Origin of the sequence: Micromonospora sp. NPDC048909 (assembly GCF_040649635.1) — a bacterium.
GTDB lineage: Bacteria > Actinomycetota > Actinomycetes > Mycobacteriales > Micromonosporaceae > Micromonospora.
This window is the reverse complement of sequence record NZ_JBEZFU010000011.1, coordinates 110,993-223,204: the sequence shown is the minus strand read 5'-3', so window position 1 is coordinate 223,204 and position 112,212 is coordinate 110,993. Positions and strand designations below refer to the sequence as shown.

The window sequence follows — 112,212 nt, the reverse complement described above, 5'->3', positions numbered from 1 at the left end:
CTCGGGCTGATCGCCGCGCTGGCCGTCGCCGGCATCGCCTGGTGGCAGCGGCGGCGGATCGGTCCGGCGTACGCCGTGGGGCTGGCCCTGGCGGCGGTGGCGCTGCTCGGCCCGGCGACCCGGCCCTGGTACGCGCTCTGGGGTCTGGTCCTCATCGCCGCGGCCGCGCCCGACGGGTGGGCCCGGGCGGTCGCGGCGTCGGGCGCCGTGGTGCTGGCGTTCGTGGCGCTGCCCAGCGGATTCGGACCGGACCCGACGCAGGCGGCGCTCGCCGCGGCCGGGGTGCTGCTCGGGCTGCTCGCGGTCGGCTGGCTGCGGCTGCTCACCGCCACCGGGCAGCCGGCGCCGGCGGTGGCCCGGTGAGTGCCGAACGACCCGCGCCAGGCGGCGTGCTGACCCGGCCGGCTCGGGTGTCGCCGCGTACCGGACGGCGGGTGCTGCTGGTGGCCGGGATCGCGACCCTGCTCGGGGTGCTCATCGCGGTGCTGCCCGGGCACCGGGGCTGGTTCGACGTCGGCGTCTACCACGGCGCGGTCGGGCACTGGACGCGCGGCGGTGACCTCTACGACTGGACGACCTGGAACGGGTACGGCTTCACCTACCCGCCGTTCGCGGCGGTCAGCATGCTGCCGATGGCGGCGCTGGCCTGGTATCCGACGATCGTGGTGAACCTGCTGCTCACCGCGGTGGCGACCGGTTTCCTGCTGGTGCTGCTGGTCGACCCGCTGGCCCGCCGGGCGGGCTGGAGCCGGTGGTACGCCCTGGCGCTGGCCGGCTGCCTGCTGGCCGGGCTCAACCCGGTCCGCGACACGGTCAGCTTCGGGCAGGTCAACCTGCTGCTGGTGGCGCTGGTCTACGTGGACCTGTGGCTGTTGGAGCGGGGCCACCGGGCCGCCGGCGTCGGCATCGGGCTGGCCGCGGCGATCAAGCTCACCCCAGCGATCTTCATCGGCTACCTGCTGGTCACCCGGCGCTGGCCGGCGGCCGCCACGGCCACCGGCGCCACGATGGCCGCCACCGCGCTCGCCGCCGCGCTGGCCCCGGGCGCGTCGCGCACCTTCTTCACCGAGGCGCTCTGGGACACCGGCCGGATCGGCGAGCTGGCGTACGTGTCGAACCAGTCGCTGCTCGGGCTGGTGGCCCGGCTCGACCCGGAGCACCCGGACCGGCGGCTGTGGCTGATCCTGGTCGCCGCCGTGCTGGCGGTCTGGCTGGTCCGCACCGGGCGCGCCCGTCGGGCCGGCGACGAACGGGCCGGGTTCGCGCTGACCGGGATCACCGCCTGCCTGATCAGCCCGATCACCTGGGTCCACCACCTGGTGTGGTTGGTGCCGGGGCTGGCGCTGCTCGCCGCGGCCACGCTGCCCTGGCCGCCGCGCGAGCGGGCCGCGCGCCGTCGGCTGCGGGCCGGCGTGGTCGGGTATCTGCTGCTCTCCAGCGGTCTGGTCTGGGTCTTCGCCAACAACTCCACCGGGCCGCTCGGCTTCCTCGGTGGCAACGCCTACCTGTGGGTCGCCCTCGGGATGCTGCTGGCGCTGCCGATCGGCGGGGGACGGCTCGCCGATCATCCGCGGTTAACCGGCCATTGTGGATCAGTTCGGGCGCGGGGACTGTTCCGGACGGTCGCCGGCGGTGAGACTGGGACCGGTCCGCCAACGACGCGGATCGATGTATCCGACGGTCTGGAGGCAGCATGTCCACCCTCGCATCCCCGCGCCCGACGCTCGGCGTGACCCGCCGGCTCACCGCCACCCTCGTCCTGCTCGTCGCGATGGTCGCCGCCGCGCTGGTCGGCCCGTCCGTGGTCGCCCCGCGCCTGACCGACTCGGCGTCCGCCGCGGTCTACAGCTCCTGCACGATGAGCCGCTGCGCCGACGCCCGGACGGCCCGCTCCGGCTGGGCGGCCAAGGGCTTCCCGACCAGCCGTGGCTGGTACAGCTGGAGCGGGGGCCTGGCCAACTTCGCCGGCGGGCGGTTCTACAACTACGAGGGGCAGCTGCCGACCAACGCCACCTACTACGAGTACGACGTGTACCCGCGCCAGCAGGGCGCCGCCCGCGACGCCTACCGCATCGTGGTGAACAAGAGCACCGGGGTGACCTGGTTCTCGCCGAACCACTACACCGACTTCTACCGGCTCTGACCGGTAACCTCCCGGGGTCGGCCGTGCCTGACGACGGCCGGCCCCGGCCCGGCGAGGAGGTCTCGATGCCCGACCAGGACGGTGACCGGACAGCCGGCTGGCTGACCGTCGCCCGCGACGACGCGCCGGACGACCCGAACGCGGTGCCGCTGCCCGGCGCGGCCGCACGCACCCGCGAAGGCCTCTTCGCCTCGCTCGCCACCGCCTTGGCCCTGCCGACGCACTTCGGCCACAACTGGGACGCGCTCGCCGACGTGCTGCGGGACCGGCTGGCCGCCGCGCCGCTCACCCTGCGCGTCGACGACGCCGGCCAACTGCTCGCCGACGAGCCCGCCGGCCAGTACGCCCAGCTGCTGACCGTGCTCGGCGAGGTCGCCGCCGACGCCCCGCACCCGCTGCGGGTCGTGCTGCGCGAACCCCCACCAAACTGAGCCGGTCCGACGCTCCCGGTGCGGCCGCTGCCGAACCTCGGGGCATGGCTCACGCCTCACTGTCGAACTGCCTCAGATTTGGGCCGCCCGCCCCGCGTGGCGGCGGCGCCGACGGAGCGATCAACCGATCAGTGGGGGTGGGCGGGCTGGTCCAGGATGGCGCTGAAGCGCTCCTCGGCCAGGTCGAGTTGGGCCAGGATGTGCCGCTTCACCGGCGGGGAGAGCGGAGTGTCCGGCCGGTTGACCAACTCCCGGTAGACCGGCACCAGTGGGCGGTACTTCCGGGCCGAGGACTCCACCTTCGGTCCGACGGTGTGGATGACGCCCACCCCGTTGTCGGTGAAGTCGGACACCTTGATCACCCGAGCCCAGGGCTCCCGATCGAGGCTGGCGGCCACGTGTTCCCGGTACTGCTCGTTGCGGTCGCGCGTCGGGTCGTACCGCGGATTGGTGACCGCGGCGACCAGGCCGGCGACCCGTGGGCCGAACCGCGCGGCGAGCGTGGCCAGGGCCGCGCGGGTCGGGTCGTCGCCGGGGTCCGCGCCGGCCAGCTCGCTCGGGTGGTCCTCGACCGCGTCGTGCAGCAACCCGGCCACGATCACGTCCACGTCGCGTACCTCGTAGTGGTGCATCATCCGGATCGCCACCCGCAGCAGGTGGTTGAGGTACGGCTCGCGCACCCGGCGGTCGTCGCGGTGCAGGTCGGCGGCGAGGTCGAGCGCGGCGGTCAACCGCTTCCGGGCAGCCTCGTCGAAGGACTGGATCTCCAGCCGGAAGCGCTCCAGCAGGCCCGGCTCGCCGTGGATCTCGGTGATCGCGTGCATCGGCATCGTGCCCAGGTACGGCGGGAAGTCCATGCGTCACTTATAGCCGATCTTCACCATGGTGGCGGTCCCGCCCGTCGCCGATGCGACTCGACCCGGCGCCGCGCGCCTCCTATCCCGACAGACCGGTGCGGTGGGGCCGCGCCGCCCAGGGCACACCCAGCTCCGAGGGGAGGGCGTGCCGTTCGGCGGCCCGGCGCAGCACCTCGTTGACGCCGTGGATGCGCAGCACCCGCGACGGTCCGGCGCCGACCGACGCCACCAGATCGCCGCCCAGCAGCCGGGGCAGCGGCGCGTCGCGCAGCGCGTCCAGCACCGCCGTGAACGGCGCGGTACGGGCCAGCGGGGCGATCAACGCGACCCCGTCCGGGTCGGCCCGGTGCGCGAGCAGGTTCTCCAGCAGCCCCCGCCGTCCCGGCACGACGCGCGGCGCGGCGTCGCCGGGCAGCCGCAGCCGGTCGGTCGGATACTCCAGGATTGCCCGCCCGGCGGTTCCGGTGACCACCACCTCGCCCGGCACGAGCTCCTCGCCGGCCAGGGTGACCGCGGCCAGGATCGGTGGACCGTGCCGGGGCCGGATCCGCAGCACCGCCGTGTCGTCCACCTCGATCGGGCGGACCCGGTAGCGCTCGACCTCGACGCCGGTCGGCTGGACCGGCGCCCCGACCACCGCCTCGGCGACGGCCAGACACTGCATCACCGCGTGCGCGAGGGGGTTGGCCAGCGCGCCGTCCAGCACCGGCCGGCCGTCCAGCGTCCGTCGTCCGGCCCAGGGCGAGCGGGCGTAGTAGGCGTCCGGGCGGTGCCAGGCGGCGACCGTGGCGATGCCGGTGATCCGGCCGAGCCGGCCGGCGGTGACCGCGGCGGTCAGCTCGCCCAGCGCCGCCGAGCCGAGCGCCTGGAAGCCCACCTGGCAGACGCGCCCGGTGGCGGCCAGGGCGCCGGTCAACTCGTCGTGCTCGGCGGCGCAGAGCACCGGCGGCTTCTCCAGCAGCAGGTCGGCGCCGGCGGCGAGGGCGTCCAGCGCCACCGGCAGGTGGGTGTGCGGCGGGGAGCAGACGATCACCACGTCCGGCCGTACGGCGGCGAGCATCTCCCGGTGGTCGGTGAGCACGACGGTCTCCGGCGGCACCGGCGCCTGCGGGTCCTGCTCGACCGGCCGTGGGTCGACCAGCGCGGCCAACCGCAGCCGTCCGGCCGCGTGCAGCGGGGCCAGCACCCGCCGGTGCCAGCGCCCGTGCCCGTTCGCCCCGACCAGCGCCACCCGGGGCGCCCCCGGCGGGCTCACGCCGCACCGGCCAGGGTGGCCGCTACGCCGTGCCGCTCCAGGGCGGTGAGCCAGGCGGTCACGTCCGTCCGGACCTCGTCGTCCTCCGCCACGTCGGCCGGCACGATCTCGCGGAGCGCGAAGACCGCGTCCACCGCCCTGGCCGGGGTCTGCCGGCCGGCCGCCAGCGCGGCGCGGATCCGGTCACCGAGGGGATCCTCCAGCGGCAGCGGCCGGCCGTCGTCGGTGTAGCCGAGCAGGAACCGCAGCCAACCGGCGACCACCAGCGCGGCCCAACGCGCCGGGCGGCCGGCGGCGCGCAGGTCGGCGATGGTGTGCAGGACGCGTTGCGGCAACTTCTGCGAGCCGTCCGACGCCACCTGGAGGGTGCGGTACCGGATCGCCGGGTTGCCGAACCGGGCCAGCACCTCCTCGCCGTAGTCGACCACCCGCACCCCGTCCGGCGGAGTGAAGCTGGCCGCGACGTCCTCGGCGATCAGCCGGCGCAGCACCCCGGCCAGGTGCGGGATCTCCAACGCCTCGGCGATGGTCTCCCGACCGGCCAGCGCGCCGAGGTAGGCGGCGGCCGAGTGCACGCCGTTGAGGGTGCGCAGCTTGAGCCGCTCCCACGCGCCGGCGTCGGCGGTCAGCACCGCCCCGGCGCGGTCCCAGGCCGGCCGGCCACCGGGAAAGTCGTCCTCGATCACCCAGTGGGCGTACGGCTCGGCGGCCACCGCCGCGAGGTCGCTCACCCCGAGCGCCCGGCGGGCCTGCGCCAGCGTCTCGGCCGTGCTGGCCGGCACGATCCGGTCGACCATGGTGCCGGGGAAGGTGACGTTGCCGGCGATCCACTCCGGCAGGGCGCCCGGCACCCCGGTGGCCTGGCGCACCGCCTGCTCGACCAGGCCGCGCAGCCGTACGCCGTTGGCCGGCAGGTTGTCGCAGCTGACCAGCGCCACCGGCCCGGCGTCGGCGGCGGCCCGGGCGGCCAGCCCGCGCAGCAGCAGCCCCGGCACGGTCGTCGGCGGGCGGTCGCCGGCCAGGTCCGCGGCGAGCGCCCGATCCGGGCGCAGCCGCCCGGTGGCCGGGTCGAGCTGGTACGCCTTCTCCGTCACGGTCAGCGTGACCACCCGGATCGCCGGGTCGGCCAGCAGCGCCAGCACCGCGTCCGGGGCGCTGGGCGCGTGCCGCACCCCGGCGAGCGCGCCGACCACCCGGGTGCCGGTGCCGCCGCCGGAGAGGGTGGTGACGCTGAAGAGGTGGTCCTGCGCGGCGAGCGCCTCGACCATCGCCGGGTTGCGGGGCGCGACGGCCACGATCGCCCAGTCGCCACCCGCCGCGCCGATCGCGGCCTCGGTGTAGACCGCCTGGTGGGCCCGGTGGAACGCGCCGAGTCCGAGGTGGACGACGCCGGCCTGCACGGCGCCGGGGCGTACCAGCGGCCGGGCCTCGGCCGGCAGCCGGCGCAGCGCAGCCAGCCCGAGTCGGGCGGCGCCGACGCTCACCGCCATGCCGGACCGTCCGGAAAGCGGAATCGGGCGATCGACTCCGGCCGCATGGTGGCGCTGTAGCCGGGGCGGTCGGGGAGCAGGTAGCGGCCGTGTCGCGTTCGCACCGGGTCGACGAAGTGCTCGTGCAGGTGGTCCACGTACTCGATCATCCGGCCGTCCAGGCTGGCGCCGACCCGGAGGAAGTCGAAGATCGCCAGGTGCTGGACGTACTCGCAGAGGCCGACGCCGCCGGCGTGCGGGCAGACCGGCACCCCGAACTTCGCCGCCAGCAGCAGCTCCGCGAGCACCTCGTTGACCCCGCCGACCCGGCACGCGTCGACCTGCATCACGCCGATCGCCTCGGCCTGCAGCAACTGCTTGAAGATGACCCGGTTCGCGGCGACCTCGCCGGTGGCCACCCGGCACCGGCCATCGGTCAGCTCGGCGACGGCCCGGGCGATCCGGGCATGGCCCAGGATGTCGTCGGCGTGCGTCGGCTCCTCGATCCAGTACGGGTCGACCTCGGCCAGCGCGGTCATCGCGGTGATCGCCTCGTCGACGTCCCACACCTGGTTGGCGTCCATCATCAGCAGCGCGTCCGGGCCGATCTCGGCCCGGATGATCCGGGCCCGACGCAGGTCGTCGGCGAGCGGCCCGCCGACCTTCATCTTCATCGCCCGCCAACCCGCCGCGTACGCCGCCCGGGTCAGCGAGCGGACCTTGTCGTCCGGATAGCCGAGCCAGCCGACCGACGTGGTGTAGGAGGGGAAGCCGTCCTGCTCCAGCTCGGCGAGCCGGTCGTCCCGGCCGAGCAGTCCCTTGTCGAGGATGGCCGCCGCGTCGTCGGGGGTGAGCGCGTCGCTGATGTGCGTGAAGTCGACGCTGGCCACCAACTCGTCGGTGGGCAGTTCGGCGAGGAAGCGCCACATCGGCTTGCCGGCGAGCCGGGCACGCAGGTCCCACACCGCGTTGACCAGCGCGCCGGTCGCCATGTGGATGACGCCCTTCTCCGGCCCGAGCCAGCGCAGCTGCGGATCAGCGACGAGCGAGCGCCAGAACGCCACCGGCGCGGCGGAGATTTCCTCGACCGTGCGCCCCACCACGTGGTGCGCGAGCGCCCGGACGGCGGCGCAGGTCAGCTCGTTGCCGCGACCGTTGGTGAAGGTGAAGCCGGCCCCGGCCGCGCCGGCATCGGTGCCCAGCTCGACGTAGCTGGCCGAGTAGTCGCCGCGGTTGATCGCGTCCGAGCCGTCGCCGCTGGCGGCGGTGGGGAACCGCACGTCGTGCACGTCGACCGCGGTGATGGTGACGCTCATGCTGTTGTCCTTTCCCTTGGCCAGCAGCGGCATGAGCAGCGGGCGTTCGCGACTGCCGGGCTCCGCTTCGCTGCACTCCTCGCGCTCACCGTGCCTCACCAAATTTGAAGACCCGCTTCGGCAGCCGGTAGGCCAGGTCGACGATGGTCTCGGCCGCTTCGTCCTCGGGCAGCCGGTGCTCGGCGACCAGCCGGGCCAGGAAGCCGGCGTCCACCCGGCGGGCCACGTCGTGCCGGACGGGGATCGAGCAGAACGCCCGGGTGTCGTCGACGAACCCGGCGGTGTTGTAGAAGCCGGCGGACTCGGTGACCGCCTCCCGGAACCGGCGCAGCACCTCGGGGGAGTCGAGGAACCACCAGGGCGCGCCGAGGTAGAGCGCCGCGTAGCCGCCGGCGAGCGGGGCCAGCTCGCGGGTGAAGGTGTACTCGTCCAGCGTGTAGAGCACCACCCGCAGCCGCGGGTCGTTGCCGTGCCGCTGCAGCAGCGGGGCCAGCGCGTGCACGTACTCGGTGGCCTGCGGCACGTCACCGCCGACGTCGCGTCCGTGCCGGGTGTGCAGCCACCGGTTGTGGTTGCGCACCGCGCCGGGGTGCAGCTGCAGGATCAGCCCGTCGTCGATCGACATCGCGGCGAACTCCAGCAGCATGTGCGCCCGGAACGCCTCCGCGTCGCCCGCGTCGGCGAGGCCGCGCCGGCCCCGGTCGTAGAGCGCCGCCGCCTCGGCGGGTTCCAGGGCCAGGGTGCGGGCGGTGGGATGCCCGTGGTCGGAGCAGGTCGCGCCGGCCGCGACGAACGCCGCCCGGCGGGCCCGCAGCGCGGCCAGGTAGCCGGCGTACGTGCCGGTGTCCTCGCCGGTCAGCTCGCCGAGCCGGTCCACGTTGCCCGACCAGCCGTCGAACTCCATGTCCACCACGTCGTCCGGGCGGAAGGTGGTGACCACCCGCCCGCCCGGTCCGCCCCAGCCGTCCGCGGCGAGCTTGGCGTGCTGGCCGAGGTCGTCCAGCGGCGACTCGGTGGTGGCCAGCACCTCGATGCCGAACCGCTCGAACAGCGCCCGGGGTCGGAACGCCGGCTCGGCCAGCCGTGCGGCCAGCTCGTCGTAGACGTCGTCGGCGGTGGCCGGCGAGAGTGGAGTCGGCACCCCGAACACGGTGCGGAAGGTCTGTTCCAGCCAGAGCCGGGACGGGGTGCCACGGAACAGGTGCCAGTGCGCGGCGAAGCGGCGCCAGATCCTCCGCCCGTCGGTCTCCACCGGGCTGCCGTCGCGGCTCGGCACGCCCAGGTCGCCCGGCGGGACGCCCTGGCTGAGCAGCATCCGGGTCAGGTAGTGGTCGGGCACGATGAGCAGCTGCGCGGGATCGGGGAAGGGCCGGTCCTCGGCCAGCAGCGCGGGGTCGACGTGCCCGTGCGGCGAGATGATCGGTTGTTCCGCGGCCAGCGCGTAGAGCTCCCGGGCCAGCGCGCGCTGGCCCGGCTCCGCGGGCAGGAGCAGGTCGGAACGGGGCGGGGTCGGCACGGGTGGCTCCTGTCGCGGTCAGGGGAGGGTGAGCAGGTCGGCGACCCGGACCGGTTGGCCGGTCTCCAGGGACCGGTTGGCCGCCAGGCCGGTGAGCAGGGCCAGGGCGCCGTCCTCGGCGTCGGCGGCCCGGTCCAGCGGGTCGGGCCCGCCGCCGAAGAGCACCCGGGTCATCCGCGCGTCGGCGCCGCCGTGTCCCTCCCGGGTCTGCCCGTCGACCGGGATCCGCCGCGGCGGCGCCCAGAACGGCCGCAGGGTCAGGGTGGTGCCGCCGGCCTCGGCGATGGCCTCGGCGCCGTGCAGCGCGGCGCCCTTGAGCGCGCCGGCAGCCGACGGGCTGACGTACGTGCTCTCGGCGACCTCCAGCTCCAACCGGCCCCGACTGCCGTTGACCATCACCCGGTAACCCTCCCAGGGGGCGTACGCGGTGAGGTGGTAGGTCATCGTGGCGCCACTGGAGTAGCGGGCCAGCACCGCCAGGTCGTCCTCGATGGTCACTCCGGGAGCGAAGACGTTGCGGTCGCGCTGGTAGCCGTCCTCGGCCTCGGCGTCGAGGTAGAGCTCCCGCAGCCGGGGATGCGCCGCGAGGTGCAGCGCGAACGGGTCGTCGGCGGCGGCGGGGGAGCCGTGCGCCCGGTCGTAGTCGCGGGCGTAGCCGTGCCGCCGCCCGCCCTCGCCGTAGAAGAAGAGCCGCCCGGCGGCGTACACCTGCACCGGCCGGGCCGCCAGCCACCAGTTGACCAGGTCGAAGTGGTGCCCGGCCTTGTGCACCAGCAGCCCGCCGGAGGTGGCCTTGTCCCGGTGCCAGCGGCGGAAGTAGTCGGCGCCGTGCCGTACGTCGAGCAGCCACTCGAAGTGCACCGAGCCGATCTCACCGACGGCCCCCTCGGCCAGCAGGCGGCGGACCTGTTCGTGCAGCGGGCTGTACCGGTAGTTGAAGGCGACCGTGACGCGCCGCCCGGTCTGCGCCACCGCGTCGAGGATCCGCCGGCAGCGGGGCGCGTCGACGGTCATCGGCTTCTCGGTGATCACGTCCCGCCCGGCCCGCAACGCCGCCACCACGTACGCGTCGTGGGTGACGTCCACACTGGTCACCAGGACCGTGTCGACGCGCTCCTTGGTGAGCATGGCGGTGAAGTCCTCGGCCCGGTAGGTCGGCACCGGCGGGTGACCGAGCCCCGCCAGCCAGCGGTTGTGCGCGTCCATCCGGGCCTGGGTGACGTCGGCGAAGGCCACCAGCGCGGCGCGGTCGGCGTGCTCGACGACCAGGGCCCGGACGAACATCTCGGCCCGCGCCCCGGTGCCGACGATCGCGTACCGGGTCCGTCCGTCGGGGTCCGTCGCCATCGGTCACCCTCCCGCGTCGACTGCAAACCTTTGCAGTGAAATAACCACGGTCGATGCGAGATCGTCAACGGCTCCCAGGTAATCGGTCGACTGTGACCCGATTGATGCGGATTGAGGATCACGGTGGGCGCACGGTTGCAACAGCACCGCAACAACGGGCCGTTGACAGTGGAGCAACCGTTTGCATTAATTGGCGGCACCCATGTGACCAGAGCCACAACGGACAGAGGGGTTCGCCGCCGTGCCAGTCACCATCCGGGACGTCGCCCGGGCCTCCGGGGTGCACATCTCCACGGTGTCCCGCACGTTCTCGGCGCCGCACCTGGTCAACCCGGAGACCCGGGTCCGGGTGCTGGCCTGCGCCGAGGACCTCGGCTACCGGCCGAACCGGGCGGCCCGGGCGCTGATCACCGGGCGTACGCACAACATCGGCCTGATCATCGCGGACATCGCCAACCCGTTCTTCCCGCCGCTGATCAAGGCGGCGGAGAGCCAGGCGCGCCATCGCGACTACCACGTGTTCGTGGCCGACACCAACGAGGACCCGAGCGTCGAGGAGGAACTGGTCCACGCCCTGGCCAAGCAGGTCGACGGGGTGCTGCTGTGCAGCCCGCGGATGAGCAACAGCCTGATCGAACAGCTCAGCCGCGAGGTGCCGCTGGTCGTGGTGAACCGTCAGGTGGCCGGCCTGCCCTGCGTGCTGATGGACGTGGGGCAGGGCGCCCGGGCGGCGATCGAGCACCTGATCGGGCTCGGCCACACCCGGATCGCGCTGCTCGGCGGGCCCCGCGGCTCGTGGACCAACCGGGAGATGCGCCGGGCCGCCGGGGTGGCCGCCCGCGCCGGCGGCGCGGAGCTGACCGTGCTCGGCCCCAACCCGCCCACCGAGACCGGTGGCCTCGCCCTCGCCGAGCAGGTCCGGCGCAGCGGCGTGTCGGCGGTGCTCGCCTACAACGACCTGATGGCGATCGGCCTCATCGAGGGGCTGGACATGCTCGGGGTCGGGGTGCCGCAGGAGGTGAGCGTCGTCGGGGTCGACGACATCGCGCTGAGTCGGCTGACCCGACCGAAGTTGACGACGGTGGCCACGCCCACCGCGGCTGCCGGCCGGACGGCCGTCGACATGCTGTTGCAACAGGACGCCGACCCGCCGCGCGGCGCGCGGCGCGTCGGCGTGGCCACGGCAGCCGGCGTCCGTCGTACCACCGCACAGGTAATGCTCCAGACCGACCTGGTCATCCGCGACTCGACCGGACCGGGACCCCGCTCCGGTCGACACCGTGCCGGCGCCGCGGCGCAAGGCCCGGGCCCGCAACGCCTTGCGGGCCCGGGCGACCCGACCACGGCCGCCGGTGACGTCGTCGCCTCCTACGCCAAGGAGTGAGCGCACATGCACCCCGCCACGCCCACCACCGCCGACGCGCCCGTCGGGCGCACTCACCGTACCCCGCTGTCCCGCCGCCGGCTCGTGCGCGGCGTGCTCGCCGTGGCCCTGGCCGCACCCCTGATGTTCGGGGCCGCGGCCTGCGGCGACGACGAAGCGGCCGACCCCAACGCCCCGGTCAAGCTCGCCATCTTCTGGTGGGGCGGCGACGCCCGCGCCAAGCTGACCGAGGACGTGCTTGCCCTCTACACCCGTAAGCACCCGAACGTGACGTTCGAGAAGACCTGGCAGGCCAACCAGGGCTACTTCGACAAGCTGGCCACGCTGACCGCCGGCGGGAACCCGCCGGACCTGTTCCAGATCGACGACAACTTCCTCGCCGAGTACGCGGCCCGCAACACCACCCTGGACCTGACCTCCCACCAGAGCTCCGGCAAGCTCGACACCGCCAAGTTCCCCAAGAGCCTCTGGCAGTACGGCGTGGTCGACGGCAAGCTGGCCGGTCTCGCCGCCGGCGAGAACACCCAGGGCCTGGTCTACAACAAGACGCTGCTGACCAGGCACGGGCTGCCGGAGCCGACCACCGGCATGAGCTGGGAGGAGCACATCGCCTGGGCCGAGCAGGTGGCCAGGACGACGAAGGTCCCCGGCACCCAGGACCCGAGCGCCGACTACAAGGCGTTCTGGGTCTGGCTGCGCCAGCAGGGCAAGGACCTCTACAACGGCAAGGAGCTGGGCTTCACCGCCGACGACCTGACCCGCTGGTTCGAGCTGTGGAAGGGCGCCCGCGACCGCAAGGCCACCCCGACCGCCGACGTCATCCACGAGGGCAACTCCACCGACATCACCAAGCAGCTCGTGGCGACCGGCAAGGCGGCGACCTCCTGGGTCTGGGCCAACCAGATGCCGGAGATCAAGAAGAACACCAAGGACGAACTGGGCGTGGTGGCCTACCCCGGTGACCCGAGCGCGCAGTGGGCGCGGGCCTCGATGTACTGGTCGGTGTTCCGGGGCAGCAAGCACAAGGACGTCGCGGTCGACGTCATCAACTTCATGGTCAACGACCCGGAGGCGGTGAAGCTGCTGGGCACCGACCGCGGCCTGCCGTCCAACCTCGACCTGCGCACCGTCGTCAGCGAGGGCGCCACCGACCCGGCCATGAAGCAGTCGATTGCGGTCGAGACCGAGCTGGCGCAGAAGTTCGGCGAGTCCCCGCAGGTGCCGATCAAGGGGCACAGCAAGGTCCGCGCCGAGCTGATCAAGGCCGCGGAGAACGCCCAGTACGGCCGGGCCACCCCGGCGCAGGCCGCCAGCCAGTTCGTGGACGCCTGCAAGTCCGCCATCGCCTGACCGCCGCCCGCGGAGAGGAGGCCGCCTCGTGGCCCTGACCACGGCGCCCGACCCGACCCGAGGCGGCACCGGATCCGTCCGGCCCCGCGCCACCCGGCGTAGGACCGGACGGATCCGGTACGGCGACGGTCTGGCCGGCTACGTCTTCCTGTCGCCCTGGCTGGCCGGCCTGCTGGCCGTCACGGCGATCCCGATGCTGGTGTCGCTCTATCTGAGCTTCACCAACTACGACATCCTCACCCCCTTCTCCGAGGTGCGGTGGGTGGGGCTGGCCAACTACGAGCGGATGTTCACCGCCGACCCGTCCTACTGGCACGCGGTCCGGGTGACGCTGACCTTCGCGCTCATCGCCGTACCGCTGAAGCTGGCCGCGGCGCTCGGGGTGGCGCTGCTGCTCAACCGCGCCTGGCGCGGCGTCGGTCTCTTCCGCGGTCTGTTCTACCTGCCGTCGCTGCTCGGCGGCAGCGTCGCGCTGGCCATCGTCTGGGTGAACATGTTCAACCGCGACGGCGCGGTCAACAGCCTGCTCGGCCTCTTCGGCATCGAGGGACGGCCGTGGGTCAACGACCCGGACTGGGCCCTGGAGACCCTCATGGTGCTGGCCATCTGGCAGTTCGGCGCGCCCATGGTGATCTTCCTGGCCGGGCTCAAGCAGGTCCCCACCGAGCTCTACGAGGCCGCCGCGGTCGACGGCGCGGGCCGGTGGCGCAAGTTCCGCAACGTCACCCTGCCGATGCTCTCCCCGGTGATCTTCTTCAACCTGGTGCTGGAGACCATCAACGGCTTTCAGGGCTTCACCGCCGCCTTCGTGCTCAGCAACGGCACCGGCGGCCCGGTCGACTCCACCCTGATGTACACGCTCAACCTCTACATCACCGGTTTCACCGACCTGGAGATGGGCTACGCGTCGGCGATGGCCTGGGTGTTCCTGATCGGCATCGCGCTGATCACGGTGATCTTCTTCAGCACCGGGCGGTTCTGGGTGCACTACGCCGACGGGGAGGGCCGGTGATGGTGGCGGTGACCACGACCGCGCGCGCGGCGGGCCCCGGCCGCCGCCGTCCGCGCAGCCGCTCGACGCTGCGCCTGCTGGTGCTGCTCGCCATCCTGGCGGTGGTGCTCTACCCGCTGATCTGGATGCTCGGCACCGCGCTGAAGTCGCAGGAGGAGATCGTCAACAACGTAGGGCTGCTGCCCGAGCGGTTCACCCCGGGCAACTTCACCGCCGGATGGTCCCACTTCGACGTCAGCTTCGGCCGGTTCTTCCTCAACAGCGCCCTGGTCAGCCTGCTCACCGTCGTCGGCAACGCGGTCTCCTGCCTGCTCGCCGCGTACGCCTTCGCCCGGCTGCGGTTCCCGCTGCGCGGCGCCTGGTTCGCCGTGATGATCGGCACGCTGCTGCTACCGGGGCACGTGCTGATCGTGCCGCAGTACATCCTGTTCCGCAGCGTCGGACTGGTCGGCGCGGAGTGGCCCTACCTGCCGCTGCTGGTGCCGCAGTTCCTGGCCACCGAGGCGTTCTTCGTCTTCCTGATGGTGCAGTTCATGCGGGGCATCCCCCGCGAGCTGGACGAGGCGGCCAAGATCGACGGCGCCAGCGCGTACGGCATCTTCCGGTACGTCATCCTGCCGCTGAGCCGTCCCGCGCTGGTCACCACCGCGATCTTCTCGTTCATCTGGACCTGGAACGACTTCTTCCGGCAACTGGTCTTCCTCTCCGACCTGGAGGACTACACGGTGCCGGTGGCGCTGACCCTGTTCATCGACTCGACCAGCCAGAGCGCGGTCGGGCCGATGTTCGCCATGTCGGTGCTCTCGCTGCTGCCGGTCTTCGGGTTCTTCGTCGCCTTCCAACGGATGCTCGTCGAGGGGATCAACACCAGTGGACTCAAGGGCTGAACCGCCGCCGGACGAGGCGGTCACCCGCCGGGACTGGCGCGACGTGCTGCGCGACGCCGCCGACCTGGCGCTGCTCGGCATCCTGCTGACCCTGGCCGCGGCGCCGGTGCTCACCGCCGCCGCGGCGGTCGGCACGGCCAGCGCCGCCGTGCACGACTGGGTCGGCACCGGCAGCTGGCCGCCGGCCCGCCGGACGCTCTCCCGGTTCGGCCGGGCGCTGCTGCCCGGAGTGCCGGTCACCCTGCTGGTGCTCGCCGTGGTCGGGCTGCTCGCCGTCGACCTGGCCGCGCTGACCGCCGGCCGGGTGCCCGGCGGGGCGCCGGCGCTGGCGCTCACCGCGCTGGTCGCCGTCGCGCTGGCCGGGTACGCCGGCGCGGTCGTGGTCGAGGTGGGCCGGTCCGGGGGCGGGCGGTGGCGGGCCGCTGCCCGGCACGCCGTCCGGGCCTGCCTCGACCACCCGGCGCGGTGGGCCGCCGTGGCCGGGACGAGCGCGGTCGCCGCGCTGCTCGCCGTGCTGGTGATCCCGGTGGCGGTGCCGATCCTGATCGGTTACACCGTGGCCGCCCTGCACGCCGTCGCCCGCCGCCGACCGGCGGCGGCCCGAGCGGCGCTGACCCGGCCGGAGCTGCCGTGACCGCGGAACGCCTGCTGGTCGGCGGCACCGAGGTGGCCCGCTACGAGGTGGACCCACAGCTGGCCCCCCGGCACGGTCCCCGCCCCTACCTGCACCCGGTGCGCACCCGGACCGGCACGGTGGTCACCGACGCGCTCCCCGCCGACCACGTCTGGCACCTCGGCGCGTCGCTGGCCGTGCCGGACGTCGACGGCACCAACCTGTGGGGCGGACGCAGCTATCTGCGGGACGTCGGCTACACCTGGCGCGACGACCACGGCCGGATCGCGCACACCGACTGGGAGACCCGCGCGCCCGACCGGCTGGCGCACCGCCTCCAGTGGCGCGACCCGGCCGGACGGGTGCTGCTGAACGAGCACCGCCGGCTCGGCGCCGTCGGGCTGCCCGGCGGGGCCTGGCGGCTCGAGCTCGACTACACCCTCACCGCGCCGCCCGACCGGGACGTGGCGTTGGGCAGTCCGGCCACCAACGGCCGGCCCGGCGGGGCGGGCTACGGCGGGTTCTTCTGGCGGGCGGTCTCCGCCGACCCGGCCCGGACGTGGACCGCCGGCGCGGTGGGGGAGGAGGCGGTCAACGGCTCCGCCGAGCCGTGGCTGGCGCTCACCGGCACCGGGCCGGGCGGTGGGGCGTACACCCTGGTCTTCACCGGCCTCGGCGACGGCGACCGGTGGTTCGTGCGGACCGCGATGTATCCCGGGGTGTGTGTGGCCTTCGCCTTCGACCGGCCCTGCCGGATCCCGGCCGGATCCCGGCGGCGGGCGCGGCACCGGGTGATCGTCGCCGACGGCCACCTCAGCGCCGACGCCGCCGCGACGCTCGCCGAGTCACCGGACTGACCCGCCGCCTTCGTTGCTCGCCGGGCCGTCGGGCTGGCCCGTCGTCTTCGTTGCTCGCCGGGCCGTGGGGCTGGGCCGCCGTCGGGTCAGCGCTGCGATCCGCCGGTGCGGGCCGGCAACGCGGCGGTCACCCGGACCGCCTTGACGATCGCCGGGATCGAGCCGATCAGCAGCACGAGGCACCAGACGACGGCCACCACCGCGAAGAGCAGCGCGCCCAGGTCGTCGAGGATGCTGACCAGGATCACCGGCACCAGGCCGTGCAGGAACTGCAGCAGCACCGTGCACAGCAGGCTGGTGAGGATCAGCAGGACGAGGCCCTTGTTCTGCAGGAAGCGGGGCTGGGCCAGCACCAGCAGCGCCGCCCAGGCGAGCTTCAGCATCAGCGCCAGACCGAGCAGCAGCGCGGCGTCGCCGACCGGGAAGAACCCCCACACCGCCAGGTACGCCAGTGTGCCGAACGGCGCGGCCAGGAAGAGCGAGACCATGACGGACAGCTCGACGAAGGCCACGATCAGCGCGACCACCGAGGCGATCAGCAGCAGGATCGAGAAGATCAGGGTCGCCACTCCCTGCACCCGGCCCTGGATCCGCTCGGGCAGCACCAGGCTCAGGCAGAACAGCCCGGTGCTCCAGACCGCGACCGCGTCGATGAGCGCCAGGTAGCCGGTGCCACGGCCGGACGGTTCGCTGACCCCGGCCACGTCACCCAGCTCGACGTCGAGCGCGTCGGCGCTGTCCCGCAACGCCCCGGCGGCGTCCCCACCGCCGGTGAGCAGCCCGGCGCCGAGCTCCACGCCGATCGCCAGGGCGATGGCGAGCATCGCCAGCAGCAGGAACGGTTTGCGCAACTCACCCATGGCGGCCTCCTCGCCGGCTCAGGACGGGGCGACGGTGACCGCGCAGCCGCCGACACCGGGACAGCTCAGCACCACGTCGACGGCCCGGTCGACGGCGATCGTGGCGACCGCGCCGGTGCCGTCCGCGGCCGGCTCGACCTCGTCGCGGACGGTGAACTCGGCCTCCCCGGGCGCCGGTGCGGCCACCGTGAACGCCGCGTTGCTGCGCAACACCAGCGTCCGCAGTCCGCCCGGGTCGGCGACGTGCAGCACACAGCCGCCGGTGAGGACCAGCCGGCCGGCCCCGCTCGCACACGCCGCGGACACCGCGGCCGGGTCCACCGCGGACCGCTCGCCGCCCACCCCGGCCAGCCGGTCGACCAGGCCGGACGGCGCGGCGGGATTCCCCCGGTCGTCGCGGCCGGTGCCGACCGCGACCACGAAGAGCGCCACCAGCAGGACGCCGAACACCGCCAGCAGCGCCTTCTGCCGGCCGCTCATCGCCGCTGGGCCAGCGGGACGACCTCGGTGAACCGGATGGCGTCCACCCCGGCGAAGTACCGGTCGGTGCCCTGCGTCTTGCCGACCACCACCAGGCTGACCCGGTGCGGGCCCTGGGTGAGCCGGACCGTGCCCACGTCGATCCAGTCGGTACGCACGACCGTCGGGGTGAAGCCGAGGAACGCCCCACCGACCTGGGTGCCGTCGATGGCGAAGACCGTGTTGGCGTAGTCGAACGAGGTGGTGCGCACGGTGGCGAAGCGCCACATGCCCTCCGCCGGGATCTGCACCGTCACGCTCACCTGGTCGCCGATCGCGCGCCCCTGGAAGAAGAGCTGCTTGTCGCCGGACCAGGTCACCCCGCAGCAGTTGCCCTGCTCCACCACGGCGGCCGCGCTGCCCCGTGGTGACTCCACCACCGCCGCCGACACCAGGCTCTCCGCCTCGACGGTGACCACCCGGGCCTCCGCCGGCGGCGCCGCACCGCCCCGGATCAGCAGCACCGTGACCACCGTGCCGACCAGCAGCACCAGCGCGGCAGCGGCGGCGATCCACGGCCAGGGCGTCCGCTTCGGCGTGGCGAGCGCCCGTACCTCGTAGGTGACCCGGCCGCTGGAGCGCGAACTCTCCTCCGGCGCGGTGTTCGCCGAGTACGCGAACCCGGTCATGTCGTAACGGCGCGGCGGGGTGCCGGGCGGCACGGTGAGCCGGACCAGGAACGAGACCGAGCCCTGCCCCGGCACCACCCGCTGCGGCTCGGTCACGGTGAACCAGGAGCGCTGCGAACCCTCGCCGGGCGCCACGTCGAACACGACCGTGTCCGGCGCCGCACCCGGGTTGGAGACGGTGAAGGTCAGCTCGCCGGTGTTGCGGGGGTCCAGGGTGAACTGCTCGGCGGCGGCGACGACCGCCCACTCGGTGGTCATGGTGACTCCTCTGCGACGACGATCTCGACGGTGGTCGACGCGGGCTTCTCCGCCTCGACGATGCGGGTGATCACGGCGAGCTGCCCGGCCGCGAGCGCCGGCACCCTGACCACGACGTGGAACGGCCGGTTGGCCGGTTCGTCCAAGGCGAAACCACTCAACCCGGTAGCCACCTCGAGAGCTCTTCGCATGCCGTACGGGGTGCCCCGCCAGCGGGCCAGCAGCGCGCCGTGCGCCACCAGGTCGCGCAGCCGGCCCACCGGCAGCGGCAGCGGGGCGTCCGGCCGGGGCGAGGCCACCACGTGGTCCATCGCCACCCAGCGGGTGAGGTGGGCGACCAGGCCCTCCGGCGCCCGGTACGGGTCGAAGAGCGCGTCCACCTCGGTGAGGATCGCCTCGTCCGGGGCGTGCAGCGCCTCCATGACCTCCAGCAGCGCCCAGAGCACACTGCCGGGTACGCAGGCCCGCTGGTACGCCGCGGGCAGCAGCCGCTCAATCGCCGCTCGACGCATCCTGCCGCACCACCTCGATGTCGTGCTCGCCGGAGCAGAGCAGCCAGGTGTCCGGAACGGTGACCACGTCAGCGGTGGCCTGGTTGGCGCTGGCCGTCCAGTTGACGGCGTCCGCGCTGCGGTGCACGCCACGCTCGCCGCCAGCGAGGATCAGGCGCTCGGCTCCGCCGGCCGTGCCCGGGCCACCGGCCGGCCCGCCGGCGGCGCTCGCGCCGGTGGCCGCCGCGACCGCGTCGACCGGCACGAACCGGGTGCGGTCCCGCAGCGGCAGGCCGCAGTTCACCGACACGGAGATCCACTGCGGCTGGGCGGCCAGGGTGTCCAGCCGCAGCACCCCGCCGCTCTGCGTGGCGGCCAACGCCAGCGGGCCGGCGAAGGCCAGGTCGCGGCAGGTGCCGCCGATCCAGCCGGCCTGCACGGACTGCCACTGCACGTCCGACTCGAAGAGCCGGGTGCGGTGACAGCCCTGCCCAGGCTTCTTCGGGTCCGGCTCGCCCGCCCCGCTCCACAGCAGGGTGGCCGGTCCGTCGTACTGCACGGCCAGCACCCGGTTGTCCACGTTGGCCAGGCCGACGTGGGCGAAGCTGCCCGGCCGGCCGCCGGCGGTCGAGAGGTAGACCCCGAAGCCGGCCTGCGCCGCCACCGCCACCCCGGGCACACCGCGCTCGGAGACGAAGGCGCGCACCGCGTAGAAGCCCCGGTCGGCGTCGGCCGGGTCGACCAGGATCTGCAACGGCACCGAGCCGGGCAGCAGGGAGACCTCGTAGAGCCCGGCGTCGGTGGCGACCAGCAGCGCGCCCGCGCCGTCCCGGTCGATCCAGGCCAGGTCGGAGATCCGGGCGTCCAGGTCGGTCAGCAGCGACCAGGTCTCGCCGAGATCGGTGCTCAGGTGCACCCGTGAACCGCCGGACGCCCGCAGCGTCACCACGGCCACCGAGCCGGGACGGGGCACCACACCGGGCCGTACCGGGGCCGGGGCCGGCGCCACCCGCAGCACCGTCTCACCCTCGAAGCGGCCGGCCGGCTCCCAGCCGGCACCGGCGTTGGTGGAGCGGAACAGCACCGCACCCCGCCCGGCGTACCAGGTTCGGGGCTGGTACTGGTCCACGGCCAGGGCGCGCACCTCGGCGTCGGGTGCCTCGTCCACCACGAACCGGACCGACTCGACGTAGCGCACCCCCGGCTCGGCGTGCTCCAGCAGCCGGTACACGTTGGACGCCCGCAGCGGCTCGCCGAACGCCCACCCCGTCGGGTTGAGCCCGGTGGGCAGCGGGCTCAGCGTCTGGTGCAGCCGGTCGTGGATGCGCCGGCGGACCGCGTCGACGTCCTCCTCCCGGCGTACCACCACTCGGGCCTGGATGGAGACCGGCTTGTAGCGGGCCCAGCTCGCCCGGCAACTGGTGCCCAGCGCCCGGCGCCGCTCCAGGTCCGCCGCCACCCGGTCGCGCGCCTCGGTGACCTCGTGCTCGCGCAGCACCGCCACCGGCAGCCGCCCGCCCGGCCGGGCCGCGGCCGGCACGTACGGCACCAGCACCACCTCCACCTCGCCCGGGCGGGCGAAGCTGTAGACCGCGGACCGGGTGAAGGCGCGCGCGCGGGCCACCGCGCCGGAGCCGGTGGCGAGCACCTCGAAGTCCCGGGCGGTGACCGCCCGCTGCTGGGCGAAGAACTCGTACGGCCCGCGCAGCAGCGCCGACTCCAACGTCTCCATCTCCCGCCCGCCGGCGGCCGGGGCGGCGTTCGTCACCCGTACCCCCGGCAGTGGGTCGCGCAGGCTGGTCAGCGTCCCGGCCGCCACGTTGCCGGCCGGCCCGCCACCGGCCCGGTACCAGAGCCGGATCTGCCGCCCGGCCGGCGGCACCGCCGCCACCGTGACCGGCCCGTCCGGCGCCGGCCGCCCGGATCCCGGTCCCGCGCCGGCCGGCGCCGGCTCACCGGCGGCCGGGTCGGGTTCGGCGGCGGTCAGGACGGCCGGGTCGTCGGCCGGGGCGCGCAGGTCCAGCGCGGGGGCGAAGGTGACCGTGCCGGAGCAGCGGTCCACCCGGTACACCTTGGCCTGCGGGCCGACGCCGGCGAAGCTGTCCACCGGACGCCAGATCTCGAAGGTCCGCCCGTCGTGCTCCCGTGCCGCCGCGCCCAGCTCCACCGAGCCGGCCGGCACCTCCACCCCGAGCAGCAGGTCCAGCGGCTCGGCGGTACGCGCCAGCGGCGCGCGGGCGGCGCGCAACACCTGGCCGGGCTGGCCGGTGCCGGTGCCGAGCAACTCCGCCTCGACCGGCTCGCAGTGATGCATCCGGACCGTGACCGCGGACTCCCCGGCCGGCAGCAGCGCCGGTTCGGTGAGGATGAAGACGACCGGCCGGGGGTCGGCGCCCCGGGCCGCGGCGACCCGGGTGCCGGCCGGGATCCGCACCGGGCCCTGTTCCGAGCCGGTCCGGGTGAACTCCACGTCGGCCCAGGCCACCGAGGGCGCGTGCCGGGCCACCCCGAGCAGGTTCAGGAACGAGACGTACGCCTTCTCCGGCAACTGGTTCAGCCGATAGATCATCACCTCGGTGAGGTGCGCGAACGCCTCGACCAGCGCCATACCCGGGTCGTGCGCGGAGAGGTCGGTCCAGCCCGGGCAGGACTGCTGGATCCGCTCCCGGGCCTCGGTGACCAGGTCGAGGAAGCCGCGGTCGTCCAGGTGTGGCACGGGCAGCGTCATCACTGGCCTCCCTGCGCGGGGTCGGGGTCCGGCTCGTCGGCCGGCAGCAGGTCGACGGAGAAGACCAGTTGTCCGGGCGCCAGACTGGCCCGGACCCGGTAGTCGAGGCGGATCACCAGCCGCCACGGGTCGTCGAGGTCCGGGCCCGCGTCCACGTCGATCACCTCGACCCGCGGCTCCCACCGGGCGATGGCCTGGCGTACGTAGTGGATGGCCAGCCCCGCGGTGGTGTCGTCGTTCGGGGCGAAGACCAACCGGTGCAGCCGGGAGCCGTACCCGGGTCGCATCAACCGCTCGCCGGGGGTGGTCGACAGCAGCAGGAAGAGCGCTTGGCGGACCGTCTCGTCGCCCTCGGTCATGGCGAGCCCGCCGGCCGCGGTCAGCGCCAGCCCGCCGGTGCGACCCGCGTCGAACCCGGCGCCGACGAACCGGAAGGCCCTCACCGGTCCGCCGCCAGGAAACCCTGGCGCGGATCGCGCACCGTGTGGTGGACCAGGCCGGGTGGCGTGCCGTCGGTCAGCCCGTCCAGGTTCGACAGCACCACCCGCCGGCCGCCGACGCGCAGCCAATCGCTGTAGCCGACCCGCACGCGTAGCGTCTTCGCGCACGGCTTCACCGTCGGTCCGTAGTTCGGGCAGGCGGTGATCTCCCGCCCCTCCGGGTCGTCGTCGACCAGCACGGGCAGGCCGGTGACCGTGACCCAGTGCTGGGAGGGCCGGTTGCCGACCCGGCCGTCGTGATCGCAGGTGATCACCGAGTCGCGATGGATCCAGCGCATCAACGGCCTCCGTCCTGGTGGGCGCGGGCGAGGGCGCGGGCCTGCCGGGCGGCGGTCGCCGCGTCCTCGGCCGCCTCGGCGTGCAGGAAGTCCACGCTGCGGGCGCGGATCACCATGGCCCGGCCCGGCGCGGAGAGCACCAGGTCGGCCGCGGCGTGCAGGGTGACCAGGTCGGGGGTGAGCTCCAGCCAGCTGCCGCCGTCGGTGGCCAGGCGCAGGCTCCGGCCGGCGTCGTCGACCACGATCGACTGCCCCGAACCGGTCCGCAGCGACCAGCGGCGGGACCGCCCGTCGTCGATTCCCGCGTCGTACGGCGCGACGGCGCCGAAGAGGGAGCCGAGCACGATGCCGGCCGCCGGCTCCCCGCCGGGCAGCGCGACCAGCACGGTGTCCTGCGGGTCGGGCAGCGCCACGATGCCCTTGCCCCGCCCGGCGCCCGGGCAGAGCACGGCGAGCCAGCCGACGTCCAGCTCCCCGTACGCCGGCAGGGCCACCCGGACCCGGCCGAGCCCGTCGGGGTCGGCCACGTCGGTGACCGTGCCGAGGGTGACGGAGGCGGTGCCGCCCGCGCCGCCCGGCCGGGCCGGCGGCGGGGCGGTGCCGAACCGGGTCAGGTGACCGTCGCCGTCGACCGTGTGCACCACCTCGGTGAGCACGTACGCCCCGGCGACCGGCTCGGCCACACCGCCCAGGATGATCCGCCGGCCGGGGCGCAGCGCCGGATCACCTTCGGCCACCCCCTCGGCGGTGACCAGGGCGGCGGTCCGGGCGTCCAGCCGGGCCTGGGCGATACCGGCCAGCTCGTCGTCGCTGCGGCCGGGCTGGTCGACCGCGGTCCGTATCCCGTCCGCGCCCACGTCCGCCGGATCCGGCCGCCGGTCGGCCGGGCGCCCGCAGCGCGCCTCGTCCGCCCGCTGGCTGATCGGCTCGGCGCGTTGCGGGTGCCAGCCCAGCGCCGTGCTTCCGCCGGCGGCGGCGTCCAGGTTGACGGCGATCCGCAGCCCGTGCACCTCCCGGCCGAGCTGCAAGGCGACCGGCTCGCCGTAGCCGGCGAGGGTGACCAGGCGGACCTGGTCGCCGTCGGCGGCCAGGTGCAGCCCGGCCCGGCCGGCCACCTCGGTGAGCAGCTCCAGGTCGCTGTGCCGGTGCTGCAACAGCCGCTCCAGCACCGGACCGTCGGCGTCCGCGTCGACGCTCAGCCCGACCGCACCGCACAGCTCGCGGGCCAGGTCGGCGGTGCTGACCGACTCGAACACCCGCAGCTGCTGCCGCTTGCGCAGCCGGTGCAGCGCGTCGTAGGCCCGGATCCGCAGCAGCGCCGAGCCGTCCGCGGCGTACTCCACCTCGACGCAGGTCACCTCGCCGGTGAAGAGCGCCTCCGGCCGGTCGACCAGCCGCACGTCCAGTCCCGCCCCGGTTCGCGCCCATCCGGCGAGCGCACCGGTGCCCGGGTCGGTGGCCACCGCCACCTCGCACTGGGTGGGCTGGTCCAGCCGGGCGGAGACCCGTACCGACCGGAGCCGGCTCAGGACCGGCTCGGGCAGCGGTACGCCGTCGAGGCGTACCGCCAGCGCCCGTGGCGCGACGGCGTTCACGGGGCGCCGCCCGGTGCGACCGGCGCGCTCCCGGTCGCCGCGCCGGTCGCCGGGTCGATCGGCGGCCGGCCGGCAAGTTCGATCAGGCCGGCCAGCGGCGGTACGGCCAGCGCGGTGCCGGCCGGCACGCTCATCGGATCGGTGATCCGGTTGTGTTCGGCGAGCAGCCGCCAGCGCAGCGGCGAGCCGAGCGCGTCGTTGGCCAGAAGGTCGAACCGGACCCCCGAGTAGTCCGGGGCCGCGCCGCCGTCTCCGGCGGCCACCACCGCGCCGCCCGGCGTGGCGGTCGGTGTGCTCGCCGCGGCCAGCTCCTCCGCGAAGCCCGCCTGCGCCTGGTCGGCGCCCTCGGCCACCCGGATCAGCTTCAGCCGCAGCCAGGACCGGCGCGGCGAACCGGTGCCGGTGAACGCGTCGAACCGCTCCGCCACCGCGACGATCACGCCGGGCACGTTCCAGGTCTTGCCCCAGACCAGCCGGACCAGCGGCGGTCGCAGCCAGCCGTGCTCGGCGGCCGAGTTCTCCGCGAGCATCCACAGTGGCCGGGTGAGCGTCCGGACGTCCTCGGGACGGACCTGCGCCTCGACGAAGTCGACGTCGAAGAGCAGGTCCAGCACCAGCTCGGTACGGCCGCCGCCGGTGAAGACCAGTGGGTCGTCGGCCAGCCCCGCCCCGGTGAGCTGGCCGCCGGCGGCGGCCCGGTGCCGTACCCCGGCGAGCCGGGTGACCTGCACCGTCTCCGGGTTGAGCAGGCAGTCCACCCGGGCGCCGGTGGCGTCGATGAGGAACGCGACCCGCTCCATCAGCCACCCGCCTGTTCCCGCTCCAGCCGACGCAGGTGCGCCGCGTCCGGGGCGTCGCCGGGGGTGGTCCAGAGCGGCCGGTCGTCCGGCAACGCCGGCCACGGGCCGCCCGGCGGGGCGCCACGTCGGCCGACGCCCGCAGCCGTCCGGCCCACCTCGCCGGCGCCGGCCGGGTCAGGCAGCGCGGGCCAGCGCCGGTCCTCGGCCACGTCCGGTGCCGGCCCGCCGTGCTCCGGGGCGCCGCCACCGTGCCGTCGCGGTGGCACGGCACCCGGCCACGAGGGCACGCCGGCGCCGGGCCACGACGGCGGTACGGCGCCGGGCCAGGACGACGGTCCGGCGGGAGTGCGCGTCGGCGGCCGATCGGTGCGCGCCGGCCAGCCGGCGGTCCGCCCTCCCGCACCGAACGGCAGCGCGCCGACGGTGGGAGATGGCGTGGCGACGGCGGAAGGCGGAGCTGCGACGGCGGGAGGGGGTGCCGCGACGGCGGGAGGGGGAGCTGCGACGGTGGGCGGGGGCCCGGCGACGGCGGGAGCGGGTTCGGCGACAGCGGACGGGGGCGCCGCGACGGCGAGCGGCCGGGCGGCCGGGGCGCTGGCCCGGGTACCCCGCCGGCTCCTTTGCTCTGCTTCACTCCCGGCAACACCGGACGTCCGGTTATCGGACGCCGGGTGTTGCCGCCGCTGAAGCAGAGCAAAGGACGCGGAACGGGGGTGGTCGCCGGCCGGTGCCGGGTCGGCGGTGGTGGGGGAGACGCCAGTCGTCGCCGGGGTGGCCCCCGGTCGGAGCAGCGGCCGCGCTCCGCTGTCGACACCGTCCGCGTCGCGGGAGCCAGCGCGTCCGGCGACGGTGCTCGCGGCCTCGCCGCGCCAACCGTGCGAGTCGGCAGCGCGCGTTTGCACCGTGGCCCGCACGGTGTCCGGCCCGGACGGTGGGCGGGCCTGCGCGCCGGTCGGGTGCGGCGTTGGCCCGGCGGCGTCGTGATCCGGATCGGCGGACCACGCGGCGTCGGCGTCGGGTCCGAGCCAACCCGCGCCAGGACCGCCTGGGCCTGAGCGAAGAGCGCCGGCCGAGCCGTCGCCACGGCTGCCGTCACCAGCGCCACCGCCAGCACCGCTGCCGTCACGAGCGCCAGCGTCGACACCGGTGCCGCCGGTGTCTTGAGTGGCGGCACGGGCGGTCGATGTCGAGATCGGAGCGCCATCGGATGGCACCGCCGGGCGGATGGGGAGTTCACCGCGCCATCGATCAGCCGGCAACCCCGTCGCGGTGTTCGTGCCGCCGGCCGTCAACCCGCCTTCGTGGCGGTGACCCGGGCCGGTGCCGGGATCGATCGGCAGACCGTCGAGCAGCCCGGGGGCGTGCGCGGCGACCAGCCGCAGCCAGTGCTCGGGAGGCTGGCCCGGCCGGCGCAGGGGTTCCGCCGCCGGCTCGGGCGTTCCCGCCGCCGGGTTCACCGCCGACGGAGCGGGCCGGGCCACTCCACCGGGCTCGACCAGCCCGGCCAGGCGCTGGGCCGTTCCCGCGACGGACCGTAGCCGGCTGGCCAGCCAGCTACGCGGGCGTCGGCGCGGCGGCACCGCCGGTCTCCAGGTCCAGTCCCTCGTACCGCAGGGTCAGCGTCGCGATGGCGATCTCCTGGCCCAGCGTGTTCAGCGCGGCACCGCGCCACCCGGTCGGCCAGGCGTTGATCAGGTTCCAGCGCAGCACCTCGGCGGTGCCCGCCGCGTCGAGCAGGACGATCGAGACGTTGCGCCGGCTCACCACGCCCTTCGCCACCGCGTGCACCCAGTCCCAGAGCTCCCGGGACGGGGTCAGCCCGAAGTGCAGGGTCACCGGCTCGTACTCCACCTGGCCCGGCACCATCCGAATCCGGTCCGTGCCGTGTTCCCGGTACGGCACGCCCGGGATGTTCATCTCCAGGCCGCTGATCTCCGTGAAGTGTCCGTTGGTCACACCGTTGACCAGCAGCCGGAAGTTGTACGCCCGGTACGGGTCGACCGGGGCGCCCGGTTGCGGGGTGGCCGTGGTCGGCATGTCAGCCTCCGATCGTCTCGGTCTCGGTGCCGCCGGCCCACTGGCTCAGCTTGAACACCACGAACTCCGCGGGCTTCACCACCGCGACGCCGATGTGCGCGACCACCATCCCGGCGTCCCGCACCTCCGGCGGGTTGGTTTCCTCGTCGCACTTGACGAAGAACGCCTCCTCGGCGGTACGGCCCAGCAGCGCGCCGTCGCGCCACACCCGGGTCAGGAAGGCGCCGATGTCGCGGCGGATGGAGCGCCAGAGCGAGAAGTCGTTCGGTTCGAACACCATCCACCGGGTGCCGTTGGCGATGGCCTGCTCGATCGCGATGGATAGCCGGCGCACGTTCAGGTAGCGCCACTCGCTGGCCTCCGCGGCGAGGGTACGGGCGCCCCAGACCCGGATCCCCTCGCCGGCGAAGTAGCGGATCACGTTGACGCCCTTGGGGTTCAGCACGTCGTGCTCCGGACGGGTGACCAGGTACGCCAGGTCGACCGCGCCGCGTACCGGCTCGTTGGCCGGAGCCTTGTGCACACCGCGCAGCGCGTCGGTGCGGGCCCAGATGCCGGCCATGTGCCCGCTCGGCGGGGTGAGCACCAGCTCGCCGTCGAGCGGGTCGCGGACCCGCAGCCACGGGTAGTAGAAGGCGCCGAACTCGGACTGACGCGGTCGGTACGCCGCCGGGCCCGCCTCGGCGGAGCCGCCGCCCGATCCCTCCGCCGGCTTCGGTGGCTTGCCCGGCGGCGGGGTGGCGACCCGGGTCAGCGCCGAGACGTCCTCGACGTCCGGGGCCGGGTCGCAGATGGCGACCATCGTGCGCAGCCGCTCGGCCATGCTGAGCAGCGCGTCGTGCGAGACCGGGTCGTGGAAACCGGGGGCGGCGACGATGGAGATCTCGTCGACCGCCTCCAACAGTTGCAGGCCGCCGCGGCGCTGCCCGGTGCCGGTGACCGCGCCACCGTCGCCGACATTGACCACCCAGCACCGGGTGCCGCCGTTGTCCAGGAAGCCGAAGACCGCCCGGGCCAGCGGGGTGCTCTCCAACTGCTCCCCGTCGGCGTAGAGCCGCAGGAAGTCCGACCAGTTGTTGACCGGCAACGCCTTGCCCAGGTGCGCGCCCCGGTCGGGGGCGACGCCGACGAAGGCGGCGGTGCTGGTGCCGGCCGGTCCGATCGGGCGGGCGCCGCTGGGCACCTCCTCGACGTAGATGCCGGGGGAGAAGTAGCTGGGCATCGGTCCTCCTGGTGCGGGTCGGGTCAGCGGGGCGGTGGCGCGCAGACGATGACGATGTCGGGCTCGGCGGGGTCGACCTCGGCGGTGAGCACCTGGCCCCGACCGGTCAGTCGCAGCAGCACCGGGCCGGGGCGCTGCGGGTCGTGCGGAACGCCGACGACCCGGAACCGGCCGCCGGCGTCGGTGGACGTGACGTACGCCGTGCCCGGCACCTCGACCCGCATCGCGGCCAACGGTTGGTCCTCCGGACCGACCACCCGGCCGGTGAAGCTGAGCTGCCCCAGCTGCCGCAGCCGCAGCGCACGCAGCACCGGCGGCGCCGCCGGCGTCGGATGGGCCACCTGCGTCGGCACGTCGATCAGCAGCGCCGGGCGGGGGCCCGCGCCGAACGCCGCCCAGAGCCGGGGGTCGCCGGCCTCCAGCAGCACCGGATACTCGCCGCCGCCGGTCGCCGCGGTGAGCACCCGGTCCAGCGCCGGCAGACCGGCCGGGCCGCCGGCCCAGAGCAGATGGCGGACCGTGAACCGGTACGGCTCGCGGACCGCGCCGCTGCTGCGGGTCTGCCGGGACGCCCGCAGCTCCAGCGGCCAGAGGGTCAGTACGCCGGCGTCGTCGGCCGGCCGGGGCGGGCCGATCGGGACGGGTTGCCCCGCCGCCGTGGCCAGCCAGGCGGCCAGCTCGGCGGTGGCCGTCTCGATCGGTCCGCGCCCGTCGGTGCTCATCGCGGCGGGGTCCCCTGGATCCGGTAGGCGATGGCCTCGTTCCACACGTGCGGGTAGACGCCGATCTCGAAGTAGCGGGTGAACCGGTTGATCGGCGCGTTGCTGTGGTCGTGGTAGAGCAGCCACACCGGCGCGATGGTGAAGAGCGCGTAGTTCGCCAGCACCAGTGGGATGTAGAGCGGGCCGAGCAGCCGGGCCTGGAAGATGTGCACGTCCTCGTGGCGCTGGATGCCGGGCCCCGAGCCGGCGCAGACCGTGCCGATCGTGGTGGCGTAGCGGGGTGAGACGCCCTGCACCACGTTGACCCGGCAGCTGTGCTGCGAGGTGGCCCGGTCCAGCGAGTGCCCGAAGACCAGGTGCGCGGCCAGGTAGACGGCCCCGACCGCCGTGTTGAGCAGGCTCCAGGTGTGGTCGACCACGAAGAGGAAGACACCCCGGGCGTCCGGGCCGTACACCCGGGCGGCGGCCACCGCCCAGCCGAAGGGCGCGCCGACCAGCAGGCCCACGACGGCGCCGATCAGCAGCCCGATCGGGCCGCCGGCCCACACGCCGAACGCCGCACCGAGCAGTACGTGCACCGCCGCGCTGACGATTCCGAAGACCATGACCACACCCCCTAGACCCAGGACCGGATGACGCGCGGCTCGCGGCCCTGTGCCACCTGCGTCGGCGACGCCTGCGTCGGCTGCCGGTTGCCGGGCGGGAGCTGGTTGATGCCGAGGGCGGCGGAGAAGATGACCAGCCCGTTGAAGAACGCGATGATCCACTTCTCGGCTCCGGCGTCGGTGGCGAACGCCGCCGTGAGGTAGGACAGGACGAGCGCGATGCCGATCGCTATCCACTTGCGTGCCTTGTCGCCGCTCGGGCCGATCAACCCGCCGATGACGTTGGTGGCCAGCAGCGTCGCGGCGCTCGCGCCGGTCAGGCTGCCGAGTGCGGCCCAGGTGAAGAGATCGTTCACGGCGATCCCCCCTTCGGTTGTGCGGTGGTGCCGGGGTGTGGTGATGCGTACCGACGGCCCGCACGGGTCGCCGGTGCCGGCTCGGCCACCGGACGGGGGCCGGATCGGCGGGGGCGCCGCGGGCTGCTCAGCCGGAGCCCGGCGGGTTGGCCGGCGTGGCGCCCGGTGCGGCCGGGCTGCCGGGTGGTGGTGGCGCGGGGCCGGACGGTTGCCCGGGCACCGTCGGCCCAGCGGAGGCGGGCGTCGCCGGCCGCGAGCGCCGCAGCAGCAGGACGACCACGACGGCGAGCAGGAGCAGGATCACCACGCCGCCGACGACCAGCAGCCAGGGGAAGCCGCTCGCGTCGCCGGTGCCGCCCGTGGGCGAGGCCGGCGGGCGGGGCGGCGCCTCGGCGAGCGCACGCAGTTCGGCCGGCTTCTCCTGGTTGGCGTCGACCTTCCAGCTGACCGACCGCCCGTTGACCGTGCCGTTGGTGTCGAGCACCCGCCCGGGAAAGGTCACCGAAATCTCGAACGACATCAACCGCAGAAAAGCCTGCTGGTTCTGCGGGTTCTGTTCGGCCACTTTTCCGCCGTATTTCTGCGGATCCAGCGGCAGGGTGAAGCGATAGAGATCGTCCTCGCGGACCAGTTTCACGCTCTCGCTGTTGAAAACGCTCAGCGCGGTCTTCCGATAGGTGATCTGGGATCCGTAGAGCTTCGCGTCCTCGTAGCGGCTCTCCTCGCCCGGCGGTAGCGCCGGGATGTTCTGGCGTAGCTCGGCGAAGCCGGCCTCGACGGTCATCTTCCGCGCGGTGAGCAGGGACTTCTGCGCGGTGAGCAGGAGTTGGCCGTCGACGGTGTCGTCGGCGTTGACGGTGAGCCCCATATTGAGCTGCATGCAGCCACTCAGTGCGGCCACCAGGGCGAGACACACCGCGACGCGGAGTGTCCTGCCGCGGCTGAATCTCGTATTCATGGAACGAGTGTGTGTGATCGCTATCACGTCAGCAGTCAGTGATCGGTCACAACCTGGTCGCCGATCTTACCCAGGAGTTGTCACGTTCGGCCGAGGCCGGAAATCGGCGGAATGGATATCCTGAGGGGTTGCTCATTCTCGCCCCCTCCGAGGTGCTGGCCCGCTTCCTCGACTCGCCCGAGTATCCCCGGCTGATCACGGCGGCCGCCGGCTGACCCGACGTCCGTCGGTCACCCCTGGCCGGCGATCGGCGGCTGCCAGTCGGCGTAGCGGGCCATGCCGCGCAGCGCGGCGCGGGCCGGGGTGAGCCGCAGCAGGGTGTCGCGCGCCGCGACGGCCAGCGGATTGCGCAGCTGCTGACCGTAGCGGCCGGTCCGGTGGGCGGCCCGGGCGATCGCCTGGCTGCGCGGCCGGCGCTGCCGGTCGTACGCGGCCAGCGCCGCCGGCACCCCGTCGGCCCCGCCGGCGCACACCGCGCCGAGCACCACCGCGTCCTCGATCGCCTGGCAGGCCCCCTGGCCCAGGTTGGGGGTCATCGCGTGCGCGGCATCGCCGAGCAGCGCCACCCGCCCCCGCACGTACGACGGCAGCGGGGTGGCCAGGTGCAGGATGTCGTTGCGCAGCACCGCGCCGGGCGGGGTGGCGGCCAGCAGCGCCGGGATCGGGTCGTGCCAGCCGCCGAAGTGCTCCCGGACGGCCACCAACTCGTCGGCGGCGTGCCCGCCGGGCGGCGCGTTGACCGCGCCGTACCAGTAGACCTGGCCGTCGCCGAGCGGCACCATGCCGAACTCCGCGCCCGGTCCCCAGCTGATCGCCGCCGGCAGCGGCGCCGGCCACTCGATCGCGGCCCGCCAGGCGGTCGAGCCGGCGTACGCCGGTGGCGGTGACTGCGGCCAGAGCCGGGCGCGCACCGCGCTGTTCAGGCCGTCCGCGCCCACCACCAGGTCGGCGCGGAGCGTCTGCGGGGCGCCGTCGCGGCGGTAGCGGACCTCGGCGTCGGCGGGGCCGGTGACGACGTCGAGCACCTCGGTGCTGGTGTGCAGCGCTCCGGGCGGCAGCGCCTCGCGCAGCAGGCGGTGCAGGGTGGTCCGGTGGACGCCGAGCGCGGTGGTGCCGAGCAGGCGGGTCATCTGCGCGCCGTCCACCCGGGAGAGCCAGCGCCCGGTCGAGGTGCGGATCCCGCCCGGCGTCTCGGCATGGCCGTCCCGGCGCACCGCCGGGCCGAGCCCGAGCGCGTCCAGCCCGCGCAGCGCGTTCGCCATCAGGGTCAGCCCGGCACCCACCTCGCGCGGTTCGGCGGCGCGTTCGCAGACCGTGACCCGCCAGCCACCTCGATGCAGGGCCAGGGCGGCGGCGAGGCCACCGATCCCGCCACCGACCACCACCGCGTGCGGACCACCCATGCCGGCCACCTTTCTACGTCTGTAGAAAGGCATACTACATCCGTAGAACGTGGCGGAGGAGGGCGTGTGACCGGGCGGACGAACCGGGTGGCGGTGCTGGCCGACGCGGCCATCGAGCTGCTCGCCGAGGGGGGCATGCGGGCCCTCACCCACCGTGCCGTCGACGCCCGGGCCGGCCTGCCGCTCGGCACCACCTCGGCCTACCTGCGCACCCGGCAGGCGTTGATCGAGGCCGTGGTCCGACGACTGGTCGACCTCGACCAGGCTGATCTGGCCGCCGGTGACCTACCCACCGGCCCGACGCCGGTGGTGCCCGGGCCGCCGCTGCGCCCGGCCGACCTCGACCAGCTCGCCGTCGGCATCGCCGAGGTGCTGGACCGCTGGCTCACCGCCGGGCGCACCCGCACCCTGGCCCGGTACGCCTGCCTGATCGAGGCGGTGCACCGCCCGGAGCTGCGGTCGATCCTGGCCCCCGGCACCCTGCTCCGCGAGCAGGCTCGCGACCTGCTCTCCCGGGCCGGCGCGGCGGACCCGCGCCGGCAGGGCGACCAGTTCGTCGCGTTCGTCGACGGGCTGCTCTTCGACCGGCTGGTCGGCGCGGGCGCGCTGAGCGCCCCGGCACCGGGCAGCCCGGAGAGCCGGGCCGACCTGACCGCCGCCGTACGCACCCTGCTGCACGCCTTCGCCCGCGGATAGCAGACGATCACCTGTGGCGACGCAGTGGCGAGGAGGACGGCGATGAACCGGTGGGGCTGGCCGCGGGTCGCCGCAGGCCGGTTGCGGCAAGGCTGGCGGCCCGTGCTGGAGGCGACCCTGGCCGCGACCGTCGCCTGGGTGCTCGCCACCCGGCTGGTCGGGCACCCGGAGCCCTTCTTCGCCCCGGCCGCCGCGTTGATCGTTCTCGGCCAGGCGCGGGGGCAGCGGCTGCGCCGGGCGGTCGAGGTGGTGCTCGGGGTGGCCGGCGGTGTGCTCGTGGCCGACCTGGTGGTCCAGGCGCTCGGCCCCGGCAGCACCTGGACGGTCTTCACCGTCATCCTGCTCACCGTCACCCTCGCCGCGGCGGTCGGCGCGACCGGTGTCAGCCTGGTGCAGGCGGCGGTCTCCGCGCTCTACCTGGTGGTGATCGCGCCGCCCACCGAGTCGCTGGTGCCGTTCCGGTTCGTCGACGCCCTGATCGGCGGCGCGGTCGCCCTCGCCGCCAGCCAACTGGTCGACGCCCGGCGACCGCTGGCCCCGCTGGTCGCCGAGGTCCGCGGCACCTTCGACGAGCTGGCCGGGCTGCTCACCGGCATCGCCGACGCGCTGGAGCGGCACGACGAGCCGGCCGCCGTGGCCGCGCTGGAGCAGGCCCGGGGGATGGACGCCCGGGTGAACCGGCTGCGCGACGGGGTGCTGGCCGCCGGGGAGGCGCTCTGGCTGAACCTGCGGCGGCGACGGCACATCGGCCGGCTCCGCTCGGTGGACAGCTCGATCCGCCAGATCGACTACGCGGTACGCAACGTCCGGGTGCTCGCCCGGGCCGGGGTGACCCTGAGCCGGCTGCCGGCGCCGGCGCCCGCCGACCTCGGGGTGGCGCTGCGCTCGCTGGCCGAGGCGGTCCGCGCCGCCGGTGAGGCGCTCGCCGCCGACCTGGAGGGCCGCGACGAGATCGCCGACGGGCACGCCGCGCGGGCCGACGAGGCGGCGCTGGCCGCGGTGCGTACCGCGGGAGGGCTCTTCACCCCGGGCCGGACGCTGCCGCTCGTCATGATCATCGGGCAGGTCCGGGCGACCGCCATCGACCTGCTGCGGGGCGTAGCCGTCGACGACGACGCCGCCGTGCTGGGCCGGGTCGACCAGTCCCTGGGCCTCCCGCCGGTCTGATGGCGCGCCGCCCTGGCGCTCAGGGCAGGGTGTCGAGCCAGGCGACGGCGGCCTCGCGGATCTCCGCAGGGACCTCGTGGCCGCCGTTGAACTCCTGGTAGGCCACGTCGTAGCCGAGCTCGTGCAACCGGGGCACCAGCCGGCGGCTGCACACGTCCACCGGCAGCACCCGGTCGTCCACCCCGTGCGAGACGAACACCCGGGGCTGGCCGTGGGTGACCAGCGGCGCGGCGAAGCCGGGGGAGAAGGCCACCACCCCGGCCACCAGGTCACCGTTGGTCAGCCCGAGCGAGAGGGCGTACGACGCGCCGTCGGAGAAGCCGCCGAGCACCACGTCCCGGACGGGGTAGCCGGCGTAGACCGACGTCAGCAGGGTGTCGATGCGCCGCACGTCCGTCCCGAACCCCTCCACGATCATGTCCCAGCTGCTCGCGGCGGCCTGCGGCGCGACCAGCAGCAGGTGGTGCGCGTCGGCGAGCGGGAGCAGCAGGTCCAGCCCCTGCCGCGCGGACCCGCCGGCCCCGTGCAGCAACACCACCACCCGGTACGGCTGGTCGCCGGCCGGCGCCGGGGCGTACAGCAGGGCGAACGGCCCGCCGTCGGGGCCGGTCATCGGCACCAGGCCGGCGGTGGCCGGGCCGACCGGTGGCGCGGGTCGGGCGGTGAGTCGGCCGTGCCGGGACTGCTCCTCCGGCTCCCGGTGCGGCGGCGCGGGTTCGGACACGGGTCACCGCTCCTCGCTGTCGGCGGGGTGTGCGCGGCGGTTACCCGGCCGACCGCCGGTTAACCGCCGTCACCCGGGCCCGCCGTCACCCGGGCCCGCCGGCAGCTGGGCCCGCCGGCAGCCGGTCAACCGCCGCCACCCGGGCCCACCGCTCGCGCCGGTGCGAGCGCCGCCGGCTCGGCGGTGGCCTGAGCGGCCGGCCGGATCAGGCGCTGTCGCGGGGTATCAGGGCGGAGGGGAAGAGGGTGACCGGCGGGGCCGGCCGCGGCTCGAGCACCGCCTCCGCCGCTGCGGCGGCGATCCGCCCGACCGGGTGGCTCGCGGTGGTCAGCGCGGGGGTGCTCAGCTCGGCGAGCGGGATGTCGTCGAAGCCGGCCACCGCGATGTCGCCGGGCACCTGGCGCCCGCGCTGCCGCAGGCCGGCGATCACCCCGAGCGCGGTCGTGTCGCTGGCCGCGTAGATGGCGTCGGTGTCCGGCCAGCGCTCCAGGATCTCGCGGGCGGCCTCCCGGCCGCGGGCCGCGGTGAAGTCGCCGGGCACCAGGCGCACCGGCAGCCCAGCCTGGCGGGCCAGCCCGCGGTAGGCCCGCACCGAGCGCCCGGCGCAGATCAGCCACCGGGGGCCGGTGACCATGGCGATCCGCCGCCGGCCGGTGGCGTAGAGGTGGCGCAGCACCTGCGTCGCGCCGGCGCCGTTGTCGATGTCGTAGGCGGGAACCGTGGGCGAGCCGATGCCGATGGACACGACCCGCCCGCGCAGTGACCGGGGCACCGCGTCGAGCACCGGCTTGGTGGTGTTGACCAGCACCATGCCCCGGATCCCCCGGTCGGCGGTGAGCCGGCGCAGCGTCTGCGGGGCGTGCCGGGGCAGCCAGTGCAGCGTCACCCCGAGCCCGTGCGGGGTGCAGACCCGGGCGGCGGCGGCCACCACCCGGTCGAGGTAGGGGTCGTCGAGGACGGCGGCGGTGGTGCCGACGACGGCCACGGCCAGCCGGACCCCGGAGCCGCGCACCAGTGCCCGGGCGGCCGGGTCGGGAACGTAGCCGAGCTGGTCGGCCGCGGCGGCGACGCGGTCGCGCGCGGCCGGTGAGGCGGAGCCGGTGCGGGCGATCACCCGGGACGCCGTCGAGCGCGAGACCCCGGCGACCCGGGCGACGTCTTCCAGGGTGGCCGGTCGCGTTGCCGGTGCGGTCATGACGGTCCTCCCAACTCCCACCACGGGTGCCGGTGCGCATCATCTCCCGCGGGTGTGACGAAAGGTAAGGGGCGGAACCGGGTTGTCGTGAGAGCGCTCTCAGGTGTGCGATCGTGCGGAGAGCCGTAACGAGGAGAGGAACCACCCGCGTGAGCGCCCCCACCACATCGCCCGTCGACCCGGCGAGCCCGCCGGTCGCACCCCGGGCGGTGCGCACCGCCCGGACGGCCGTCGCCGTCGTGTTCGCCCTCAACGGGCTGGCCGTGGCCACCTGGTTCTCCCGGGTGCCGGCGGCCCGCGAGGAGTTGGGGCTCAGCGCCGGGCAGCTCGGCCTGCTGCTGCTGGCGATGTCGGCCGGCGCGCTGCTCGCGATGCCCACCGCCGGGCTGCTCAGCCAGTGGCTCGGCGCGGCCCGCACGGTCATGCTCGCCACCGGCCTGGTCGCTCTCGGGCTGGTCGTCGCCGGGCTGGCCGCCGGGCTCGCCGGCTCGACCGTCGGCGTCGCGGTGGGCCTCTTCGCCTTCGGCTACGGCTCCGGCAGCTGCGACGTCGCGATGAACGTCGAGGGCGCGACGGTCGAGCGGCGCCTGGGCCGTACGATCATGCCCCGCTTCCACGCCGCCTGGAGCCTCGGCTCGGTGGCCGGGGCGGGCCTCGGCGCCGGGGCGGCCCGGCTCGGCGTGCCGGTCGACGCCCACCTGTCCGCCATCGCGGCGCTGGTGCTGCTCGGCACGCTGGCCGGCGCCCGGCATTTCCTGCCGCCGGCCGCGACCGGGCCGGCGGCGACGCCGGCCGGCGGACGGCGAGACCTCCTCGCCGCCTGGCGGGAGCCGCGCACCCTGCTGGTCGGCCTGCTGGTCCTGGTGATGGCCTTCACCGAGGGCAGCGCGAACGACTGGCTGGCGGTCGCCTTCATCGACGGCCGCGACCTCAGCGAGGCGGCCGGCGCGGCCGTGTTCGGCGTCTTCGTGTTGGGCATGACCATCGGCCGCACCGCCGGCACCGTCGCGCTGGACCGGTGGGGACGGGTGCCCGTGCTGATCGGCACGATCCTGCTGGCCACCCTCGGCGCGCTGCTGGCCATCCTGGCCGGCTCGGGTCCGGTGGCCGTCGCCGGGGTCGCCCTCTGGGGGCTCGGCGCGTCGCTCGGCTTCCCGGTCGGGATGAGCGCGGCCGCCGACGAGGAGGAGAAGGCGGCGGCCCGGGTCAGCGTGGTCGCGGTGATCGGTTACACCGCGTTCCTCGGCGGCCCGCCGCTGCTCGGGATGCTCGGCGACCGGGTGGGCACCCTGCACGCGCTGCTCGTGGTGCCGCTGCTGCTGGTGCCGACCCTGGCGCTGGTGCCGGCGCTGCGCCCGGTGCGTCCAGTGAAACAAAGCTAACCCGGATCGGCGTCCAGCGGTATCGGGTGCGCGGCCGACTGCGCCGCGCACCGCCGCTGGCTAGGGTCGCCGGATGCCAATCGACGAGATCACCGCGGCCGCCGCGGGCACCTGGACGCTGGGCGACCGCACCGTCAACCGGATGGGCTTCGGCTCGATGCGGATCACCGCCGACCCGGACGGTGAGCACGCCGTGGCGGTGCTACGACGGGCGGTCGAGCTGGGCGTGAACCACATCGACACCGCCGCTTTCTACGTCTCGCCCGGCGGCACGCTGCGGGTCGGCAGCGGGCCGGCCCGGTACGCCACCGAGCTGATCCGCGCCGCGCTCGCCCCGTACCCCGACGAGTTGGTGATCGCCACGAAGGTCGGGCCCGGGTACGACCCGGCGACCGGCTTCCAGGAGGCGCGCACCCCCGCCCAGCTGCGCGCCCAGGTCGAGGAGAACCTGCGCCGGCTCGGCCGGGACCACCTCGACCTGGTGAACCTGCGGATCTACCGCGGCCCCGCCGCAGCCCCGCTGGCCGAGCGGTTCGGCGTCCTGGCCGAGCTGCGCGACGCCGGGCTGATCCGGCACCTGGGGCTCTCCAACGTCCGCCCCGAACACCTCGAAGAGGTACGCGACATCGCCCCGGTGGTCTGCGTGCAGAACGCGTACGGGGTGGACTCCTACCGCGAGGACGACGGGTTCGTGCGGCTCTGCGGCGAACGCGGCACCGCGTACGTGCCGTTCTTCGCGCTGGCCGGTACGCGCCGGGAGGCGGGCGCGACGGCCGAGACGAACGAGGCGGTGCTCGACGTGGCCCGCGCCCACGGCGTCACCGCGCACCAGGTGCGGCTGGCCTGGACCCTGCACCAGGGGCCGCACGTGCTGGCCATTCCCGGCACCGGGAACCCGGCCCACCTGACGGCCAACATCGCCGCCGCCGCGCTCCGGCTCACCAGCGACGACCTGGCCCGCCTCGGCTGACCGGTCCGCCGCACGCGCGCTCCGGCCGGGCCCCGGCTCGCCCGGTCGGAGCGGTGCGGGCGCTGCCGACGCCCACGTCCGGAGCGGCCGCTAGGCGCGCAGCCAGATCCGCAGCGGCCCGGTCCGGGTGAAGCCGACCCGCAGGGCCGGGTCGAGGCCGGGCCCGGACTCGTAGCCGACCAGCGGGACCCCGGGCCGGGCCGCGCAGACCCCGGACCAGATCTCGGCCACGTCGACGCCGGTGGCGAAGACGTTGGAGACGCCGGTGTCGGTGCCGCTGCGGTTGAGCACCGCGCCGCCGGCCACCGAGCCGTCGGCGGCGTACCGGGCGAGGACGGTCACCCGCGGGTCGGCCAGCAGCGGCGGCCGGAACAGCTCGCCCCCGCCGTGCGCGGCGGCCCAGGTGGTCAGCGCCTCCGCCGAGGTGACCGGAGTCAGCGGCGCGGCGGCGGGAGCGGCGCCCGGAGGCCGGTGGATCCACTCGGCGGCGAAGAGCAACCGGAAGCCGTACGGCCCGAGGTCGAGGTCGGCGAAGCTGTCCTTCACGGACGCGCCGGGGCCGGCGTCGATGCGGTCCAGCAGGGCGTCGGCGGCCACGCCAGGTCGCAGGGTCACCGCGTCCGGGTACCAGGGTGGGGAGCGTCGGGGCACCGACCAGGCGTCCGGGTCGAGCCGGCCCGTCAGGCCGTGGCTGGCGCAGACGACGTCGCACCACTCGGCGTTGTTCCGCGCCCCCATCCGCGCCCCCGACACGGCCCGACCCTAACCCGGCCGGCCGGGGTCGTCCTCCGCGACCCGTCCGGGTGGTCCCGGCTCGCCCGGCCGGTGCGGTGCGCGGGCGGTCAGCGGGCTCTCATGCCGCTCGCAGCCGATTGCCAGCAAGCGGTGCTGCACTGGGGGGAAGGCCGAGGAGAGGAGTCGGGCATGGGCTGGTTCAACCGGCGGTCCCGGGGCACCGAAGGGACCCCCACGAAGCTGGACCGGGAGGCGACCCGGGACGATCTCGCCGCGCTGGAGGAGTTCGTCGCCAGCCGGCAGGGAGTGGAGTTCTACCTGGAGCCGGAGACCACCGCGACCGACACCACCGTGGTGGCGATCGCCCACGACGGTGAGTGGATCCGCCGCCGCACCGGCTCGCCGCGGGCGGCGGCTGCCATCGCCCGCCGGCGCGCGGTCCCGCTCTACGAGGCCGCTCGCACCGGCTACCCGGAGCGGATGCGCGCCTGGAACCGGGCCCACCCGGAGCGGCGGGCCCGCTGACCGCGCCGGACCGCCGCCCCGTCAGCCGGCGTTGACGGCTTCCCGGGCCTGCTCCAGGGTCATCGGTTCGCCGTGGCTGGAGACGTACCAGTGGTAGTCGTCGTCGAGCAGCCGGCTCACCAGCGCGAGGTCGAGACCGTCTTCCGGCCGGCGCAGGTGCGCCGGTGGCGGGTAGTAGGAGTCGCCGAGCAGCACGACGCCGGAGTCGGGCACCAGCACCACCGTCGAGTCCGGTGCGTGCCGGCCGCCGACGTGCTGTAGCCGTACCCCGACCGGCAGGTCGTACGTGTAGGCGAAGGTGCGGCTCGGCGGCAGCACCGTGAAGTCGTCCCACGAGTCGACGGCGAACGCCCGGGCCCGGAAGCTCGGTGTGAGTCGCGGATTGTCCCGGACCTGCTCGCGCAGGTAGCGGTGGCTCCACGGCCGGGCCGCCTCCGCGCGGAGCAGCTCGGCGCCGGCGACGTGGCCCACGATCTCCACCTCCGGCCAGGCGCAGGCGCCCCAGACGTGGTCCCAGTGATGGTGGGTGTAGACCAGCCAGCGTGGCGGCGGCAACCCGGCCGCCGCCAGCGCGGCGCGGATCTCGCGGGCGTGCGCCGGGCTCTGGCCCGCGTCGATCATCACACTGCCGCGCTCGTCGGCCACCACGGCGACGCCGGCCTGGACGGCGTCGGGGTCCGGATCGCCGGGGCAGATCCAGACCCGGCCGGCGAGATGGTGGAACTCCATGGCGATGATGGCGGTCATCCCCCGTTTCAGGTCGGGCCGATTGCTCGGCGACCGGGCCGATGGTAGCCGGACGATCGGCGATTGCCGCTCCCGCCAGCCATTCCGTCCGGCCGACCCGCCTGCCCGGCGCCTTTGCTCTGCTTCAGCGCAGGCAACGAAAAGGCGCCGCCACTGTCGCCTCCGCTGAAGCAGAGCAAAGGGCGCGCGGCATTGATCCCGGGCATCGTCCGAACTGGTCCGCGCGCTCAGTCAATCGTTGTGCATCGATGGCTGGCGTGGGTATCGAGCGGCCGGGGGCGGCGTTGACCGGCGGCGGACGGGTGTGGCAGCATTCGCGGCCTGACGGCAGTGAAGGAAGCCGGTGCGATTCCGGCGCGGTCCCGCCACTGTCACCGGGGAGCGATCCCCCCTCGTGAGTCACGGCCGTGCGTGCGCGGTTGGAAGGCCGGGGGTGAGCGTCGATCTGGGAGCCAGGATACTTCGGCCGTCGGGATGTGCCCCAGGGCGTGGACACCCGAGGAGGACCCGATGACGCACCGCGTCTGCATCGCCGATGAGATCCGCCGCGACCGGCCCGGACGCGCCAACGCGCCCACGATGAGCCGCGCCGGCGCACCCACGATCAGCCGCACCGGCACGCTGCCGCCCGGCCGGGCCACCGAGCCCGCAACCGGCCGCGCCGCCCGCTGAGGTTCCGCGCCGCGCCGCCCGGCGACACCGGCCCGTCGCCGGTGAACCGGGCGCCCGCTCGCCGCATCCGCTGAACCCGCGCCCACCCGCCCCGCCCGACCGCCGCCGCGACCGGACGGGCGTTACTCTCCGGAGCTTTCCGTGCGCACCCTGCTGCTCTCCACCGCCGACACCGACCTGCTGGCGGCCCGTGCCAGCGGCGCCGACTACCGGTTGGCCAACCCCGCCCGGCTCGACGCCGACGCCGTGCCCGCGCTGCTCGACGGCGTCGACCTCGCCGTCGTACGGCTGCTGGGCGGCCGGCCGGCGTGGCCGGACGGGCTCGCCGCGGTGCTCGACTCCGGCGTGCCGACGGTCGTGCTCGGCGGCGAGGCGGTGCCCGACGCGGAGCTGATGGCGGCCTCCACCGTGCCCTCCGGAGTGGTCACCCAGGCGCTCGCGTACCTCGTCGAGGGTGGCCCGGAGAACCTGGCCCAGCTCGCCCACTTCCTCTCCGACACGGTGCTGCTCACCGGCGAGGGCTTCGCGCCACCCGCGCCCACCCCCGCCTACGGCGTGCACGGCGACCGGCCCGCCGCCGGAACCGGCGACCGGCCGACGATCGGCATCGTCTTCTACCGGGCGCACGCGCTCGCCGGGAACACCGCCTTCGTCGACACCCTCGCCGACGCGGTCGAGGCGGCCGGCGGTGAACCGCTGCCCGTCTACTGTGGTTCGCTGCGCGGGCTGACCGCCGACGCCGGTCCGATCGGGCTGCTCGCCCGCTGCGACGCGCTGCTGGTCACCGTCCTCGCCGCCGGCGGCACGGTCGCCGCGGACGCCTCCGGCGGCGGCGACCCCGACGCCTGGGACGTCGGCGCGCTCGCCGCCCTCGACGTGCCGGTGATCCAGGCGCTCTGCCTGACCAGCACCCGCGAGCAGTGGGCCGGCTCGGACGCCGGACTGTCCCCGCTGGACGCCGCCATGCAGGTGGCCGTTCCCGAGTTCGACGGCCGGATCATCACCGTGCCGTTCTCGTTCAAGCAGATCGACGCCGACGGCCTCTCCGTCTACGCCGCCGACCCGGAGCGCGCCGCCCGGGTCGCCGGCATCGCGGTCCGGCAGGCCCGGCTGCGCCGGCTGCCGAACGCCGAGAAGCGGCTCGCGGTGGTGCTCAGCTCCTACCCGACCAAGCACTCCCGGGTCGGCAACGCGGTCGGCCTGGACACCCCGGCCTCCGCGGTCCGGCTGCTCGCCGCGCTCGCCGAGGCCGGCTACCACCTGGGCGACGGCCCGGCCCCCGACGACGGGGACGCGCTGATCCACGCCCTGATCGCCGCCGGCGGCCACGACGTCGAATGGCTCACCCCGGAACAGCTCGCCGCCGCCGAGGCGCGGGTGCCCGGCGGGGTGTACCGGCGCTGGTTCGAACAGCTACCGACCGCCCTGCGGGAACGGATGCGGTCGCACTGGGGCGAGCCGCCCGGCGAGCTGTACACCGACGGCGGTGACCTGGTGCTCGCCGGGCTGCGCTTCGGCAACGTGGTGCTGCTCATCCAGCCGCCACGGGGCTTCGGTGAGAACCCGATCGCCATCTACCACGATCCGGACCTGCCGCCCAGCCACCACTACCTGGCCGCGTACCGCTGGCTCGCCGCACCCCCGGCCGACGGCGGCTTCGGCGCCGACGCGGTGGTGCACCTCGGCAAGCACGGCACCCTGGAATGGCTGCCCGGCAAGGGCCTCGGGCTGGCCGCCGACTGCGCGCCGGACGCCGTCCTCGACGACCTCCCGCTGGTCTACCCGTTCATCGTCAACGACCCCGGCGAGGGCACCCAGGCCAAGCGGCGGGCCCACGCCGTGGTGGTCGACCACCTGGTCCCGCCGATGGCCCGCGCCGAGACCTACGGCGAACTGGCGAAGCTGGAGCAGCTGCTCGACGAGTACGCCACCGTCCAGGCCCTCGACCCGGCCAAGGTGCCGACCGTGCGGGCGCAGATCTGGGACCTGGTCCGCGCCGCGGAGCTGCACCACGACCTGCACGCCGAGCAGATGCCCGCCGCCGAGGAGTTCGACGACTTCGTGCTGCACCTGGACGGCTACCTCTGCGAGGTCAAGGACGTGCAGATCCGCGACGGCCTGCACATCCTCGCCGCCGCGCCCACCGGCGAGCCCCGGGTCAACCTCGTCCTCGCCGTACTGCGTGCGCCGCAGGTCTGGGGCGGCAGCCGGGTCCTGCCCGGCCTGCGCCAGGCCCTGGCCGCCAGCTACGACCTCGACGAGATGGCGCTGCTCGCCGCGCCCGGCGAGCGACTGACCGTGCCCGCCGCGTTGACCGACACCGTGGACGGCCCGGCCGCGACCGCCGCCGACGCGGTCGACCTGATCGAGGCCCTGGCACGCCGGCTGGTCGTCGGCATGGAGACCCTCGACTGGGACCCCGCGCAGGTCGACCCGGTGGTCACCGAGGTGACCGGCCGGGCGATCCCGGAAGCCGCCGCGGTGCTCCGGTTCGCCGCGACCGAGCTGGTGCCGCGGCTGGCGCGGACCACCGACGAACTGACCAACACCCTGGCCGCGCTGGACGGCCGGTTCGTCCCGCCCGGACCCTCCGGCTCGCCCACCCGGGGCCTGGTCAACGTCCTGCCGACCGGCCGCAACTTCTACTCCGTCGACCCGAAGGCGATCCCCAGCCGCAACGCCTGGGACGTCGGGGTGGCCCTCGCCGACTCGTTGCTGGCCCGGCACCTGGCCGACACCGGCGCGTACCCCCGGTCGGTCGGGCTGACCGTCTGGGGCACCAGCGCGATGCGGACCCAGGGCGACGACATCGCCGAGGTGCTGGCCCTGCTCGGCTGCCGTCCCACCTGGGACGACCGCTCCCGCCGGGTCACCGGCGTCGAGGTGGTGCCGCTGCCCGAGTTGGGCCGCCCCCGCATCGACGTCACCGTCCGGATCTCCGGCTTCTTCCGGGACGCCTTCCCGCACGTGGTGGCGCTGCTCGACGACGCCGTCCGGCAGGTCGCCGCCCTGGACGAGCCGGCCGAGCAGAACTTCGTCCGCGCCCACGTGGCCGCCGACGTGGCCGAGCACGGCGACGAGCGGCGGGCCACCGCCCGCATCTTCGGCTCCAAGCCCGGGGCGTACGGGGCGGGGCTGCTGCCGCTGATCGACGCCCGGAACTGGCGCAGCGACGCCGACCTGGCCGAGGTGTACGCCGTCTGGGGCGGCTACGCCTACGGCCGGGGGTTGGACGGGCGGGAGGCGCGGGCCGACATGGAACGCTCCTTCGCCCGGATCGCGGTTGCGGTGAAGAACCAGGACACTCGGGAGCACGACATCGTCGACTCCGACGACTACTTCCAGTACCACGGCGGCATGGTGGCGATGGTCCGGCACCTCACCGGCGCCGCGCCGGCCGCGTACGTGGGTGACTCGGCGATGCCGCACGACGTGCGGACCCGGACGCTGGGCGAGGAGACCCGCCGGGTGTTCCGGGCCCGGGTGGTCAATCCGAAGTGGATCGCCGCGATGCGCCGGCACGGCTACAAGGGCGCCTTCGAGCTCGCCGCCACGGTGGACTACCTGTTCGGCTACGACGCCACCGCCGGCGTGGTGGACGACTGGATGTACGAGCACCTGGCCGCCGCGTACGTCTTCGACCCGGCCACCCGGGAGTTCCTCGAGGAGTCCAACCCGTGGGCGCTGCGGGGCATCACCGAGCGGCTGCTCGAGGCCGCCGACCGCCGGCTCTGGGCGGAGCCCGACCCGGCCACCCTGGAGCGGCTGCGCGAGACGTACCTGGCCACCGAGGGCGACCTGGAGGACCGGGCATGAGCTACCCGTTCAGCGCCGTGCTCGGCATGGACGACATGCGCCTCGCCCTGCTGCTCAACGCGGTCAGCCCGGCCATCGGCGGGGTGCTGGTCCGGGGCGAGAAGGGCACCGCGAAGTCCACCGCGGTGCGGGCCCTGGCGGCGCTGCTGCCCCCGGTCGAGCAGGTCGCCGGCTGCCGGTTCGCCTGCGACCCAGCCGCACCCGACCCGGGCTGCCCGGACGGCCCGCACCCGGCCCGGCCCGCCGCCGAGCGCCGCCCGGCCCGACTGGTCGAGCTGCCGGTCGGCGCCGCCGAGGACCGGGTGGTCGGCTCGCTGGACCTGGAGAAGGCCCTCGGCGCGGGGGTACGCGCCTTCGAGCCGGGCCTGCTCGCCGCCGCGCACCGCGGGGTGCTCTACGTCGACGAGGTCAACCTGCTCCACGACCACCTGGTGGACCTGCTGCTCGACGCGGCCGCGATGGGGCGCAGCCACGTCGAACGGGAGGGCGTCTCGGTCAGCCACGCGTCCCGCTTCCTGCTGGTCGGCACGATGAACCCGGAGGAGGGGGAGCTGCGCCCGCAGCTGCTCGACCGGTTCGGGCTCACCGTCGAGGTGGGTGCCAGCCGGGACCCGGCGGTCCGGGTCGAGGTGGTCCGCCGCCGGCTCGCCGCCGACGCCGACCCGGCCGGTTTCGCCGCCCGCTGGGCCGACGCCGACGCCGAGGTCGCCCGGCGGGTCGCGGCGGCCCGCGACCGGCTCGACCGGGTGCTGCTGCCGGACGCCGCGCTGCGCCAGATCGCGGAGGTCTGCGCGGCGTTCGACGTCGACGGGATGCGCGCCGACATCGTCACCGCCCGCACGGCGCTCGCGCACGCCGCCTGGCACGGCCGGGACCGAGTCACCGTCGACGACGTCCGGGTGGCCGCCCGGCTGGCGCTGCCGCACCGCCGCCGGCGGGACCCGTTCGACACGCCCGGGCTCGACGAGAAGCGACTCGACGAGGCCCTGGACCGGGCCCGCGACGACGACCCGGACGACGACCCGCCGGGCGGCGGCGGCTCCGGCGGTCCCGACGACCCGTCCGGCGGTCCGGACGGCGGCTCCGAAGCCGGCGGCCCGGACGGTCGCGGCGGTGCGGGCGGTCCGGGCGAGGCCGGCCCCACCGGCCCCGACGGCCAGGGCGACGACGGGCGGGATCGCGACGGCGGTACCGACCCGGGCCACCCGGACGGCTCGGCCGCCGACGGCCAACGCGACGGCGACCAGCACCCGGGCGCCGATGGCACCGGTTCCGACGAGATCGGCCGTACGGCCGGCGAACCGGCCCGACCCGGGTCCGGCTCCGTCGACGGCCAGCCGGTGGCCGTACCCCAGGGCGGCCTGAAGGCCCGGCTGCTCACCGCCCCCGGGGTCGGCGACGGGGTGCCGGGCCGGCGGTCCCGCGCCCGCACCGGACGGGGCCGGACCACCGGAGCGCGGATCCCGGCCGGTGGCCGGGCCGGCGCCCTGCACCTGCCCGCCACCGTCCGCGCCGCCGCCCCGCACCAGGCGGCCCGCGGCCGCAACGCCGGCGGCCCGCTGCGGCTGCGCCCGGCCGACCTGCGGGAGGCGGTCCGTGAGGGGCGCGAGGGCAACCTGGTGCTCTTCCTGGTCGACGCCAGCGGGTCGATGGGCGCCCGGCACCGGATGACCGCCGTCAAGGGCGCGGTGCTCGCCCTGCTCACCGACGCCTACCAGCGGCGGGACAAGGTCGCCGTGGTCTCCTTCCGGGGCACCGGCGCGCAGACCCTGCTGCCGGCCACCTCGTCGGTGCTCGCCGCCTCGGCCCGCCTCACCGAGCTGCCCACCGGCGGGCGTACCCCGCTCGCCGAGGGCCTGCTCGCCGCCACCGAGCTGCTGCGGGTGGAGCGGCTGCGCGACCCGCGCCGACGGCCGCTGGTGCTCGTGCTCACCGACGGCCGGGCCACCGCCGGCGACCGGCCGCTGCCACGCGCCGCCCGGGCCGCGGCCGTGCTCGCCGCCACCGGCGCTTCGTGCGTCGTCGTCGACTGCGAGACCGGCCCGGTCCGCCTCGGCCTGGCCGGCCGCCTCGCCGCCCAACTGGGCGCCGAGCACCACCCGCTCGACCAGATCACCACCGCGCCGCTCACCGACCTCGCCACCCGCCGCGCCACCGTCACCGACCACGACCGCCGAAGGAGCGCCGCCTGATGCCGCAGGGGAAGCCGTCCCACGTACCCGCCGACGGGCTGACCACCCGGCAGCGGCGCAAGCGACCGCTGTTGGTCGTGCACACCGGACAGATGAAGGGGAAGTCGACGGCGGCGTTCGGCCTGGCGCTGCGCGCCTGGACCGCCGGGCTGCCGGTCGGGGTGTTCCAGTTCGTCAAGAGCGCCAAGTGGCGGGTGGGGGAGGAGAACGCCTTCCGCGCGCTGGGCGAGGTGCACGAGCGCACCGGCCAGGGCGCCCCGGTGGCCTGGCACAAGATGGGCGAGGGCTGGTCCTGGATCCAGCGCGGCGACGAGGCCGACCACGCCGCCGACGCCCTGGAGGGGTGGCGGCAGATCCAGCGCGACCTGGCCGCGCAGCGCTACGGGCTCTACGTGCTCGACGAGTTCACCTACCCGATGAAGTGGGGCTGGGTGGACGTCGACGAGGTGGTCGCCACCCTCGCCGTCCGGCCCGGCTTCCAGCACGTGGTGATCACCGGACGCGACGCCGACCCCCGGCTGGTCGAGGCGGCCGACCTGGTCGCCGAGCTGACCAAGGTCAAGCACCCGATGGACGTCGGCCAGAAGGGCCAGAAGGGCATCGAGTGGTGACCCCCCAGGAGCTGCCGCGGGTGGTGGTCGCCGCCCCGGCCAGCGGGCACGGCAAGACCACGGTGGCCACCGGGCTGCTCGCCGCGCTGCGTCGCCGTGGACTGACGGTGAGCCCGCACAAGGTCGGGCCGGACTACATCGACCCCGGCTACCACGCGCTCGCCGCCGGTCGGCCCGGCCGCAACCTCGACCCCTGGCTGGTCGGCGCGGAGCGCATCGCGCCGCTGCTGGCCACGGCGCGAGCACGCCGACGCCGGCCGACATCGCGGTGATCGAGGGCGTGATGGGGCTGCACGACGGCGCCGTCGGCCGGCGCGGGTACGCGTCCACCGCGCACGTCGCCCGGCTGGTCGAGGCCCCGGTGCTGCTGGTGCTGGACACCACCGCACAAGGCCGCTCGGCGGCGGCGCTGACCCTGGGCATGGCCGCCTTCGAGCGCCGGGTACGCATCGGCGGTGTGATCCTCAACCGGGTCGGCTCGCCCCGGCACGAGAAGCTGCTGCGCGACGCCCTCGCCGAGGTCGACGTGCCGGTGCTCGGGGCGGTCGCCCGGGCCGGCGAGGTAGCCGCGCCGTCGCGACACCTCGGGCTGGTGCCGGTCGCCGAGCGGGCGCCCGGGTCGGTCGCCGTGGTGACCGCGCTGGCCGACCTCGTCGAGTCCACCGTGGACCTCGACGCGGTGCTCGACCTGGCCCGTACCGCGCCGCCACTGACCGCGCCGGCCTGGGACCCGCTCGCCGAGGTCGGCGGCCGGGTCGGCACCGGCCGTCCGGTGGTCGCGGTCGCCGGTGGCGCCGCGTTCACCTTCTCCTACGCCGAGACCGCCGAGCTGCTCGCCGCGGCCGGCGCCACCGTCGCCACCGTGGACCCGCTGCGCGATTCCGCGCTGCCCGCCGGCACCCGCGCGGTGGTCATCGGCGGCGGCTTTCCCGAGACGTACGCGGACCAGCTGGCCGCCAACACCGCGCTCCGCGCCGAACTGTCCGACTTCGCCGGCCCGGTGGTCGCCGAGTGCGCCGGACTGCTCTACCTCGGCCGCGCCCTGGACGGCGTGCCGATGTGCGGCCGGCTCGACCTCACCGCCCGGATGACCGGCACGCTCACCCTCGGCTACCGCGACGCGGTGGCCGCCGCCGACTCCCCGGTCACCCGATCCGGCGAGCCGGTACGCGGCCACGAGTTCCACCGCACGGTCACCGACCCGGCGCACGGCGAACGACCGGCGTGGCGCTGGGACGGCGGCGCGCACGGCTTCGTCACCGGCCAGGTGCACGCCTCCTACCTGCACACCCACTGGGCGGGCCAGCCGGCGGCCGCCCGCCGGCTGGTCGAGGCGGCGACCCGGTGAGCGCGGCGGAGCAGGTCCGGCCGGGCGTCGCCGACACCGGTGCCGGGCGCGACGCCGAGCGGGTCCGGCCGGGCGTGGTGGCCACGCTGACCGGGGTGGGCGTCGGGCCGGGCGACCCCGAGCTGCTCACCGTCAAGGCGGTCCGGGTGCTGCGCGAGGCCGACGTGGTGTTCGTACCCGTGCTGGACCGGCACACCGCGGACGCCGACGCGGCCCCCGGCCGGGCCGAGACCACCGTGCGCGCGCACCTGGCCGCGGCCCGGCTGCGCCGGCTGCCGTTCGCCCTCGACGACCGGGGTGGAGTGACCGCCCGCCGGCAACGGGCCTGGGACGAGGCCGCCCGCACGGTGGCCGCCGCGGTGGACGGCGGCGCCCGCGCGATCGCCTTCGCCACCATCGGCGACCCGAACGTCTACTCCACCTTCGGCTACCTGGCCGAGGGAGTCCGGGCGCTGCGCCCGGCGGTCGAGGTGCGCACGGTGCCCGGCGTCACCGCGATGCAGGACCTCGCCGCGCGCAGCGGCGTGCCGCTCTGCGCGGGGCGCGAGCCGCTGACCCTGCTGCCGGCCACCGCCGGGTTGGCGCTCTTCGAGGACGCCCTGGCCGGGCCGGGCACGGTGGTCGCCTACAAGGGCTGGCGCCGGCACCCGGAGCTGGTCACCGCACTGCGCCGGCACGACCGCCTCGCCGATGCCGTGCTGGGCCGGGGCCTCGGCCTGCCCGACGAACGGATCGGCCCGGTCACCGCGGCCGAGGACGACCTGCCGTACCTGTCGACGCTGCTCGTCCCGGCCCGCCGGGACGGTCGGGGAGGAAAGCTGTGACCAGCGAGCACGCCAGCGTCCCGACGGGCACCGTCTGGTTCGTCGGTGCCGGCCCGGGCGCCGCGGACCTGCTGACCCTGCGCGCCGCCCGGGTGATCGGCGCCGCCGACATCGTGATCTGGGCGGCCAGCCTGGTGCACGCCGACGTGCTCGAGCACGCCCGGCCCGGCGCCGAGATCGTCGACTCCGCACAGCTGCCGATCGAGGGGGTGTTGCCGCTCTACCGGCGGGCCGCCGCAGAGGGGCTGATCGTGGCCCGGATCCACTCCGGCGACCCGGCGCTCTGGGGCGCGGTGCAGGAGCAGCTCGACCTCTGTCGGGCGCTCGGCCTGGCGGTGGAGATCGTGCCCGGGGTGTCGTCGTTCACCGCGGTCGCCGCGATCGTCGGCCGGGAACTCACCATCCCCGAGGTGGCCCAGTCGGTCATCCTCACCCGCCTCGAAGGCGGCAAGACCCCCATGCCGGCGGGGGAGCGGGTCCGCGACTTCGCCCGCCACGGCACCACCATGGCGCTCTTCCTCTCCGCCGCCCGCTCCGGGCAGGTGCAGGCCGAGCTGCTGGCCGGCGGCTACCCGGCGGACACCCCGGCGGTCGTCGCCTACCAGGCGACCTGGCCGGACGAGTTGGTGGTGCGCTGCACGGTCGACACCCTGGCGGCGACGGTCAAGGCGCACAAGCTCTGGAAGCACACGCTCTTCCTGGTCGGACCGGCGCTCGCCGCCAGCGGCACCCGCTCGCACCTCTACCACCCCGGGCACTTCCACACCTTCCGCCGGGCCGAGCCCGCCGCCCGCGCCGAGCTGCGCCGGGCCCGCGGTCGGGACGGCGACGACCCGGCCGGCGGGCCGGCATGACGTACGCCGAGCCGCCGCTGCGCGAGCCGGATCTGCCGCGTACCGCCAAGGTCCGGCCCACCGCGCTGCGCACCGGCTGGACCACCGGGGCCTGCGCCACCGCGGCGGCGAAGGCGGCGTTGACCGCGCTGGTCTCCGGCGAGCGGCAGCGGGAGGTGGAGATCGGGTTGCCCGCCGGGCGCCGGGTCAGCTTCCCGGTCGCCCGCTGCGAGCTGACCCCCGGCCCGCCCGCCCGAGCCGAGGCGGTGGTGGTCAAGGACGCCGGTGACGACCCGGACGTCACCCACGGCGCCGAGCTGACCGCGACCGTGCACTGGGGCGCGGGCCCCGGACTGCGCCTGGCCGGCGGCCCCGGCGTCGGCACCGTCACCAAGCCCGGCCTGGGCCTGGCGGTCGGCGGGCCCGCGATCAACGACACCCCCCGGCAGATGATCAGCGCGGCGGTGGCCGAGGTGGTCGACCTGACCGAGGTCGGCGTGCGCGTGGTGATCAGCGTGCCGGGGGGCGAGATCATGGCGCGCAAGACCACCAACCGGCGACTCGGCATCGTCGGCGGCATCTCGATCCTCGGCACCACCGGGATCGTCCGGCCGTTCTCCACCGCCTCCTGGCGGGCCAGCGTGGTGCAGGCGGTGCACGTGATGGCCGCCCAGGGGGAGCGGACCGTGGTGCTCTGCACCGGCGGGCGTACCGAGCGGGCGGCGCGGGCGCTGCTGCCCGAGCTGCCCGAGGTCTGCTTCGTCGAGGTCGGCGACTTCACCGGCGCGGCGGTCACCGCCGCCGTCGCCGACGGCCTGACCGGGGTGGTCTTCGTCGGGATGGCCGGCAAGCTGGCCAAGCTCGCCGCGGGCGTGCTGATGACTCACTACACCCGCTCCAAGGTGGACCTCTCCCTGCTCGGGGCGGTCACCGCCGAGGCCGGCGGCGGGCCCGAGCTGGTCGCCGCGGTCACCGAGGCGAACACCGGCCGGCACGCGTACGAGCTGTGGGACGGCGCCGGGCTGCTCACCCCCGCCGGGGACCTGCTCTGCCGACGGGTCCGCGCGGTGCTGCGCCGCTTCGCCGAGGGCGAGGTGGCCGTCGACGTGGCGATGGTCGACTTCGCCGGCTCCCGGGTGGTCGCCTCCTCGGGACGGTGGGCGGCATGACCGATCCGTCGCGTCCGCTCGCCGATCCGATTGCCGGATCCCACGACGGGCCGGCCCGGGGCGGGGTGACCGTCGTCGGGATCGACGCCGGTGGGCGCCCGGCGAACCCAGAGTTGGCCGAGGCCTTGGCCGGGGCGGGACTGGTGGTCGGTGCGGCCCGGCACCTCGCCGTGGCGCCGCTGCCGCCCGGCTGCGCCACCGTCGTCCTGGGGCCGCTCGCCCCCGCGCTCGACCGGCTCCTCGCCGCTGTCGCCGTCGGCACCCCCGCCGTGGTGCTGGCCAGCGGTGACCCCGGCTTCTTCGGCATCGTCCGCCGGTTGCGCGCCGCCGGCCTGCGTCCGCGGGTGCTGCCGGCGGTCTCCAGCGTCGCCGCCGCGTTCGCCCGGGCCGGCCGGCCGTGGGACGACGCGGTCGTGGTCAGCGCGCACGGTCGGGACCCGCGGCCGGCGCTGAACGCCTGTCGGGCGCTGCCGGCGGTCGCGGTGCTCACCGCGCCCGGCGCCGGCGCGGCCGAGATCGGCGCCGGGCTGGCCGGTTGGTCCCGCCGGCTGGTGGTGGCCGAGCACCTGGGCACCGACGCCGAGCGGGTCACCGAGACCACCCCGGCCGCGGCCGCCGCGCGCAGCTGGGCCGACCCGCACGTCCTGCTCTGCCTCGCCGACCCGCCCGGGCCGTCCGCCGCCGACGGCGGCGCGGCCCTGTCCGGAATCGACGGCGGCGCGGCCCCGGCCGGCGGCGCGACCGGGATGCGGTGGGACAACCAACCGGCCGCGCCCCCGTCCGGCGGCTGGGCGTTGCCGGAGAGCGCCTACGCGCATCGCGACTCGATGATCACCAAGTCGGAGGTACGCGCCCTGGCGGTGGCCCGGCTGCGGCCCCGGATCGGCCGGCTGGTCTGGGACGTCGGCGCGGGCAGCGGGTCGGTCGGCATCGAGTGTGCGCTGCTCGGCGCCGCCGTGATCGCCGTCGAGCACGATTCCCGGGCGGTCGCGCGGATCCGGGCCAACGCCGCGGCGCACGCCGTGGACCTCCGGGTGGTCGCCGGCCACGCCCCCGCGGCCCTCGACGACCTGCCGGACCCGGACGCGGTCTTCCTCGGCGGCGGCGCTCCGCAGGCGCTCGCCGCCGTGGCGCGCCGCCGCCCGCAGCGGGTGGTGCTCACGCTCGCCGCCGTCGACCGGGTCGGCCCGGCCGTCGGGCTGCTCCGCGACGCCGGTTACACCGTCGAGGGCAGCCAGCTCTCCGCCGCCCGGCTGGCCGATCTGCCGGGCGGCTCGATCCGACTCGCGGCCACCAACCCGGTGGTCGTCCTCACCGGGGAGCAGCCGTGAGCGACACCAGCACCGACCCGTCCGCCGTGGCCGCCCCGTCCGGGACGCCGCTCGCCGGGCCCGACCCGGCGGACCGGCTCGACGCGGCGGCCCCTCCGCCGGCCCGGATCGGCCTGGTCGCCGCCACCGCGGCCGGTCGCCGGCACGCCGCGGTGCTCGCCGGCGCCTGGCCCGAGGCCCGCCTCGTGTCCGGTGAGACCGTCGCCCACGCGCTGCGGACCGCCTGGACCGACTGCGACGCCGTGGTGGCGTTCCTGGCCACCGGGGCGGTGGTGCGGATCCTCGCCCCGCTGCTCGGCGAGAAGCACACCGACCCGGCCGTGGTGGTGGTCGACGAGGCGGCCCGGCACGCGATCGCGCTGCTCGGCGGCCACGCCGGCGGCGGGAACGCCCTCGCCGCCCGGGTCGGCGCGCTGCTCGACGCCGACCCGGTCGTCACCACCGCCACCGACGCGGCCGGCCTGCCCGGGCTGGACACCCTCGGCTGGCCGGTCGAGGGCGCGGTCGCGGCCGTCTCCCGGGCCATCCTCGACGGCGAACCCGTCCGGCTGGTCGCCGACGCCACCTGGCCGCTGCCCGCCCTGCCGGGCAACGTCCACCCGGGCGCCGGTCCGGACGCCGGACACCGGCTGCTGGTCACCGACCGGATCGTGCCGCTCGACGGGCGGACCGTGGTGCTGCGACCGCCGTCGCTGGTCGCCGGCGTCGGGGCCAGCCGGGGGGTGCCCGCCGGGGAGGTGCGCGAGCTGCTGCACCGGACGCTCGCCGACGCCGGGCTCAGTCCGGCCAGCCTGCGCTGCCTGGCCAGCGCCGACGTCAAGGCCGACGAGGCGGGCATCGTGGCGACCGCGCAGGCGCTCGGCGTACCACTGCTGACCCGGCCGGCGGCGGAGCTGGCGGCGGTCGACGTGCCGCACCCCAGCGAGGTGGTCCGCGCGGCGGTCGGCACGCCCAGCGTGGCGGAGGCCGCCGCGCTGCTCGGGGTGACCGGTCGGCCCACCGACGCGCGGCTGGTGGTACCGAAGACCGCCTCGGCGATGGCCACCGTGGCGGTCGCCCGGCACGCCCCGCGCGGCCGGCTGGCCCTCGTCGGGCTCGGCCCCGGCGCGCCCGACCTGCGCACCCCGCGCGCGGTCGCCGAGCTCCGCCGGGCCGCCGTGGTGGTCGGCCTCGACCAGTACGTCGACCAGGTGCGCGACGTGCTCCGCCCAGGCACCCGGATCCTGGCGACCGGGCTCGGCGCGGAGCAGGCCCGAGCCCGGACCGCGGTGGCCGAGGCCGCCGCCGGGCGGGCGGTGGCGCTGGTCGGCTCCGGCGACGCCGGGGTGTACGCGATGGCCAGCCCCGCCCTGGAGTACGCCGACGAGCGCATCGACGTCATCGGCGTGCCCGGCGTGACCGCCGCGCTGGCCGCCGGCGCGCTGCTCGGCGCGCCGCTCGGGCACGACCACGCCTACCTGAGCCTCTCCGACCTGCACACCCCGTGGGAGGTCATCGCGCGTCGGCTGACCGCCGCCGCCGAGGGCGATCTCGTGGTGCTGCTCTACAACCCGCGCAGCCGGACCCGGCACTGGCAACTCGACGCAGCGCTGGCCATCCTCGGCGGGCACCGTCCACCGTCGACGCCGGTCGGTGTGGTGCGCAACGCCAGCCGCCCCGGCGAGCGCGTGCACCTGGCCACGCTGGCCGACTTCGACCCGGCGGTGGTCGACATGTACAGCGTCGTGGTGGTGGGTAACAGCGACACCCGGCTGGTGGCCGGCCGGATGGTCACCCCGAGGGGGTACCGGTGGCGCTCGTGACGATCGGGCCCTGCCAGGGCTGCGGCGCCTGCCTGCTCACCTGCCCGACCCACGCGATCCGGCCGGTCCCCGGCGGCCTGGAGGTACGCCCCGACCGCTGCACCGGCTGCCTGGAATGCCTGGAGATCTGCCCGGTGGACGCCATCCGCGTCACCGAACCCCACCACCTCGGAGGAGTCCGATGAGTACCGCCCCCGTGAGCACCGCACCACCGGTCGGCCGGTGGAGCCGCGCCGAGCGGGCCCGCCTCGGCGGGATCGTGCTCGCCGTCGCCGTGCTGCACGTCGCCGGCTGGAGCCTCTACCTGTACTGGAACAACCAGCCGGTGGCCGCCGGTGGCCTGGCCGGCGCGGGCGCCCTGGCGTACGTGCTGGGCGTGCGGCACGCCTTCGACGCCGACCACATCGCCGCGATCGACGACACCACCCGGTTGATGCTGCTGCGCGGCCGGCGACCGGTCGGGGTGGGCTTCTTCTTCGCCCTCGGGCACAGCGCGGTGGTGCTGCTGCTGGCCCTGGTCGTCGGGCTGGCCTCGGCCAACCTCACCGGCCCGCGCCTGGCCGGGGTACGCGAGGTCGGCGCCACCGTCGCGATCGTCACCGCCACCGCGTTCCTGGCCCTGGTCGCGCTGCTCAACGCCGCGGTGCTGGCCGGGCTGGCCCGGCTCTGGCGCCGACTGCGCCACGGCGAGCTGGACGAGCGGGAACTCGACCTGCATCTGCTCAACCGCGGCCTGGTGCAGCGGGTTCTGGGCTCGCGGGCCCGTTCGCTGGTCCGCTCCTCCTGGCACATGGCCCCGGTCGGGTTCCTCTTCGGCCTGGGCCTGGAGACGGCCAGCGAGGTGACCCTGCTGTCGTTGTCGGCGAGCACCGCCGCGGCCGGCGGCCTGCCGGTGCTGGCCCTGCTCACCCTGCCGCTGCTCTTCGCCGCCGGGATGTCCGCGATGGACACCGCGGACAGCCTGCTGATGAGCAGGGCGTACTCGTGGGCGTACCGGCACCCGGCGCGGCGGCTCTACTACAACCTCGCCACCACGACGATGACGGTGCTCGTCGGTGGCGTGGTGGCCAGCGTGTACGCCGCCGGCCTGCTCGTCGACCACCTCGGTGTGCGGTTCCTCGCCGGCTACGCCGGGGTCGCCGACCACTTCGAGCAGCTCGGCTACGTGGTGGTGGTGCTCTTCCTGGCCTCCTGGGCGGGCGCGGTGGCGCTGTGGAAGCTGCGCGGCTACGACCGCCGCTACGGCACGGCGGCGCCGACCGCCGAGACCGGGGCGGCCGGCACGGCGGAGCACACCGCGGCGGGGGAGAGCCGGTGAGCCGCACGGTGCATCCGATCGAGCAGCTGTCGTATGAGATCCTGCGCTCCCGGGTGGACCTGAGCCACCTGCCGCCGCTGACCCGCGCGGTCACCGAGCGGGTGGTGCACGCGAGCGCCGACCTCGACTACGTCACCGACCTGGTCTGCGACGCAGCGGCCCTGGCCGCCGGACTGGCCGCGCTGCGCGCCGGCGCGCCGCTGGTCACCGACGTGGCGATGGTCGCCGCGGGGATCACCGGCCGGGCGGCGCTCTGCCCGGTCGCCGAGCCGGCCGCCGCCGAACTGGCCCGCACGGCCGGCATCACCCGGTCGGCCGCGGCGATGCGGATCGCCCGGGACCGGGTCGGCCCGGGCGCGGTCTGGGTGGTGGGCTGCGCGCCGACCGCGCTGACCGAACTGATCACACTGGACGCCCGACCGGCGCTGGTCGTCGGCCTCCCGGTCGGTTTCGTGGGCGCTGCCGAGTCCAAGGCGGCGCTGCGCGACAGTGGCCTGCCGGCGGTCTCCAACCGGGGCGAGAAGGGCGGCTCGGCGGTCGCCGCCGCCGCCCTCAACGCCCTGCTCTACCGCGAGGAGCAGCAGTGACCGCACTGGTGGTCGTGGGGCACGGTACCCGCAGCGCGGCCGGCGTCGAGCAGTTCGCCGCACTCATCGAGCGGGTCCGGCGGCGTTGCGCCGGCAGCGTGGCCCAGGTCGAGGGCGGCTTCATCGAGCTGTCCCGCCCGCCGCTCACCGACGCGGTGGGCGCCCTGGTCGAGCGCGGGCACCGCAGGTTGGTGGCGCTGCCGCTGGTGCTCACCGCGGCCGGGCACGGCAAGGGGGACATTCCCGCCGCGCTGGCCCGGGAGCAGGCCCGGCACCCCGGGCTCAGCTACGCCTACGGCCGGCCGCTCGGCCCGCACCCGCTGCTGCACGAGGTGCTGGAGCAGCGGATCGACGCGGCCCTCGCCGGCGCCGACCGGGCCGACACCTGGGTCGCGCTGATCGGTCGAGGCTCCACCGATCCGGACGCCAACGCCGAGGTGGCCAAGGTCGCCCGGCTGCTCTGGGAGGGGCGCGGGTACGCCGGCGTCGAGCCGGGCTTCGTCTCGCTCGCCGAACCGTCGGTGCCGGCGGTGCTGGAGCGGCTGCGCCGGCTCGGCGCCCGGCGGGTCGTGGTGGCGCCGTACTTCCTCTTCGCCGGCGTGCTGCCGGACCGGATCACCGCGCAGGCGGCCGCCTACGCCGCCGCGCACCCGGAGGTCGACGTGCGGGTGGCCGAACTGATCGGCGACTGCGACCCGCTCGCCGACCTGGTGCTCGAGCGGTACGCCGAGGCGCTGCGCGGGGACATCCGGATGAACTGCGACACCTGCGCCTACCGGGTGCTGATGCCCGGCTTCGCCGACAAGGTCGGGCGACCGCAGACCCCGCACGACCACCCGGACGACCCGGTCGGCGGTCACCACCATCACCACGGCCCGCAGCACCACCACGATGGCCCGCAGCACCACGACCACGGCCACGGCCACCGGCACGGTGGCGATCCGGTCCGGGGCGCGGTCGCGATCGTCGGCGGAGGGCCCGGTCCGGACGACCTGATCACCGTGCGGGGGCGGGCGCTGCTGGACGCCGCCGACGTGGTGGTGGTCGACCGGCTCGCCCCGCAGGGGCTGCTCACCGGGCTGCGCCCGGACGTGCTGGTGGTCGACGCGGCGAAGGTGCCCCGGGGACCGTCGATGGCGCAGGACGCCATCAACGACATCCTGGTCGGGCACGCCCGCGCCGGCCGGCGGGTGGTCCGGCTCAAGGGCGGTGACCCGTACGTCTTCGGCCGGGGTCACGAGGAGGTGCAGGCCTGCGCCACGGCCGGGGTGCCGGTGAGCGTGGTGCCGGGGGTCAGCAGCGCCTTGGCCGCGCCGGCGCTGGCCGGGGTGCCGGTGACCCACCGGGGGGTGGCGCACGAGTTCACCGTGGTCTCCGGCCACCTGCCGCCGGGGCACCCGGAGTCACTCGTGGACTGGGCTGCGCTGGGCCGGTCCCGGGGGACGGTGGTGCTGCTGATGGCGGTGGAGACCATCGACAAGATCGCCGTCGCGCTGATCGAGCACGGGCGGGCGCCGGACACCCCGGTGCTGGCGGTGCAGGACGCCGGGCAGGGCGACCAGCGGGCCGTACCGGGCCGGCTCGACGAGATCGGCGCGGTCGCCGGTCGGGCGGGTCTGCGACCGCCGAGCGTCTTCGTGGTCGGTCCGGTGGTCGCGCTGCGACCCGCGACGAGCGGGCCTGGCGCGGTCAGCCGGTGACCGCCTGGGCCAGCGCGTAGCCGGCGCTGGCCGCGGCCAGCCCGGCGGCCAGGCTGCCCAGCACGTTGGCCAGGGCGGGCAGCCGGTCGCCGGCCCGGGCCAGCCGCAGCGTCTCGTAGCTGAGGGTGGACCAGGTGGTCAGCGCGCCGCAGAAGCCGGTGCCCACCAGCGCGCCGACCGCCGGGCTGGTCGGCAGCCCGGTGATCAGGCCGAGCACCAGTGACCCGAGCACGTTGACGGTCAGCGTGCCCCACGGGAAGGCCGAGCCGAACCGGGCCTGCACCGCCCGGTCGGTGAGGTAGCGCAGTGGCGCCCCGACGGCCGCGCCCAGCGCGACCAGCAGCGCGGTCACCGGGCCCGCCGATCCAGCAGCCGGGCGGTGAGGGCGTCGCCGCACCAGACGGCGCCCAGCGCCCCGAGCACCGTGGCCGCCAGGTACGCCAGCGCCGTCGCCGGGGCGCCGGCGGCGACCGCCTGGTGCACGTCCACGGCGTAGGTGGAGAAGGTGGTGAAGCCGCCGAGCACGCCGACGCCGAGGAAGGGCCGGGCCAGCGGCGGTCCGCCGCCGCGCCGGCGCAGCGTCGCCATCAGCACGCCGATCAGCAGGCAGCCGACCAGGTTGATGCCGAAGGTCGCCCAGGGGAAGCCGGTCGGGCCGTGCGGGAAGGCCGCCTGGAGGCCGGCGCGGGCCAGCGCGCCGAGCACCCCACCGGCGGCGATCGCGCCGAGCACCGCCGCCGGGTGCGCGGTCAGCTCCGACCGGTCGGTGGGCACCCGCAGGTCGACATCCGGGTCGCCGCGCCGCTCCGCTGCTCCGCTCACCCGCTCCACCAGTCTCCGTCGCCGGCGGGGCCGGTCCCGTCGTCTCCGTGATCGTGCAGTGTCGTGCCCCCGACCTGCGTCGGATCGCCGGTCTGCCGGGGCACGACGTGCAAGATCGCGGGAGGCTCAGGATACGCCCGCGGGGCGGGGCCGGGTCAGCGGACCGCGACCACGGCGGCGTCCGCGCCGCCGCGCCACAGGGTGCCGACCTCGGCGTAGCCGGCGTCGGCCAGCGCCGTCAGGTGCCAGGAGACCGGCGGGTTCCACTCCGGACTGTGCCCGGTCGGGTAGATGGCCTGCCGGCGTTCGACCAGCGGGGCGAGGGCCGGGTCCGCCCCGGCCCGGTCCCACCAGTCCGACCAGGAGAGGACGGCGCCGGCGGCGTAGCGCGCGGCGCGGCGGGCCTGGGCCCGGGCGGTGAGCCGCTTGGTCAGCTCGGGCAGCGCGTCGTCGGGCATGTGGTCGGCGTTGGCCAGGATGCCGCCGGGGCGCAGCACGTCGCGGATCTCGGCGTAGAGCCCGGCGAGCCGGTCGGCCGGCAGCCAGTGCAGGGCGGTGGCGGTCAGCACCGCGTCGTACTCCCGGTGGGGGAGCGTGGCCGACCAGTCGGTGTGGCTGAGGTCGGCGGTGACCAGGGTGGCCCGGCCCGCGAGCGACGCGGTCGCGATGGCGAGCAGCGCCGGGTCGAGGTCGAGCAGGGTCACCTGCGCGCCGGGGAAGCGCGCCAGGGTGCGCAGCGAGATGGTGCCGGTGCCGCCGGCCAGGTCGAGCAGCCGTGGCGGTGCGCCGTCGGTGACCGTGTCGACCGCGTCGAGCAGGGTGGCGAAGCGGTGCTCCCGGTCCGGCAGGTAGGCCGCCTGCTGCCGGTCCCAGCTCTCCTGCCAGGCGGCGGTGTCCGTGATGTAAGGAGTCATGACGGTCAGGCTAGTTACGCAGCGAGCCGGCTGTCCAGACCTTGTTGCCAAGACTTTGCAATTAGGAGAGGATGGCAGCACGATGATCCCCAGTGGGGCCGGGGTGAGTGCCCCGGCCCCACTGGCAGCGCGGCGCTCAGGCCACCGTGGCCGGCTCCCGTCCCCGCCGCACCGACCGGGCGGAGTCGCGGCGAGCCAGTCGCAGCGCCCCGAGCAGCACGACCAGGCCGAGCAGGGTGAGTGCGGCGCCCGCCCAGATCGGCGCGGTGTAGCCGAGTCCGGCGGCGATGGTCACCCCGCCGACCCACGCGCCGAGCGCGTTGCCGACGTTGAACGCGGCGATGTTCGCGCCCGAGGCCATGGTCGGCGCCTGGTGGGCGTACCGCATGATCCGCATCTGCAGCGGCGGGACGGTCGCGAAGCCGAAGCCGCCCATCAGCACCAGCGCGGCGACGGTCAGCGGCTTGCTGCCCGCGGTCAGCGCGAACGCCGCCAGCACCACGGTGAGCGCCGACAGCACGACGACCAGGGTGCGGGACAACGCCACGTCCGCCGCCCGGCCGCCGAGCAGGTTGCCGGCGAAGAGCCCCACCCCGAAGAGCACCAGCAGCCAGGGCACCGTGCTCGAGGCGAACCCGGTGACCTCGGTGAGGGTGAAGGCGATGTAGGTGAAGGCGCCGAACATGCCGCCGAAGCCGAGGATGGTGATCAGCAGCGAGAGCCAGACCTGGGGGTGGGTGAAGGCCCGCAGTTCGCCACGGAGCCCGCCGGCCGGCGCTCCGGCGGTGCCCGCTGCCCGGCCGGGGACGAGCAGGGCCAGGCCCGCCAGCGCCACCACGCCGATGCCGGTGATCGCCCAGAAGGTCGAGCGCCAGCCGAAGTGCTGGCCGAGGAAGGTGCCGAACGGCACGCCGAGCACGTTGGCGATGGTCAGCCCGGCGAACATCATGGCGATCGCGCCGGCCCGCCGGGCCGGCGCGACCAGCCCGGCGGCGACGACCGCGCCGATGCCGAAGAAGGCGCCGTGGCAGAGCGCGGCGACGATCCGCCCCGTCATCATCACCGCGTAGCTGTCGGCGACGGCGGAGAGCAGGTTGCCCACGATGAAGAGCACCATCAGGCCGAGCAGGACCTGCTTGCGCGGCAGCCGTGTGACGGCGGCGGTCAGGCCCACCCCGCCGATCGCCACGCTGAGCGCGTAGCCGGAGATCAGCCAGCCGGCCACCGGCTCGGAGACCGCGAAGTCGGCGGCCACCTCGGGCAGCAGGCCCATGATCACGAACTCGGTGAGCCCGATGCCGAAGGCGCCGATGGCCAGCGCGAGCAGGCCGGCGGGCAGGGACTGGTTACGTACGGACATGGTCTTCCCATCGGGGAGGGGGCAGATGGTAAGCGTGTGCAACTACACGCGTCGACAACGAAATAGTTGCACGCGCTCTATATCGGCGCAAGCGTGGTAGCCTGGGCGGCGATCCGGATCACTGGAGGAGGCGGCATGGGCATCGCGGACGACGCGGTGGAGATCCGCGCGCAGGGCTGGCGCACCCTCGCCGCACTGCACGGGCTCATCGAGACCGCCCTGGAGCGCGCGCTGCAGGCCGACCACGACCTCTCCGTGGTCGAGTACACCGTGCTGGACGCGCTGTCCCGGCAGGACGGCTGGCACATGCGGATGCGCCAGCTCGCCCGGGCCGCCGCGCTCTCCGGCAGCGCCACCACCCGGCTGGTGACCCGCCTCGAGGAGCGCGGACTGCTCACCCGGATCCTCTGCGCCGACGACCGCCGCGGCATCTACACCGAGCTGACCCCGGCCGGCTCCGAGCTGCTGACCCGAGCCCGGCCGACCCACGGCCGGGTGCTGGCCGGGGCGCTGGCCGAGGCCGAGGCCACCCCGGAGCTCGCGCCGCTGGTCGACGCGCTGCACCGGCTGCCCGCCGCCCGCTGACTGCCGCCGCTGCCGGCGCCCGCTGTCCGGCGCCCGCACCGTGCGGCGCGTCACCGCGCCCGGCAGTTGACCTCAACCCCGCTTCACCGTCGACGCTGGTCGGGTCGAGGAGCGAGGCGGAGGGCGAGATGCGGAGAATCGAGGTGGCCGCGTTCGGCGGCCCGGAGGTGCTGGCGCTGACCGAGGCGCCGGAGCCGACGCCCGGCCCCGGCGAGGTCCTGGTCGAGGTGGCCGCGGCGGACGTGCTCTGGATCGAGACGGCCATCCGGCGCGGCGCGGCCGGCGACCACTTCCCGGTCGTCCCGCCGTACCGGCCGGGAGTCGGGGTGGCCGGCATCGTCGGCGCGGTCGGCGTCGGCGTCGACCCCGACTGGATCGGGCGCCGGGTGGTCACCCGCACCGACGAGCGCGGTGGCTACCTGGAGCGCGCGGTGGCGCCGGTCGACGGTGTCGTCGTGGTACCCGACGGAGTCACTCTTGCCGAGGCGGCCGCCCTGCTGCACGACGGCGTGACCGCGTTCGGGCTGCTCGACCTGGTGCCGGTGCGCGCCGGCGACCAGGTCCTGGTCACCGCCGCGGCCGGCGGGCTGGGCGCCCTGCTGGTGCAGGAGGTGCGGGCGGCCGGCGGGTTCGTCGTCGCGGCGGCACGGGGCGCGGCCAAGCGCGAGGCGCTGTACCGGCTCGGGGCGGACCTCGCGGTGGACTACGCCGAGCCGCGCTGGATCGAATCCGTCCGGGCGGCCACCGGCGGGCTGCACGTGGTCCTGGACGGCGCCGGCGGCGAGTACGGACGCGCGGTGTTCCCACTGGTCCGCCCGGGCGGCTGGTTCTCGGCGCACGGCGCACCGGCGGGCGGATTCGCCGTGCCCGACGGCGAGGCGGCCCGGGACCGGGGCATCACCGTGGTCGGCATCGCCGACGTGCAGTTCAGCCCCGAGCGCCGGCGCCGTTACCTGCGGGCCGCGCTCGACGCCGCCGCGGCCGGCCGGATCCGGCCGCTGATCGGGCAGACGTATCCGCTGCACCGGGCCGCCGCCGCGCACGAGGCGATCGAGGACCGCTCGGCGATCGGCAAGACCCTGCTCACCGTCTGACCCGCTGGCCGTCGCCGCGGCCGGACCCCACGTGAGCGCGATACCTCAGCGGCATGAATATGACTCAGAGGTATACCGCCCGCGGCGGCATCCGCCAGCCGCCCCGGTGACACCAGGCCCGGCCACCCGGCGATATCAGGCCCGGCCACCCGGCGGTGCCGGCCGGCCCGAGCCGGCGTACGGTACCCCGATCGGCGGGCGCGGAGCCGAGCGGCGCCCACAATCGCCGTGCAGGAGGAACCGATGCAGGACCGCACCCCCCGTCCCGAGGAGCTGGATCCGATCGAGCGGGCCAGCGTCGACGAGCTGCGGGCGGTGCAGCGCGAGCGGCTGCGCTGGTCGCTGCGGCACGCGTACGACAACGTTCCGCACTACCGCCGGGCGTTCGACGCCGCCGGGGTGCATCCGGACGACTGCCGCGACCTCGACGACCTGGCCCGGTTTCCGTTCACCGGCAAGGCGGAGCTGCGGGAGAATTACCCGTTCGGCATGTTCGCCGTGCCCCGGGAGCGGGTCGCCCGGCTGCACGCCTCCTCCGGCACCACCGGCCGGCCGACCGTGGTCGGCTACACCCGCGCCGACCTGGACACCTGGGCCCGCCTGATGGCCCGGTCGATCCGCGCGTCCGGTGGCCGCCCCGGCGACCGGGTGCACGTCGCGTACGGCTACGGCCTGTTCACCGGAGGGCTGGGCGCGCACTACGGCGCCGAGGAGCTGGGCTGTACCGTCATCCCCGTCTCCGGTGGCATGACCGAGCGGCAGGTGCTGCTGATCCGCGACTTCGAACCCGAGGTCATCATGGTCACCCCCAGCTACCTGCTCGCCATCCTGGACGAGATGGAGCGCCAGGGCATCGACCCGCGTACGACCTCGTTGCAGGTCGGCATCTTCGGCGCGGAACCGTGGACCGAGGACATGCGCCGGGAGATGGAGCAGCGCCTCGACATGCACGCGGTGGACATCTACGGGCTCTCCGAGGTGATGGGCCCCGGGGTGGCCAACGAGTGCGTCGAGACCAAGGACGGGCTGCACCTGTGGGAGGACCACTTCTACCCGGAGATCATCGATCCGACCACCGGCGCGGTGCTGCCCGACGGCGAGCGCGGTGAGCTGGTGCTCACCTCGCTGACCAAGGAGGCGATGCCGGTCGTCCGGTACCGCACCCGTGACCTGACCCGGCTGCTGCCGGGCACCGCCCGGCCGATGCGCCGGATCGAGAAGATCACCGGACGCTCCGACGACATGATGATCGTCCGTGGGGTGAACATCTTCCCGACCCAGATCGAGGAGCTGATCCTGCGTACCCCCGAACTGTCCCCGCACTTCCAGTGCGTGCTCGACCGGCAGGGCCGGATGGACACCCTGACGGTCCGGGTCGAGCGGCGGGCCGAGGTGACGCCCGACGCCGCCGAGCGGGCCGGCGCCGCGCTGGTCGACCTGGTCAAGAACACCATCGGGGTGAGCGTCGCGGTCGAGGTGACCGCCCCGGCCGCGGTGGAGCGGTCGATGGGCAAGATGCGTCGGATCGTCGACCAGCGGCAGGCGAGCTGACGTGGGGCGGCAGCGCAACGCGGCGTACGACATGTTCGACGCCGACCTGGCCTCCCGCGGTCTCGGCATCGAGCTGGTCGAGGCGGCCGACGGGGCCGCGGTGGCCCGGATGCGGGTGACCGGGACGATGCTCAACGGCCACGCCATCGCCCACGGCGGCTTCGTCTTCCTGCTCGCCGACACCGCCTTCGCCCTGGCCTGCAACAGCCGGGGGCCGGTCACCGTCGCGGCGGGTGGTGAGATCAGCTTCATCCGGCCGGTCCGGGCCGACGACGTGCTGACCGCCCGGGCCACCGAACGCACCCGGTACGGCCGCAGCGGCATCTACGACGTCACCGTCACCCGGGACGACGGCGAGGTGGTGGCCGAGTTCCGGGGGCGCAGCCGTACCCTCGCCGACGCCGACCGCCCCCGAGACGGCGGCGGACCAACGCCCGCCGACTGATCCCGTGGCCGGCGGGCCGTCGGGGCGCAACCGTCCGGATAGGATCGACGGATGCGCGTCCTGGTGGTCTCCGCACCACTGATCGGTCACGCCTTCCCGCTCGTGCCGCTCGCCGCCGCGCTGCGCGACGCCGGGCACGACGTGCTCGTCGCGACCGGCGCCGACGGGCTGGCCGTCGCGGAGTCCGAGCTGCCGGTGCACGACGTCGCGCCGGGATTCGACTTCGGTCGGATCGCCCGCGGCGTCTTCCTCCGCCACCCGTTGATCGCCCGGGCCGAACTCGCCGGGACGGCCGGCACCCGGGGCGCGGGCCTGCTCTTCGGCGCGCTCAACGACCAGCTGGCCGACCCGGTGCTCACGCTCGCCACCGGGTGGAAGCCCGACCTGGTGTTGTACGAGCCGTTCGCGCCGGCCGGGGCCCTCGCCGCCGCCCGGCTCGGCGTGCCGGCGGTACGGCAGGAGAACGCGCTCTTCGACGGTCGGGAACTGCTCCGGGCCACCACCGCCCGGCTGGCCGGCACGCTGCGCCGGCACGGCCTGACCGAGCTGCCCCCACCGGCGGCGGCCATCGCCGTCGCACCGCCCAGCGTGCTGCGCCAGGACGGCTGGCCGATGCGGTACGCCTCCTACCTCGGTGGTGGTGAGCTGCCCGAATGGCTGCGGGAGCCCGGCGACCGACCCCGGGTGCTGGTCACCCGTAGCACCCTGACCGGCCCGGGCGACGCCGGGCCGATGCCCGCCGTGGCGGCCGCGGCGGCCCGGGTCGACGCCGAGTTCGTGCTGGTCCGGCCGGACCGGCGAACCGCTCGGCGGGCGCTGCCCGGCAACGTGCGGACGGTCGACTGGATCCCGCTGCACGGCGCCCTGCCGGCGAGCGCGGCGCTGGTCCACCACGGCGGGGCGGGCAGTGTCTACACCGCCCTGATCGCCGGTGTGCCGCAGCTCGCCACGCACGGGCCGGGTGACCGACGGCAGAACGCGGAGCTGGTGGCCCGCCGGGGCGCCGGCCTCGCCGTCGCACCCCGGGAGATCACCGCCGACACCCTCACCCGGCTGGTCACCGACCCGGCCCTGCGGGCGGCGGCGGCGGAGGTCAGCCAGGAGATCGCCGCGATGCCGGGGCCCGCGGAGCTGGTCGCCCGGCTCGAAGCGCTGCGCTGACCGGCCGGGCGCGACGCCGGCCCCAGCCACCGTGACCCACCTGCCGGGCTCCGGCCCGGCGACCCGGCACCGCGGGGCAGGTGGGGCAGGATGGTCCGATGGCACACATCGCGCTGTTCCATTCCGTGTACGGGTTACGGCCGGCCGTGCTGACCGCCGCCGACCGGTTGCGTGCCGCCGGACACGAGGTGGCCACCCCCGACCTCTACGGCGTGCCGGCCGTCGACACCGTCGACGACGGGTTCGCGTTGCTGGAGAAGGTGGGCCGGGACGTGGTGCTGGAGCGGGCCCGGGCGGCGGCCGGGCAGCTGCCACCGGAGACGGTGCTGGCCGGCTTCTCGATGGGCGCCGGGGTGGCCGGCGCGCTGCTCGCGGACCGCCCGAAGTCAGCCGGCCTGCTGCTCCTGCACGGCTCCGGTGGCTCGCCGGACGCGGTCCGGCCGGGTCTGCCGGTGCAGCTGCACCTCGCCGACCCCGACGTCTACGAGCCGCCGGACGAGCTCGACGAGTGGCGGCGGGCGATGACCGCGGCCGGCGCCGAGCTGGCGGTGCTGCGCTACCCGGGCGTCGGCCACCTCTTCACCGACCCGGAGGTGCCCGATTACGACGCGGCGGCCGCCGACGCGACCTGGGCCCGCGCCCTGGCCTTCCTCGACGCGCGCTGACACCCGGGTCACGCTCAGGCAGCCGCCTCGGCCCGATGTCGCCATCGCCGCGGGGCCGTCCTGGTCGGGGCCGGTCGGCCGGGCGGATCCGGCCGAGGGCCGGACTCGACGGAGACCACGGCGAGCCGGCGAGGCGCGGCCGGATGGCCGTCCCGCGCCGCGCCACGTCGCCCCGGTGACGCCGTACCGGCGTGCCGCGCCATTGCGAATCCCGGTGCGTCGGGTGCGGGCAGCCCGGTCGCCGCTACCGACAGCGCCCGACTCGGCACCAGCGACAGGGACCTCGTCGGCACCGACGGCGACCTGGTCGGCGGCGCCGACAGCGACCTCTTCGGTGGCACCGACAGTGACCGGGCCGGCGTCGGCGACGTCAGCTCGGGCGCCGGCCTGACCAGCGCCGATGGGCTGCGCCCGGTGGTCGCGCCGGCGCGCGCGGGCGGTGTCAGCCCCGCCACCGACCCGCTCCGAGCCAGCGGGGTCGCCACGGGCGCCAGCCTGCTTCGGGTGGGCGAGATCAACTCCGCTGCCGGCCTGCTCCCGGTGGGCTGCTTCGACGCCGCCGACGGGGCCTTTCGGACACGGTCCGGCAGCACCGGTCGCCCGGGGACGCTCCGCGCCGGCTCCGCCGACTGGACGGTTGTGTTCCGGACCGGCTCCGCCGACCGGACGGCTGTGCTCCGGGTGCGCTCGACCGCCGCCGGGTCGGTCCGGTCGTCGCCGGACGCTCGCCGGGGCGCCGGGCGGGTGACGGTCGTCCGGTGCGCCGCCGGCACGCCGGGGCCCACCGGCGTGGCGTCGGCGGCGCGGCGGGCGAAGACGCGCCGGACCCGCCGGGTCAGCCGGTCGGCGGCGAGCCAGCGCAGCGCCGGCGTGGCGATCGCGTACCCGCCGGCCGGGTGGGCGAGCAGGTGGCCGGCGTCGAGCAGCAGGGACAGCACCGGGCGCGCCCGGCCGGGCGTCCAGCCGAGCAGCCGCTCCACGGCCGCTTCGCTGAACCGGACGTCGAGGGTCGCGGCGGCCATCAGCGCGGCCCGCCGCTCACCGTCGAGCCGGTCCAGCTCCGTACCGACCGCCCGCCGGATCGCCTCGGGCATCGGTGGCGCCACCGGGTCCGCGCCGTCCACCAGGGACCGGACGTACGCCTGGGCGTGGCCGGGGTAGCCGCCGACCAGGGGGCGCAACCGTTCGACCAGGCTCACCTGCTGACCGGCCCCGGTCAGCAGGTGGCGCAGCAACCGACCGGTCTGCACCGGGGCGAGCGGGCGTACCGGCACCTGGCAGCGCGGGTGCGCAGCCGGCAGCTCGTCGGCCCGGTCCTGGCCGTGCAGCGCGACGACCACCAGCGGCAGTTCCCGCGCCGCCGCCGCGGTGAAGAGCGCGTGCAGGAACCGGCCGACCGCCGGGGCGGCGCGGTCCAGGTCGTCCACCGCCACCACCACCGGCGTACGGGCGGCGAGGCGCAGCAGGATCTCCTGGCACCAGGCCGCTCCCGCCGCGGTGTCGGCGGTGCCGTCCGGCGCGGCGAGCAGCCGCTCCAGCGCGGGCAGCGCCACCGCCAGCCGGGACGGGGCCAACAGGCCCGCCAGCGTCGCGGCCAACCGTTCGCGGAGCACCGCGGGCGGGTCGTCGACGCCGGCGCCGGCCAGCCCGCGCAGCAGCTCCGCCACCGGGGCCAGCGGCTGCTCCGGATACGGCGGGCAGGACGCGACGCACCAGCGCACCGGCGCCCCGTCGACCGCGCCCACCGCCCGGGTCAGCTCGTGCAGCAGCCGGCTGCGGCCACTGCCGGACGGTCCCACCACCGCCACCCAGCGCGGGCTGCGCTCGCGTACCGCCCGGACGATCTGGTCCCGGACGGTCGCCAGCTCGCGGCGGCGGCCGACCAGCGGGCCGTCGTGGCGCGGGGCGGGCGGTGTGGCCGGCCCGACCGCGTGCCAGACCGTCATCGGCGGCACCCGGCCGGGCACCGTCACCGGGGCGAGCCGGCGCTGGGTCACCAGCCCGGCGGTGGCCCGGTGGGTGACCGCGCAGAGGGCGACCGCGCCCGGCGGCGCGTACTCCTGCAACCGGGCGGCGGTGGTGATCACCGCGCCGCTGGCCGCGCCGTGGCCGCCGCTGCGGGCGGCGGCCAGGTCGACCACCGCCTCCCCGGTGGCCACACCGACCCGGACCCGGATCGTGGTGCCGCCCACCAACGGTCGCCCGTCCAGCGCCCGCTGGATCTCCAGGCCGGCCCGGACCGCCCGGTAGGCGTCGAACCCGTCGGACTCCCGCGCGCCGAAGAGCGCCATGACCGCGTCGCCGATGTACTTCTCCACCACGCCGTGCCATCGGCGCAGCACCCGCCCCACGGTGTCGAAGTACGCCCGCTGCAGCGCCCGCACGTCCTCCGGGTCGAGCCGGTCCACCAGTGCGGTGGAGCCGACGATGTCGACGAACAGGACGGTGACCGTTCGTCTCTCCTCCGGCACCGGCCAGCGCGGCGACGGGACGCGCGGCGTGGTGGCGACGATGGTGGTCATGGGCATCGCACCTGCCCTTCCCCCCGTTGATAACTACGACCTCCGGAGATTGGCACCCCTGGGCCGACGGGGGATCGGTAGGACGACGTATGTCGGCCGCGCGCAACCTTTGGTCGCAATGTCGACGCGAGGAGTACCACATGCGGGATGCGGCCGTAGAACGGTGCGGGGGCATGTGATTAGGCTGCGTGCCATGGCCAGCGATGTGGACACTGCACCGCTCGTCGGCAGGGCCGACCTGGTGCAGGCGATCCGGGCCGCGCTGTTCGACGACGTCGCGCAGGGGCAAACGGCCGCCGTCTTCCTCAGCGGCGAGAGCGGCGTGGGCAAGACCCGGCTGCTGCGCGAGGTGGGTGCCCGGCTGCGGGACGCGGGCGCGGTGGTGCTCACCGGCTCCTGCCTGGACATCGGCGACGCCTCGCCGCTGCATCCGCTGCTGCAGGCGCTGCGGCGCTTCGACGCGGAGTTGTCCACCTCGCACGCCCGCACCTCCTCGGCGGTGCGTGGGCTGCTGCAGATGTTCGCCGACGAGACCGCCGGGCCGGACGGCGCGGGCGCGCTGCTGGAGCGGGTCTCCCGCGGGCTGCACCTGGTCGCCGAGGGCCGGCCGCTGGTGCTGATCCTCGACGACCTGCAGTGGGTCGACCGGAGCACCCGCCAGCTCCTGCTCTACCTGCTCGCGGGTCTCGGCGACCTTCAGCTCACGGTGCTCGCCGCCGTCCGGGCCGAGTCGCTGCAGGGCGCGCACCCGCTGCGCCGGGTGCTCACCGAACTGCGCCGGCTGCGCTCGGTACGGGTGCTCGACCTCGCCCCGCTGGATCGTTCCGACACCGAGCAGCTCGCCGCCGCGGTGGTCGGCGACCCGCTGCCTGCCGAGGCCGCCGAGCAGGTCTGGCAGCGCAGCGGCGGCAACCCGTTCGTCATCGAGGAGCTGGCCCGCGACCTGCGCGACGGCCGGGACGGGCTCTCCGACACCCTGCGGGAGATCTTCCTGGCCCGGGTCGACGCGCTGCCCCAGCACGCGCACGCGGTGGTGCACGCGGTCGCCGCCGGCGTGGAGCCGGTGGAGCACTGGCTGCTCGCCCGGGTGGTCCCGCTGCCCGAGCAGGAGCTCATCGAGGCGGTCCGGGCCGCCGTCGCGCACCGGCTGCTGGTCGGCGCCGACGACGGCTACCGGCTGCGGCACCGGCTCGTCGCCGAGGTGCTGGAGCACGAGCTGCTGCCGGCCGAGCGTTCGGCGCTGCACCGGCGCTACGCCGAGGCGCTCACCTCGGCGGAGGCCGAGCTGCACCAGGCCCGGTTGGCCTACCACTGGCGGCGGGCCGGTGAGCCGGCCCGGGCGCTGCCGGCGGCGATGGCCGCGGCCCAGGAGGCGGAGCGGCTGCACGGCTTCGCCGAGGCGCACCGGCACTGGTCGGCGGCGCTGCAGCTGGCCGACAACCTGGCCGGTGGGCCGCTCGCGGTCGACCGGGCCGAGCTGCTGGGGCACGCCGCCGAGGCGGCCCACCACTGCGGCGAGCACGCCCGGGCGCTGGCCCTGCTCGAGGAGCTGGCCCGCATCGACGGGATGTCGACCTGCGCGCTGCACATCCGCCGGGCCCGCTACCTCGCCGCCGCCGGCCGCTCCGCGCTGGCCGAGGCGGAGTACCGGCTGGCCCTGGAGGCCGCCGACTGCTCACCCCGCGAGCGGGCCACCGCCGCCGCCCACCTGGCCGAGCTGCTGCTGCACCTCGGCCGGTACGCCGACGCGGGCCTGCGGGCCCGGGAGGCGTTGGAGCTGGCCGCCGCGGTGGACGGCTCCACCTCCGAGGTGGTGCTGGCCAGTGCGGCGCTGGGCTTCAGCGAGGCCTACCTGGAGGACCCGGACGCCGGCCTGGCGGTGATGCGGCGGGCGTTGGCGACCGCCGAGCGGGCCGGCCGTCCCGACGACGTGGCCTGCGCGTACCTGCACCTGGCGGAGCTGCTGACCGGCCCGCTGAACATCCTCGAGGAGGGGGTGGTGGTGGCCCGCCGGGGAGCCGAGCGGGTCGCCGAGTTGGGGCTGGGTCGCACCTACGAGACCCGGCTGCTGGCGATCGCCACCAACGGGCTGTTCCGGGTGGGGCAGTGGGCCGAGGCGGAGAAGGTGGTCGCCGCGGCGCTGCGGCACCGCCCGTCCGGCGCCGACGCCGTCGAGCTGCTGCTGGCCCGCTGCCGGCTCTCGGTCGGCTACGGCGACATCGAGGCGGCCAACCGGGATCTCGACTCGGTGGCCACCGTGCTCGCCGGTGGCGGCGCCCGCCACGTGATCCCGCTGCTGACCCTGCGCGCCGGGCTGGCCATGTGGCAGGGGCGGCACGACCTCGCCCGGCAGGCCGTGCAGCGCGGCCTGACCGAGAGCCGCTCCGACGACGTGGCGATCCTCGCCGCGCTGGTCTGGCACGGGTTGCGCGCCGAGGCCGAGGCGCACGCCAGCCGGGCGGTGGCGGTCGACGAGACGTCGGTGCGGCGGCTGCGTGACGTGGCCGAGCGGGTGGCCGGCAAGAGTGAGAAGGCCGCCGGGCCGGTCCGCAACGTCGTCGACGGTTTTCTGGCGCTCTGCGCCGCCGAGGTGAGCCGGCTCGACGGCAGCGACCCGGAGCTGTGGGCCCGATCGGTCACCGAGTGGGACCGGCGCAACCACCCCTACCCGGCGGCGTACTCCCGGCTGCGCCAGGCCGAGGCGCTGCTGGCCCGGCGCAGCCGGGTGGCGACCGCCGGCAGGCTGCTGCGCGAGGCGTACCAGGTGGCGCAGGGGCTCGGCGCGGTGCCGCTGACCTCGGAGATCAAGACTCTGGCCACCCGGGCCCGGGTGTCGTTGGAGCAGCCGGAGCAGCAGCGCGGCGGGCGGGACGCGGTGCAGACCGCGCCGGCCGACGACGAGCTGGCCGTGCTCACCGCCCGGGAGCGGGAGGTGCTCGCCGCGGTGGCGGAGGGGCTGACCAACAAGGAGATCGGTCAGCGGCTCTTCATCAGCGAGCGGACCATCGGGGTCCACGTGTCGCACATCTTCGACAAGCTCCAGGTCCGCACCCGGGTACAGGCCAGCGCCATCCAGCTACGTAGCCGGCGCGGTTGAGGCCGGGCGCGCCCGTATACGTCGTTCTACTGATCCGGCGCACAGGTGTCGGCTGAAAGGCTGTGCCCTGTCGCCGGCGGTGCCGAGGTGCCGTGGACCTTTGTGGAGGAGAGATGACCGAACCGGTCTGGGGGCCCGTGCATCGGGACATCGTCGATCTGCTCGCCGATCACCCCGCCGACGTGCCGGCGGTGGTCGACCACCTCACCAAGCTGCAGGATCTCCTGGTGCGGCTGCCACCGCTGGAGGAGAGCTGCCCGCTGGCCGACTTCAACAAGCTCTACCTGACCATCACGTCCAGCGTGCTGGACGGGCTCTACGACGACCGCTTCGTCGACCCGGTCTTCCTCTCCCGGCTCGACGTGGAGTTCGCGGCCCGCTACTTCGACGCGATGCGGCTCTGGACCGACTCGAGCCCGGGCACCCCGAGGGCCTGGTCCTGCCTGTTCGAGCGGATGCGCGGCCCGGACGCGCGTCCGCTGCCCTCGGCAGCCGCCGGGGTCAACGCACACATCAACTTCGACCTGCCGTTCGCGCTGGTCACCACGTTCGATCACCTGGAGTCCGAGCCGGTCGACGGCAGCGACCAGCACCACGACTACCTCGAGATCAACAACATCTTCGCGGACAAGATCCCCGGGCTGCGCCGGGGCTACCTGGAGCGGTGGCAGCTGCTCATCGACATGCTCAACGGCGACATCGACGACTGGTACCAGGGGGAGCTGGTCGAATACACCCGCGATGTCGCCTGGCGTAACGCGCAGAAGATCTGGCGGTGCCGGCACGACCCGGCCGCCCATGAGTGCGAGCGTACCCGGCTGGACGAGAATGCCGCGGCGCTCGGCCGGCTGCTGCTGTCGCCCCTCGGGGCGTTCCTGCAGTAGCCGGGACGGGGGGTCCCCGCGTTCCGTCCGGGGGGCGGAACGCGGGGACGCGTCCATCGCGGGACCCGATCGCCGGTCTACGGCTAGGGCCTCGGCGCAGGTCGGCCGGCTCCGGGGGGTGTCGGCCGACCCGTACCGGGTACGTGCGCGCCATGACCGTCCTGGCCCGACGGCGGCCCGCCGCCCGTCCTCGTCCCGCCCACCCTGGCCCGGCGCGGCCGCGCGGCGCGGCACCCCGGCCCACCTGCCCCGGCGGTACGAGGTGAACCACGCCCGGGCGGTACGCCGGTGACCAGCCCCGGCCGGCGCTTCCCGTTCCGCTTCGACCACCGGTTCCGTCCGGCGCTGGCGCTGATCGGCGTCCACCCGGGGACGGCCTGGGTCGAGCTGGACGGCGAGCGACTGCTCGTCCGGTTCGGGCCATGGCGGCTGCGGACCACCCGGGACAACGTCACCGGGGTCGAGCGCGGTGGCCCGTACCGTTGGTGGCGGGTGATCGGGCCGCACCTGTCGCTCGCCGACGGCGGCGCGACCTTCGGCACCAGCACAGCCGGTGGGGTCTGTGTCCGGTTCGATACCGCGGTTCCCGCGGTGGCGCCCGGGCCGTGGTTGCGCCACCCGGCGGTGACGGTGACCGTCGCCGACCCGGAGGCGCTGGCCCGGGCGCTGACCGGCCCGGTCACGCACTGACCGGTTGTCCCGGCTTCGTCGGTTCCGTCGGGCGGCACCGGGACGACCGCCTACCGTCGGGTCAGGAACGGTGAAGCGGGAACGGGGACATGGCTGACGAGCACGGGGGACAACCGGGTCGTGCGCGCCGGCGGCGGCAGCGCCCGTCCGGGCCGGATCCCGCCCTGCGCGCCGCCCGCGACCCCAGCCACCCCGAACCCACCGGTCGCCGGGTAACCATCCCCGAGCGGGTGCCGAGCCCGGTGTCGCCGGCGCCGCCGCCCGGACCGCTGCGCCGGTGGCTCTTCCAGCACCAGGTGTCGGCGGTCGGCCCGGAGGCCGTGGAGGGGCAGACCCCGTCGCACCCCTGGTGGCAGGTGATGTGCCTGACCGGCGTCGACTACTTCTCGACCCTCTCCTACCTGCCCGCCATCGCGGCCGTGGCCGCCGGCGCGCTCTCCCCGGTGGCGACCCTGCTGATCGTCGCGTTGACCCTCGGCGGGATGCTGCCGATGTACCGGCGGGTGGCCCGGGAGAGCCCGCACGGGCAGGGGTCGGTGGCGATGCTGGAGCGGCTGCTGCCGTTCTGGCGGGGCAAGCTCTTCGTGCTGATCCTGCTCGGTTTCGTGGCCACCTCGTGGATCATCACGATCACGCTCTCCTCGGCGGACGCCACCGTGCACCTGCTGGAGAACCCGTACCTGCCGGAGGGGCTGAACAACCAGGGGAGCGCGGTCGCGGTGACCGTGGTGTTGCTGCTGATCCTCGGCGGGGTGTTCCTGCTCGGGTTCCGTGAGGCGGTCGCGGTGGCCATCCCGCTGGTCGCCGTCTTCCTGGTGTTGAACGCGGTGATCGTCGCGGTCGCGGTGGGCCGGATCGCGGACGACCCGGCGCTGCTGTCGAACTGGACCGAGGCGCTCACCAGGTTCAGCGGCCCGACCGACCTCACCGTGACGGCGGTGCTGGCCTTCCCGCTGCTGGTGCTGGGGCTTTCCGGGTTCGAGACCGGGGTGAGCATGATGCCGCTGGTCTCCGCGAGCGGCCCGGACAAGGAGGCCAGACTCACCGCCCGGATCCGCAACACGCGCAGGCTGCTCACCACCGCCGCGTTGATCATGTCGGTGTACCTGCTGCTGAGCACCTTCGTCACGACCGTGCTCATCCCCGCCGAGGAGTTCCAGCCCGGCGGCGCGGCCAACGGGCGCGCGCTGGCCTTCCTCGCGCACACCGAACTCGGCGAGGGGTTCGGCACCGTCTACGACCTCAGCAGTGTGCTGATCCTCTGGTTCGCCGGCGCCTCCGCGATGGCCGGCCTGATCAACATCGTCCCCCGCTACCTCCCGTCGTACGGCATGGCGCCGGAGTGGGGGCGGGCGGTGCGCCCGGTCGTGCTGGTCTACACCCTGGTCAGCCTCGTGATCACGCTCGCGTTCCGGGCCGACGTCAACGCGCAGGCCGGCGCGTACGCCACCGGGATCCTGGCGATGATGGTCTCCGGCGCGATCGCGGTGACCATCTCGGCGGGCCGCCACCACCACCGGGCCGCCGCCACCGGGTTCACCGTGCTCACCCTGGTGCTGCTGTACGCGCTGGGCGACAACATCATCGAGCACCCGGACGGCATCACCATCTCCGGCCTGTTCATCCTCGGCATCATCGTCGTCTCGCTGGTCTCCCGGGTGTCCCGGACCACCGAGCTGCGGGCGGAGCGGATCGAGTTCGACGAGCCCGCCCGCCGGTTCATCGCCGAGTCTCTGGCGCACGACGGCCGGCTGCACCTGATCGCCAACAAGCGCGACAGCGGCGCGGTCAAGGAGTACACCGTTAAGGAGCGGGCCCAGCGCGGGATGAACCCGGTCCCCGGCGCGGCGGACGTGCTCTTCCTGGAGGTCGACGTGATCGACCCGTCGGGGTTCAGCCACGTGCTGCGGGTGCACGGGGTGGAGGTCGGCGGCTTCCGGGTGCTGCGCGCCAGCAGCCCGGCGGTCCCGAACGCCATCGCGGCCATCCTGCTGGCGCTGCGCAACGTCACCGGCGTGCGCCCGCACTGTCACTTCGAGTGGTCCGAGGGCAGCCCCATCGCGCATCTGCTGCGCTACCTGATCCTCGGTCGGGGCGACACCCCACCGGTGGTCCGCGAGATCATCCGGCGCAGCGAGCCCGACCCGACCCGCCGCCCCGGCATCCACGTCGGCGGCTGATCGCGGGGCCCCGCACCCGTCGCCCGCCCACGTTCCCGTCGCGCTGCCCGCCGTCCGCGCGGCGGCCCACGTGTCCGCGTAGCGGCGATGGGGAAGACGAATCGCACGACTATTCACGTTCACGGCTTACTGTCCGTATTGCGCCCCTATCGTGACTTTTGGTGGTCGACGACCCGTCGCCCACCCCGCGCCCGGATCGGCGCGGTCCTGGCACGGGGTAGGAGAGGCAGGAGACGATGTCGACGTACCGAGGAGGCCGACGGGCAGGACCCAGGCGACGATCCCGGTGGTTCCTGGCTGGTGGACTGTTGGCGGGCAGCCTGGTCGTCGGCGCGGCGGGCGCGACCGGCGTGGCCGCGACCGCCGCCGACCGCCAGTTGCCCTTCCTGGACCTCAGCCGGCCGGCAAGCGTGCAGCAGGGTGACGACGCGGGCCACGAGCAGCGCGACGGCGCCGAGGCGGCGGGCCGCGAGCCGGCCGGCGACGGCGCCGGCCGTCCGGACGGCCGAAACGGGGACGGCCGGGACGGCCGCATGGGGGACGGCCGGGACGGGGACGGCCGGCAGCCGAGCGCCGACGGCCCGGGGACCGGACGGCACGAGGTGGTCTCGGTGCCCTGCGACTCGGCCAAGCTGGTGGCGGCGCTGGTGCGGGCCAACGCCGAGGGCGGCGGGGCACTGCGACTCGCGCCGAAGTGCAGGTACACGCTGACCCAGGCGTTCCACCAGGCCGACGAGTACGACGGCGGGATCCGCGACGCCCGCGAGGCGGCCGACGCCGCCGAGACCCCGGGCGACGCCGAGGCACCGCCGCACAAGCCGGAGGACGACAAGGCGGGCCTGCCGGTGATCTACCACGCGATCACCATCGACGGTGCGGGCGCCACCATCGCCCGGCACGTGCACGCCGAGGACTTCCGCTTCTTCACCGTCCGCGACGGCGGCGAGCTGACCCTGCGCGACGTCACGCTGCACAACGGGCGCTCGGCCATCGAGGGTGGCGCCCTCCACGTCGTGCACGGCGCGACGGCCGTCGTCGAGCACACCACCGTCACCCAGAGCACCTCGCTGTCCAAGGAGGGCGGCGGAGGCGGCATCTTCAACGACGGCAACATGGTGGTCAGCGACAGTACCTTCGTCGGCAACAGCGCGGCCGGCGCCGCGGGCAAGGGCGGCGGCCTGCTCAACGGCGGCGTGCTGACGCTGCGCAACTCGCAGTTCCACCACAACAGCGCCAACGCGTACGGCGGCGGGCTCGGCAACTACCGTGGCGCGGCCGAGGTCGAGACCAGCACCTTCGCGCAGAACAGCGCGACCCAGGGCGGCGGTCTGGCCAGCTTCTCGGCCCGGACCAAGGTCTACGACACGAAGGTGCTCGGCAACACCGCCCAGATCGGCGGCGGGCTCGCCAACTCCGACGCGGTGCTCGTGCTGCGCAAGATGACGATCCGGGACAACACCTCGACGGTCAACGGCGGCGGCATCTCCACCGTGAAGGGTCTGCTCCCGCTGGACGACAGCGTGGTGGCCGGGAACACCACGCACGGCGCCGGCGGCGGCATCTACGCCGACAAGTCGAACCTGCTCGTGCGGGGCAGCGACGTGACCGGCAACGACGCGGCCGGCGCCGCGTCGAAGGGCGGCGGCATCCACGCCACCGCCGGCCAGGTCTCCGTCTACACCAGCAAGATCGTGCACAACAGCTCCACGCTGGCGCCGGGCGGCATCTTCGCCCAGCACGCCCGGGCCCGGATCGACGACGAGAGCGTCATCGTCGAGAACGAGTCCACCAACTGCGCGGGCAACACGCCCCCGATCGCGCACTGCTTCCGCTGACGCGGTACGCGTCCCGGCCGACCCGCCGGCGGTGATCTCCCCGGATCGCCGCCGGCGGGTCGGTTCCGTCGGGTCAGCCGAGGGCGCGCAGCCGCCCGGCGAGGTCGCTGGCGAAGAAGTCGAGGAAGCCGTCCGGGTCGGGGCCGGCGTTCTGCAGCACGACGTGGTCGAAGCCGGCCGCGACGTAGCTGCGGACCTTGGCCACGTGCGGCTCCGGATCCGGACCGACCGAGAAGAGCTGCCGGATGTGCTTCTCCTCCACGTGGGAGCTGGCCGCGTCGAAGTTCACCGGATTGGGCAGCTCGCTCATCACCTTCCAGCCGGTGACCAGCCAGCGGCTGGTCTGCAGGACCGCCTGGACCGCCTGCCGCTCGTCGGTGGCCCACGCGATCGGCGCCTCGGCGTAGCGTGGGCCCTGCCCGCCGGCGGCCCGGTACCGCTCGACGATCGCGGGCTCCGGCTCGGTGGCGAAGAGCCCGTCGCCGAGTTCCGCCGCCAGGGTCGCCGACTCGTGCCCGCTGGCCGCGACCGCGATCACCGGCAGCGTCTCCGGCAGGTCGAAGACCCGGGCGTCCTCCAGTTGCAGGTGCCGGCCCTCGTACGACTGGTAGCCGCCCTGCCAGAGCAGTCGGATGATCTCCAGCGCCTCGCGCAGCCGCTCGTGCCGACCCCGGACACTGGGAAAACCCTGTCCCACCACGTGCTCGTTGAGGCGTTCACCCGCGCCGATGCCGAGGGTGAACCGCCCGTCGGAGATCAGCGCCATGGTCGCCGCGGCCTGCGCGATGATCGCCGGGTGGTAGCGGACGGTGGGGCAGGTGACCCCGGTGGCCAGGCCGAGCGTGCTGGTCTGCGCCGCGATCGAGCCGAGCAGGCTCCAGGTGAACGCGGAGTGCCCCTGCGTCTCGAGCCAGGGATGGTAGTGGTCACTCATCTCCACGAAGTCGAAGCCGGCCTGCTCCGCGCGGACGGCCTGCCGGATGATCTCCTTCGGCCCGAAGCCCTCCGTGGCCAGCTTGTAGCCGATCTGCATGCGCTGACTCCCTCTCCCGTACCGACGCCGGCGCAGCAGCCCTTCCCGGCACTCACCCCGACAAACGCCGCCCGCCCGACGAGCCCAGCCTCCTAGGACGCCCGCGGGCTGTGACCCCGGAGGCCCGGTCGTCGGTCGGGTGATCCGAGCGAGGCGGCCGATCGGGGGGACACGGATCGGCCCGCGCCCCGGGGGTTGGGCGCGGGCCGACGCGGGATGGTCCTACTTGGAGGGCTGGGGGAGCTCGCAGTCGATCTTCGGGTTGGCGCCGATGTAGTTCAGCGGACCGGCGACGATGGTGACCAGGATGGTGCCGGCCTCCGCGCAGTTGGTGTCGTCGCCGCTGTAGTAGCCGCGCTGACCGGCGGCGATGGCACCGATGATCAGCCAGATCACGACGATGACTCCGAGTATCGAGGTGCCGCGCATGGGTTGCCTCCTGAGGTGTGGTGGGTTCGAGGTGCAGGCGATGTACCCAATCGCGTCGAACGGCTAACGGCGACCACGATCGACTACCCCGGATCGGCCGTCCGGATGGCCACCTTCGATCCGGTGGTACGGAGAGGATCGTCCGGGCGTACCGGGTCGCGCCCGTCGACTATCGGATCGAGGACCGACCTGGCCACCGGCGGCCGTTGCGGACGTAGAACTGGCCTCACGGCACCCGCCGAGGAGGATTCATGGACGTCCGGACACCGCAGCTCTACATCGACGGTCCCGCGGACCTGGCCGCGGCGGCCCGCGCGCTGGCCGGTGGCGCGGTCGTCGCGGCGGCCTTCGCGAACTTCTACGTCATCGTCACCCGCCCCGACGCGGACACCGTGCGGAAGGTCAACCTGGCCAAGGGCCGGCCGGTGGACCAGGTAGGCAGCATCACCGCCCCGGCAAACCGGATCCCGGACATGTTCGACTGGTCCCGGATCTCCCCCCGACTGCCCGAGCGGCGGGTACGACAGCTGATGGACGCCCTCTACGGCGCCGGTCCGTTCGGCTTCCGGGGCCCGGCCGCCGACCGGCTGCCCGACCACCTCACCCAGCACGACCGGGGCATCCGCACCACCCAGGTGATCGCACCCGGAGCGGCCTGCCCGTCGAACGCGTTCTTCGAGCGGGCGGTGGCCGAAACGGGGGTGGACCACCTCTACATCACCTCGGCGAACCGGTCCCGGCACCTGACCGGGGCGGCCGAGGAGCCGGCGCACTGGAAGGTGGGCCCGCTCGCCGCCGACTTCACCCACCTGCCCGACCTGGTCGTGCTCGCCCACCGCGACGAGGCGGCCGCCCGTGCCGCGTACCCGGCCTACCTGCCGACCTCGGTGACGCTGCTCTCGTTCCACCTGCCGGAGGGGGAGTGGGAGGAGCCGCCGGTGCTCATCGTGGACCGGCACGGCTCGCTGCACGTCGACGAGGTGCGCCGCGCCGCCGCGCCGCTCGGGCTCCAGGTGCGTCTGGGCGCCGGCGCCCGCGAGCGGCTGCGCGTGCGGGGGTACGCCGGGGCGCTGGTGTGAGCGGTTACCGGATCGGCCTGGTGGTACCCAGCTCGAACACCACCATGGAGACCGAGATCCCGGCGATGCTGCGCCGGCGCGAGGCGGTCGATCCCGGCGTCACCTTCACCACCCACGCCAGCCGGGTACGGCTGCACCAGGTGACGGCGACGGAGCTGGCCCGGATGAACCGGACCAGCGGCCGCTGCGCCGAGGAGCTGGCCGACGCCCGGTGTGACGTGCTCGCGTACGCCTGCCTGGTGGCGGTGATGGCGGACGGCGCCGGGGCGCATGACCGGGCCGAGCGGCGGCTGGCCCGGGCGGCCGGCCGGGCCGGGCACCCGATGCCCGTGGTGACCAGCGCCGGCGCGCTGGTGGCCGGGCTGCGAGCGTTGGGCGCGCGGCGGATAGCCATGATCGCGCCCTACCTGCCGCCGCTGACCGCCACCGTCGTCGGCTACCTCGCCGGGTACGGAATCGAGGTGACCCGGGCGGTGAGCCTCGCCGAGCCGGACAACGTGGCGGTGGGCCGGATCCCGGCGCAGCGGCTGGTGGCCCTGGCCGACGGGCTCGACCTGACCGACGTGGACGCGATCGTGCTCTCCGCCTGCGTCCAGATGCCGTCGCTGGCGGCGGTGCCACAGGTGGAGGCGCGCCTCGGTCGGCCGGTGCTGACCGCGGCCACCGCCACGGTGCACCAGCTGCTCACCGGCCTCGGGCTCGCGCCGTACGTGCCGGACGCCGGACGGTTGCTGGCCGGCCCGCGCTGACTGTTGCGGTCTCCCGCAAAAGAGTGCGCGTGCCGCTCGCGGGCGTGCGGTCAGTGCGGCGGTGCGGGCGCCTCGGGCGGGCGGCCCCAGCTGCGCCTCGCGTCGGCGACCGCCACTCCGGCCAGCACCAGCATGGCCCCGAGCGCGGTGAACACCGGTCGCAGGAACATCACAGCCGGGGAGATGGTGAGCAGGGCCAGCAGCCCGCCGGGGCGGGAGACCGAGACCCGGCTGAACACCTCGTACTCGAACGCGGCCCGGCCGATCAGGAAGAGCGCCGGGCCACCGAGGATGACCGCCACCCAGGCCGGCGGCGTACGCCCGGTCGACTCGTGCAGAATCAGGTCGAAGCCGGCGGCCGTGGTGACCACCCCGGCGACCATCACCAGGTGGGTGAAGGGAGCGGTGTTCAGGAACGCGCTGGGCGCCCGGGAGGTGGCGATGGCCTTCGGCAGCAGCTCGCCGGACTTGTGCACGTAGATCCGCCAGAGCAGCAGGGTGGTGGCGAAGGCGACCGCGAACGAGGCGATGTTCTCCAACTCGGAGTGCGCCAGGCTGAACATGGTGCCGATGGTGAGGATGGCGTCGCCCAGCGCGATGATGAAGAACTGCTGGTAGCGCTCGGAGAGGTGTTCGGCGGTGACGTTGCGCTGCGCGGTGGGCACCACGCCGAGCCCGGGCACCGGGTAGGCGAGCCGGAAACCGGTGTAGTCGATGGCGAGCGCGAGCGCCCACCAGGCCACCCGGGCGCCGCCGGAGACGTAGGCGCCGATGATCCAGGGCACCGCCGAGACGGCGAACCAGATGAAGATCCGGGCGGCCCGGCGTTGGGTCTGCGGCTCGTGCCGCACCGTGGGCATCAGGAAGAGCCCCCGGCCGAGGTGGATCGCCACGTAGGTGCCGGCGAAGACGAGGCCGCGCGCGCCGAAGGCCTCCGGGATCGCGGTGGTCATCAGCAGCGCGCCGATCATCACCGCCATGATCAGCAGCTTGATCTCGGTGCGTTCCGGGTTGTACATGTCGGTGACCAGGGTGGTGATGGCCCAGGTCCACCAGAGGGCGGCGAGCAGGATGAGCGCCTGCGCGGCCTTGTACCAGTCGAGTCCCTCGACCAGGCCGCGGGAGATGAGCGCGAGCGCGACCACGTAGACCAGGTCGAAGAAGAGTTCGAGCAGGGTCACCCGGCGGGGGGCGTCCGGGTCGCGGATCGGCGCGCGGTGCCGCTGCGGGGCCGGTTCCGGCGTGGCGGTCGGCACGGGTTGCTCCCGGGTACCAGGTCGGCTCGGCGGGCCTTGGGCCTCTTTACCGACCGACGGTAGCGAGAGCGGCAGTGAGCCGTGCCGGATATGCCGGTTTGCCGATGATGCGGCGGGGCGCCGGACGGATGGGCCACGCCCGGTGGCCCGGGTCGTCGCGCGGGCGTCGACGGCGCGGCCGACTCCGTGCCGCCGTCGCGGGCGCGCCGCGGTGGCGGCACGGAGTCGTGCCGGGTCAGGCCTGGTCCGGACCGCCCGCCGTCGGCAGCGCCGCGACCACCTCGTCCGGGGCGCCGGCGAGCACCTTGGCCTGCTGCGGCCAGGTGGCCAGACCGGGCGCGGCCCGCAGACCGGCACCGCGGATGAGTTCGCGCAGGCCGGCCTCGTCCAGCTCGGCCAGCTGCCGGTAGGTCCGCACCCCGGCTTCCTGCAACGCCGCGGCCATCTTCGGCCCGACGCCCTGGATCCGGCGGAAGTCGTCGACCTCCACGGCAGCCGCCGCGACCGGGCGTACCGGCGGGGTGGCGACCGCCGGCCGCGGTGCCGGTGCGACCGGCTCCGGGTTGCCGACGGCTTCGTCCGTGCCGTCGGCGGGCTCCGCCCCGGCCACGACCGGCGCGGCCGCCGGACTGGCCGAGACCGGAGTGTCGGCGGCGACCGGCTCCTCGACCGGGGTGGCCGGTGTCGAAATGTCGGCGGCAGCCGGCTCGTCCACCTCGGTGGTCGCGGCGACCGGCTCGGCCGGCTCCCCGGCGGGCGCGGACCGCGTCGCGCCGGTGGGCTCGGTCGCCGGCTCGTCGGAGGCGGTCGGCTCGTCCGGGATGGTGCGCTCGGCCACCGGGACCGGCCGCGGCGCGATCACCGGGGCCGGCTCCGGGTCACCGGTGAGGGCCATGTCGGCCGGGTCGACGTCGGACGGCGGGCCGTCGTGCGCCGAGCTCACCACGGCGGGCTCGGTGACGGTGTCCACCGGAGCCGGCGGGTCGGCGACCGCGTTCGGCGCCGGATCGACCGTCGCCGGCGCCTGCCCCGGGTCGCTGACGGCCGTCGGCGCCGGCGTCGCCAGCACGGCGGTACCGGCCACCGGGTCACCGTCCGTGATGGACGAACCGCGCGTCCGTGCGTCCTGCCGGCCGCGCAGCAGCCAGCCGGCCGCCAGGCCCAGCAGCAGGGCCAGTACCACTATCAAGAAGTGCCCGAAGGACCACGCCACGGCAGACCTCCCTCTCACCTCGTCGGAAAAGTCATGAGAAAAACCCGCCGCAGCTTCGCATATGCGCGACCGGTTCGACAGGCAGGATCCACCTTGTGCCGCCCAGGTGGGACGGGAGGTACCGGCGGTGCGCGACAAGCGACGGAGGGTGGCGACGGCACGCCGGCGAGCGGACACGCCGACGACCCCGGCGCCCGTCGGGCGCCGGGGTCGGACGGCTACGGTCAGTCCTCCTCGCCCCGGTAGGTGTAGAAGTCATCGACGAACTTGCGCCGCAGCGGCGGTACCCGGCTGGTGACGCCGAAGTAGCCGCGTGCGCCGAGCAGTGCGAGCCGGCCGACGACCGGCTTGTACATCCGGTCGTCGCCGTTGGTGCCGCTGCGGTTCAGCGAGTCCGCGACCCGGGCGAAGCCGTAGGGCACCATCACCGCCTCGTAGTCGGCGACGGCCTGGAGCAGGGTCTTGTCGCCGGCCGCGGCGAGCCGGACCTGCCGGCAGAGCAGAGCGGCGTCGCGCAGCGCCGTGTTCGCGCCCACCCCGCGACCCGGCGTCATGGTGTGGATGGCGTCGCCGAGCAGGGTGACCGTGCTGCTCTTCCAGGGCGGCACCGGCTCGGAGGTGCTGACCCGGATCGGCAGCGCGCTGGCCGGGTCGCTGCGGGCCAGCAGCTCGCGCAGGTGCGGATGCCAGTTGGTGGTGAGTTCCAGTGCGAGTTGCACCAGCTCCTCGCCCCGGCGCTGCATCACGTCGGGCGGAAACCGGCGGGCGGTGCTCCAGATGATCAGGTTGATGTTGTCGCGGGTGGGGTCGTGGGCCAGCCCGGGCCACCGGTCGATCAGAGCGGCATCGGCCTCGCCGACCCCCGGCTTGAGCCGACCGTCACCGTCCCACTTGAACTCCATCACGTGCAGCACGCCCATCATCCCGCCGACACCGAAGATCAGCGAGATGCCGCGTTGGAGCCGCTCCGGCAGGAGCGCGCGGGTCTGCGCGGTGAGCGGGATCCGGGTGGCGATGTTGATCGTGCCCGCGTCCCGGGTGACCGCGTGCGGCAGGTACTGACGGCGGACCGCCGAGTGCGTGCCGTCGGCGGCTACCAGCAGGTCGCCGGTCGTGCTGCTGCCGTCGGCGAAGTATGCGGTGACCGTGCCGTCGTCGTGCTGCTCGTAACGGGTGAAGGTCTTGCCGAAGTGGACCACGTCCTCCATGCCGGTGAGCAGGACCTGGCGCAGGGTCATCCGGGCCACCGAGCGCTCGGTGTCGACCGGGTGGGTGTCCGGCCGCAGCTCGAACGACGCGGTCTGCCGCATCCGCTGGGTGATGACGTTGAACCAGCGGGGCGAGCGGGCGCAGGTGGCGAGATAGACGTCGAAGAGCTCCGGCGGCAGGCACTCGCGCAGCGCCCGGCTGCCGGTCGGGCCGATGCCGACCCGGTAACCGAGCAACCCGTCGGCGCGGGTGTCGTACCGCTCGTAGACGGCGACGCTGATCCCGGCCCGGCGCAGTCCGTGCGCCAGGCACATCCCGCCGGTGCCGGCGCCGATGACGATGACGTGCGGGGGTCTGGCGGACATGGCGTTCCCTCAGCCCGCGGCGCGGGGCGCGGGCAGGGGCAGAGCGTCCCAGCGGTAGAAGCAGCCGGCGATCGCGTCCCGCGGTGAGCGCCAGGTCGGCAGGTAGGGCGAGGTGTGCGCGGAGAGCCGCTCGTTGACCTGCTGGTAGAGCGGATGGTTGCGCGCCTCGGCCAGCGCCTCCGGGTCGATCTCGGCGGTCTCCATCAGATGGATGCACACGTCGTGCAGGCAGTAGAGCGACCGGTGGGTCACCCCGGTCAGGCCGGGCAGCTCGGTCGAGTCGGACTCGGCGAAGATCTGGGCCACGCGGCCCTCCGCGCCAGGGACGATCCTGCTGACGATCAGTAGACGGCTCATCGGACCCCTTCCGCCGGTGGCACCCCTGAAGGACCACGGGACTGCTGTGCCGCCCACCGTGCCCGCCCGCCTGTCACCTCCCCGTCACGCGTTGCGTCGCGACGGTGACGCCGGTCGAGCCGGGCCGGTCGGGGCGCGGCCGGGATGCCCGGGGGAGCGGCGCGGGGTGCCGGCGCTGTCCCGGCTGGCCCGCCGGATCGGAGCGAGCGTCTCGTCGAGCAGCGCGCACATCGCCGGGGAGGGCTCCAGCCGCAGCTCGCGCAGGAGCAGGTCGCGGTAGACGTAGAAGGCGTGCACCGCCTCGAAGGCGTTGCCCTCGGCCAGATGGATGCGGACCACCAACCGGTGCGGTGTCTCGCGCAGCGGCTCGGCGGCCATCGCCTCCAGCGCGGCCTCCAGCGCCTCGCCGTGCCGGCCCGCCGCCAGGTGCTGCCCGGCCACCCGTTCCAGCATGTGCAGACGCAGTTGGCGCAGCCGCTCCCGGTCCAGCAGGACCCAGTCGTCGTACCAGCCGGGAAGCAGGTCGTGCCGGCCGGCGGCGAGCGCGCCGGCCGCCGTCCGCGGATCGTCGCCGTCGCGTACCCGGGCGGCCGTGCCGACCAGTTCGTCCACGTCGAGCCAGACCGCTGGGTCGAGCCGGACGGTGTCGGTGCTGACCGCGAGGGGGCAGCACGGGTCCTGCCGCAGCCGCCAGAGGGCGGTACGCAGTGACGACAGCGCCCGCTCCTCCGGCGCCTCGGGCCAGAGCAGCCCGGCCAGTTGGCTGCGGGTGGCACCGGGGCGCAGCCCGATCAGCGCGATCACCCGTTGCAGCCCGCGGGGCACCTCGACCGGGGCCTCGCCGTGCAGCAACTGGAAGCCGCCGAGCAGGCGCAGTGACACCTCGGTGCCGGGTCGACGCCCGGACGTCGGCATGGACGGATCAGCGGCCACGCAGCACCCCCTGTGGAACGCTTGTCCCGACTGTCGGCTGTGTCCCCGGCGCGGCTGTTGGCGACGTCGACGTCGCCGTCGTCGCTACGCCGAAGGCGCGGCGCCGCGCCCGGGCCGCCGGGCTGACCGTGATGAAGATTATCAATAGCGGTCACTCTGGGTCAACGCAGTGGCATCCCCGATGACGACTGCCAGGCAACCATGAGAACGCCTCTGAACTGCTAATATTTGCCGACGGGACGATCTGCCGGTCAGCTGACGCATAGCCCGCGCACAGCTTGCGTCAACGCAGCGTCACCAATGAGCGTCGTCGGTGGATCCTCCGTGGTGACGCCGCCGTGACGAGCAGCGCCGCATCGTGGCGGGCAGTCGTCCGGCTCGTGCGGCACCGTCTCTCGGCGCCGCACGCCGTGGGGGGAGGCCCGTCCATGGACCGATCGCTCATCGTCGCGAAGGTGGTCCCGAGCGCCGAGGCTCGGGTCGCCGAGATCTTCGCCGACTCCGACGCCACCGAGCTGCCGCAGCTGGCCGGGGTCCGGCACCGGTCGCTGTACCGGCTGCACGACCTGTACGTGCACCTGCTGGAGACCGAGCTGCCGGGGGAGGGAGCGGTGGAGGCCGCGCGCAGTCACCCGGAGTTCGAGCGGATCAGTGCCCGACTGCGGCCGTACATCTCGCCGTACTCGCCGGACTGGCGCTCGCCGCGCGACGCCATGGCCCGCTGCTTCTACCGCTTCGACGCCTCCGCGCCGGTCGGGCGGCGGTCGTGACCGCCACCGCGCCGCGCGAGGAGCAGCTCTGGTCCCGCTGCGCCGGCTGCGCCACCCTGCTGTACCGCAAGCGACTGCGGCGCAACCTGGACGTCTGCCCCGAGTGCGGGGTGCACGCCCGGCTCGGGGCGCCCGACCGGGTACGGCAGCTGGTCGACCCGGGATCGTTCCAACCGCTGCCCGACCGGCTCGCCGACCTGGACCCGATCGACTTCGTCGACGTGCTGCCGTATCCGCACCGGCTCACCGCGGCCCGGGCCGGCACCGGTTTGACCGAGGCGGTGCTCTGCGGCACCGCGGCCATGGGCGGGCACCCGGCGGTGCTCGCGGTGATGGACTTCCGCTTCCTCGGCGGCAGCCTGGGCTGCGCGGTCGGCGAGCTGATCACCCGGGCCGCCGAGCGCGCCCTGGACGACCGGGTGCCGCTGGTCCTGGTCACCGCCTCCGGCGGCGCGCGGATGCAGGAGGGCGCGCTGTCGCTGATGCAGATGGCCACGGTCAGTCAGGCCATCGCCGCGCTGCGCGAGGCGGGACTGCTCACCGTCAGCGTCCTCACCGATCCCACGTACGGCGGGGTCGCCGCCTCGTTCGCCACCAACACCGACGTGGTGGTGGCCGAGAGCGGTGCCCGGATGGGCTTCGCCGGCCCCCGGGTGATCCGCCAGGTCACCGGCCGGGCCCTGCCGGAGGGCTTCCAGACCGCGGACTTCCTGCTCCGGCACGGCCAGGTCGACATGGTGGTGCCCCGGCGCTCCCTGCGCGGGCGGCTGGTCGCCCTGCTGGCGGCGGCCCAGGGCGGACGGCGACCGGTGGTTCGCCCCGCGGTGCCCCGCCAGCACCCGGCGCCGCCGGCCGCCGTCCGCCCAGTGGCGCCGGGCCCGATCGACGGCCCGACCAGCGAGCCCGGCTCGACCGACGCCGATCCGTGGACGACGGTACGCCTGGCCCGGCACCCGGGTCGACCGACCACTCTGGACTACCTGGAGAACGCCTTCGACGGCTTCGTCGAGCTGCACGGCGACCGGCTCGGCGGCGACTGCCCGGCCGTGGTCGGCGGCGTGGCTCGCCTCGACGGCCGGTCGGTCATGGTGATCGGCCACCAGAAGGGGCACACCACCGCCGAGCTGGTCGCCCGCAACTTCGGCATGGCCAGCCCGGCCGGGCACCGCAAGGCGCTGCGGTTGGCGCGGTTGGCCGCCCGTCTCGGCCTGCCGGTGATCACCCTGGTGGACACCCCGGGCGCCGACCCCGGCGTCGGCGCCGAGGAGCAGGGGCAGGCGGCGGCCATCGCGGAGAACATCCTCGCCCTCACCGTGCTCCCCACCCCGGTCCTCGCGGTGATCACCGGTGAGGGGGGCAGTGGCGGGGCGCTGGCCCTGGCGGTGGCCGACCGGGTGCTGATGCTCGAGCACGCGGTCTACTCGGTGATCAGCCCGGAGGGCTGCGCGGCGATCCTCTGGCCGGACCGCTCGGCGGCCCCCCAGGCGGCCCGCGCGCTGCGGCTGACCGCGCCGGACCTGCACCGCCTCGGTGTGGTGGACGACATCGTGCCGGAGCCGCCGGGTGCCGCCCACGCCGAGCCGGAGGCGGTGGCGCGGACGCTGCGGAACGCGGTGCTCGGTGCGCTGCTGCCGTTGCTCGACGTGCCCGCGGCGACCCTGGTGCGCCGCCGTCGTCAGCGCTTCCGGCGCTTCGGCGCGGCCCGCGCCGGCATCCGGGCGGGTGCCCGGTGAACGCCGGAGCGGCCCGGCCCGCAACGGCGCCGGCGGCACCGGAGCGTGCCGGCGACGCGCCCGAGGGGACGGACGCGGTGCTGGCCGGACTGCGCCGGCACGCCCAGCGCCTGGTGGCCGAGCTGGCCGGCCCGGTCCGGCGGGTGCGGCTGCGCAGCGGCGAGACCGTGCTGGAGGTGGAGTGGCACGGTAGTGCCGCCCCGAGCGGTGCCACCGCCGGGGAAGCACCGCCGGAGTCCCGGCCCGCCCCCGCGGCCGGCGCCGACGGCCCGGAGTCGGAGACCCGCCCGGTGGTCCGGTCACCGATCGTCGGCACGTTCTACCGCGCACCGGAGCCGGGGGCCGCGCCGTTCGTGGCCGTCGGCGACGTGCTCCGGCCGGGCCAGGTGGTCGGGATCGTCGAGGCGATGAAGCTGATGAACGAGGTCACCACCGACCGGAGCGGCCGGGTGGCCGCAGTGCTGGCCGATGACGGCCAGCCCGTGGAGTACGACCAGCCGCTGGTCGCGCTGGAACCGGCCTGAGGTGGTGCGGGATGTTCGAGAAGGTGCTGATCGCCAACCGGGGTGAGATCGCGTTGCGGGTGCTGCGCGCCTGCCGCGAGCTCGGGGTCCGTACCGCGGTGGTCTACTCCGCGGCGGACGCCGACTCGGCCGCGGTCCGCCTCGCCGACCAGGCCGTCCGGATCGGACCGGCGGCCAGCCGCCGCAGCTACCTCAACGCCGCCGCGATCGTCGAGGCGGCCCGCCAGGTCGGCGCCCAGGCGGTGCACCCGGGCTACGGGTTCCTCTCCGAGGACGCCGACTTCGCGGAGATCTGCGCCGAGAACGGACTGACCTTCATCGGCCCGTCGCCGTCGGTGATGGCCGCGCTGGCCGACAAGTCCTCCGCCCGGGCCCTGATGCGCCGGGCCGGCCTGCCGCTGCCGGCGGGCAGCGTGGAGCCGGTGCCCACGGCGGCCGCGGCGGCCGAGGTGGCCGCGGACATCGGCTACCCGGTGATCGTGAAGGCGGCGGCCGGGGGCGGTGGCCGGGGCATGACGGTGGTCTGGTCCGCGGCGGAGCTGCCCCGGGCGTACGCGAAGACCCGGGCTGCCGCGCAGGCCGTCTTCGGTGACGACCGGGTCTACGTCGAGCGCTACCTGACCGAGGCCCGGCACGTCGAGGTGCAGGTGCTCTGCGACGGGCACGGCAACGGGGTGCACCTGGGCACCCGGGACTGCTCGGTGCAGCGGCGGCACCAGAAGCTGGTCGAGGAGGCGCCCGCCCCGGCGCTACCCGCCGGCGTCCTCGACTCGATCGCGGAGACCGCGCTGCGCGGGGCGCTCGAGGTCGGCTTCACCGGCGCCGGCACGCTGGAGTTCCTGGTCGACGCCGAGGAGCGGTTCCACTTCCTGGAGATCAACTGCCGGATCCAGGTGGAGCACCCGGTCACCGAGATGATCACCGGGATCGACCTGGTGCACGAGCAGCTGCACATCGCCGCCGGGGTCCCGCTGCGCTGGCGGCAGGACGAGATCCGGCTGCACGGGGTGGCGGTGGAGTGCCGGGTCAACGTGGAGGATCCGGAGCGCGACTTCGCGCCCACCCCAGGTCGGTTGGAGCGGTTCCTGCCGCCCGGTGGCCCGTTCACCCGGGTGGACACCCACGGCCGGCCCGGGTACGTGGTGGGCCCGCACTACGACTCGCTGCTGGCCAAGGTGGCCGTCTGGGCGCCGGACCGCGAGCTGGCGCTGAACCGGCTGGAACGCGCGCTCGACGAGTTCGACGTGACCGGGCCGGGCGTGCGGACCACCATCCCGTTCGTCCGGCGGGTGCTCGACGACGCCGGGTTCCGCAAGGGCCGCTACACCACCGGGCTGGTCGACCGGCTGCTCGCCGCCGGCGAGCACACCGCGACCACGAGCCAGGCCGGCGCGCACGAATCACCGCCGGCCCCGCCGGTGACCGCCACCTGTCCGCCGGCCACGGCCGGATCGTCCGCACCAAACAGGAGGACCCGATGACCGTCACCCAAGGCCAACCGCTGACCGCCGAGATCACCGACATCCTGGTGGCGCACTGCGGGTTGGACGCCGAGGCCGCCGCCCGCGCGCCGGCCGCCTCCCTGGAGGAACTCGGCCTGGACTCCCTCGCGCTGCTCGAACTCTCCGCGGTCGTCGCCGACCGGTGGCGGGTACAGATCCCCGAGCAGGCCGCGCAGCTGAGCATCCCGGCCGTGGCCAACCTGGTCGCCCGGCGCTCGGCGCAACCGGGGCACACCGAGAACAGCATCGTGATCGCCGCGCCGCTGCCGCTGGTCTGGGAGATCACCAACGACGTGCCGAACTGGACCGAGCTGTTCACGGAGTACGCCGTGGTGGAGATCCTGCACCGGGCCGGGAACACGGTGCGCTTCCGGCTCACCATGCACCCGGACGAGAACGGGGTGTCCTGGAGCTGGGTGAGCGAACGCGTCGCCGACCCGATCGCCCGGCAGGTGCACGCACACCGGGTGGAGACCGGGCCGTTCGAGTACATGCGGATCCACTGGCGCTACGCCGAGGAGCCCGAGGGGACCCGGATGACGTGGGTGCAGGACTTCGCGATGAAGCCGACCGCGCCGGTGGACAACGTCGGGATGACCGAGCGGATCAACGCCAACAGCGCCGTGCAGCTCGCGGTGATCAAGGAGCGGATCGAACGCCGGGTGCAGACCGGCGAGGCCGTGCCGGTCGGCGGGGCGACGGGAGCCGGCGATGAGTGAGCAGACCCTGCCCCTGATCGCCGCCCGGGACGTGCCGGCGGACCGGCGGCGCGGCGGCGAGCTGCGGGTGCTGCTCGGCCCGCGCACCGTCGGCAGCACCTCCGGCTTCATGGGGGTGGCCGCGTTGCAGCCGGGGGAGCGGATCGCCGAGCACTACCACCCCTACAGCGAGGAGTTCCTCTACGTGGCCCGGGGTGAGATCACCGTGGACCTGGACGACCGGCCGGTGCCGCTGGCCGCCGGCGAGGCGCTCTTCGTGCCGATCACCGTGCGGCACCGGCTGCGCAACACCGGCGACGAGCCGGCCGAGGTGGTCTTCCACCTCGGACCTCTCGCGCCCCGGCCGGACCTCGGCCACGTCGACACCGAGCTGGTCGAGCGGGGCGCGTCGTGACCGGGCGCCGCACGGTGGTGACCGGGATCGGCGTGGTCGCCCCGGGCGGCGCCACCCGGGACCGGTTCTGGAAGTCGATCACCGAGGGGCGGACGGCGACGCGGCGGATCACCTTCTTCGACCCGTCGCCGTTCCGGTCCCGGATCGCCGCGGAGTGCGACTTCGACCCGGTCGCCGCCGGGATCACCGAGGCCGAGCTGCGGCGCTCCGACCGCTACGTGCAGTTCGCGCTGGCCTGCGCCGACGAGGCGATCGCCGACGCCGGTCTGGCGCTCACCGACGCCGAGCGGGACCGCGCCGGGGTGGTGCTCGGCACCGCGGTCGGCGGCACCATGGCGCTGGAGCAGCAGTACGTCGCGGTCAGCGACGCCGGCCGGCGGTGGCTGGTGGACCCGGCCCGCGGCGGCCCCTACCTCTACCAGGCGTTGGTGCCTAGCAGCCTCGCCGCCGACGTGGCCTGCCGGCACGGCCTGCACGGCCCGGCCCAGGTGGTCTCCACCGGCTGCACCTCCGGGATCGACGCGATCGGGTACGCCCACCAGCTGATCGCCGACGGCGAGGCGGACGTGGTGCTCGCCGGCGCCGCGGACTCGCCGATCTCGCCGGTCACCGTCGCCTCGTTCGACGCGATCAAGGCGACCAGCCCGGACAACGACGACCCCGCGCACGCCTCCCGCCCGTTCGACGCCGACCGGCACGGCTTCGTGCTCGCCGAGGGCGCGGCGGTGCTGGTGCTGGAGGAGGCCGAGCGCGCCCGGCGGCGCGGCGCACACGTCTACTGCGAGGTCGCCGGGTACGCCAGCCACAGCAACGGCTACCACATGACCGGGCTGCGACCGGACGGGGTGGAGATGGCGCTGGCCATCTCCGCGACGCTGCGGCAGGCCCGGCTCGCCCCGGAACAGGTCTCCTACATCAGCGCGCACGGCTCCGGCACCCGCCAGAACGACCGGCACGAGACCGCCGCGTTCAAACGGGCGCTCGGCGACGCGGCGTACCGGGTGCCGGTCAGCTCGATCAAGTCGATGGTCGGGCACTCGCTCGGCGCGATCGGCTCGATCGAGATGGCCGCCTGCGCGCTCGCCATCGAGTTCGGGGTGGTGCCGCCGACCGCCAACTGGAGCACCCGGGACCCGGAGTGCGACCTGGACTACGTGCCGAACGAGGCGCGGGAGCTGCCGGTCGACGTCGCCCTCTCGGTGGGCAGCGGCTTCGGCGGCTTCCAGTCCGCGATGATCTTCCGCCGGCTGCCCGGGGCGGTGGCCGCGTGACCGCCCGGGCGGTGGTCACCGGGATCGGGGTGGTCGCCCCGAGCGGCATCGGCGCGGCGGCGCACTGGCGTACGGTGCTGGCCGGCACCCGGCGCACCGGGCCGATCACGCTGTTCGACCCGGCCGGCTACCCGACCCGGTTCGCGGGCGAGGTGACCGGCTTCGAGGCCACCGGATACGCGGCGAGCCGCCAGCTCGTGCAGACCGACCGGTGGACGCACCTCGGGTTCGCCGCCACCCGGCTGGCGCTGGCCGACGCCGGGCTGCCCGAGCAGGCCCCCGACCCCTACGGCTACGCGGTCACCCTGGCCAGTTCCTCGGGCGGCAACCTGTTCGGCCAGCGGGAGCTGCAACGGCTCTGGGGTGGCCCGTCGCGCACCGTCGGGGCGTACCAGTCGATCGCCTGGTTCTACGCGGCCAGCGTCGGCCAGCTCTCCATCCATCACCAGTTCAAGGGGCCGTGCGGGGTGCTGGTCAGCGAGGCGGCCGGTGGACTGGACAGCCTGGCGCACGCGGTCCGCTCGGTGCGCCGGGGCACCCCGGTGGTGATCGCCGGCGCGACCGAGTCCCCGTTGAGCCCGTACGCCCTGGCCTGCCAGCTGACCTCCGGCCTGCTCAGCGACGTCGCTGACCCGGAGCGGGCGTACCGGCCGTTCGACGCCGGGGCGAGCGGTTACCTGCCGGCCGAGGGCGGGGCGGTCTTCGTGGTGGAGGAGCTGGGGCACGCGCTGGCCCGTGGCGCGCGGGTCTACGGCGAGCTGACCGGTTGGGGGGCGACCCACGACGCGGCGCACACCGGCCCGCAGAGCGCCGGCGACCCGACCCAGTACGCCCGGGCGATGCGGCTGGCCCTGGACCGGGCCGGCGTCGGCGCGGACGCGGTGGACCTGGTGCTGCCCGACGCGCTGGGCGTGCCCCGCTACGACCGCACCGAGGCCAGCGCGCTGCGGTCGGTCTTCGGCGACCGGCCGCCCCCGGTGAGCACCGCGAAGCCCCTCACCGGCCGGGCCCACCAGGGCGGCGCCGCGCTGGACGTGGCCACCGCGCTGCTCGCCTTCCGGCATGACACGCTGCCCGCCTCGGCGGGCCCGGACGAGGTCGCCGCCGGCTGCGAGCTGGACTTCCTGCGCGAGCACCGACGGCCGCGCAGCCGGGTCGCGCTGGTCTGCGCGCGGGGATTCGACGGCTTCAACAGCGCGCTGGTGCTGCGTGGGGCGGCACCGTCGAGGGAGGACGAAGATGGCTGACGAACAGCGGGCCCGGGTGGTGTTCCTGGTACGGGTGCCGGCGGAGCGCACCGCGGCGTTCCTGGCGGCGTACGAGGCGATCCGGCATCAGGTGGCCGGCGGGGTGCCGGGGCACCTGGTGGATCAGGTGTGCCGCTCGTCGGCCGACCCGGAGCAGTGGTTGATCACCAGCGAGTGGGCGCGGCTGGCCGACTTCGAGGCGTGGGAGCGCAGCCCGGAGCACCGCGAGCTGGTCCGGCCGATGCGGGAGTGCTTCACCGACGCCCGGTCGCTGCGCTTCCACATCCACGCGCAGACCCCGGCGTTGGCCTGAGCGGGCGAGCCCGCGAGTGGGCGCGACTCAGCGGCCCAGGGCGACCTCGGCCAGGTAGACGCAGGTGCGTCCCTCGTGTGAGGAGTAGTAGCTGACCCACAGCAGGTCGTCGTGCCAGACCAGGCCGGGGTAACTGGTGTCGCCGCCGGAGGGCAGGGCGACCAGTTCGGTCAGCTCGCCCCGCTCGGTGTCGACGGCGCAGATCGCGGTGCGTACCGGGTCGTCGAGCAGTCGTACCCCGGCGAGCAGCCGGCCGTCCGGCAGTCGGAGCAGGGTCGGCCCGCCCACCTGGACGCCCAGGTCGGTCCACTCCCAGTCGCGGTACGGGGGCCGGGCCCGGCCGAGCTGGGCGGTGGCCGTCTCCCGGTCCCGGCGCAGCAGGCAGGTGGCGGTGCCGTCCGGGTCGAAGACCAGTCCCGACTCGTTCGGGTAGCCGCCGGCGAACAGGGTCGGCGCCACCGGGTGCAGGTCGAGGCCGTCGCCGCTGCGGTAGAGCCGGACGAAGCGCGGCTCCCGGGTGGCGTAGCCGACGCCGTACATGGCGCCGTCGTGCCAGGCCGCGCGCCACACCCAGACGTCCGGCTCACCGATCGGCGTCGGATCGCCCCAGCGGCGCCCGTCCCGGGAGACCCAGGCGACGGTCCGGAACTTCTTGGTGGCCTCGCCGGTCACGGCGGCGGCGAGCAGTTGCAGCCGACCGTCGGGGCGCGACACGAAGCGCGGGTCGCGCAGGTCGGTGTCGTCGCGGCGCAGTACCGTCGCGGAGCTCCAGGAGCGGCCGTCCGGGGAGCTGAGCACCCGGATCACCCCGTCACCGGAGACGTGTGTGCTGCCCTCGCGGAACGCGCAGAACCACCCGCCGTCATGCCGGACCAGGTCGGTGAAGGCGCTGTGCGGCGCGCTGTCGCCGATCCGGCGCACCGCCGTGACCTGGACGTCGGTGCTGCGGCCGATCGGTGACAAGGTCATGCGCGGCGGCCTCCTGGGGCGTCCGGTCCGGTCGACCACGCTACGGCGCGGGACCGTACGCCCGGGCGGCCCCGCGGAGAACGGCCGGCGAACATCCGGGAACCGCTTACTCTCCGGCCGGGCCCGGTCAGTCCGCCTGCGCCGTGCCCTGCGCCCGGTACGACGTGGCGAGCCGTTTCGGTGCGCGGTCGTACCAGGCCTCGACCATCAGCTCGGTCAGCTCGGTCAGCTCGATGCGCTCCAGCCGGACCAGCACCGCCGGATAGCCGTCGAAGTGCGGGGTGGTGAAGTAGACCTCGGGGTCGTCGGCGAGCAGCGCCTCCTTGGCGCCCACATCGGGCACCCGGGCGCCGAGGATCGGCCCGTCCGGGGCGGCGTCACCGAGGGCGGCCAGGTCGGCCTTGCGTAGCGGGCGCTCCCAGACGAACGGCTTGCCCCGCACCCGCCAGGCCGGCAGCCCGTCGTACGACCCGTGCTCGGTGGTCTCCGGCAGCGTCGCGGCGATTCGTCGCACGTCCTCCCAGCTGGCCATCGCCCCAGGGTACGGCCTCGGGGCGTCAGCGGGACGACGCCCACTCGGCCAGCACCTGGCCCAGCGCGTGCCGCGCCTCGGCCGTCCGTGCCGGGTCCGCGTTGTCCAGGTTGATCAGCGCCTTCCACAGCGCCCAACCGCGACCGCGCGCCCAGGTCGCCGGGTCGACGGCGAGCGCGTCCCGGAACACCGCCCGGCTCTCCTCGTCCAGCAGCGTCCAGGAGATGACCACGTCGCAGGCGGGGTCGCCGACCCCGCAGCAGCCGAAGTCGATCACCGAGGCGAGTCGCCCGTCGCGCACCAGCAGGTTGCCGTACGCGACGTCGCCGTGGAACCAGACCGGCGGCCCGGCCCAGGTCGCGTCGAGGGCGTCGGCCCAGATCGCGTTGGCCGTGTCGACCGGGATCCGCCCACCCAGCCGGTCGATCGCCCGCCGGGTGTCCTCGTCGTACGTGCTCAGCGGGGCGCCCCGCCAGGCGCTGTGCGCGCCGGCCACCGGCCCGCCGCTCGCGTCGACCCGCTGGAGCGCGGCGAGGAAGCCGGCCAGGGTGGTGGCGAACTCGGTCAGGTCGGCGATCCGGTCCCGCCGGGCGGTGCGCCCGTCGATCCATCGGTAGACCGACCACGGGTAGGGGTAGTCCGCAGCAGGCTCGCCCTGAGCCAGGGGGGTGGGCACGTCGAGCGGCAGTTGCGGCGCGAGCAGCGGCAGCCACCGCTGCTCCTTGACCACCTGGAGCGCGTACCCCTCGTCGCTGGGCAGCCGCACGGTCATCGCGTCACCCAGGTGGAAGGTGCGGTTGTCCCAGCCGCCCTCCTCGAGCGGGCGCACCGGCAGGTCGGCCCAGCGGGGAAACTGCGCGGCGACGAGCCGGCGTACCAGCGACACGTCGATGCGGTCGCGCAGCGCGACCCGAGTGGGCGGTGCCGTCCGGTCCTGGTCCATCCGTCCGAGGCTGGTCGGCCGGCCCCGTCCACGCAACCCGTTTCCGCCCGCCCCACCGGCCGCGGCACCGCGACCGCGGGACGTTGCCCGTGGTGGGGCGGCGTGGGGAGGATGGCGGGTGTGGACGTCGAGCACCGGGCTGAACCGAACGTGACCGACCTGCCGGCCGACGCGCCGCCGGCCTGCCTGGCCGACTACGCCGAGCGGGCCCGGGCGGTGCTCCCGCCGGACGTCTGGGACTACATCGACGGTGGCAGCGGCGCCGAGGTCACCCTGGGCGCCAACCGCGCCGCCCTGGACCGGGTCGCGGTGCTGCCCCGGGTGCTGCGCGGGGTGGAGGTTCCGGACCTGACCGCCCGGCTGCTCGGCCACCGGTACGCGATGCCGGTGGGGGTGGCGCCGATGGCCTACCAGCGGCTGGTGCATCCCGACGGGGAGCTGGCGCTGGCCGCGGCGGCCGGCGTGGCGGGCGTGCCGTACCTGGCCAGCACGCTGGGCAGCACCCCGATCGAGGAGGTGGCGGCGACCGGCGCGCCGGTCTGGTTCCAGCTCTACTGGCTGCGGGACAAGGGGCTCGTGCTGGACCTGCTGGCCCGGGTGCGGGACGCCGGCTGCCGGGCGTTGGTGGTGACCGTGGACGTGCCGGTGCTGGGCCGGCGCATGCGAGACCTGCGCAACGCGTTCCGGCTCCCGGCGCAGGTGGCCGCCGCGAACCTGCCCAACGGGCGGGACGACCTGGCGCACGGCGGCACCCCCGGGGTGTCCCAGCTGCGAGCGCGCTCCGGTGCGGCCTTCGCCCCGGCGCTGGGTTGGGCCGACCTGGCCTGGCTGCGGGAGCGGTTCGACCTGCCGCTGGTGGTGAAGGGCGTGCTCGACCCGCGGGACGCGCTCGACGCCGTACGGGTCGGCGCGGACGCGGTGGTGGTCTCCAACCACGGCGGCCGTCAGCTCGACGGCGCGCCGGCCAGCGTCACCATGCTGCCCGAGGTCGTCGACGCGGTCGGCGACCGGTGCGAGGTGCTGCTGGACAGCGGTGTGCGTGGCGGCACCGACGTGCTGCGGGCGCTGGCGCTCGGCGCCGCGGGCGTGCTGGTCGGCCGGCCGCTGCTCTGGGCGCTCGCCGCCGGCGGTCGGCCCGCCGCCGAAACCGCGCTGGACCTGCTCGCCACCGAGCTGCGCGACGCGCTGGCCCTGGCCGGCTGTCCCGATCCCGCGGCCGCCCGACAGTTGCGTACCGTCGCGTCGGGCTGACCGGACCGGTCGCCGTCACGACGGGTTGACACATCGCGTTCACCGGGTGGCAAAGCGCGACCGCCGCCGTTTCGGCGTCCTGGATGGACGGTCATAATGGGGCCCATGGTTGCCTGGGAGTACGCCTTGCTGGTCCGCCGCTATCAGGGGCAGGGTCGAAATTTCCACGTCTCGTTCGTCTGGTACGCCCCCGACGGGTCCCGTAAGGACATCACGGCGTACGGCGACACCGCGATCGCGCACCTCAACCGGGTCGGCCGGGACGGCTGGGAACTGGTCTCCGCCGCCGAGGACGTCAACAACGTGCAGGGCAGCACCGAGGTGCACCGCTACCACCTGAAGCGCCCGATCGCCTGAGCCGTCCGCTCAGCCGCCCAACTTCGGTAAACCTGCGGCTCACCACCGGTCGGCTGCCGTTCATCCCGCCGTGTTGCTAGTGCGGGGACCATTAACGTTCGCCGGGTTGATGAGTGGCGGGGAAGTTGTCGTACTGGTGGTGTTGGGTGTGGTTCGTGCCTCGCCGTCGGGATTCTGCTGCGCCGCGGGTGGTGTATCGCACGCTGCGCGCCCTCCGCAACCGTGCCCTAACCCCCTGATCGGCCCCCGTGGCGCCCGGCGATCACGCAGTTGTGGTGGTGGACGCACTCCGCGAAGCGGGACCGTCCGGGCACCACAACTGCATGATCAACAAGCGGGGCGGGGTGGGTCAGGTGAGGTCGACGGTGGGGTAGAGGGGGAAGCCGGTCAGGAGTTCGCTGGCCTGGCGGCTGATCTTGTCGGCGATTGCCGGGTCGAGCACGTACTTGGCCTTCGACGCGGTGCCGTCGGCGTTGGCGCCGGGCTTCGTCTGGCTGAGCACGGTGTGGATCAGCTCGGCGGTCTGGTCCATCTCGGCGGCGCCGAGCCCCCGGGTGGTCAGCGCGGGGGTGCCGATCCGGATGCCGGAGGTGTACCAGGCGCCGTTCGGGTCGTGCGGCACCGAGTTGCGGTTGGTGACGATGCCCGCGTCGAGCAGCGCCTGCTCCGCCTGCCGGCCGGTCAGCTCGTACGAGGTGACGTCGATGATCGCCAGGTGGTTGTCGGTGCCGCCGGTGACCAGGTTGGCGCCGCGGCTCAGCAGCCCCTCGGCGAGCGCCTGGGCGTTCGCCACGATCCGCTGGGCGTAGTCGGCGAAGTCCGGGCGGCGGGCCTCGGCGAGCGCGACGGCCTTCGCGGCCATCACGTGCGGCAGCGGGCCGCCGAGCACCATCGGGCAGCCCCGGTCGACCTGGTCGGCCAGCTCGGGCTGGCAGAGCACCATGCCGCCGCGCGGGCCGCGCAGCGACTTGTGCGTGGTGGTGGTGACGATGTGCGCGTGCGGCACCGGGTCGAAGTCGCCGGTGAAGACCTTGCCGGCGACCAGCCCGGCGAAGTGCGCCATGTCCACCATGAAGGTGGCGCCCACCGAGTCGGCGATCTCCCGAAGGATCCGGAAGTTGACCTTCCGGGGGTAGGCCGAGTAGCCGCCGACCAGGATCAGCGGCTTGAACTCCCGGGCGATCTCCGCGACCTTGTCGTAGTCGATGAGACCGGTCGCCGGGTCGGTGCCGTAGCTGCGCTGGTCGAACATCTTGCCGGAGATGTTCGGCCGGAAACCGTGGGTGAGGTGCCCGCCGGCGTCGAGCGACATGCCGAGCATCCGCTGGTTGCCCAGCTCCCGGCGCAGCGCGAACCAGTCCGCCTCGGTGAGGTCGTTGACCTGGCGGACCTGGGCCTTCTTCAGCGCCGGAGACTCCACCCGGTCGGCCAGCACGGCCCAGAACGCGACCAGGTTGGCGTCGATGCCGGAGTGCGGCTGCACGTACGCGTGCGCGGCGCCGAACAGCTCCCGGGCGTGCTCGGCGGCGAGCGCCTCGACCGTGTCGACGTTCTGGCAGCCGGCGTAGAAGCGGCGGCCCACGGTGCCCTCGGCGTACTTGTCGCTGAACCAGTTGCCCATGGCCAGCAGGGTGGCCGGGGAGGCGTAGTTCTCGCTGGCGATCAGCTTCAGCGACTCGCGCTGGTCACCCAGCTCGGCGGTGATCGCGTCGGCCACCCGGGGCTCGACGGCACGGATCACCTCGAGCGCGCTGCGGAAGGCGGTGGATTCGGCGTTCGGCGACGGCATGGAACCTCCAACTGGCGTACGGAAGGCCCAGGCGCTCGGCATGCGTCCTCATGACGGGGCCGCTCCCCGATGGTTCCCCATCCCCACGCGCCAGTCACGGCCCGCGCCGATCCTACCGGGTCGGCCGGGGCCGGCCAGGCCGACCTCGGCCGCGAGTCGGTCGCGGCCCGGGTGGTTGGGCGCACCTTGGCGGGGCACCGCCGAGGCGCTGCGCAACGAGCTGAAGGAGACCGGGGTCACGGTGACCTCCCTGATGCCCGGCCCGACCGACACCGAGTTCTTCGATCGGGCCCGGATGCAGGACACCCGGGTCGGCGCCGGCCGCAAGGACGACCCGCGGACGGTGGCCGAGCAGGGCTTCACGGCGTTGATGAAGGGCGATCAGACGGTGACCGCCGGCTCGCTGACGAACAAGGTGCAGACCGCGGTCGGCAAGATCGTTCCGGACAGGCTCAAGTCCGAGCAGCACCGGAAGATGGCCGAACCCGGCTCCGCCGACTGAACCTCCGGCACACGAGTGACGGGCCCGGCGATGCCGGGCCCGTCCACGTCGTCGAAGCCGCTCAGGCGGTGACCGCGTCCACCGCCTTCTTGATCGCCTTCGGGTCGGTCGGCTTGCGCGGCGCGTCGGCCCGCAGCGCGATCATCCGCTCGCCGATCTCCTGGAGCTGCTTGCGGCCGAGCGCCTCACGCACCTTGGGGAACCACTCCTGCTCCTCCTCCTCGACGTGGTGCAGGACGTTCTCGATCAGCACCGTGGTCTTGGCGTTGAAGTGCTCGTCCTCCGCCGTCATGGCGTGCAGCTCGGCGCAGAGCACGTCCGCCACGTGGTGCTCCTCGTACGACTCGAGGATGTCGTCCTCCAGGTCGGGCAGGAGCTTGCGGACCTCCGGGTACATCACCTCGTTCTCCAGGTAGGTGTGCACCGTGAGCGCCTCCACGATCTGCCCCACCAGCTTGCCCCGCTGGCTCGCCGGGCCCTCCTCGGCATCCTGGAAGGCCTTGAACAGGCGGCGCATCTCCTTGTGGTCCTCTTTCAGCAGGACGATGGCATCAGTGGACACCGGCGGACCTCCTCGACTGTGTCAGGTGATCGTCCGGTACCCCGGCACTGAACTGCGGAAACAACCGTCCCTCGAACGGGGTGGGGGCCCGGCGCCCGCGCGCCGGGCCCCCACCGTCATCCGTGCGATGTGGTCACTTCACCACGTTGTACGCGCTGACCATGCCCGCGCCGTAGAACGAGTTGCGCTTGCCCCCGGTGCAGGTGGCCGGGAAGCCGGGCCGCGGCTCCCAGACGCCCTCCTCGCACGGCAGCGCCTCCGCCGTCCGCTCGAGGAAGGACGCCAGCTGACCCGGCGTCATGCCCGGGTGGGCCGACAGGGCCAGGGCCGCGACGCCGGTGGCGTGCGGGCTGGCCATCGAGGTGCCCTGCTTCCAACCCCAGCCGTTGGTCCGCGTCGCCGTGTTGAAGGTGGTCGACAGGATCTGGTCGGTCGTGGTCGGGCTGACGCCCCCGGTACGGAAGCGGCTGTCACCACCGGGAGCGGTGACGTCCACGACGCCGAGGCCGTAGGAGGAGTAGTAGCTCTTCTTCCCGGTCGGTGCGACCGCCGAGACGGTCAGCACGCCCGGCGACTCGGCCGGCAGGTCGACGCAGGCGTTGTTGATCTCCCGAACCTCGGGGGTGCCGTTGTTCGGGCTGCCCGCGTCGACGAACTTGTGGGCCAGGTCGACGTTGGAGTTGCCGGCGGACGCGATGTTCAGCACGCCCTTGCTCTGCGAGTAGCGGATGGCCCGCTGCACGGCCTGCCACACCGGGCGCTGACGCGCGTCGTTGCGGCAGTTGAACTCCCACGGGTCGATGAAGTAGCTGTTGTTCGTCACCTGCATGCCGTGCTCGGCGGCCCAGACGAAGCCGCAGACCGCCGCCTCCGGGAAGATGTAGCCGTCGTCGTTGACCACCTTGACGGCGGCCACCTTGACGCCCGGAGCGACGCCGGTCACGCCGACGCCGTTCACGGCGGCGGCGATGGTGCCGGCCACGTGGGTGCCGTGGTCGGAGGTGGTCGGGTTCCAGGCCGCCTCGGTGGTGTCGGCGACCCCGCCGACGCAGGACGTGCTCTTGTCCTTGGCGATCTGGCTCGCGAGGTCGGGGTGGCTGCTGGAGATGCCGCTGTCCAGCACGCCCACCAGCACGTCGGGGCTGCCGGCGTTGATGGCGTGCGCCTGCGGGACACCGATCATCGGCATGTCCCACTGCTGGCCGAAGAGGGGTTCCTTGGTCGGGTCCGCGGTGACGTTCGGGGCGTCGGGTGCGGCGACCTGCACGGTCTCGCCCTCGTCGAGGGCGGTGCCCAGACCGGTGGTGGCGGCGACCGACTCGATTCCGGCGCCGGCCACCGCGGTGGCGAAGGCGGGGTTCGTCGAGCGGACGACGAGCACGCCGATCTGGTCGTAGCTGGCCACCACGGTGCCCTCGGCGGCGGCCACCCGAGCCACCGCCCGGTCCGTCCCGGCGCCCTGCGGCGCGAGGACCAGGAAGGTGTTCTCCGCGCCGGCGGCCGACGCCGCCGGCGCCACCCCCGCGGTCACGGCGAGACCGATGCCGAGCGTCAGCGCGGACGCGGCGGCGAGTGTCTTGCGACGGATCAACTTCACACAGACTCCCAGGGGCCGTTCGCCGCCGGTGCCGCGCCCCAGCGGTGCGGCACCGGCGGGAGGCGGACGGTATGCCGCCTCCGGTGCAACAGCGTCGGAGAATCAGTGTGGCGTTACACACACCTGCGCCCGCAGGACAAATGGCGTCAGACGGTGGCGATGGTGTGCGGGATCTCGTCGAGCAGCTCCCGGGCCAGGAACCCGATCCGGCCGTACTGCGGGACGAGACGTTGACCGCTGACCGCGTGGGCGAACGCCGCCCAGCAGGCGGCCTGCGCCGGATCGGCGCCGCGCGAGAGCAGCCCGGCGAGCAGCCCGGAGCGCACGTCGCCGCTGCCGGAGGTGCCCAGCCCGGCGTCGCCGCTCTCCTCCCGCCAGCTTCGCCCGTCCGGCGTGGCGATGTGCCCGTAGAGGGAGACCACCGCGTCGTACCGTGCGGCCAGCTCGGCCGCCTCGGCGTCCAGGTCGTCGCCCGGCTCCCGGTCGAGCAGGTGCTGGGCCTCGGTGATGTTGGGGGTGAGCACCACCGGCCGGCCGGAGCCGACCAGCAGCTCCGGTGAGTGGCTCAGCGCGCCCAGGGCGTACGCGTCGAGCACCAGCGGGGTCCGCGGCCCGGCCGCGTCGAGCACGACGTGCAGCAGCTGGCGGGTCTCCTCGATACCCCGCAGCCCCGGGCCGACGGCCACCACGTCCGCCGCCGCGACCAGCTCGGTGAGCTGGTCGTCCGGCCGTCCGGCCAGCGCGCCGCCGCTGGTCTCGGGCAGCCCCACCACGAGCGCCTCGGGCACCTGGATGCTGAGCGAGGCGGCGGTCGACTCGGCGGCGGCCAGTTGCAGCACGCCGGCGCCGGCCCGCAGCGCGGCGACGCCGGCCAGCAGGACCGCGCCGGGAGTGAACCGGGACCCACCGACCACCAGCACCGTGCCCCGGGCCTCCTTGCCCCCGGACGGTACGGGCAACGCCCAGTCGCGCAGCAGCGCCGGCGTGATCACCAGCGGGTCAGACCGGTTCGGCATGGACCTCGTCCTCCCTGGTCGGCCGGGCACCCTGGCGCCGCAGGTGGCCGACGTCGTTGAAATCGTCCAACGTCAACCGGCCGGAGTCGTCCGCGGACCAGCCGGTGACCGAACAGTTCGCGATCACGTACTGCCGGGTCAGCGCCATCAGCTCCTCCTCGGTCAGCCCCTCCACCAGGTAACGGACCAGGAAGACCAGCGCGTCGTGGCCGAACAGCAGCACCCGCTGGCCCTCGTGGTCGCGGCGCAGGTCACCGAGGAGCGCGCGCAGGCGCAGCGCCACGTCCGTCCAGGACTCCCCACCGGGTGGCCGGTAGTAGAACTTGCCCAGCCGGTTGCGTCGCTCCGCCTCGTCCGGAAAGCGGGCGACCACACCGTGCGGGGTGAGGCCGTCGAGGATGCCCAGCTCCCGATCGCGCAGCCGCTCGTCGCGGCTGTACGGCACCTCGGTGCCGGCCAGCGCCAGCTCGGCGGTGCGCACCGCCCGCAGGTACGGCGAGACCACCGCCACGTCCGGACGTCGCTCCGGCGGCAGCCCGGCGAGCCACCGTCCGGTGGCCCGGGCCTGCTCCTCCCCGGTCTCCGAGAGCGGCACGTCGGCGTCCCGGGGGGTCACACCGATCAGTTCCGCGCCGCTGGACTCGGCCCGCGTCGCGGCGACGTTCGCCGTGCTCTCCCCGTGCCGGACGATCCAGAGCGCTGCCAGTTCCGCCATGCGGCACCCGGTACCCGACGGTCGCCCCGGGCTAACCCGGCGCGGCGCGGCCGGCGGCGCGCGGCGAGCGTGAACCCGGGCGGCTCGGGTAAGCGCCGGGTCCACGAGAGCCGACAGGGGAGGTACGCCGTGGCGACCATGACCAAGGAACAGAAGAGCCCGGTGAAGGACAAGAACTACGACCTCATCCGGACGTTGCAGATGTCGTTGGAGCACGTCTACCGGATGGAGACGTACATCGCCGACGCCGAGCAGCGTGGCGACACCGAACTCGTGAACTGGTTCCGGGCGATCCAGGAGAACAACCGGAAGGCCGGTGACCAGGGCAAGCAGATGCTCATGGCCCGGATGCAGCAGGAACAGCGCTGAGGCGCGCGGGCGACGGCCGGGCGGGCGGCTGGCTCGCCCCGGCCGGCGTCCCCGGCCCGGGCGGTCGCCGGACACACTGCGGCCGTCCCGGTTGACCGCGCCGGAGGTCAGCGGCGGCTACGGTGTGAGGCGTGGCGACGGCGGGCGAGGAGATCCAGGTCGGGGAACGGGTCGTCCGGGTCTCCAGCCCGGACAAGCCCTACTTTCCCGAGCGCGGGCTGACCAAGCTCGACGTCGTCCGTTATTTCCTGGCGGTGGGTGACGGCATCCTGCGCGCCCTGCGGGACCGGCCGACCATGCTGGAGCGCTGGCCGCGCGGGGTGTTCGAGGGCGCGAAGATCGGCACCCGGCAGGACAACCGCGGCGACGCCTTCTACCAGAAGCGGCTGCCCGCGGGCGCGCCCGAGTGGGTGCGCACCGCACACATCACCTTCCCCAGCGGCCGCACCGCCGACGAGGTGGCGCCGAGCGAGCTGGCCGTGGTGATCTGGGCGGCCAACCTCGGCACGCTGCGCTTCCACCCGTGGCCGGTCTCCGCGAGCGACGTGGAGCGCCCCGACCAGCTCCGGATCGACCTGGACCCGATGCCGGGCGTCGGCTTCGAGCAGGTGGTGCCGGTGGCCCGGGAGGTGCGCGCGTTCCTCGCCGAGCTGGGCCTGACCGGTTACCCGAAGACCACCGGTGGGCGAGGGCTGCACATCTACCTCTCCATCGAGCCGAGGTGGGGCTTCGGCGACTGCCGGCGGGCCGTGCTCGCGCTGGGCCGCGAGATGCAACGGCGGCTGCCCGAGCTGGTCACCACGACCTGGTGGCGGGAGCAGCGGGACCGGCCGGTCTTCGTGGACTACAACCAGATGTCCCGCGACCACACCATGGCCTCGGCCTACTCCATCCGGCCGACTTCCCGGGCGCTGGTCTCCGCGCCGCTGGACTGGGCCGAGCTGGACGACGCTCGGCCGGAGGACTTCGACGTGGTCTCGCTGCCGGCCCGGTTCGCCGCACGCGGCGACCCGCACGCCGGCCTGGACGAGCGGCGCTTCTCGTTGGAGCCGTTGCTGGAGCTGGCTGACCGGGAAGGGCTGGAGGCGCCGCCCGAGCGGTGAGCGCCCGGCGGTGTCACGGCCAGGGGCTGCGCGCCCCGTCGAACTCCTCGAAGACCAGCCAGGTGCGGGTGGAGAGCACACCCGGGATGCCCTGGACCCGGCCGAGCACCACGTCGCGCAGCGCCGCGTTGTCCGGCGCCCGGACCAGCGCCAGCACGTCGTGGTCGCCGCCGAGCAGCGCGGCGTGCTCGATGTAGCGCACCTGGGCCAGCTGCGCGGAGACCTCCCGCCAGGTGTTCTGCTCGATCGTCAGCGCGATGTACGCCGACGTGCCCAGCCCGGCCGGTTCCGGCGCGACCTGGGCCCGGAAGCCGGTGATCACGCCGTCGCGCAGCAGCCGCTCCAACCGGGCGTACGCGTTGGTGCGGGAGATGTGGATGCGCTCGGCCAGGGTGCGCACCGAGGTGCGACCGTCCCGGACCAGCTCGTCGAGGATCCGCCGGTCCACCTCGTCCAGCACCCGGGCCGATCGTCCCGGCGCTGCCGCCGGCGTCGCCTCCGGCCCGGTCTCCTGGCTCACCGAACCGCCTCCTGCCTGCCATCCGTCCCGCGTTTGCGGTGGATCTTGAGTCAATCATCCGACAGCAGGAGCATAGGCCCACCACACGTCCAGGAGGTCCCCGCCGTGACGACCACACCCCAGGCGGTCCGCAGGGCATCCCCGCGCACCCGAAGGCCGGCCACCCCGACCGATCCGGCGCGCTCGCTGCTGCCGGCCACGGAACCGGTGCGCCTGCTCGACCCGACCGGCACCCCGCTGCCCGCCCGCACCGACTATCCGCAGCCGCCGGCCGACGTGCTGCGCGAGCTGTACCGCCGAATGGTGATCGGCCGCCGCTTCGACACCCAGTCGACGGCGCTGACGAAGCAGGGCCGGCTCGCGGTCTACCCGTCCTCCCGCGGGCAGGAGGCCTGCCAGGTCGGTGCGGTGCTCGCCGTGCGCGACAGCGACTGGGTCTTCCCGACCTACCGTGAGTCGATGGCGCTGGTCGCCCGGGGCATCGACCCGGTCGAGGTGCTGACCCTGCTGCGCGGCGACTGGCACTGCGGATACGACCCGGCGGCCCGGCACACCGCGCCGCAGTGCACGCCGCTGGCCACCCAGTGCGTGCACGCCGCCGGCCTGGCCTACGGCGAGACCCACCAGGGGCGGGACACCGTCGCGCTGGCCTTCATCGGCGACGGCGCGACCAGCGAGGGTGACTTCCACGAGGGAATCAACTTCGCCGCCGTGTTCAAGGCGCCGGTGGTCTTCTTCGTCCAGAACAACCGGTACGCGATCAGCGTCCCGCTGTCCCGGCAGACCGCCGCGCCGTCGCTGGCGTACAAGGGCGTCGGCTACGGGGTGCCCAGCGAGCAGGTCGACGGCAACGACCCGGTGGCGGTGCTCGCGGTGCTCACCCGCGCGGTCGCGCACGCCCGGGCCGGCAACGGGCCGTTCCTGGTCGAGGCGCACACCTACCGGATGGAACCGCACACCAACGCCGACGACCAGACCCGCTACCGCGACGGCGCCGAGGTCGAGGCCTGGCGCGACCGGGATCCGATCGCCCGACTGGAGACGTACCTGCGCGATCAGGGGGTGATCGACGACGACGCCGTCGCCGCGATCGCCGAGGAGGCCGAGGCGTACGCCGCCGACCTGCGGGTCCGGATGAACGCCCAGCCCACCGTCGACCCGCTCAGCCTCTTCGACCACGTCTACGCCGAGCCGACCCCACAGCTGGTCGAGCAGCGCGAGCAGGTCCGCGCCGAGCTGGCCGCGGCCGAGCAGGAGGGGAACGCCTGATGGCCACCACCATGGCGAAGGCGCTCAACGCGGCGCTGGCCGACGCGATGGCCGACGACGAGCGGGTGCTCGTCTTCGGCGAGGACGTCGGTGCGCTCGGCGGCGTCTTCCGGATCACCGACGGGCTCCAGGCCCGGTTCGGCGACAAGCGCTGCTTCGACACCCCTCTCGCGGAGGCCGGCATCGTCGGCTTCGCCGTCGGGCTGGCCATGTCCGGGCTGCGGCCGGTGGTCGAGATGCAGTTCGACGCGTTCGCGTACCCGGCGTTCGAGCAGATCGCCTCGCACGTGGCGAAGCTGCGCAACCGGACCCGTGGCGCGCTCAGCGTGCCGATCGTGATCCGGGTGCCGTACGCCGGTGGCATCGGCGGCGTCGAGCACCACTGCGACTCCAGCGAGGCCTACTACGCGCACACCCCGGGGCTGAAGGTGGTCACCCCGGCCACCGTCGCCGACGCGTACTCGCTGCTGCGCGAGGCGATCGCGGACCCGGACCCGGTGGTCTTCATGGAGCCGAAGAAGCTCTACTTCTCCGGCGCCGACACCGAGCTGCCCGCGCGCACCGAGCCGTTCGGCCAGGCGGTCGTCCGCCGGCCCGGCCGGGACGCCACCCTGATCGCGTACGGGCCGGCGGTGCCGGTGGCGATGGAGGCCGCCGAGGCCGCCAAGGGCGAGGGCTGGGACCTCGAGGTGGTGGACGTGCGCACCATCGTGCCGTTCGACGACGCCACCGTCACCGCCTCGGTGCGCCGCACCGGCCGCTGCGTGGTCATCCAGGAGGCGCCGGGCTTCGCCGGCGTCGGCGCCGAGATCGCCGCGCGGGTGCAGGAGCGCTGCTTCCACGCCCTGCACGCCCCGGTGCTGCGGGTCGCCGGTCTGGACATCCCGTACCCGGCGCCGATGCTGGAGCACACCCACCTGCCCGGCGTGGACCGGGTGCTGGACGCGGTCGCCCGGCTCCAGTGGGACGACCAGCCCGACCCGCGCTGGCTCCCGGCGACCCAGGGCAGCGCGGCATGACCGAGTATGTTTTCCTCCTGCCCGACCTCGGTGAGGGGCTGACCGAGGCGGAGATCGTCGAGTGGCGGGTGGCGGTCGGCGACATCGTGACCGTCGATCAGAGCGTGGTCGAGGTGGAGACCGCCAAGGCCGTCGTCGACGTGCCCTGCCCGTACGCCGGCCGGGTGGTGGCGCTGCACGGCGCGGCCGGTGAGGCCCGCCCGGTCGGCCAGCCGCTGATCACCGTCGCGGCGCTGGACGCCGACGCCGCGCCCGCGGGCGGCGGCGCGCCGGAGCCCGCCGGGCACGCCACCTACCGCGAGGAGGAGCGGGCCGGCTCGGGCAACGTGCTGATCGGGTACGGCACCGGGCACGGCCCGGGACGGCGGCGACGCCGCTCCCGGCTGGCGGTCGCCCCCGACCCGGCCGACGCGCCGACGCCCGCCGTTCCCGCCGCGGTCGCGCCGGTGGCCGGCACCGCCGTCAACGGCCCGGCGCCGCTGGTCATCTCGCCGATCGTCCGACGACTGGCCCGCGAGCACGGCCTGGACCTGGCCACCCTGACCGGCAGCGGCCCCGGCGGGGTGCTCCGCCGGGCCGACGTGGAGGCCGCCGTCGCCGCCGGCGCCCCGGGCCGGTTGGCCGCGGTGCCGGACCGGCCGGAGCCGGCGGCGTCCGCCCCGGCCGGCGCCGACGACCTGGTCATCCCGCTGACCGGCATCCGGAAGGCGATCGCCGACAAGCTCTCCCGCAGCCGGCGGGAGATCCCCGAGGTGACCATCTGGGTCGACGTGGACGCCACCGGCCTGCTGGAGACCCGGGCCGCGATCAACGCGGCGCGGCCGGAGCAGCCGGTGAGCATCCTGGCCCTGCTCGCCCGGATCTGCCTCTCCGGGTTGCGCCGCTATCCCCAGCTCAACGCCCGGGTGGACACCGAGGGGCAGCGGATCATCCAGTCCACCGGCGTGCACCTGGGCATCGCCGCGCAGACCGACCGCGGCCTGGTCGTGCCGGTGCTGCGCGACGCGCAGCGGCTCACCACCGCGGAACTCGCCGCGGAACTGGCCGCGACCACGGCCGCGGCGCGGGCCGGCACGCTGCCGCCGGCGCGGCTCACCGGGGGCACGTTCACCCTGAACAACTACGGCGTGTTCGGCGTCGACGGCTCCACCCCGATCATCAACCACCCGGAGGCGGCGCTGCTCGGGGTGGGCCGGATCGTGGACAAGCCGTGGGTGGTCGACGGGCAGCTCGCGGTCCGCAAGGTCGCCCAGCTCAGCCTCACCTTCGACCACCGGGTCTGCGACGGTGGCGTGGCGGGCGGCTTCCTGCGGCACGTCGCCGACTGCGTCGAGCAACCGGCACTGCTGATCGCGGCGGTCTGACACCCGCGCACGTCGCAGTCGCGGCCGGCAGGACGAGCCGGTCCGCTACCCCGGAAGAGCGTGATACCTCAGCGGCATCAATATGCCGCTGAGGTATCACGCTCTCAGGTATCGCGCCCCGCAGGCCGTGCCCCCGGTGGCGGACCGGACGTGCCGGGCCGCCACCGGAGACGGGTCAGCTGGCGCTGCCGCCCGTGGGCTCCAGCACCACCGTGGCACTGGCGGTCTGCGGCGGCACGCCCGGCTCGGTCGGCGCGTCGGTGTACTCCGCCACGAAGACGCCGGTCAGGTTGTCGGCGCCGCCGTGGCCGCCGTCGACGAACGTGGTGATGGTGCCGCTGCACCCGGAGGCCGTCGAGAGCGGGTGCCCGTGCTCGTCGTGGCCGAGGATGTAGGTCACCTTCACCCGCGTGCAGTCCACCGGCAGGTCGTCGGTGACCCGCACCTCGAACGCCACGGTCTGGCCGAACTCGAACGGCTGCCCCTCCACCGGGGTGACGAACTCCACGATCGGCGCCCGCGGCCCGATCAGCAGCGGCAGGGTGGCCGCGGCCGAGCGCCCCGTGCTGTCGGTGACCTTCACGGTCGGGGAGTAGGAGCCGTTGGCCTGGTAGGTCCACGTCGGGTTCGCCTCGGTCGAGTCGACCGAGCCGTCGGCGTTGAAGTCCCAGGCGTAGCGCAGCCGGTCACCG

At 74.9% G+C, this 112,212-nt stretch carries 107 protein-coding genes, 1 pseudogene and 2 riboswitches (2 of these 110 only partly in view); of the genes and pseudogenes, 59 read left to right on the top strand and 49 right to left on the bottom strand.

The window, feature by feature from the left end; all coding sequences use genetic code 11:
• The 4 genes from mptB to AB0C04_RS26375 form a co-directional block, all read left to right on the top strand.
• A protein-coding gene (gene mptB, locus AB0C04_RS26390; protein WP_357059313.1) for a polyprenol phosphomannose-dependent alpha 1,6 mannosyltransferase MptB crosses the window boundary here: on the top strand, positions 1-363 show its end. The gene continues 1,068 nt to the left of window position 1, outside the view; 363 of the gene's 1,431 nt are visible here — the last part of the coding sequence; the start codon falls outside the window, past its left edge; the stop codon is at positions 361-363.
• On the top strand, positions 360-1,733 hold the full coding sequence (locus tag AB0C04_RS26385) for a glycosyltransferase 87 family protein (RefSeq protein WP_357059311.1): 1,374 nt from the start codon (positions 360-362) through the stop codon (positions 1,731-1,733). The genes mptB and AB0C04_RS26385 overlap by 4 nt, the downstream gene beginning before the upstream one ends.
• A complete protein-coding gene (locus tag AB0C04_RS26380; RefSeq protein WP_357059307.1) occupies positions 1,694-2,143 on the top strand; it encodes a ribonuclease domain-containing protein in 450 nt (149 codons plus the stop codon). Before AB0C04_RS26385 ends, AB0C04_RS26380 begins: the two co-directional genes overlap by 40 nt.
• Before the next feature lie 65 nt (positions 2,144-2,208).
• Entirely contained in the window at positions 2,209-2,574 is a 366-nt protein-coding gene (locus tag AB0C04_RS26375) for a barstar family protein (RefSeq protein ID WP_357059305.1), read from the top strand.
• Between the two features lie 128 nt (positions 2,575-2,702).
• Here the strand turns inward: AB0C04_RS26375 and AB0C04_RS26370 are convergent, their stop codons facing one another.
• The 6 genes from AB0C04_RS26370 to AB0C04_RS26345 form a co-directional block, all read right to left on the bottom strand.
• Positions 2,703-3,431, bottom strand: a complete 729-nt coding sequence (locus AB0C04_RS26370; protein ID WP_357059303.1) for an HD domain-containing protein — start codon at positions 3,429-3,431, stop codon at positions 2,703-2,705.
• Between the two features lie 79 nt (positions 3,432-3,510).
• Positions 3,511-4,686, bottom strand: coding sequence for a Gfo/Idh/MocA family oxidoreductase (locus tag AB0C04_RS26365; RefSeq protein WP_357059300.1), 1,176 nt, complete (start codon positions 4,684-4,686; stop codon positions 3,511-3,513).
• Complete coding sequence (locus AB0C04_RS26360) at positions 4,683-6,176, bottom strand: mannitol dehydrogenase family protein (RefSeq protein ID WP_357059297.1); 1,494 nt, start codon at positions 6,174-6,176, stop codon at positions 4,683-4,685. The genes AB0C04_RS26365 and AB0C04_RS26360 overlap by 4 nt, the downstream gene beginning before the upstream one ends.
• Entirely contained in the window at positions 6,167-7,471 is a 1,305-nt protein-coding gene (locus AB0C04_RS26355) for an enolase C-terminal domain-like protein (RefSeq protein WP_357059295.1), read from the bottom strand. Before AB0C04_RS26355 ends, AB0C04_RS26360 begins: the two co-directional genes overlap by 10 nt.
• An 85-nt stretch (positions 7,472-7,556) precedes the next feature.
• Complete coding sequence (gene uxaC / locus AB0C04_RS26350; RefSeq protein ID WP_357059292.1) at positions 7,557-8,987, bottom strand: glucuronate isomerase; 1,431 nt, start codon at positions 8,985-8,987, stop codon at positions 7,557-7,559.
• 18 nt (positions 8,988-9,005) lie between these two features.
• Entirely contained in the window at positions 9,006-10,334 is a 1,329-nt protein-coding gene (locus AB0C04_RS26345; protein WP_357059288.1) for a Gfo/Idh/MocA family oxidoreductase, read from the bottom strand.
• A gap of 241 nt (positions 10,335-10,575) precedes the next feature.
• Between AB0C04_RS26345 and AB0C04_RS26340 the strand changes: the two genes are divergently transcribed.
• From AB0C04_RS26340 to AB0C04_RS26315, 6 genes are all read left to right on the top strand, one after another.
• A complete protein-coding gene (locus tag AB0C04_RS26340; RefSeq protein WP_357059285.1) occupies positions 10,576-11,718 on the top strand; it encodes a LacI family DNA-binding transcriptional regulator in 1,143 nt (380 codons plus the stop codon).
• A gap of 6 nt (positions 11,719-11,724) precedes the next feature.
• A complete protein-coding gene (locus AB0C04_RS26335) occupies positions 11,725-13,068 on the top strand; it encodes an extracellular solute-binding protein (protein ID WP_357059281.1) in 1,344 nt (447 codons plus the stop codon).
• 28 nt (positions 13,069-13,096) lie between these two features.
• Entirely contained in the window at positions 13,097-14,080 is a 984-nt protein-coding gene (locus tag AB0C04_RS26330; protein WP_357059278.1) for a sugar ABC transporter permease, read from the top strand.
• Between the two features lie 125 nt (positions 14,081-14,205).
• Positions 14,206-14,967, top strand: a complete 762-nt coding sequence (locus tag AB0C04_RS26325; protein WP_357059358.1) for a carbohydrate ABC transporter permease — start codon at positions 14,206-14,208, stop codon at positions 14,965-14,967.
• A complete protein-coding gene (locus AB0C04_RS26320) occupies positions 14,951-15,601 on the top strand; it encodes a hypothetical protein (protein WP_357059274.1) in 651 nt (216 codons plus the stop codon). Before AB0C04_RS26325 ends, AB0C04_RS26320 begins: the two co-directional genes overlap by 17 nt.
• Positions 15,598-16,437, top strand: a complete 840-nt coding sequence (locus AB0C04_RS26315) for a PmoA family protein (RefSeq protein ID WP_357059271.1) — start codon at positions 15,598-15,600, stop codon at positions 16,435-16,437. Before AB0C04_RS26320 ends, AB0C04_RS26315 begins: the two co-directional genes overlap by 4 nt.
• Positions 16,438-16,523: 86 nt before the next feature.
• On the opposite strand, the gene AB0C04_RS26310 is transcribed toward AB0C04_RS26315, so the two are convergent.
• From AB0C04_RS26310 to AB0C04_RS26230, 17 genes are all read right to left on the bottom strand, one after another.
• Positions 16,524-17,297, bottom strand: coding sequence for a hypothetical protein (locus AB0C04_RS26310; RefSeq protein WP_357059268.1), 774 nt, complete (start codon positions 17,295-17,297; stop codon positions 16,524-16,526).
• 18 nt (positions 17,298-17,315) lie between these two features.
• Positions 17,316-17,777, bottom strand: a complete 462-nt coding sequence (locus tag AB0C04_RS26305; protein WP_357059265.1) for a hypothetical protein — start codon at positions 17,775-17,777, stop codon at positions 17,316-17,318.
• The gene (locus AB0C04_RS26300; RefSeq protein ID WP_357059262.1) at positions 17,774-18,703 is read right to left on the bottom strand and encodes a hypothetical protein; all 930 of its coding nucleotides are present in this window, start codon (positions 18,701-18,703) and stop codon (positions 17,774-17,776) included. Before AB0C04_RS26300 ends, AB0C04_RS26305 begins: the two co-directional genes overlap by 4 nt.
• Complete coding sequence (locus tag AB0C04_RS26295) at positions 18,700-19,215, bottom strand: phage tail protein (protein ID WP_357059259.1); 516 nt, start codon at positions 19,213-19,215, stop codon at positions 18,700-18,702. The genes AB0C04_RS26300 and AB0C04_RS26295 overlap by 4 nt, the downstream gene beginning before the upstream one ends.
• Entirely contained in the window at positions 19,196-21,922 is a 2,727-nt protein-coding gene (locus AB0C04_RS26290; RefSeq protein WP_357059256.1) for a putative baseplate assembly protein, read from the bottom strand. Before AB0C04_RS26290 ends, AB0C04_RS26295 begins: the two co-directional genes overlap by 20 nt.
• Positions 21,922-22,365, bottom strand: coding sequence for a GPW/gp25 family protein (locus tag AB0C04_RS26285; protein ID WP_357059253.1), 444 nt, complete (start codon positions 22,363-22,365; stop codon positions 21,922-21,924). Before AB0C04_RS26285 ends, AB0C04_RS26290 begins: the two co-directional genes overlap by 1 nt.
• Positions 22,362-22,700 carry a hypothetical protein gene (locus AB0C04_RS26280; RefSeq protein ID WP_357059250.1) on the bottom strand — a complete coding sequence of 113 codons (339 nt, stop codon included), beginning with the start codon at positions 22,698-22,700 and terminating at the stop codon, positions 22,362-22,364. Before AB0C04_RS26280 ends, AB0C04_RS26285 begins: the two co-directional genes overlap by 4 nt.
• Complete coding sequence (locus AB0C04_RS26275) at positions 22,700-24,295, bottom strand: phage baseplate assembly protein V (protein WP_357059246.1); 1,596 nt, start codon at positions 24,293-24,295, stop codon at positions 22,700-22,702. The genes AB0C04_RS26280 and AB0C04_RS26275 overlap by 1 nt, the downstream gene beginning before the upstream one ends.
• Complete coding sequence (locus AB0C04_RS26270) at positions 24,292-25,095, bottom strand: hypothetical protein (RefSeq protein ID WP_357059243.1); 804 nt, start codon at positions 25,093-25,095, stop codon at positions 24,292-24,294. Before AB0C04_RS26270 ends, AB0C04_RS26275 begins: the two co-directional genes overlap by 4 nt.
• Positions 25,095-25,361 carry a hypothetical protein gene (locus AB0C04_RS26265; protein WP_357059239.1) on the bottom strand — a complete coding sequence of 89 codons (267 nt, stop codon included), beginning with the start codon at positions 25,359-25,361 and terminating at the stop codon, positions 25,095-25,097. Before AB0C04_RS26265 ends, AB0C04_RS26270 begins: the two co-directional genes overlap by 1 nt.
• 1,288 nt (positions 25,362-26,649) lie before the next feature.
• A complete protein-coding gene (locus tag AB0C04_RS26260; RefSeq protein WP_350876417.1) occupies positions 26,650-27,132 on the bottom strand; it encodes a phage tail protein in 483 nt (160 codons plus the stop codon).
• 1 nt (position 27,133) lies between these two features.
• Positions 27,134-28,354 (bottom strand): phage tail sheath subtilisin-like domain-containing protein, encoded by a 1,221-nt coding sequence (locus tag AB0C04_RS26255; protein WP_357059236.1) that lies wholly within the window; start codon positions 28,352-28,354, stop codon positions 27,134-27,136.
• Between the two features lie 23 nt (positions 28,355-28,377).
• Positions 28,378-29,076, bottom strand: coding sequence for a carboxypeptidase-like regulatory domain-containing protein (locus AB0C04_RS26250; RefSeq protein WP_357059233.1), 699 nt, complete (start codon positions 29,074-29,076; stop codon positions 28,378-28,380).
• Positions 29,073-29,681, bottom strand: a complete 609-nt coding sequence (locus tag AB0C04_RS26245) for a glycine zipper family protein (RefSeq protein WP_357059230.1) — start codon at positions 29,679-29,681, stop codon at positions 29,073-29,075. The genes AB0C04_RS26250 and AB0C04_RS26245 overlap by 4 nt, the downstream gene beginning before the upstream one ends.
• 11 nt (positions 29,682-29,692) lie before the next feature.
• Entirely contained in the window at positions 29,693-30,037 is a 345-nt protein-coding gene (locus tag AB0C04_RS26240) for a hypothetical protein (protein WP_357059226.1), read from the bottom strand.
• 127 nt (positions 30,038-30,164) lie between these two features.
• On the bottom strand, positions 30,165-30,995 hold the full coding sequence (locus AB0C04_RS26235; RefSeq protein ID WP_357059223.1) for a DUF3153 domain-containing protein: 831 nt from the start codon (positions 30,993-30,995) through the stop codon (positions 30,165-30,167).
• A 230-nt stretch (positions 30,996-31,225) separates the two neighbouring features.
• On the bottom strand, positions 31,226-32,398 hold the full coding sequence (locus tag AB0C04_RS26230) for an FAD-dependent monooxygenase (protein WP_357059220.1): 1,173 nt from the start codon (positions 32,396-32,398) through the stop codon (positions 31,226-31,228).
• Positions 32,399-32,464: 66 nt separating this feature from the next.
• Between AB0C04_RS26230 and AB0C04_RS26225 the strand changes: the two genes are divergently transcribed.
• Entirely contained in the window at positions 32,465-33,094 is a 630-nt protein-coding gene (locus AB0C04_RS26225) for a TetR/AcrR family transcriptional regulator (RefSeq protein WP_357059215.1), read from the top strand.
• 102 nt (positions 33,095-33,196) lie between these two features.
• Entirely contained in the window at positions 33,197-34,261 is a 1,065-nt protein-coding gene (locus AB0C04_RS26220; protein WP_357059212.1) for an FUSC family protein, read from the top strand.
• A 19-nt stretch (positions 34,262-34,280) separates the two neighbouring features.
• On the opposite strand, the gene AB0C04_RS26215 is transcribed toward AB0C04_RS26220, so the two are convergent.
• Both AB0C04_RS26215 and AB0C04_RS26210 read right to left on the bottom strand, forming a co-directional pair.
• Positions 34,281-34,985 (bottom strand): phospholipase, encoded by a 705-nt coding sequence (locus AB0C04_RS26215; protein WP_357059209.1) that lies wholly within the window; start codon positions 34,983-34,985, stop codon positions 34,281-34,283.
• Between the two features lie 205 nt (positions 34,986-35,190).
• A complete protein-coding gene (locus tag AB0C04_RS26210) occupies positions 35,191-36,180 on the bottom strand; it encodes a LacI family DNA-binding transcriptional regulator (protein WP_357059206.1) in 990 nt (329 codons plus the stop codon).
• A 149-nt stretch (positions 36,181-36,329) separates the two neighbouring features.
• Between AB0C04_RS26210 and AB0C04_RS26205 the strand changes: the two genes are divergently transcribed.
• Both AB0C04_RS26205 and AB0C04_RS26200 read left to right on the top strand, forming a co-directional pair.
• Positions 36,330-37,562: an MFS transporter gene (locus tag AB0C04_RS26205; RefSeq protein WP_357059203.1), complete on the top strand. Its 1,233-nt coding sequence runs from the start codon at positions 36,330-36,332 to the stop codon at positions 37,560-37,562.
• 73 nt (positions 37,563-37,635) lie between these two features.
• The gene (locus tag AB0C04_RS26200) at positions 37,636-38,532 is read left to right on the top strand and encodes an aldo/keto reductase (RefSeq protein ID WP_357059200.1); all 897 of its coding nucleotides are present in this window, start codon (positions 37,636-37,638) and stop codon (positions 38,530-38,532) included.
• Positions 38,533-38,622: 90 nt separating this feature from the next.
• Here AB0C04_RS26200 and AB0C04_RS26195 read toward each other — a convergent pair whose 3' ends face one another.
• Positions 38,623-39,285, bottom strand: a complete 663-nt coding sequence (locus AB0C04_RS26195; protein WP_357059197.1) for a hypothetical protein — start codon at positions 39,283-39,285, stop codon at positions 38,623-38,625.
• A 171-nt stretch (positions 39,286-39,456) separates the two neighbouring features.
• Between AB0C04_RS26195 and AB0C04_RS26190 the strand changes: the two genes are divergently transcribed.
• The gene (locus tag AB0C04_RS26190) at positions 39,457-39,792 is read left to right on the top strand and encodes a hypothetical protein (protein ID WP_357059194.1); all 336 of its coding nucleotides are present in this window, start codon (positions 39,457-39,459) and stop codon (positions 39,790-39,792) included.
• Positions 39,793-39,813: 21 nt separating this feature from the next.
• Here the strand turns inward: AB0C04_RS26190 and AB0C04_RS26185 are convergent, their stop codons facing one another.
• On the bottom strand, positions 39,814-40,539 hold the full coding sequence (locus AB0C04_RS26185; RefSeq protein ID WP_357059191.1) for an MBL fold metallo-hydrolase: 726 nt from the start codon (positions 40,537-40,539) through the stop codon (positions 39,814-39,816).
• A 333-nt stretch (positions 40,540-40,872) separates the two neighbouring features.
• A riboswitch (cobalamin riboswitch) is annotated at positions 40,873-41,002 on the top strand.
• 47 nt (positions 41,003-41,049) lie between these two features.
• On the opposite strand from AB0C04_RS26185, the gene AB0C04_RS26180 reads away from it, so the two are divergent.
• The 14 genes and pseudogenes from AB0C04_RS26180 to cobA all read left to right on the top strand — a co-directional run bounded on the left by AB0C04_RS26180 (position 41,050) and on the right by cobA (position 58,742).
• On the top strand, positions 41,050-41,211 hold the full coding sequence (locus AB0C04_RS26180) for a hypothetical protein (protein ID WP_357059188.1): 162 nt from the start codon (positions 41,050-41,052) through the stop codon (positions 41,209-41,211).
• Between the two features lie 141 nt (positions 41,212-41,352).
• Positions 41,353-45,027 (top strand): cobaltochelatase subunit CobN, encoded by a 3,675-nt coding sequence (gene cobN, locus AB0C04_RS26175; RefSeq protein ID WP_357059185.1) that lies wholly within the window; start codon positions 41,353-41,355, stop codon positions 45,025-45,027.
• The gene (locus AB0C04_RS26170) at positions 45,024-47,219 is read left to right on the top strand and encodes a putative cobaltochelatase (RefSeq protein WP_357059182.1); all 2,196 of its coding nucleotides are present in this window, start codon (positions 45,024-45,026) and stop codon (positions 47,217-47,219) included. Before cobN ends, AB0C04_RS26170 begins: the two co-directional genes overlap by 4 nt.
• Positions 47,219-47,830, top strand: coding sequence for a cob(I)yrinic acid a,c-diamide adenosyltransferase (cobO, locus tag AB0C04_RS26165; protein WP_357059179.1), 612 nt, complete (start codon positions 47,219-47,221; stop codon positions 47,828-47,830). The genes AB0C04_RS26170 and cobO overlap by 1 nt, the downstream gene beginning before the upstream one ends.
• A pseudogene (locus AB0C04_RS26160) lies at positions 47,824-49,178 on the top strand (cobyrinate a,c-diamide synthase). The gene cobO and the pseudogene AB0C04_RS26160 overlap by 7 nt, the downstream one beginning before the upstream one ends.
• Positions 49,179-49,252: 74 nt before the next feature.
• Positions 49,253-50,002, top strand: coding sequence for a precorrin-2 C(20)-methyltransferase (gene cobI, locus AB0C04_RS26155; RefSeq protein WP_357059355.1), 750 nt, complete (start codon positions 49,253-49,255; stop codon positions 50,000-50,002).
• Entirely contained in the window at positions 49,999-50,856 is an 858-nt protein-coding gene (gene cobM, locus AB0C04_RS26150; protein ID WP_357059176.1) for a precorrin-4 C(11)-methyltransferase, read from the top strand. The genes cobI and cobM overlap by 4 nt, the downstream gene beginning before the upstream one ends.
• Positions 50,853-52,004, top strand: a complete 1,152-nt coding sequence (locus AB0C04_RS26145; RefSeq protein WP_357059174.1) for a cobalt-precorrin-5B (C(1))-methyltransferase — start codon at positions 50,853-50,855, stop codon at positions 52,002-52,004. The genes cobM and AB0C04_RS26145 overlap by 4 nt, the downstream gene beginning before the upstream one ends.
• Positions 52,001-53,335 carry a precorrin-6y C5,15-methyltransferase (decarboxylating) subunit CbiE gene (gene cbiE, locus AB0C04_RS26140; RefSeq protein WP_357059171.1) on the top strand — a complete coding sequence of 445 codons (1,335 nt, stop codon included), beginning with the start codon at positions 52,001-52,003 and terminating at the stop codon, positions 53,333-53,335. The genes AB0C04_RS26145 and cbiE overlap by 4 nt, the downstream gene beginning before the upstream one ends.
• Positions 53,336-53,442: 107 nt before the next feature.
• Positions 53,443-55,137 carry a precorrin-3B C(17)-methyltransferase gene (cobJ, locus tag AB0C04_RS26135; protein ID WP_357059353.1) on the top strand — a complete coding sequence of 565 codons (1,695 nt, stop codon included), beginning with the start codon at positions 53,443-53,445 and terminating at the stop codon, positions 55,135-55,137.
• Positions 55,125-55,322 (top strand): 4Fe-4S binding protein, encoded by a 198-nt coding sequence (locus tag AB0C04_RS26130; protein WP_357059168.1) that lies wholly within the window; start codon positions 55,125-55,127, stop codon positions 55,320-55,322. The genes cobJ and AB0C04_RS26130 overlap by 13 nt, the downstream gene beginning before the upstream one ends.
• Positions 55,319-56,455 (top strand): HoxN/HupN/NixA family nickel/cobalt transporter, encoded by a 1,137-nt coding sequence (locus AB0C04_RS26125; RefSeq protein WP_357059166.1) that lies wholly within the window; start codon positions 55,319-55,321, stop codon positions 56,453-56,455. The genes AB0C04_RS26130 and AB0C04_RS26125 overlap by 4 nt, the downstream gene beginning before the upstream one ends.
• The gene (locus AB0C04_RS26120; protein WP_357059163.1) at positions 56,452-57,042 is read left to right on the top strand and encodes a precorrin-8X methylmutase; all 591 of its coding nucleotides are present in this window, start codon (positions 56,452-56,454) and stop codon (positions 57,040-57,042) included. The genes AB0C04_RS26125 and AB0C04_RS26120 overlap by 4 nt, the downstream gene beginning before the upstream one ends.
• Complete coding sequence (gene cobA, locus AB0C04_RS26115) at positions 57,039-58,742, top strand: uroporphyrinogen-III C-methyltransferase (RefSeq protein WP_357059160.1); 1,704 nt, start codon at positions 57,039-57,041, stop codon at positions 58,740-58,742. The genes AB0C04_RS26120 and cobA overlap by 4 nt, the downstream gene beginning before the upstream one ends.
• Here cobA and crcB read toward each other — a convergent pair.
• The 4 genes from crcB to AB0C04_RS26095 form a co-directional block, all read right to left on the bottom strand.
• Positions 58,732-59,094 carry a fluoride efflux transporter CrcB gene (crcB, locus tag AB0C04_RS26110; RefSeq protein WP_357059157.1) on the bottom strand — a complete coding sequence of 121 codons (363 nt, stop codon included), beginning with the start codon at positions 59,092-59,094 and terminating at the stop codon, positions 58,732-58,734. The genes cobA and crcB overlap by 11 nt on opposite strands.
• Complete coding sequence (locus tag AB0C04_RS26105; protein WP_357059350.1) at positions 59,091-59,576, bottom strand: CrcB family protein; 486 nt, start codon at positions 59,574-59,576, stop codon at positions 59,091-59,093. Before AB0C04_RS26105 ends, crcB begins: the two co-directional genes overlap by 4 nt.
• A 143-nt stretch (positions 59,577-59,719) precedes the next feature.
• A complete protein-coding gene (locus AB0C04_RS26100) occupies positions 59,720-60,478 on the bottom strand; it encodes a class I SAM-dependent methyltransferase (protein WP_357059153.1) in 759 nt (252 codons plus the stop codon).
• A gap of 136 nt (positions 60,479-60,614) precedes the next feature.
• Positions 60,615-61,838 (bottom strand): MFS transporter, encoded by a 1,224-nt coding sequence (locus tag AB0C04_RS26095; protein WP_357059150.1) that lies wholly within the window; start codon positions 61,836-61,838, stop codon positions 60,615-60,617.
• A gap of 135 nt (positions 61,839-61,973) precedes the next feature.
• Between AB0C04_RS26095 and AB0C04_RS26090 the strand changes: the two genes are divergently transcribed.
• From AB0C04_RS26090 to AB0C04_RS26065, 6 genes are all read left to right on the top strand, one after another.
• A complete protein-coding gene (locus AB0C04_RS26090; RefSeq protein ID WP_357059147.1) occupies positions 61,974-62,423 on the top strand; it encodes a MarR family transcriptional regulator in 450 nt (149 codons plus the stop codon).
• 128 nt (positions 62,424-62,551) lie between these two features.
• Entirely contained in the window at positions 62,552-63,517 is a 966-nt protein-coding gene (locus AB0C04_RS26085) for a zinc-binding dehydrogenase (RefSeq protein ID WP_357059144.1), read from the top strand.
• 243 nt (positions 63,518-63,760) lie between these two features.
• On the top strand, positions 63,761-65,068 hold the full coding sequence (gene paaK, locus AB0C04_RS26080) for a phenylacetate--CoA ligase PaaK (protein ID WP_357059141.1): 1,308 nt from the start codon (positions 63,761-63,763) through the stop codon (positions 65,066-65,068).
• A 31-nt stretch (positions 65,069-65,099) separates the two neighbouring features.
• A complete protein-coding gene (paaI, locus tag AB0C04_RS26075) occupies positions 65,100-65,513 on the top strand; it encodes a hydroxyphenylacetyl-CoA thioesterase PaaI (RefSeq protein ID WP_357059348.1) in 414 nt (137 codons plus the stop codon).
• A gap of 51 nt (positions 65,514-65,564) precedes the next feature.
• A complete protein-coding gene (locus tag AB0C04_RS26070; RefSeq protein ID WP_357059138.1) occupies positions 65,565-66,674 on the top strand; it encodes a nucleotide disphospho-sugar-binding domain-containing protein in 1,110 nt (369 codons plus the stop codon).
• Between the two features lie 98 nt (positions 66,675-66,772).
• Entirely contained in the window at positions 66,773-67,339 is a 567-nt protein-coding gene (locus AB0C04_RS26065) for a dienelactone hydrolase family protein (RefSeq protein WP_357059135.1), read from the top strand.
• A 14-nt stretch (positions 67,340-67,353) separates the two neighbouring features.
• Here the strand turns inward: AB0C04_RS26065 and AB0C04_RS26060 are convergent, their stop codons facing one another.
• Positions 67,354-69,861 (bottom strand): AAA family ATPase, encoded by a 2,508-nt coding sequence (locus AB0C04_RS26060; protein ID WP_357059132.1) that lies wholly within the window; start codon positions 69,859-69,861, stop codon positions 67,354-67,356.
• Between the two features lie 193 nt (positions 69,862-70,054).
• Between AB0C04_RS26060 and AB0C04_RS26055 the strand changes: the two genes are divergently transcribed.
• From AB0C04_RS26055 to AB0C04_RS26035, 5 genes are all read left to right on the top strand, one after another.
• Complete coding sequence (locus tag AB0C04_RS26055; RefSeq protein ID WP_357059129.1) at positions 70,055-72,958, top strand: AAA family ATPase; 2,904 nt, start codon at positions 70,055-70,057, stop codon at positions 72,956-72,958.
• 113 nt (positions 72,959-73,071) lie between these two features.
• On the top strand, positions 73,072-73,842 hold the full coding sequence (locus AB0C04_RS26050) for a DUF5995 family protein (protein WP_357059126.1): 771 nt from the start codon (positions 73,072-73,074) through the stop codon (positions 73,840-73,842).
• Between the two features lie 288 nt (positions 73,843-74,130).
• A complete protein-coding gene (locus tag AB0C04_RS26045) occupies positions 74,131-74,532 on the top strand; it encodes a hypothetical protein (protein ID WP_357059123.1) in 402 nt (133 codons plus the stop codon).
• Between the two features lie 89 nt (positions 74,533-74,621).
• Positions 74,622-76,712 carry an amino acid transporter gene (locus tag AB0C04_RS26040; protein WP_357059120.1) on the top strand — a complete coding sequence of 697 codons (2,091 nt, stop codon included), beginning with the start codon at positions 74,622-74,624 and terminating at the stop codon, positions 76,710-76,712.
• Between the two features lie 236 nt (positions 76,713-76,948).
• On the top strand, positions 76,949-78,547 hold the full coding sequence (locus AB0C04_RS26035; protein WP_357059117.1) for a hypothetical protein: 1,599 nt from the start codon (positions 76,949-76,951) through the stop codon (positions 78,545-78,547).
• Between the two features lie 73 nt (positions 78,548-78,620).
• Here the strand turns inward: AB0C04_RS26035 and AB0C04_RS26030 are convergent, their stop codons facing one another.
• Both AB0C04_RS26030 and AB0C04_RS26025 read right to left on the bottom strand, forming a co-directional pair.
• Positions 78,621-79,580 carry a TIGR03557 family F420-dependent LLM class oxidoreductase gene (locus AB0C04_RS26030; protein ID WP_357059114.1) on the bottom strand — a complete coding sequence of 320 codons (960 nt, stop codon included), beginning with the start codon at positions 79,578-79,580 and terminating at the stop codon, positions 78,621-78,623.
• 222 nt (positions 79,581-79,802) lie between these two features.
• Complete coding sequence (locus AB0C04_RS26025) at positions 79,803-80,009, bottom strand: hypothetical protein (RefSeq protein ID WP_350876335.1); 207 nt, start codon at positions 80,007-80,009, stop codon at positions 79,803-79,805.
• A gap of 251 nt (positions 80,010-80,260) precedes the next feature.
• On the opposite strand from AB0C04_RS26025, the gene AB0C04_RS26020 reads away from it, so the two are divergent.
• Entirely contained in the window at positions 80,261-81,088 is an 828-nt protein-coding gene (locus tag AB0C04_RS26020; RefSeq protein ID WP_357059110.1) for a hypothetical protein, read from the top strand.
• Positions 81,085-81,837, top strand: coding sequence for an Asp/Glu racemase (locus AB0C04_RS26015; protein ID WP_350876332.1), 753 nt, complete (start codon positions 81,085-81,087; stop codon positions 81,835-81,837). Before AB0C04_RS26020 ends, AB0C04_RS26015 begins: the two co-directional genes overlap by 4 nt.
• Positions 81,838-81,887: 50 nt before the next feature.
• Here AB0C04_RS26015 and AB0C04_RS26010 read toward each other — a convergent pair whose 3' ends face one another.
• From AB0C04_RS26010 to AB0C04_RS25990, 5 genes are all read right to left on the bottom strand, one after another.
• Positions 81,888-83,093, bottom strand: a complete 1,206-nt coding sequence (locus AB0C04_RS26010; protein WP_357059107.1) for a low temperature requirement protein A — start codon at positions 83,091-83,093, stop codon at positions 81,888-81,890.
• Positions 83,094-83,328: 235 nt separating this feature from the next.
• On the bottom strand, positions 83,329-84,306 hold the full coding sequence (locus AB0C04_RS26005) for a hypothetical protein (RefSeq protein ID WP_357059104.1): 978 nt from the start codon (positions 84,304-84,306) through the stop codon (positions 83,329-83,331).
• Between the two features lie 224 nt (positions 84,307-84,530).
• Entirely contained in the window at positions 84,531-85,880 is a 1,350-nt protein-coding gene (locus AB0C04_RS26000; protein WP_357059101.1) for an NAD(P)/FAD-dependent oxidoreductase, read from the bottom strand.
• A 9-nt stretch (positions 85,881-85,889) separates the two neighbouring features.
• Positions 85,890-86,237 carry a TcmI family type II polyketide cyclase gene (locus tag AB0C04_RS25995; RefSeq protein WP_357059098.1) on the bottom strand — a complete coding sequence of 116 codons (348 nt, stop codon included), beginning with the start codon at positions 86,235-86,237 and terminating at the stop codon, positions 85,890-85,892.
• An 84-nt stretch (positions 86,238-86,321) separates the two neighbouring features.
• Positions 86,322-87,170 carry a BTAD domain-containing putative transcriptional regulator gene (locus tag AB0C04_RS25990; RefSeq protein ID WP_357059095.1) on the bottom strand — a complete coding sequence of 283 codons (849 nt, stop codon included), beginning with the start codon at positions 87,168-87,170 and terminating at the stop codon, positions 86,322-86,324.
• 428 nt (positions 87,171-87,598) lie between these two features.
• On the opposite strand from AB0C04_RS25990, the gene AB0C04_RS25985 reads away from it, so the two are divergent.
• The 9 genes from AB0C04_RS25985 to AB0C04_RS25945 all read left to right on the top strand — a co-directional run bounded on the left by AB0C04_RS25985 (position 87,599) and on the right by AB0C04_RS25945 (position 95,643).
• Positions 87,599-87,940, top strand: coding sequence for a TcmI family type II polyketide cyclase (locus AB0C04_RS25985; RefSeq protein WP_357059092.1), 342 nt, complete (start codon positions 87,599-87,601; stop codon positions 87,938-87,940).
• Complete coding sequence (locus tag AB0C04_RS25980; protein WP_357059089.1) at positions 87,937-89,673, top strand: acetyl-CoA carboxylase carboxyltransferase subunit alpha; 1,737 nt, start codon at positions 87,937-87,939, stop codon at positions 89,671-89,673. The genes AB0C04_RS25985 and AB0C04_RS25980 overlap by 4 nt, the downstream gene beginning before the upstream one ends.
• A 77-nt stretch (positions 89,674-89,750) precedes the next feature.
• A complete protein-coding gene (gene accB / locus AB0C04_RS25975; RefSeq protein WP_357059344.1) occupies positions 89,751-90,197 on the top strand; it encodes an acetyl-CoA carboxylase biotin carboxyl carrier protein in 447 nt (148 codons plus the stop codon).
• Between the two features lie 11 nt (positions 90,198-90,208).
• Positions 90,209-91,678, top strand: a complete 1,470-nt coding sequence (locus tag AB0C04_RS25970; protein ID WP_357059086.1) for an acetyl-CoA carboxylase biotin carboxylase subunit — start codon at positions 90,209-90,211, stop codon at positions 91,676-91,678.
• Positions 91,675-92,418, top strand: coding sequence for an SRPBCC family protein (locus AB0C04_RS25965; RefSeq protein ID WP_357059083.1), 744 nt, complete (start codon positions 91,675-91,677; stop codon positions 92,416-92,418). Before AB0C04_RS25970 ends, AB0C04_RS25965 begins: the two co-directional genes overlap by 4 nt.
• Complete coding sequence (locus AB0C04_RS25960; RefSeq protein WP_357059074.1) at positions 92,411-92,812, top strand: cupin domain-containing protein; 402 nt, start codon at positions 92,411-92,413, stop codon at positions 92,810-92,812. Before AB0C04_RS25965 ends, AB0C04_RS25960 begins: the two co-directional genes overlap by 8 nt.
• Positions 92,809-94,083, top strand: a complete 1,275-nt coding sequence (locus AB0C04_RS25955; RefSeq protein WP_357059071.1) for a beta-ketoacyl-[acyl-carrier-protein] synthase family protein — start codon at positions 92,809-92,811, stop codon at positions 94,081-94,083. The genes AB0C04_RS25960 and AB0C04_RS25955 overlap by 4 nt, the downstream gene beginning before the upstream one ends.
• Complete coding sequence (locus AB0C04_RS25950) at positions 94,080-95,330, top strand: beta-ketoacyl synthase N-terminal-like domain-containing protein (protein ID WP_357059068.1); 1,251 nt, start codon at positions 94,080-94,082, stop codon at positions 95,328-95,330. Before AB0C04_RS25955 ends, AB0C04_RS25950 begins: the two co-directional genes overlap by 4 nt.
• Positions 95,323-95,643 carry an antibiotic biosynthesis monooxygenase family protein gene (locus AB0C04_RS25945; protein ID WP_357059065.1) on the top strand — a complete coding sequence of 107 codons (321 nt, stop codon included), beginning with the start codon at positions 95,323-95,325 and terminating at the stop codon, positions 95,641-95,643. The genes AB0C04_RS25950 and AB0C04_RS25945 overlap by 8 nt, the downstream gene beginning before the upstream one ends.
• A gap of 27 nt (positions 95,644-95,670) precedes the next feature.
• Here the strand turns inward: AB0C04_RS25945 and AB0C04_RS25940 are convergent, their stop codons facing one another.
• The 3 genes from AB0C04_RS25940 to AB0C04_RS25930 all read right to left on the bottom strand — a co-directional run bounded on the left by AB0C04_RS25940 (position 95,671) and on the right by AB0C04_RS25930 (position 98,087).
• Positions 95,671-96,612: a sialidase family protein gene (locus AB0C04_RS25940; protein ID WP_357059062.1), complete on the bottom strand. Its 942-nt coding sequence runs from the start codon at positions 96,610-96,612 to the stop codon at positions 95,671-95,673.
• A 127-nt stretch (positions 96,613-96,739) separates the two neighbouring features.
• Positions 96,740-97,144 (bottom strand): MmcQ/YjbR family DNA-binding protein, encoded by a 405-nt coding sequence (locus tag AB0C04_RS25935; protein WP_357059059.1) that lies wholly within the window; start codon positions 97,142-97,144, stop codon positions 96,740-96,742.
• A gap of 25 nt (positions 97,145-97,169) precedes the next feature.
• Entirely contained in the window at positions 97,170-98,087 is a 918-nt protein-coding gene (locus AB0C04_RS25930; protein WP_357059056.1) for an aminoglycoside phosphotransferase family protein, read from the bottom strand.
• Positions 98,088-98,237: 150 nt separating this feature from the next.
• Between AB0C04_RS25930 and AB0C04_RS25925 the strand changes: the two genes are divergently transcribed.
• Complete coding sequence (locus tag AB0C04_RS25925; RefSeq protein WP_357059341.1) at positions 98,238-99,338, top strand: alpha-hydroxy acid oxidase; 1,101 nt, start codon at positions 98,238-98,240, stop codon at positions 99,336-99,338.
• Between the two features lie 96 nt (positions 99,339-99,434).
• On the top strand, positions 99,435-99,695 hold the full coding sequence (locus tag AB0C04_RS25920; RefSeq protein WP_350876297.1) for a hypothetical protein: 261 nt from the start codon (positions 99,435-99,437) through the stop codon (positions 99,693-99,695).
• A gap of 349 nt (positions 99,696-100,044) precedes the next feature.
• On the opposite strand, the gene AB0C04_RS25915 is transcribed toward AB0C04_RS25920, so the two are convergent.
• Positions 100,045-101,484 (bottom strand): glycine hydroxymethyltransferase, encoded by a 1,440-nt coding sequence (locus tag AB0C04_RS25915; RefSeq protein WP_357059052.1) that lies wholly within the window; start codon positions 101,482-101,484, stop codon positions 100,045-100,047.
• 18 nt (positions 101,485-101,502) lie between these two features.
• A riboswitch (ZMP/ZTP riboswitch) is annotated at positions 101,503-101,592 on the bottom strand.
• Between the two features lie 67 nt (positions 101,593-101,659).
• Between AB0C04_RS25915 and AB0C04_RS25910 the strand changes: the two genes are divergently transcribed.
• On the top strand, positions 101,660-101,986 hold the full coding sequence (locus AB0C04_RS25910; RefSeq protein WP_357059049.1) for a hypothetical protein: 327 nt from the start codon (positions 101,660-101,662) through the stop codon (positions 101,984-101,986).
• Between the two features lie 61 nt (positions 101,987-102,047).
• Here the strand turns inward: AB0C04_RS25910 and AB0C04_RS25905 are convergent, their stop codons facing one another.
• The 4 genes from AB0C04_RS25905 to AB0C04_RS25890 form a co-directional block, all read right to left on the bottom strand.
• Entirely contained in the window at positions 102,048-102,548 is a 501-nt protein-coding gene (locus AB0C04_RS25905; RefSeq protein ID WP_357059046.1) for a hemerythrin domain-containing protein, read from the bottom strand.
• 133 nt (positions 102,549-102,681) lie between these two features.
• Entirely contained in the window at positions 102,682-104,145 is a 1,464-nt protein-coding gene (locus AB0C04_RS25900; RefSeq protein ID WP_357059043.1) for a S8 family serine peptidase, read from the bottom strand.
• 146 nt (positions 104,146-104,291) lie between these two features.
• The gene (locus AB0C04_RS25895; protein ID WP_357059040.1) at positions 104,292-105,161 is read right to left on the bottom strand and encodes an NAD(P)H-hydrate dehydratase; all 870 of its coding nucleotides are present in this window, start codon (positions 105,159-105,161) and stop codon (positions 104,292-104,294) included.
• Complete coding sequence (locus AB0C04_RS25890; protein ID WP_357059037.1) at positions 105,145-105,876, bottom strand: histidine phosphatase family protein; 732 nt, start codon at positions 105,874-105,876, stop codon at positions 105,145-105,147. Before AB0C04_RS25890 ends, AB0C04_RS25895 begins: the two co-directional genes overlap by 17 nt.
• 138 nt (positions 105,877-106,014) lie before the next feature.
• Between AB0C04_RS25890 and AB0C04_RS25885 the strand changes: the two genes are divergently transcribed.
• The gene (locus AB0C04_RS25885; protein ID WP_357059339.1) at positions 106,015-106,245 is read left to right on the top strand and encodes a hypothetical protein; all 231 of its coding nucleotides are present in this window, start codon (positions 106,015-106,017) and stop codon (positions 106,243-106,245) included.
• A 131-nt stretch (positions 106,246-106,376) separates the two neighbouring features.
• Positions 106,377-107,348 carry a DNA primase small subunit domain-containing protein gene (locus AB0C04_RS25880; RefSeq protein WP_357059034.1) on the top strand — a complete coding sequence of 324 codons (972 nt, stop codon included), beginning with the start codon at positions 106,377-106,379 and terminating at the stop codon, positions 107,346-107,348.
• Between the two features lie 13 nt (positions 107,349-107,361).
• On the opposite strand, the gene AB0C04_RS25875 is transcribed toward AB0C04_RS25880, so the two are convergent.
• Positions 107,362-107,868 carry an Lrp/AsnC family transcriptional regulator gene (locus tag AB0C04_RS25875; protein ID WP_357059031.1) on the bottom strand — a complete coding sequence of 169 codons (507 nt, stop codon included), beginning with the start codon at positions 107,866-107,868 and terminating at the stop codon, positions 107,362-107,364.
• Positions 107,869-107,940: 72 nt separating this feature from the next.
• On the opposite strand from AB0C04_RS25875, the gene pdhA reads away from it, so the two are divergent.
• Genes pdhA through AB0C04_RS25860 form a run of 3 tightly spaced genes read left to right on the top strand, consistent with a single transcriptional unit; the run spans position 107,941 to position 111,520 of the window.
• Entirely contained in the window at positions 107,941-109,137 is a 1,197-nt protein-coding gene (gene pdhA / locus AB0C04_RS25870; protein WP_357059336.1) for a pyruvate dehydrogenase (acetyl-transferring) E1 component subunit alpha, read from the top strand.
• Positions 109,134-110,156, top strand: a complete 1,023-nt coding sequence (locus tag AB0C04_RS25865) for an alpha-ketoacid dehydrogenase subunit beta (protein ID WP_357059333.1) — start codon at positions 109,134-109,136, stop codon at positions 110,154-110,156. The genes pdhA and AB0C04_RS25865 overlap by 4 nt, the downstream gene beginning before the upstream one ends.
• Positions 110,153-111,520, top strand: coding sequence for a dihydrolipoamide acetyltransferase family protein (locus AB0C04_RS25860; protein WP_357059028.1), 1,368 nt, complete (start codon positions 110,153-110,155; stop codon positions 111,518-111,520). The genes AB0C04_RS25865 and AB0C04_RS25860 overlap by 4 nt, the downstream gene beginning before the upstream one ends.
• 175 nt (positions 111,521-111,695) lie before the next feature.
• Here AB0C04_RS25860 and AB0C04_RS25855 read toward each other — a convergent pair whose 3' ends face one another.
• Positions 111,696-112,212, bottom strand: the 3' end of a protein-coding gene (locus AB0C04_RS25855) for a PQQ-dependent sugar dehydrogenase (RefSeq protein ID WP_357059025.1). The gene runs 1,583 nt beyond the window's last position; 517 of the gene's 2,100 nt are visible here — the last part of the coding sequence; its start codon lies off the right edge, out of view; it ends in the stop codon at positions 111,696-111,698.

Excerpts from the sequence above, each read along its gene's own strand:
- AB0C04_RS26380 (WP_357059307.1), top strand. The coding sequence starts at position 1,694 with ATGTCCACCCTCGCATCCCCGCGCCCGACGCTCGGCGTGACCCGCCGG.
- AB0C04_RS26375 (WP_357059305.1), top strand. The coding sequence starts at position 2,209 with ATGCCCGACCAGGACGGTGACCGGACAGCCGGCTGGCTGACCGTCGCC.
- AB0C04_RS26370 (WP_357059303.1), bottom strand. The coding sequence starts at position 3,431 with ATGGACTTCCCGCCGTACCTGGGCACGATGCCGATGCACGCGATCACC.
- AB0C04_RS26360 (WP_357059297.1), bottom strand. The coding sequence starts at position 6,176 with ATGGCGGTGAGCGTCGGCGCCGCCCGACTCGGGCTGGCTGCGCTGCGC.
- AB0C04_RS26355 (WP_357059295.1), bottom strand. The coding sequence starts at position 7,471 with ATGAGCGTCACCATCACCGCGGTCGACGTGCACGACGTGCGGTTCCCC.
- AB0C04_RS26345 (WP_357059288.1), bottom strand. The coding sequence starts at position 10,334 with ATGGCGACGGACCCCGACGGACGGACCCGGTACGCGATCGTCGGCACC.
- AB0C04_RS26335 (WP_357059281.1), top strand. The coding sequence starts at position 11,725 with ATGCACCCCGCCACGCCCACCACCGCCGACGCGCCCGTCGGGCGCACT.
- AB0C04_RS26325 (WP_357059358.1), top strand. The coding sequence starts at position 14,206 with ATGCTCGGCACCGCGCTGAAGTCGCAGGAGGAGATCGTCAACAACGTA.
- AB0C04_RS26310 (WP_357059268.1), bottom strand. The coding sequence starts at position 17,297 with ATGGGTGAGTTGCGCAAACCGTTCCTGCTGCTGGCGATGCTCGCCATC.
- AB0C04_RS26305 (WP_357059265.1), bottom strand. The coding sequence starts at position 17,777 with ATGAGCGGCCGGCAGAAGGCGCTGCTGGCGGTGTTCGGCGTCCTGCTG.
- AB0C04_RS26300 (WP_357059262.1), bottom strand. The coding sequence starts at position 18,703 with ATGACCACCGAGTGGGCGGTCGTCGCCGCCGCCGAGCAGTTCACCCTG.
- AB0C04_RS26295 (WP_357059259.1), bottom strand. The coding sequence starts at position 19,215 with ATGCGTCGAGCGGCGATTGAGCGGCTGCTGCCCGCGGCGTACCAGCGG.
- AB0C04_RS26290 (WP_357059256.1), bottom strand. The coding sequence starts at position 21,922 with ATGACGCTGCCCGTGCCACACCTGGACGACCGCGGCTTCCTCGACCTG.
- AB0C04_RS26280 (WP_357059250.1), bottom strand. The coding sequence starts at position 22,700 with ATGCGCTGGATCCATCGCGACTCGGTGATCACCTGCGATCACGACGGC.
- AB0C04_RS26270 (WP_357059243.1), bottom strand. The coding sequence starts at position 25,095 with ATGGAGCGGGTCGCGTTCCTCATCGACGCCACCGGCGCCCGGGTGGAC.
- AB0C04_RS26260 (WP_350876417.1), bottom strand. The coding sequence starts at position 27,132 with ATGCCGACCACGGCCACCCCGCAACCGGGCGCCCCGGTCGACCCGTAC.
- AB0C04_RS26255 (WP_357059236.1), bottom strand. The coding sequence starts at position 28,354 with ATGCCCAGCTACTTCTCCCCCGGCATCTACGTCGAGGAGGTGCCCAGC.
- AB0C04_RS26250 (WP_357059233.1), bottom strand. The coding sequence starts at position 29,076 with ATGAGCACCGACGGGCGCGGACCGATCGAGACGGCCACCGCCGAGCTG.
- AB0C04_RS26245 (WP_357059230.1), bottom strand. The coding sequence starts at position 29,681 with ATGGTCTTCGGAATCGTCAGCGCGGCGGTGCACGTACTGCTCGGTGCG.
- AB0C04_RS26235 (WP_357059223.1), bottom strand. The coding sequence starts at position 30,995 with ATGAATACGAGATTCAGCCGCGGCAGGACACTCCGCGTCGCGGTGTGT.
- AB0C04_RS26230 (WP_357059220.1), bottom strand. The coding sequence starts at position 32,398 with ATGGGTGGTCCGCACGCGGTGGTGGTCGGTGGCGGGATCGGTGGCCTC.
- AB0C04_RS26210 (WP_357059206.1), bottom strand. The coding sequence starts at position 36,180 with ATGACCGCACCGGCAACGCGACCGGCCACCCTGGAAGACGTCGCCCGG.
- AB0C04_RS26200 (WP_357059200.1), top strand. The coding sequence starts at position 37,636 with ATGCCAATCGACGAGATCACCGCGGCCGCCGCGGGCACCTGGACGCTG.
- AB0C04_RS26190 (WP_357059194.1), top strand. The coding sequence starts at position 39,457 with ATGGGCTGGTTCAACCGGCGGTCCCGGGGCACCGAAGGGACCCCCACG.
- AB0C04_RS26185 (WP_357059191.1), bottom strand. The coding sequence starts at position 40,539 with ATGACCGCCATCATCGCCATGGAGTTCCACCATCTCGCCGGCCGGGTC.
- AB0C04_RS26180 (WP_357059188.1), top strand. The coding sequence starts at position 41,050 with ATGACGCACCGCGTCTGCATCGCCGATGAGATCCGCCGCGACCGGCCC.
- AB0C04_RS26170 (WP_357059182.1), top strand. The coding sequence starts at position 45,024 with ATGAGCTACCCGTTCAGCGCCGTGCTCGGCATGGACGACATGCGCCTC.
- cobO (WP_357059179.1), top strand. The coding sequence starts at position 47,219 with ATGCCGCAGGGGAAGCCGTCCCACGTACCCGCCGACGGGCTGACCACC.
- AB0C04_RS26145 (WP_357059174.1), top strand. The coding sequence starts at position 50,853 with ATGACGTACGCCGAGCCGCCGCTGCGCGAGCCGGATCTGCCGCGTACC.
- cbiE (WP_357059171.1), top strand. The coding sequence starts at position 52,001 with ATGACCGATCCGTCGCGTCCGCTCGCCGATCCGATTGCCGGATCCCAC.
- AB0C04_RS26125 (WP_357059166.1), top strand. The coding sequence starts at position 55,319 with ATGAGTACCGCCCCCGTGAGCACCGCACCACCGGTCGGCCGGTGGAGC.
- AB0C04_RS26100 (WP_357059153.1), bottom strand. The coding sequence starts at position 60,478 with ATGACTCCTTACATCACGGACACCGCCGCCTGGCAGGAGAGCTGGGAC.
- AB0C04_RS26095 (WP_357059150.1), bottom strand. The coding sequence starts at position 61,838 with ATGTCCGTACGTAACCAGTCCCTGCCCGCCGGCCTGCTCGCGCTGGCC.
- AB0C04_RS26090 (WP_357059147.1), top strand. The coding sequence starts at position 61,974 with ATGGGCATCGCGGACGACGCGGTGGAGATCCGCGCGCAGGGCTGGCGC.
- AB0C04_RS26085 (WP_357059144.1), top strand. The coding sequence starts at position 62,552 with ATGCGGAGAATCGAGGTGGCCGCGTTCGGCGGCCCGGAGGTGCTGGCG.
- paaK (WP_357059141.1), top strand. The coding sequence starts at position 63,761 with ATGCAGGACCGCACCCCCCGTCCCGAGGAGCTGGATCCGATCGAGCGG.
- paaI (WP_357059348.1), top strand. The coding sequence starts at position 65,100 with ATGTTCGACGCCGACCTGGCCTCCCGCGGTCTCGGCATCGAGCTGGTC.
- AB0C04_RS26070 (WP_357059138.1), top strand. The coding sequence starts at position 65,565 with ATGCGCGTCCTGGTGGTCTCCGCACCACTGATCGGTCACGCCTTCCCG.
- AB0C04_RS26065 (WP_357059135.1), top strand. The coding sequence starts at position 66,773 with ATGGCACACATCGCGCTGTTCCATTCCGTGTACGGGTTACGGCCGGCC.
- AB0C04_RS26060 (WP_357059132.1), bottom strand. The coding sequence starts at position 69,861 with ATGACCACCATCGTCGCCACCACGCCGCGCGTCCCGTCGCCGCGCTGG.
- AB0C04_RS26055 (WP_357059129.1), top strand. The coding sequence starts at position 70,055 with ATGGCCAGCGATGTGGACACTGCACCGCTCGTCGGCAGGGCCGACCTG.
- AB0C04_RS26050 (WP_357059126.1), top strand. The coding sequence starts at position 73,072 with ATGACCGAACCGGTCTGGGGGCCCGTGCATCGGGACATCGTCGATCTG.
- AB0C04_RS26040 (WP_357059120.1), top strand. The coding sequence starts at position 74,622 with ATGGCTGACGAGCACGGGGGACAACCGGGTCGTGCGCGCCGGCGGCGG.
- AB0C04_RS26035 (WP_357059117.1), top strand. The coding sequence starts at position 76,949 with ATGTCGACGTACCGAGGAGGCCGACGGGCAGGACCCAGGCGACGATCC.
- AB0C04_RS26030 (WP_357059114.1), bottom strand. The coding sequence starts at position 79,580 with ATGCAGATCGGCTACAAGCTGGCCACGGAGGGCTTCGGGCCGAAGGAG.
- AB0C04_RS26025 (WP_350876335.1), bottom strand. The coding sequence starts at position 80,009 with ATGCGCGGCACCTCGATACTCGGAGTCATCGTCGTGATCTGGCTGATC.
- AB0C04_RS26020 (WP_357059110.1), top strand. The coding sequence starts at position 80,261 with ATGGACGTCCGGACACCGCAGCTCTACATCGACGGTCCCGCGGACCTG.
- AB0C04_RS26000 (WP_357059101.1), bottom strand. The coding sequence starts at position 85,880 with ATGTCCGCCAGACCCCCGCACGTCATCGTCATCGGCGCCGGCACCGGC.
- AB0C04_RS25995 (WP_357059098.1), bottom strand. The coding sequence starts at position 86,237 with ATGAGCCGTCTACTGATCGTCAGCAGGATCGTCCCTGGCGCGGAGGGC.
- AB0C04_RS25985 (WP_357059092.1), top strand. The coding sequence starts at position 87,599 with ATGGACCGATCGCTCATCGTCGCGAAGGTGGTCCCGAGCGCCGAGGCT.
- AB0C04_RS25970 (WP_357059086.1), top strand. The coding sequence starts at position 90,209 with ATGTTCGAGAAGGTGCTGATCGCCAACCGGGGTGAGATCGCGTTGCGG.
- AB0C04_RS25965 (WP_357059083.1), top strand. The coding sequence starts at position 91,675 with ATGACCGTCACCCAAGGCCAACCGCTGACCGCCGAGATCACCGACATC.
- AB0C04_RS25960 (WP_357059074.1), top strand. The coding sequence starts at position 92,411 with ATGAGTGAGCAGACCCTGCCCCTGATCGCCGCCCGGGACGTGCCGGCG.
- AB0C04_RS25945 (WP_357059065.1), top strand. The coding sequence starts at position 95,323 with ATGGCTGACGAACAGCGGGCCCGGGTGGTGTTCCTGGTACGGGTGCCG.
- AB0C04_RS25940 (WP_357059062.1), bottom strand. The coding sequence starts at position 96,612 with ATGACCTTGTCACCGATCGGCCGCAGCACCGACGTCCAGGTCACGGCG.
- AB0C04_RS25935 (WP_357059059.1), bottom strand. The coding sequence starts at position 97,144 with ATGGCCAGCTGGGAGGACGTGCGACGAATCGCCGCGACGCTGCCGGAG.
- AB0C04_RS25930 (WP_357059056.1), bottom strand. The coding sequence starts at position 98,087 with ATGGACCAGGACCGGACGGCACCGCCCACTCGGGTCGCGCTGCGCGAC.
- AB0C04_RS25920 (WP_350876297.1), top strand. The coding sequence starts at position 99,435 with ATGGGGCCCATGGTTGCCTGGGAGTACGCCTTGCTGGTCCGCCGCTAT.
- AB0C04_RS25915 (WP_357059052.1), bottom strand. The coding sequence starts at position 101,484 with ATGCCGTCGCCGAACGCCGAATCCACCGCCTTCCGCAGCGCGCTCGAG.
- AB0C04_RS25895 (WP_357059040.1), bottom strand. The coding sequence starts at position 105,161 with ATGCCGAACCGGTCTGACCCGCTGGTGATCACGCCGGCGCTGCTGCGC.
- AB0C04_RS25890 (WP_357059037.1), bottom strand. The coding sequence starts at position 105,876 with ATGGCGGAACTGGCAGCGCTCTGGATCGTCCGGCACGGGGAGAGCACG.
- AB0C04_RS25885 (WP_357059339.1), top strand. The coding sequence starts at position 106,015 with ATGACCAAGGAACAGAAGAGCCCGGTGAAGGACAAGAACTACGACCTC.
- AB0C04_RS25860 (WP_357059028.1), top strand. The coding sequence starts at position 110,153 with ATGACCGAGTATGTTTTCCTCCTGCCCGACCTCGGTGAGGGGCTGACC.